Here is a 94,017-nt window from a genome sequence, read left to right as displayed (position 1 = left end):
CCAACGGCTCGGTCGCGGTGGCCAACGCCCACGGCACCGTCACCGGTGCGGCCGGCGGCGTGCTGCTGCGCCCCTTCGCCCGCCTGATCTCCAAGGCCGGTGACAGCGTCACCACCTACGGCGAACCCTGGAACATGAACTAACTCCTTGGCACGTCACCAAAATGGCCCCCGGCTCGCGCCGGGGGCCATTTTGTTCGCGCGCCGTCAGTCTTTGTCGGCGCTCGTCGTCTCGGCGGTGTCGGGGCTCGGGCCGGTGCCCGGGCCGGTGGTCTTCTTCGGTGCGCCCTCCGATTCGGCCAGCAGGTCGCGAATCTCGGTCAGCAGGCTCAACTCGGTGTCGCCGGCCTGCTCGACCTCGCCCTTCTTCCGAAGCCGGTTGTAGGGCACGACGACGAAGAAGTACACGACCGCCGCCACGAGTACGAAGTTGATCACCGCGGACAGCAGGATGTTCAGGTCGATCGCCTGCCCACCGCCGATCCCGATGCGCAGTAGGCCGTAACTCGTGTCCTTGCCGGCACCGATCCGGCTGATCAGTGGCTGGATGATGCTTTCGGTGAACTTGGTGACCAGCGCGGTGAACGCGGTGCCGATCACCACCGCGACCGACAGGTCGACGATGTTGCCGCGGGAGAGAAACTCCTTGAATCCCTTCAGCACGGTATTGCCCCTTTCACTCTTGGCCCAGAGATCTCGAAGGGTAGTACTGCCAGGCAGCGGAAATGGCGTGCTGTTAGCTTGGCTGCAGAGGTTCTCGGAGGGAAAACCATGTGGATGCGGGCACTGGCGGTCGCGACGTCGTTCGGTGCGCTGGCCGTGGCCGGCGGTGTCGCTGCCGGGGCGCCGAGTCCCGCCCCGGCGCCCGGCCCGGTGAGCAGCTCGTCGTCTGACGAGATCGCCGACATGGTGATGGACGCGATCCAGCAGGCGCCTCCGCCGTCCACCACCCCGCCGCCGGCACCGCCCGCCGGCTAGTTCAGTGGATCGTCAGCGTGACGGTCTGCACCAGCGTCGCCGCCGCCAAGGCGTGCGCGCCCGCCGCGGGCAACGCCACCAACACGACCCGGTCATCGCCCGCGCCTGCCGCCTTCGGCTTGGGTGACACCAGCACGACGACGGCGTTGGTGGCCGCCAGCGTCGGCTTCGCGTCGCCGGCCCCGTCCGCGGCGCCCATGACGTCGACGATGTCGCCGGGCCGGATCATGTCGAGCACCGCCGCGTCGGCGAGGTGCAGCGGCACCACCCGGGCGTCCGGTCCGGCGCTGAGCCCGGTAAGCCGTGAGCCGAGCACCCTGACGTCGGTGAGCACTTCTCCGCGTCGCGCCGGTCCGGCCAGGGTCGCCCCGATCACGTCGTCGGCGCTCACCGTGGCGCCGTCGGGAATCGTTGCGGCAGAACGCTTCTCCACCGTCACATCGTCGGCCGACAGGGGCAGCCCCGGGCTCAGGTCATGGGTTGCGACCACCACGTCGATTCGATGGCGGTCGGGGTCGGGCCGCAGCGCGGCAATGCCGGCAAGAACGACCAGTGCACCGGCGACGACCCGGCGCGCGACGACGGTGCGGGTGAAGTCGGGGCGGAGCAGGTGCCGGATCCGGCTCGGCAGCGTGGGGTTGAGCGACTCGCCCATGGCGCAACCGTAGAGCGCGGGCGGCAACCGTGGTTTCGTCTCGCACCCTGGCTTGTTGACAACTGCCGCTGGCCGCGGAGCATTGTTTGCAGGCGGGCGTCTTTGTGCTTTCTGGACGCCCTAAATGAGGTTTGCCTGTACCGTATCCAGCTGTAATTCGCGCCTGTGCTGGGGAGAGGAGGCGCAGTGGTGAACGCTGATCAGCTTCTCGCGCGCAGACTCTTGGCGGCGCTTGCCGGCGGCGGGGTGGAGCCGTTCTTCCAGCCGATCGTGTCCCTGGACGACGGCCATGTCCTGGGATTCGAAGTTCTCTCCCGATGGAACGATCCGGAGGAGGGCTACATCCCGCCCGATCGGTTCATTCCGATCGCGGACCGGTTCGGGCTGCTCGATCGCATGCTGGATCAGCAGATGCGCACGGCATTTGCGGCCGCGGCGGACTGGCCGCACCATCTGTTCCTCGGCTTCAACGTCTCGCCGACCCAGCTGCGCAACTCCGAGCTGCCGACCAGGATCGCCAAAGCTGCGCTGGATTCGTCATTTCCGTTGAGCCGCGTGCACATTGAAGTCACCGAGTCGGGCTTCATCGACGATCTGACTCAGCCGCGACTCACGCTCGACCGGCTGATCAACCTCGGCTGCATGATTGCCATGGACGATTTCGGCACCGGCTACTCGAGCCTGACGTGGCTCAGTACGCTGCCGTTCTCGAAGCTGAAGATCGATGCCAGTTTCGTGATGGCGATGGAGGAGCACCGGCAGAGCCGCAAGATCGTGCACGCCGTGGTGAGCCTGGGCCACAGTCTGGGCCTGGCTGTCGTCGCTGAAGGGGTCGAGACCCCCGGTCAGGCCGAGCTGTTGCGGACGATGGGGTGCAAGCTGGCGCAGGGATATCTGTTCGGGCGCCCGATGCCGGCCCAGCAGGTGCCGAATGCGTTGGTGGAGTTGGCTTCGGAGAGGTCCACCGAGAATCTGTCGGTGCCGATGTCCCTGGAATTGCGCGCCCACCGGCTCTCCGAGAGTTACGCCCCCGATGCCGCCGTCGCGTTCATGGACCCGGCAGGCACCGTCGTCGCGTCGAGCACCGCCTTCGACACGACGTTGGATTCCAACGGGGGAGAGGTGGCCGGACGTCCCATCTGGGACCTGATCGGTGTCACTCCGGACACCATGGCCGAGCTGCGAGCCGCCGACCTGCTCGACGAGCCGTTCCCGGCGTTCGACGAGAAGGCGGCCGACGGGTCGGTCGAGCGGGTTCGCATCCGCCCGGTCAAGGACGAGAGCAGTGAATTGGTCGGTTATTCGGTCGAATTCGGGGACAACTCGACTTCGGCAGGAATGGCCTCCTGAGCGCGCGGAAAGCCTTGCGCTCCAATTGAACTCGGTGCGCTAGCTCGATGCTGCGGCGGCGGGCGCGGAGGATGTCGACGAACTGGACGAACTCGACGAATCGCTGGAGCTCGACGACTTCTCGGACGTCGACGACGAAGACGATGAGGACGACTCCGACTTGCTGCTGCTCTTGCCTGCTTCACGGCTGTCGGTGCGGTAGAAGCCGCTGCCCTTGAAGACCACGCCGACGGAGTTGAACAGCTTGCGCAGCCGACCGGAGCACTCGGGGCAACTGGTCAGCGCGTCATCAGTGAACGCCTGCACCGCGTCGAAGCGGTTGTCGCACTCGGTACACGCGTAGCTGTAGGTCGGCACATGAACCTCCGGAACGAGACTTGGTCTGTTAGCACTCTACCGTGCCAAGTGCTAGAACCGCCACGTGGCACATATCATTCCCCACGCCGCGCAGCGGGAACGGCGCGAAGAAATGGGGAAAAAACCCTTCGAGGGGGAGGCTGCGGGTGCAAGGTATGCCGAGTGGCCTCACTCGGTGTTGGCCAGCGCGCACAGGCCGTGTTTGGGGGTGAGGACATGGGTCATCCGGATGTCATGAGATTCGCTGGGCAGTTCGTCGACAAGCTCCGAGTCGCGGACCACCGCGACCAGTGTGGCGCCGGGTCGGCACAGCGGCAGCGAGCGATCGTAGAACCCGCCGCCGCGACCCAGCCGCACGCCTCGGCGGTCCACCGCCAGCGCCGGCACGAGGACAACGTCGGCGTCTCCCAAGGCCGAGCTCGGCAACACCGGCTCGGCAGGCTCGAGCAGCCCGTATCGCGCGGCGACCAGCTCGCCGGGCACGTAGACACCCCAGAGCAGGGCCACCGGTACGCCGTCGGCTCCGGTGCGCGTCACCGGCAACAGCACCCGGGCGCACAGTTCGTGCAGCCGGTCCACCAGCTGCGGCGAACCCGGCTCGGTGCCCACCGGCAGGTAGGCGCACACCGTGTCGTCTCGGCCCACGAACTCGTCGAGATGCGCACAGAGCGCCCGCGCCTCGGCCGCCCGCACCTTGTCGGGCACTTCCCGGCGCGCCGCCAACAGGGCAGCCCGCTGCTGGGCTTTAGTACCGGCGAGCACGCTGTCCACCATGTCAGCGCGCGACCGCATTGCGCCAGAGTGAAGGACCACCATGTTGCCGTTAGGGTGTGAACGATGAGGCCGCCAGAGGTCCCGATTCCGCGCACAGCGATCGTCCCCGCGGCCGGCTTGGGAACGCGATTCCTGCCCGCAACCAAGACTGTGCCCAAGGAACTGCTGCCTGTCGTCGACACGCCGGGTATCGAGCTCGTCGCAGAGGAAGCCGCGGAGGCGGGGGCCGAGCGGCTGGTGATCGTGACCTCCGAGGGCAAAGACAGCGTGGTCGCCCACTTCGTCGAGGATCTGGTGCTGGAAGGCACGTTGGAGGCCCGCGGCAAGAAGGCGATGCTCGAGAAGGTGCGCCGGGCTCCGGCGCTGATCAAGGTCGAGTCGGTGGTGCAGCATCAGCCGCTGGGTCTGGGTCACGCGGTCGGCTGTGTGGAACCGGTCTTGTCGCCGGACGAGGACGCGGTCTCGGTGCTGCTGCCCGACGACCTGGTGCTGCCGACCGGTGTGCTCGAGACCATGGCGAAGGTGCGGGCGAAGCGGGGCGGCACGGTGCTGTGCGCCATCGAGGTGTCCGAGGACGAGGTCAGCGCCTACGGCGTGTTCGATGTCGAGCCGGTCCCCGATGCGGCGAATCCGAACGTGCTCAAGGTCAAGGGCATGGTGGAAAAGCCCAAGGCGGAGGACGCGCCTTCGCTGTACGCCGCCGCCGGCCGCTACATCCTGGATCGGGCCATCTTCGACGCGCTGCGCCGCGTCGACCGGGGTGTCGGCGGCGAGATCCAGCTGACCGACGCCATCGAGTTGTTGATCAAAGAGGGGCACCCGGTCCACGTGGTGGTGCACCGCGGCTCTCGACACGACTTGGGAAATCCCGGCGGCTACCTGAAGGCTGCGGTTGACTTTGCGTTGGATCGTGACGACTATGGCCCGGATTTGCGGCGATGGTTGACGGCACGCCTGGGCCTGGCCGACAAGACCGAACAGTAGAGCTGCGGCGGGCCCGCGCGATGCGGAGCTCGAGGCAGAAAGGCGCGCGGTGCGTTCGGTAGAGGAACAGCAGGCCAGAGTGGCGGCCGCGGCGGTGGCACCACGCCCGGTACGCGTGCCGATCGCCGAGTCCCAGGGCCTGATGTGCGCCGAGGAAGTGATCACCGAACATCCCCTGCCCGGTTTCGACCAGGCCGCCATCGACGGCTATGCGGTCCGCAGCGTGGATGTCCAGGGTCTCGGCGGAGATTCCGACGATGAGCAGGGTGGCGAGATCAGTCTGCCGGTGATGGGTGTCATCGAGGCGGGTGCGCGGACCCCCAGCCGGCTGCAGCCCAAGCAGGCCGCCCGGGTGCAGACCGGTGCGCCGATGCCGACATTGGCCGATGCCGTGCTGCCGTTGCGGTGGACCGACGGCGGTCAGGCGCGGGTGCGAGTGTTGCGCGGGGTTCGGTCGGGTGCCTATGTCCGGCGGGCCGGTGACGACGTGCAGCCCGGCGACGTCGCGGTGCGTGCCGGTGCGACGATCGGCGCCGCGCAGGTGGGATTGCTTGCCGCGGTCGGCCGCGAGCGCGTGTTGGTGCATCCGCGTCCCCGGGTGACCGTGATGAGTGTCGGCGGCGAGCTGGTCGACATTTCCCGGACGCCCGGCAATGGCCAGGTGTACGACGTCAACTCGTATGCGATCGCTGCCGCGGCGCGCGATGCCGGCGCCGAGGTGAATCGGGTGGGCATCGTCAGCACCGAGCCGAAGGCGCTGCGCGAGGCCGTCGAGGGTCAGCTCAACCGTGCCGAGCTGGTGGTGATCGCCGGAGCGGTCGGTGGGGCTGCGGCCGAAGGTGTGCGCGCGGTGCTGTCGAAGCTCGGCGAGATGGAAGTCACCAGGATCGCCATGCATCCCGGGTCCGTGCAAGGCTTCGGTCAGCTGGGCCGCGAACGGGTCCCGACGTTCCTGTTGCCGGCGAACCCGGTCAGCGCGCTGGTTGTTTTCGAGGTCATGGTTCGCCCGCTGATTCGGCTCTCGCTGGGCAAGCGCCAGTCGCTTCGGCGTGTCGTGCAGGCCCGGGCGTTGTCGCCGATTTCGTCGGTGCCCGGGCGTAAGGGTTTCCTGCGTGGGCAGCTGATGCGTGACCAGGACACCGGCGAGTATCTGGTGCAGGCACTCGGCGGCGCGCCGGGCGCGTCGTCGCATCTGTTGGCGACGCTGGCCGAGGCGAACTGCTTGGTCGTGGTGCCGACCGAACTGGATCAGGTACGGACCGGCGAGGTCGTCGACGTCGCCTTCCTGGCTCAACGCGGCTGACCCGCGGAGCAGAAGTGAATTTGTGGCGTAACAGTTCCCTGCACCCGGGCTGGCCCGCTTCCGTGGGTCCGCTGCGGGTCGGCGCCGGGGTGATCCGCTTACGCCCGGTGCGAATGCGCGACGCGGCGATGTGGAGCCGCATCCGCTTGGCCGACCGCCGTTTCCTTGAGCCGTGGGAACCGACTGCTGAGGTGGATTGGACTGTGCGGCATGCAGTCTCGTCCTGGCCGCCGGTGTGCTCGGGCCTTCGGGCAGAGGCGCGCAAGGGCCGGATGCTGCCGTATGTGATCGAACTCGACGGGCAGTTCAGCGGTCAGCTGACGATCGGCAACGTGACGCACGGAGCGTTGCGCTCAGCCTGGATCGGCTATTGGGTGTCGAGCGCCGTCACCGGCGCGGGGGTGGCCACGGGTGCGCTTGCGCTGGGTCTCGACCACTGCTTCGGGCCGGTCGGTCTGCATCGGGTGGAGGCGACGGTGCGCCCGGAGAATGCGGCGAGTCGCGCGGTGCTGGCCAAGGTCGGCTTTCGCGAGGAGGGCCTGTTGGAGCGGTACCTCGATGTCGACGGAGCGTGGCGCGACCACCTGCTGGTGGGGATGACCGTGGAAGAGGTCGAGGGCTCCGTGGCGGGTCGACTGGTGCACCGCGGGCTGGCGCACTGGGCGTGATTGCCGAGGCGACTTGTTACTAATGTGACATTTGTGGCTGTTGGTGCTTGTCAAGGGCAAATTACAAGTGTGTAATTGACTCCGGCGCGCCGTCCCGGGTTGCCAAGGTCACGGACCTAGCCTGGACGCGAAAGGAGCAGGCCACCATGCCAAGCATCCCCCAATCATTGCTCTGGATCTCGCTTGTGGTGCTGTGGTTGTTCGTGTTGGTCCCGATGCTCATCAGCAAGCGTGACAACGTCCGCCGGACCAGTGACGTCGCGCTTGCCACCCGGGTGCTCAACGGCGGCGAGAAGTCGCGCCGGTTCAAGCGCAGCGGCCCCTCGGCCGGTCATCGGCACGACCCGGACTGGCAGCCCGAAGCGGACCAGTTCGACGAGCTGGACTCCGACGACGAGACGCCGTCGCGGACCCGCACGGTCGTCGTGGTGGCTGCGGTCACCGAGGAGGTCGAGTCGGATTACCTGGACGTCGACGTGGTCGACGAGGACTCCGGCGCGCTGCCGGTCGGCGGCACCGCGCGTAGCGCCCAGGTCCAGCCGAGCCTGTTCGACGAAGCCCCGGCGCCCGTGGTTTCCGAGCCCGTGGTTTCCGAGCCCGTGGTTGCCGAGCCCGTCGCGGAGGTCGATGAGGCCGGCGACGAGACCCAGGACGATCAGGCCGACAGCGTGCCCGCGAGCGACGACACCGATCAGTTTCAGGCGGTCACCGAGGATCATCCGCAGGACGGCACCGACGACGAATACGAATACGTCGAGGACACTTCGGGTCTGGAGGCCGAGGACGAGCCTGCGACGACCGTGACGCCGCGGGCGAGCCGGCCGCGTCGTTCGGAGTCGACGACGGCCGCGGCGGTCAGCGCACGCAAGTACCGCTTCCGCAAGCGGATGCTGATGGCAATGGCCGCGGTCATGGTCGTCACGGCAACGCTGTCGTTCACCGTCAGCTCCGGCCTGTGGTGGGTCACCGGTGCGGCCGGCGCCGTGACGGTGCTGTACCTGGGCTACCTGCGCCGTCAGACCAGGATCGAGGAGCAGGTGCGCCGGCGTCGCCAGCAGCGGATGGCTCGCTCGCGGCTCGGGGTGGAGAACACCGAGGACCGTGAATTCGACGTCGTGCCGTCCCGGCTGCGTCGTCCCGGTGCCGCGGTGCTGGACATCGACGACGAGGACCCGATCTTCGAGCACCTCGACGAGGTCGCGTTCGCCCGGCACTTCGACCTGCCGCGGGCGGCCGGCCAGTAGGTCGCCGGTTTCAACTAGGCGGGCTGCGACTGGTAGCCTGCTAGCGACCAAGGGGCTATAGCGCAGTTGGTAGCGCGTCTCGTTCGCATCGAGAAGGTCAGGGGTTCGATTCCCCTTAGCTCCACAGTTTTCAACGATCGACGGCACGCCTTCGCCGGCCCAGCCGCGGCCCAAGTCCGCCACATCTCGCGTCCCTGCCGACGTTGGCCGTAGCCTGTTGGGCTGGAGCGCATGCTGGCGACGAATTCTCTGGTGAGGTTCCGCGTTGATTGCCGGAGGGATATGTCATGTCGGACACCGGTGCGCTCGGTGACGAGTATCGGCTGCGGCAGCTCATCGACAAATTGCCGGCCATGGTGGCGTACTGGGACGTCGATCTCCGAAACGTGGTCGCCAATGAGGCCCACCGGCCGTTCTTCGGCAAGACTCCCGCCGAGATCCGCGGCATGCACATCACCGAGTTGCTGGTCGGGGACCTCGGCGAGGCGAGCCTGCCGTACGTGTACGCCGCGATGGCCGGCGAGGATCAGATCTTCGAGAAGACTCTGACCGACCACAACGGCGTCACCCGCCATGTCCAGGCGTCGTACCTGCCGGACCTGGTCGACGGGCAGGTGCGAGGGTTGTACGTGCAGGTGGCTGATGTCACGGCGCGGGTCGAAGCCGAGCGGGCCCGCGATGACGCTCAGCGACTGTTCGAGATCAGTATGGACAACGCGCCGTTCGGGAAGGCCGTGTTCAGCACCGATGGGCGGGCGCTCTACATCAACTCCGCCCTGCGCGAACTGTTCGGGATCGGGCCGCACGACGACGCGGTGATTCACTACTACGACGGCGTCCACCCCGACGATTCCGCTGTGGCGGAACAGGATTGGCGCGAGCTGCTATCCGGCTCGGTGGATCGGATCGTCACCGAGGTTCGCTACGTCCGCAGCGATGGCGCCATCATCTGGGTTCATCGCGCCGCGGTGTTGGCGCCCGGCGCACACGGCGGCGCCGACGTCGTGATCGCCCAGCTTCAGGACATCACCGCCCGCAAGGATGCCGAAGCCGAACTAGCCCATCGCGCTGTGACCGACCCGCTCACCGGCCTGCACAACCGGCACTCGCTCGTCGCTCGGATCGCCGAGCGCCGCACCGCTCACCCCGGCGACTGCGTGGCCGCGTTGTTCATCGACCTCGATGGGTTCAAGAAGGTCAATGATTCGCACGGCCACGCCGCAGGAGATGCCGTTCTGGAAGCCGCCGCGGGGCGGCTTGCCGCAGCGGTGGTGTCGCCCAATGCGGTCTATCGTCTCGGCGGCGACGAGTTCGTCGTTCTGGTCGTCGACGACGTCGGTGAGTCCGCCGTCGAGCAATTGGCGCAGGACGTGTGGGCTGCGGTCAGCGGCGCGTATCCCGTGGAGGGCAGCGAGGTGACACTCACGGCATCGGTGGGGCGTGCATCCAGCCGGACGGCGGACGCCGCCGAACTCATCCGCGAGGCCGATATCGACATGTACCGGCATAAAGCACGGCGGCAACAGGGTGATCAACGCCTCAGCTCAACCGAAATTGTCGCGCGCGACGGCGAGTAGGCTGCGGGTTAGGAAACCGCTACCCGAGGAGGATGCCACGTCCGCCGATCGGCCCAATCTGGGCCAACTCATCATGTACTCGTACGGGTTCCGCCGGCTGCCTGCTTCGATGCGGGAATGGGTCGCGAACGATCTCGCGGGGCCCGGCGCCGTCAAGCGGTTCATGCTCAAAGCGGCGATCCCGCCGTTCTTCCTCCTGGCGCCGTTCTGGCTGCTGCCCGTGGAGAACAACTCGGTGTACGTTCACGCCGAGATGACGGTGCCGCTCTATCTGTGGACGCTGGCGATTTCACTTGCGCTGAACAAGGTTTGGCGGCGCCATCGGCTCGCTGTGCACGGTCTTGACCCGAACCTGGTGGACGTGGTCAAGCGTCAGAAGAACGCCCGTATCGAAGAGGATTACATCGCCCGGTTCGGTCCGCGCCCCCAGGACGCCGAGCATCAGAAGAACAGCAATCCGTTCTTCTGATCAGTCGGCGACGTTGAACGCCGTGATCACCTTCGTCGGGGTCACGCGTACGACCAGCTCACCGGGCACGCCGTTGCGCTTGCCGAATTCTTCGGCGCGCTCGGCTCCCATATAGCGGGCCGCGATGCGGGTCGCGAGGTCGAGCAGTTCATCGGGATCTTCGCCGAGGGACGCGGTGCCCTGAACCTGAACGAACGAGAACGGCGGATCCTGGTCGTCGACGCAGATCGCGACCCGTGGGTCGCGGCTCAGCGCACGGCCTTTGGCGGTCGCCTTTCCGGTGTTGAAGACCAGTTGGCCACCGTCGACGATGAACCACACCGGGGCGACGAGCGGTCTGCCGTCTGCGGCGACATAGGCCAGTTTGGCCGTTCGGGTGCCCTCGGAGAGGAACGCGGCCACGTCGTCGGAGAGTTCGTCCATACCGTCGAGGCTAGGCGCTTGACCCGCGAAGCGTTTCGACCCAGGCCGGCGGTGGCAATACTCGAGTGGCGCGTCGTCGGGTTTGGCAGGCAAGGTTGAAGCAAGACAAAGTCAGGAGTCTCATGTCGCAGACGGTGGAGTCCATGCCCGACGATGGACCGCCCGACGAGGGTGAAACCGGCAATGCGCCTGCCGAGATCACCTACGACGAGCATCTGCACCCTGCCCGACCTCGTACGTTGCGGTTCCGTCCGCGCGTTCGAAACCCGTTCGTGCGCAGGTCGATTGCGCAGGACGGCTCGCCGACGGCGGACAACCAGGCCTACGTGTCGTGGCTGTTGTCACAGTCGATGCTGGCCGACGCCAACGAGATCAGCCAGCAATTCTCCGGCCAGGGTTCGATGTGGCAGAACCCGTACGCCACGCCCAGCCCACGCAGTGCTGTTGACGCTGCGTCGGTGTGGTTCACCGCGTATCCGCTGTCGCTCATCACCCGGCCCGAGGAATCCTTCCTCAAGGCCATGGCCGATGAAGCGATGTGGAAGGCATTCGCAGAGATCGGTATCGAGGGGATCCACACCGGCCCCGTCAAACGCGCCGGTGGCATCGCGGGCTGGCAGCTGACCCCCAGCGTTGACGGCCACTTCGACCGGATCAGCACCCAGATCGACCCGGCGTTCGGCACCGAAGACGAGTTCCGCCAGATGTGCGGCACCGCGAACTGGTACGGCGGCACCATTCTCGACGACATCGTGCCCGGCCACACCGGCAAGGGCGCGGATTTCCGGCTGGCGGAGATGAAGTACGCCGACTATCCCGGCATCTACCACATGATCGACATCGATCCGCTGGACTGGGAGCACCTGCCCGACGTTCCGCACGGCCGGGACTCGGTCAACGTGGACGCCGCGACCGAGGAATGGCTGGACAAGGCCGGCTACATCATCGGGCGGCTGCAACGCGTGATCTTCTACGCCGAGGGCATCAAGGAGACCAACTGGAGTGTCACCCGCCCCGTCGTCGGCATCGACGGTGTCGAGCGGCGGTGGGTGTATCTGCACTACTTCAAGGAGGGGCAGCCCTCGATCAACTGGCTCGACCCGTCCTTCGCCGGGATGCGCCTCGTCATCGGCGACGCACTGCACTCACTGACCGATCTCGGGTCGGGCGGGTTGCGCCTCGACGCCAACGGCTTCCTCGGCGCCGAGAAGACGTCCGGGGACGACGGCGTGGGATGGTCGGAAGGTCACCCGCTGTCGCAGGCCGCCAACCAGTTCATCGGAAGCATGGTGCGCAAACTGGGCGGTTTCACCTTCCAGGAACTGAACCTGACGATCGACGACATCAAGGAGACCAGCGGCACCGGCGCCGACCTGTCCTACGACTTCGTCAACCGGCCCGCCTATCACCATGCGCTGGCGACCGCCGACACGGAGTTTCTGCGCCTGACGCTGCGCACGGCCATCGAACTGGGCGTGGACCCGGCATCACTGGTGCACGCACTGCAGAACCACGACGAGCTGACCTACGAGTTGGTGCACTGGTCGAACGGCCACAAGGACGACATCTACACCTACAAAGGCCATGAGATCACCGGCGAGGCTCTCGGCGAACGTGTTCGCGCCGACCTGACCGAAGCGCTCACCGGACCGGCCGCGCCGTACAACCGCGTCTTCACGACGAACGGAATCGCTTGCACCACAGCGACAGTGATCGCTGCGACGCTGGGATACCGCGACCTCGACGACATCGACGACGACATCGACCGCATCCGCCGGGCACACCTGCTGCTGGCGATGTTCAACGCACTTCAGCCAGGGGTGTTCGCGCTGTCCGGCTGGGACCTGTGCGGCATGCTCACATTACCGTCGGCTGAGGTCGCCGACCTGATGCACGGTGGTGACACCCGCTGGATCCACCGCGCCGCGCACGACCTGATGGGCGTCAACCCGGCAGCGACGAAGTCGAACGCCGGAATGCCGCGTGGCCGAAGCCTGTACGGGTCGATTCCTGAGCAGCTCGCCGACGACACCAGCTTCCTGCGCCAACTGCAGGCGATACTGCGGGTGCGGGCGCACTACGGCATTGCGACCAGCCGGCAGGTCGACATTCCCGAGGTGTCACATCGCGGCATGTTGGTGATGGTGCACCAGCTCGATGCGCCCGAGCAGCATCAGCTGACGGTGCTGAACTTCGCCAACGAAGACATCGCAGGCACTGTCCGATCCAAGACTCTGCCGCCGGGTGCGACCGTGCGCGACATGTTCACCGGGGCGCACATCGCGGTCGTCGACGACCTGCACAGCTTTGCGGTCGAGATGATTCCGCATCACGGGATGGCGCTCCTGGTCGAAGTCGAACCGGCCGACGAGGGCGCGCCGGCCTGAGCCGGCCTGCTCGGCGGGGCACGCGCACTAGACTCCAGCTGCCGGGTGTTGTCTGGGGGAGTCGTCGATGAGTGGATGGCTGGTGAGCACCGTCCCGCCGGGACTGCTCCTCGTCGGTCTGATCGTGGTCATCGCCGGGGGAGCGATGCTGATCGCCAAGGTGATTCGTCGACGGTTCCCCGCGCTCACGCGGGACGAGCACAACGACGTCACCAAATTCACCTACACCTTCATCGGGTTCATCTACGCCTTTCTGATCGGGTTCATGACGTCGTCGATGTGGGGTCAGATCAGCTCCGCCGACGCGAACGCGCGCGCCGAAGGTGCGGCTGCCATCGAAATGGCAAGGGATCTGGTCGCTTTCGACAAGCCCGACGCAGATCGCCTGCGGCGCAGCCTGCTCGACTACGAGAAGTCCGCGATCGCGGAGTGGGAAAGCGGCCCCGGTACCCGCTCACCCGGGACCGACGATGCGCTGGCGCAGTTGACGTCGGCCTACCGGCAGGTCACCGCGACCACCGACAGCCAGAAGACCGTTCTCTCAACGTCATACGCGAACCTCGACAAGATGAGCCAGGCCCGCACCGTCCGCCTGCTCACGGCCCGCGAAGACACCGGGCCGCCGTGGCCGCTGTGGGCGGTGATCTTGTTGACCAGTGCACTGGTCCTGGGCACCGTGGTGATCTACGGGGTCGACAAGCCCGGGCTGCACTACCCGATGGTGGCGATCGTCGGCCTGATCGTGGCGACCAATCTGTTCCTGCTTCTCGAGGCGTCGCACCCGTACATCGGTGGTATATCGACGACGCCCGACCCGCTTTATGAGGCGGTCTCGGTCATCAGCGGCCAACGGTGACGGGACGGTAGGCCGGCGCCACGAACCGCTCCAGGACCTGCCGTTCCTCGCGAATATCGGCGATGGGTGAGTAGGCGAACGAGACGACAACGCGCACAATCCATTGCGCGGCCTGCGGATCGTCGTCGGTGATGCCGGTGAGCTCGGCAGCCAAGTGGGCGAGCACCGGCGAGGAATGCAAATCCCTCAGATCCGGTGAACTGCCGGTGCTGAACATCAGGCGCCGCAGCCGATCAGATCGGATCTCGCGCAGCGCCACGGTGATTGCGGCGATCACCCGCTCCGCACCGGTGAGGCCGGCCACCGACTGCCGAACCGTGTCGATGATGCCCGCCGCCAGGCGCATGAGCACGGCGTCGCGGATCTGGCCCTTGCCGCCGGCGTGGCGGTACACCGTGGCCCGCGAGCAGTGGACCCGCGCGGCCAGGGTGTCGATATCCAACGCATCCAACCCGTCGCGGATGACGAGCTCGGTCGCTGCCGCATAGATGCGCTCCGCAGCTGCCGCGGCGCGGTCACCGCCCAGCACCCAGTCGTTGCGAGTCATGACGGATATCTTCTCAATGTTGAGACGACGATCTCGCCAGAATGAACTGTTCACCCTGGTGAACGGGCTCGATTGAGACACCGCGACCATCGTGATCGCAGGTTCGGTATCGACTTGTCCGGTCACGATTGACGCAGCGCCCCGCCACCGCTCAGCGTGAAGAGATGACATCGGCGGATACCGGCCTGGGGTTGGCACTCTTCGAGGACCGGTACATCCAGGATCCGCACCCGCTGTACGCGAGCATGCATCAGACCGGCGACGTCCACCGCATCGGGGACTCGGGTTTCTACGCCGTGAGCAGCTGGGGTGCCGTCAACGAGGCGGTCGCCCGCGTCGATGACTTCTCCTCGAACCTGACGGCCACGATGATGTACGAGGCTCCCAACACCGTCACCGCCTTCCCGATCGGCGAACTCGGCGGCGAGATGCAAGCCTTGGCGACAGCGGACGAACCAGTGCATTCGATGCACCGGAAACTCCTGCTGCCCCAACTGGCCGCGAAACGCATCCGCGCCGCCGAACCGTTCATCGCCGACACCGCAGCGGCGATATGGGATGCCAGCGCCGATGATGACGGCATCGAGTGGATGAGCATGATGGCCAATCGGCTGCCGATGATGATCGTCGGCCGGATCATCGGGGTGCCTGACACCGACATCGACAGAATCATCCACTGGGGATACGCGGCCACCCAGGTGGTCGAAGGCTTGGTGACGCCGGCTCAAATGGAATCCGCCGGTGTCGCCGTGATGGAGCTCAGCACATACATCGCTAACCAATTCGGACGGGCGGCGACCGAGCCCCGCGACAACCTGTTGGGTGATCTGGCCTCGGCATGTGCCGCCGGCGACCTCAGCGACATTGCGGCGCTCGCGATGATGATCACTCTGTTCAGCGCCGGAGGCGAATCCACCGCATCGCTGATCGGCTCTGCCGCTTACCTTCTCGCAACTCGGCCCGATGTACAGCACCGACTGCGCGACCGGCCGGACCTGCTCGGGGCGTTCCTGGAGGAGGTACTTCGTTACGAGCCGCCGTTCCGCGGGCACTACCGCCATGTCGTCAACGACACCGAACTGTGCGGCGTCGAACTCGAGGCGGGTTCGCGGTTGCTGCTGTTATGGGGAGCCGCCAACCGGGACCCGGCGCACTTCGACGATCCCGCCGAATTCCGACTGGATCGGCCGGCAGGTAAGGGGCACATCACCTTTGGCAAGGGTGCGCACTTCTGCGTCGGGGCGGCGCTGGCGCGACTGGAGGCGCAGATCGTCATCGGTCAGCTCGTGGAGCGCACCGCGACCCTCGGCGCCGGCGAAGTCGGACGGTGGCTGCCGAGCCTTCTGGTGCGCCGCCTCGAGCGGCTGCGGCTCAGCGTCAGCTGAACGAAATCAGCGGTGACCGCTGCCGCCGACCTCGGCGGGCAATGGCGGCGGCAACGGCGTCGTCGACGTGGGCGTGGTGCTGGTGGGGGCCGACGACGTCGTCGGTGACGTCGACGTGGACGTGGACGTCGCAGCCGATGTCGATGTGGATGTCGATGTCTGGGGACCGTGGAAGTCCACCCACGATTCCTTGCGGACCACCGTCGTGCCGGAGCTGACCACCAGCGCACTTGAAGTCACCGTGTAGGTGATGCCGTCGTTGACCGCACTGTAGGAGCCGTCGCCGGAACTGGACGCCGACAGCACCAGCTTGGCGCCGTCGCGGACTCGCACGCCGCGGTACTCGTATCCGCCGGTCGCCGTCTTGCAGATCGCCACCCGGGAGCTGTCCGTGCTGCCGAAGAGCACCGCGGAGCCTGAACAGCGGGCCGTCGAGTCGAGGTAGCCGTAGGTGTCGAAGTCGGGGGCGGCGGCGGCGTGCGGCAGGGCGGTCATCAGCAGAGCGGCGCATGCCGCGGCCGCCGCAGCGCCTGCGGCGCGGATCGCAGAAGAAGGCATCGACTTCCACGACACCACGCGTACGCCGGGCGGGCGACCGCCGATGCCGACTCTCCATGCGATCGTTAGTTCGCCGAGATCCCGCGCGGTCGCTTGTAGACAGATTTCCGATTGTGTACTGTGACCGGGCGCACAGTCGGTAACCTCTGAGCGCGTATCACTGTCGGGGATCAGATGGAGTTCGGGATGCGAAATCACGTGGGCGTTCGGCATCGAGCATTGACAACACTGGCGACGATAATCTCGGCCGTCGCCTTCTTCGTGATGTCGGCACTGCCCGCCTGGGCTGCCGACTCGATCACCCTGACCTGGGTGCGGCACGGCGAGTCCTACGGCAACGTCGCAGGGGCCGGGATCGACACCAAGGTGCCCGGACCACAGCTCACCGCACTCGGCGAACAGCAGGCCGAAGCCATTGCCCAGCAGCTCAAAGACGGTGGCTACGACAGCATCTACGTCTCCGACATGATCCGCACCCACGAGACGGCCGCCCCGCTCGCGACGGAAACCGGGCTCACCCCGATCCAGGAGGGTGGCTTCCGGGAGATCGGCGCCGGCATCTTCGAGGGATCACCGATCGACAGCGGGCTCGGCCGCATCGGGTACTTCCTGATCCCGGTGGCCTGGACCCTCGGGCTGCGCAGCCTGCCCATCCCGCTCGGCGAGAACGGCAACGGCTTCGAGTCCCGGGTCAACGGTGCCATCGCCTCGGTGATCGCCAACGGTGACACCAAGCCGGTGATCTTCTCGCACGGCGCCACGATCATGGTCTGGACCATGATGAACGTCGACAATCCCGACGTCATGCTCATGCTGACCCATCAGCTGGGTAACACCTCCGTCGTCGTGGTGACCGGCAACCCGGATGATGGCTGGACGCTGCAGAGCTGGGATGGTGTTGCCGTCAGCCAGAATCCGTCGCTCGCAGGCAAGTTGTTCGTCAACACCCGCAGTCTGATCGTGGCGCCGCAGACCGCGGTCTACAACGTCGTGCAGGCCGTCAAAACCGGCGACATCCGCACGGTGGTGGCCGCCGCGCGTGACGGCATCGCCCTCGTCGCCAAGGCCGGTGTCGACTTCGTCAAGAACTCGGTCACCGACATCGCGCAGGCGATCCGCGGTGCGCTGCCCGGCTCGGCAGCTGCCGTCGTCAGTCCGCTTGCCGCCAAGGTGAAGTCGCCCGCCGCGGCGGCGGTCAAGGCGGAGCCGGGCAAGGTCAACGCCGGATCGAGCCGCAAGGCCTCCGCGAAGGCCGATGCGTCCGGTCCGGGGGCGGGCAGTGCCAAGGCGAACGGCGGAGCCAAGAAGGGCACCGGCTCCAGCCGTCGGGCCGCCCACAAAGCGGCTGCCTGACGGGGGCTTGGCTCAGCGGCGATACTGCGACTCGAGCACCAGGTCGGGCACCAGTTTCTGGTACTCCATGTGAGTGCGGTGTTCCACCGTCGTCCAGTTGTTGCCCTCCTGCTCGTGCATGAAGGCGCGGTACTTCGGCGAGCCCGGGAAGCCGACATTGTCGGCGACGACGACGGCCCCGCTGCGTAGCCAGCCCCGCTCGACGATGCTGAGCAAGTCCGCCAGATAAGCGTTCTTGTCGTGGTCGATGAACAGGAAATCGACTGTGCCTGAGTCGAATCCGTGCTCATCATGCAGCGCCTCGAGCGTGCGCCCGCCATCACCGACCGTCCCGACCACGCAGGTGACCCGGTCCGCGACCCCCGCGTGCGCCCAGATCCGCCGGGCCACAGCGGCATTCGCCGATGCGAGTTCGACGGAATACACCCGTGCCGACGGCGCCGCCCGCGCGATCCGCAACGCGCCATACCCGCAGTAGGTGCCCAATTCGAGCGCCAGTCGAGGATCGGCACGGCGCACCGCAGCGTCGAGCAGCGCGCCCTTCTCGTCGCCGATGTTGACCAGAAACGACTTGGCGTAGGCGTACTCGTCGATGGTGGCCAGCACACTGTCGATATCGCCGCGACGGGCGTTGGCCTCGACGTAGTCCGCCGCCGCGGCCTCCCGGCCGTCGCCGATCTGGCCCGTCCTGGTGAAGTTCCGGATCCCGATGCCGGTGCGCAGCACCGACCATCGCAGCAACGGCAAATGCTGGCGAAGATTCATGGACTCACGCTACGTTGTGCTCGCGGGTGCCAGTGACGGGCTTGCGAGAGGTGCGTGTGCGGGCAATAGCGTCATCGCCCGTCGCCAGAAAAGGCGGCGGCCGGACAGTCCTGGCCGTGAGCTACGGCGTCGTTTGTCATGCGTTGTTCATGGTGGCCGTCGGTTCGATGGTCGTCGCGATGTACTTCGGGATGAGCCGCTCGCTCGGCAGGGTGCCTGCCCCGTGGAGCTGGGTCGCCAACGCCGCCCTTCTCCTTCAGTTCCCGGTCATCCACTCCATGCTGCTCACCGGCCGCGGCCGGACACTCCTGGCCGCGCTGGCGCCGCGCGGCACCGGCGCCACCCTTGCGCCGACGACCTATGTCATCGTCGGCTCCCTTCAGCTGATCGCGCTGTTCGCGTTGTGGACGCCTAGCGGAACGATCTGGTGGCAGGCGCGGGGATCGGCGTTGACCGCGGTCGTCGCGCTCTATGCGCTCGCCTGGGTCCTGCTGGGGAAGTCGATGGCCGACGCCGGCCTGTCACTGCAAACCGGCAGCCTGGGCTGGGTCGCGCTGCTGCGCGACCGCAAGCTGGTCTTCCCGAAGATGCCGACGACCGGTCTTTTCCGGCTCACCCGGCAGCCGATCTACGTCGCGTTCGCGCTCACGGTCTGGACGGTGCCGACCTGGACGCCCGATCAGTTGGTTCTGGCCGTGGTCTTCACCACGTACTGCCTGGTAGGGCCGCTGTTCAAAGAGGCCCGCTTCCGTCGCGTGTTCGGTGCCGAGTTCGACAACTATGCGCGGGGAGTGCCCTATTGGTTACCGTGGCCCGGTAGGTTTCGAGGCCGTCCGGGGAGGCGTTGTGAACCTCCTGCTGGTCGCGTACGTATCAGCAGAAGGCAGGGCTGAACCTAAGGACGGACCATTGCTGCGAGCGATTGCCCGGCTAGCTATTGCAGCACCACGTCAGGTGGTCGCCGTAGCGATCCTCGTCATGGTTGCGATCGGCGTTTTCGGCGTACCGGTCGCCAAGAGCCTCTCGCCCAGCGGCTTCGCCGACCCGAACTCGCAGTCGTCGCGCGCCACGCAGCTGCTCACCGACAAGTTCGACCAGGGCGACGTGCAGTTCCTGGTTGTCGTCACCGCGGGCGACCGCTTCGACAGTCCCGCGGCGCGAGCGGCCGCAACTGACGTCATCGACCAGCTGAAACGGTCCGGCCACGTCACCGGCATCTCCTCGGCGTGGACATCGCCACCGCAGGCCGCGGCCGCGCTCGTCAGCCGGGATCAGAAGTCGGGCCTGATCACCGCCGGCATCACCGGAAGTGAAGCCGACCAGCAGACCTACGCCAAAGAGTTGTCCGCGCAGGTCAGCCGGGACCGCGACGGCATCGTGGTACGCACCGGCGGGGCGGCGATGGTCAACCTGCAGGTGACCGAGCAGTCGCAGCACGATCTGCTGCTCATGGAGTCCATCGCGATTCCGCTGAGTTTCCTGGTGCTGGTCTGGGTGTTCGGCGGCGTGTTTGCCGCCGCGCTGCCGGTGGCCGTGGGGCTGGTGGCGATTCTCGGTGCGCTGGCCGTGCTGCGGGTGACGACGTTCTTCACCGACGTCTCGATCTTCGCGCTGAACCTCACCACCGCCATGGGTCTTGCCCTCGCGATCGACTACACGCTGCTGATGATCAGCCGCTATCGCGACGAATTGGCGCACGGGGCGGATCGCGAGACCGCGCTGATGCGAACGATGGAGTCGGCGGGCCGCACCGTGCTGTTCTCCGGAACCACCGTCGCGTTGTCCATGGGCGCCATGGTGCTGTTCCCGATGCACTTCCTGAAGTCATTTGCCTATGCCGGCGTGGCCACCGTCGCGCTCGCCGCCCTGGCCGCCATCGTGATCACACCCGCCGCGATCAGCCTGCTCGGTGATCGGCTCGACTCGCTCGACGTGCGCCGCCTGGTCCGGCGCAGCCTGAGCCGGGCCGAGCCCGTGCCGCGCCCGGTCGAAGAGCAATTCTGGTACCGCGCAACCAAATTCGTGATGAAGCGGGCGGTGCCGATCGGGTTGGCCGGCGTCGTGGTGCTGCTGATACTCGGTGCGCCCTTCCTGGGTGTGCGGCCGGGCTTTCCCGACGATCGGGTGCTGCCCACCTCGGCGTCGGCCCATCAGGTGGGTGACCTGCTGCGCAGTGAGTTCACCAACAACTCCGAGACCGCGATCCCGGTGGTCATCCCGGATGCGTCGGGCCTGTCGGACCCGCAGATCGCCCGCTACGCGGCGGACCTGTCGCGGGTGGCGGACGTACCGTCGGTGTCGGCGCCGATGGGAGCGTTCGTCGGCGGGAATCTCGTCGGCCCGCCGACCGCCGCGACCGGATCGTCGTCTGGCAGCGCACTTCTCACGGTGGAGAGCGCCGCCCCGTTGTTCTCGGACCGTTCCGAGGATCAAGTCACCCGGCTGCACGATGTTCCGACGCCGGGCGACACGACCGTCGAGTTCGCGGGTACCGCGCAGACCAATCGGGACAGCGTGGATGCGATCACCTCGCGGCTACCCGCGGTACTCGGTCTGATCGCGGCGATCATGCTGGTGCTGCTGTTCCTGCTGACCGGCAGCGTGGTGCTACCGCTGAAGGCTCTGGTGCTCAATGCGCTGTCGCTGACGGCGGCGTTCGGGGCGATGGTGTGGATTTTCCAGGACGGCCATCTCGGCGCGCTGGGCACCACCTCGACCGGCACCCTGGTGGCAAACATCCCGGTGCTGCTGTTCTGCATCGCATTCGGCCTCTCGATGGACTACGAGGTGTTCCTCGTGTCGCGAATCCGGGAGTTCTGGCTGGCATCACCGCAGCGCGGCGCCGCGGACAACGACGAGAGCGTTGCTCTTGGTGTGGCCCACACCGGCCGTGTGATCACCGCCGCCGCGTTGATCATGGCAATCTCGTTCGCCGCGCTGACCGCGGCTCATGTGTCGTTCATGCGGATGTTCGGGCTTGGTCTTGCATTGGCTGTACTGGCCGACGCCACCCTGGTTCGGCTGGTCCTGGTTCCGGCGTTCATGCACGTCATGGGCCGGTGGAACTGGTGGGCACCCAAGCCCCTGGCCTGGATGCACCAACGGGTCGGCATTCGCGAAGGAGGCCCGGCGAGGCATACTGGGTGACGTGTCGAACCAGGGGCCGCGGGCAAATATCGGTGAACCGGTGTCGGATGCTCTTCGTGTCAATGACATGCGTCCGATCAGTGTCATCGCCGGAGTGCGCGGGGAGTTGCCCCCGCACCGGTACACCCAAGCCGAGGTCACCGAAGCGTTCCTCACCATCGGCGGCTACGGCGAGTACGAAGAGATCCTTCGCAAGCTGCATCGCAGTGCCAAAGTCGACAACCGGCACTTCGTCCTGCCGCTGGATCAATACCCCGCGCTGAAGGATTTCGGCGAAGCCAACGACCTGTTCATCGAGAACGCCGTCGAACTCGGCTCGGCCGCGGTCGCGGGTGCCCTCGAGGAGGCCGGTCTGCGGCCGGCGGACGTCGATCTCATCGTGTCGACGACCGTGACCGGCGTCGCGGCCCCATCCATCGAGGCCCGGATCGCCGGCCGACTGGGGATGCGGCCCGACGTCCGCCGGGTGCCGATGTTCGGCCTGGGCTGCGTGGCCGGTGCGGCGGGTGTGGCCCGGCTGCACGACTATCTGCGCGGTGATCCCGACGGTGTCGCGGTGCTGGTGTCCGTCGAGTTGTGCTCGATGACCTACACGGCGAACAAGCCCACCTTGCCCGGGCTGGTCGGCAGCGCGTTGTTCGCCGACGGGGCCGCGGCCGTCGTGGCCGTCGGGCAACGCCGGGCGGAGAAGATCAACGCCGGCGGGCCCGATGTGATCGATTCACGCAGCCATTTGTATCCGGATTCGTTGCGCACCATGGGCTGGGACGTCGGAGCGGACGGTCTGGAGCTGGTGCTGTCCGCCGATCTGCCCGATGTCATCGAGCGCTACCTGCCTGACGATGTCACCGAATTCCTTGGCGCGCACGACCTCGAGCTCGACGACATCGGCACCTGGGTCTGTCATCCCGGCGGTCCCAAGATCATCGAGGCGATCGTCAACAGCCTGAAGCTGCCCGACGAGGCGCTCGAGCTCACCTGGCGCTCGCTGGCCGACATCGGCAACATCTCGTCGTCGTCGGTGCTGCACGTGCTGCGCGACACCATCGCCAAGCGTCCGTCAGCAGGTCCGAGTGTGATGATGGCCATGGGTCCCGGGTTCTGCTCGGAACTGGTGCTGCTGCGCTGGCACTGATGACCTGGTATGTGCTGCTGGTCGCAGCTGTGGCGGCCGAACGCCTGGCCGAATTGGTCGTCGCGAAGCGCAATCTCGCCTGGAGCCGCGCGCAGGGCGGAGTCGAGTTCGGGGCCGGTCACTACCCGCTGATGGTGGTGCTGCACACCGGGTTCCTCGCCGGGGCGCTGGTGGAGGTGATCGGCCTGCACCGGCCGTTCCTGCCCGCGCTCGGTTGGCCGATGCTGGCGATAGTTGTTGGGGCACAAGGCTTGCGGTGGTGGTGCATCACCACGCTCGGTAGGCAGTGGAACACCAGGGTCGTCGTCATCCCCGGTGCTACGCGCGTCGACGGCGGCCCATACCGGTTCTTCTCCCACCCCAACTATGTCGCCGTCGTCGCCGAGGGCATCGCGCTGCCGTTGGTGCACACCGGGTGGATCACCGCGTTGGTCTTCACCGTGCTCAACGCGGCCCTGTTGCGCACGCGCATCCGCACCGAAAACGCCGCGCTGGCAAGCCTGTCGTGATCGATCTCCTGGTGGCAGGCGGCGGCCCGGCCGGTCTGGTCACCGCATTGCATGCCGCCCGCGCCGGGCTGAAAGTGACCGTCGTCGAACGCCGGCGCGCACCGATCGACAAGGCCTGCGGCGAGGGAATGATGCCCTACACCGTGGCGCAGCTCGACAAACTCGGAATAGTTCTGCCCGGCAAGCCGTTTCGGGGCATCACCTATTTCGATACCGCGCGACGGGTGGACGCGCCGTTTCGCTCCGGTCCGGGTATGGGCGTGCGCCGAACCGCGTTGCACACCGCGTTGGCGGATGCGGTCCAAGCCGCCGGTGTCGACGTGGTGGACGCTCACATCGGCCCGATCACCCAGGACGCGGACTCGGTGCAGTGCGGGCCTTTTCGTGCTCGCTACCTGGCCGCCGCCGACGGCTTGCATTCGCCGATCCGGCGGTCGCTGGGCCTGTCCCGCCCCAGCGGCGGGTCGCGGCGGTGGGGCCTGCGGCGGCACGTGCACATCGCACCGTGGAGCGACCGTGTCGAGGTGTACTGGGGTGACGGCGCCGAGGCCTATGTCACGCCGGTGGCCGACGACTGTGTGGGCATCGCGATCCTGACCGCGCGGCAGGGTTCGTTCGAGAGCAGGCTGGCCGAATTCGGCGCCCTGCGCGAGCGGGTGAACGGATGTCAGCACGGTCCCGAGCGGGCGGCGGGTCCGCTGCGGCAGCGGGTCGCCGGGCGCCGAGCAGGCCGCGTCCTGCTGGTGGGTGACGCCGCAGGCTACGTCGACGCTCTGACCGGTGAAGGCCTCGGCATCGCCTTCGGGGGCGCCGAGCTGTTGGTGAATTGTGTTCTGGCCGAACGGCCGGGTGACTACGACCGGCAGTGGCGGCGGATGTCGCGGCGCTACCGGCTGCTGACGGCGGGCCTGCTGCAGGCCGTCGAGTTCGGTCCCACCCGCTCGGCGGTGGTGCCTGCGGCGGCGGCGCTGCCGAGCGCGTTCGGCAAGATTGTGAACCTGCTGGCTTACTGACGGCGTAGGCTGCGCCGCTATGAGCAACGGCCCGCATGGTGTCGTACACATCCCGGAGATATCAGACTGGAATCGCCTGCTGGAGGGCCGCGTTGCGGTCGTGACCGGCGGTGGCGACGGTATCGGCGGTGCGATTTCGGCGCTGTTCGCCGCGCACGGCGCCGTCGTCGAGGTCGCCGAGATCGACCCGGTCCGCGCCGACCGCATCAGCCGCGAGGTGACGGCGGCCGGCGGGATGATCCGCAGCCACGTCGTGGACGTGACGGTCGACGACGATGTCGCCCGCCTTGCCGATGCGGTGCTGGGGACACATGGGCGGGTGGACGTCGTGGTCAACAACGTCGGTGACTACCGGCCGCTGGTGGGCTTCGATGAGTCGACACCGCAGACCTGGCAACGGATGTACGACGTCAACCTGCGCCATGTCTTCGCGGTGACCCGTGCCTTCGTCGGGGCGATGATCGAGGCGGGCAGCGGCACCATCGTCAACGTCCACTCGGTGGAAGGGATGCGCGGTTTTCCGCGTGATCCGGTCTACGGTGCGATGAAAGCCGCTGTCGCACATTTCACGACGTGCCTGGCGGTCGATCTGGGCCGCCACGGAATTCGCGTCAACGGCATCGGCACCGATCTCACCCAGACGCCGCAGGTGGACTATCTCACCGGGTATGAGGACGTCGAGCATCTGTGGCAGTCGTGGGCGCCGGTCGGTCGGGTCGGCTGGCCGGACGATCAGGCGCGGGTGGCGCTGTTCCTCGCCTCGGAGCTGTCAGGTTTCGTCACCGGCCACAACATCCCGGTCGACGGCGGGACGAAAGCCGGTGGTGGATGGTTGTTTTCGCCGCGCGCCGGCCGTTTCGTCAACCGATCCAAGCACCTGTAGGTCTCAGCGCGCGGAGTGCCCTGTGGAGCTGTGTCCGGTGGTTCCGCCGGATGCCGTCCGATCGGCGCGCTGCTGAGCGGGCTTGCTGCGGCGTTGTGTGCTCGGTGTGGACGCGGCGGCGGGGCCGGGAGTGGCGCCGGCTGTGGCGGGTTGCCGCTTGCTTGTCGCGACCGCTCTGCGCGGGGTCGGCGTCGCGGCGGTCTGCGCTGCCGGGGCGGATGGTCTGGCCGCGGCGGTGCGTCCGGCGGTCGGGATGCCCAGCGCCCCGGCGATGGTCTTCACCACCGCGTTGATGGCGCTACTCACCAGCTGCACAATGAATTTCGGCACCACGAGTGCCTGATTGATCAGCTGGCGGATGAATACCTGGACGCTCTGCAGGAACGGATTGGCGGGCATGTACGGCGTCACGTCGAAGGGCTCGGCAGTGCCGTCCGCCAGATCGGCGATCAACGCGGCGACGGTCTCGGCTGCCAGTTTGGGGGTCCAGTTGGTCGTGAAGATGCCGAAGTTGGCCTCGTCGTCGAAGGCGCCGGTCGCGGTGTCGCGCGTGGTGTAGATGAACATCGGACCGGCGCCGGTCACCTGCTGCCATGCCACGACGAAGTCGTGGATGTAGGCGGCTTGCTGGGCCTGCGACACCACGCTGGTCGGCAGACCGTATTCGGTGGCCCACAGTTTGAGGTCGGCGTCGCCGTTGGCCGCCATCAATGCGCGGATGGCCGCGACCTGTTCGATGGGTTCACCGGGCATGGTCCCCTTGGAGAACGGGGTGACGTAGTGGTACGGGTGAAAGGACAGCGCGTCGAAAAAGCCATGTGCCCCATCGGCATACATCTGCGTGACGAACTTGACCGCGCTGGTCGACACACCCGGAATGTTGCCGACCGCACCCAGCACACCGCCGATGACGGTGGCGTCCGGGTCGGCGGCCTTGATCGCGGGGTAGGCGGCCTTGAGCAGGTCGGTGTAGGCCTTCGCGCTGACCGGCGACCAGAAGGTCACACCGTTCGGTTCGTTCCAGACTTCGTAGGCCGAGATCTTGCCCTGGTAGCGGGTAGCGACGGCCGAGGCGAACGCGGCGTAGGTGGCGGGGTTGGGATGCCCGTTGAGCGGGAAGCCCGCCCAGGCCGGGGTCCCGCTGATGACACCGAGCACACCCATGTCGCGCTCGGCGATGGCGTTGACCACCATGTCCAGCTTCGACCAGTCATAGCTCTGAGAACTGGTGGGCTGCACGAAGATCCATGGCACCGCGATCCGGACGTCTGTGACGCCGAGCGATTGGAGTTCGTCGAGGGTCGTGTTCAGATCCGCCTCGGACAAGGTGTACAGATTGGAATCGGCGATGCCCAGGGTGGTCGGCGACTCGTCGATCGCGGCCATCAGCACCACCGGCAGGTGGATCGGTCCGTGCGACACCGACCGCCCCGCTGCGGTGGGAGCCGGGGTGAGCGTGGCCGCGATGAGCGCGGCCGCTGTCACCGTCGTCACGGCTCGCTTCGCCGCCGTGACGCGGCAGGATTGAGCAGGCATACGCAGCACCCCCGACATTTGCGCCCTGTGTCAGCAAACACTAGCGCGGGCCGGCGCGGTCGGGGCGGTAGTTGAGCAACCCGACCCGGCGGGTGTTCCGAATCGGTGCGCCGGGTTGCGGAGCCATCGGTAGCCTCGGAGTCGATGGCTAGGGAGGTCGCATGACGACGGAGGGCGGCGAGAGCGGCCTGGCGTCGGCGTTGGGGGCGGCACCGGAGTTGATCACCGTGCGCGCCGAAGGATTGGCGCAGATGGAGGTGTTCGCAGGCTGCCGGCCCGAGCTGCTGCGCCCGCTGGCCGAACGGCTACGACCCTTGCAGGCGCCGCCGGGCCGGGTCCTGATGCGCCAGGGCGAGCAGGCGGTGTCGTTCCTACTCATCGATACCGGCCGGGCCGAGGTGCGCCACGTCGGCGACGAGGGTGAAATCGTCGTGGATTCGGTCTCCGCCGGTGTGATCGTCGGCGAGATCGCACTCCTGCGTGACAAGCCTCGCACCGCGACCGTCACCACCACCGAAGCGCTCACCGGCTACATCGGCGACCATGCGGCGTTCGAGACCATGGCCGAGCTGCCGGGGATCAGCGAGCGGCTGGTTCGCACCGCCCGGCAGCGGCTGGCCGCTTTCGTCACTCCGATCCCGGTGATCCTCAAGGACGGCACCGAGCTGTGGCTGCGTCCGGTGCTGCCCGGTGACAGCGCCCGGACATCGAATGGTCCTGTCGAGTTCTCCTCCGAGACGCTCTATCGCCGGTTCATGTCGATGCGGGCACCGAGTATGGCGCTGATGAACTACCTGTTCCAGGTCGACTACGTCGATCACTTCGTATGGGTACTCGTCGACGGTGCGGACGGCCCGGTGGTCGCCGACGTGCGGTTCGTCCGGGATGAGGCCGATCCGTCGGTCGCCGAGATCGCGTTCATCGTCGGCGACGCGTATCAGGGGCGTGGCATCGGCAACTTCCTGATGGACGCGTTGATCATCGCGGCGCGGGTCGGGGGAGTGAAGCGATTTTCGGCGCGGGTGCTCGGCGACAATCTGCCGATGCGGACGATCCTCGACCGTTTCGGCGCGCACTGGGAGCGTGAAGAGCCCGGTGTGGTGACCACCGAGTTCGATGTCCCGAAAGACAATGGGATACAGATTGATCCGGGGCTGGCCGCCGAGATCCGCAGCATGGCACGACAGGTCCTGCGGGCGATCGGATGACGTGGCCAAGCCTGCGCTGAACAAAGACACCCGGTTGTGCATCTCGCTGGCCGCGCGGCCAAGCAACATCGGCACCCGGTTCCACAACCATCTCTACGAGCAGCTCGGCCTGGATTTCATCTACAAGGCTTTCACCACAACCGATATCGCGGCTGCCATCGGTGGCGTGCGGGCGCTGGGGATTCGCGGCTGTTCGGTGTCGATGCCGTTCAAACAGGATGTACTGGAGCTGGTCGATCATGTGGAGGACTCCGCGCGGGCGATCAACGCGGTGAACACGATCGTCAACGACGACGGTGTGCTGACCGCGGCCAACACCGATTACACCGCTGTGCAGCGGTTGATCGCCGAGCACGGCCTCGACCCCGACTCGGAGGTGCTCATCCGGGGCAGTGGCGGGATGGCGAGCGCGGTGGCAACGGCGTTCCGGGACAGCGGATTCGGCGTCGGCACCATCGTGGCCAGGAACTCCGACAGCGGCCCGGAGTTGGCGCAACGGCTGGGCTACGACTGGCGCAGCGACGTCGGCGACCTGCGCGCGCCGATTATCGTCAACGTAACGCCGATCGGAATGGCCGACGGCCCTGAGGAACGCGAGCCCGCCTACGCCGACGCGGTGATCGCCGCTGCGCGTACAGTTTTCGACGTCGTCGCTGTGCCGTCGGAGACCCCATTGATCGCCGCGGCGCGGGCGGCGGGTAAGCAGGTCATCACCGGTGGCGAGGTGATCGCGCTGCAGGCGGCCGAACAGTTCGAGCGGTACACCGGAGTCCGGCCCACCCCGCAGCAGGTCGCCGAGGCGTCGGCGTTCTCCCGGGGCTAGCCGCCTTCGTCGCTTTTCGGCAGGAAACGCTCAGGGTGGTGGTAGTCGTTGGTGCCGCCGCGCATGGGCACATCGGGTGTTGGGGTCCAGTGAGTCTGGCCGTTGGAGAGTTGGTGGGTGGTCCAGCCGTCGTTTTCGACGAGCAGGTTGTCGCATTTGCAGGCCAGCGTGAGGTCGTCGATGTCGGTGCTGCCGCCGTGTTTCCAGTCCTTGGTGGCGTGGTGGACCTGGCTCTTGTAGCCGTTGACGGTGCAGCCGGGCGCGGTGCAGCCACGGTACTTGGCCAACAACATGATCCGCTGATCGGACGACGCCAGTCGCTTGCTGCGTCCGAGCCACAGTGATTGGCCGGTGACGCCGTCGAACACCGCGAGGTAGTGGTGTGCGGGGGTGGCCATTCGGATCAGGTCGGTGATCGGCAGCAGGGTGCCACCGGCGGTGACGGCGTGCCCGGCCCCGGCCTGCAATTCCTGCAGGGTTGTCGACACGATCACGGTGACGGGAAGACCGTTGTGTTGGCCGAGTGTGGGGTCACCGAGGCGGCCGCGCACCAACTCGGCGAGCGCGTCGTGTTGGCGTTGGGCGTGGCTGCGCAGGTCGTCGGGTTTGGGTGCGGCGAATTTCGCCAGCCACGCATCGAGCATCGACCGCAACTCGGGATCGGCGATCAGTTTCCCGACACTCATGCCGTCGGGGCGTTGACCACCGCACCACACGAAGCCACGCTTGCGGGCTCGGTCTTCTTCGGAATACTGGCCGTCGGGGTTGAGGTGGACGGCCAGGCGGTCGGCCACCTTCTCCAGCTGATCGGGCCGCATGGTCTGGGCGTGTTCGGCCAGGGTGAGTTCGGCCTTCGCGATCTCGACCGGCCCGACGTGATCGGGTAGATCGCGGAAGAACTTCTGGATCACCCGCACATGCTCACCGTCGAGAAAGCCCGCCTCCCAGGCCTTACCTGTGGCCGGCAATAGGGGCGCCAAGGGTTCCCCGGTCAACGTGATCCGCGGGGCCAGTTGCTCGGCATCACGGACCCGGCGCTTGGCCGCGGAGCGGCTGATCCGCAACACGTCGGCCACCACGATCGGGATGGGCGGGCAGCCTTCGTAGCGCTCGAGATGGGTGAGCTGATCATGGGAGACCGCGACTTGGCGGCGTAGCGCGGTCTCGAGCCGTTCCAGAGCGGTAAAGCGTTGCGGGGCGGGCAGTTCCTCGATATCGGCGGCACCTAGGAGTTCGACCGCCGCGTCCAGCGCATCCAACGCCTCGCTGATCGAACTCATGATTAGAACACTAGTTCGAACCACCGACAAAAACCGACGCCCAAAATGATCTGTGGACGAAAGCGGAACTGGGGACAACCCCGATTACTTCAGCTGGCTCGCCGCATATTCGTCGGGCCGATTCTTCTTCATCCACAATCGAATTGGCGCCAACCCCCAATCGCAAAAACGGCTGCCGGCGCGCGATTCACGCACCGACAGCCGCCTCGCGACACCGATCAGGGAGTGATCGTCGTCTTCTCGTCGATGATGTTGGTGGCGTCCATCAGGGGACCCTCCTGGCCGTCCAACGCGTCGGCGTTCATCTGCAGGACGTACAGGCCGTCCTTGCCGGGAATCACGACCGTCTTCTGGGCGATGATCCGCTTCTTGCCGTCTTTGGTGTAGTTGCCACCGAGCTGAACGGCGTCGAAGCCGCTGAGCGTGCTCTTGTTGGCGCCATCGCCGAGCGGCGTCCACCCCGGCAGGTTCTGCAGTTCACCCGGCGCGAATTCGAGAACCTTCGCGGGGTCGACGTTGCCGGTCAACTTGGAGACGATCGCGATGATGCTCGGCGGATCGTTCTTGTCCTGCGGGCTGTCGAAGACGATCGCACCGTACGCCCAGTCCGGGGTCTGCTGGCCGGCGTCCGACCACCCCGGCGGCATCGCCAGATCGATGTTGGGGGAACCGGGATCGCCACGCTTGACCGGCGTCTCGGTGATCTGGTTCTCCTTCAGGTAATCCTGAATGGTCTTGTTCGTACCCGCCGCCGGCGCCGGACTTGCCGACGTCTCAGTGGATTTCGAGGTGGACGTCTCCGTGGAGGTCGACGTCGACGTGGATGTGGACGTCGTGCTGTCGTTCTTGCTGTCAGAACCGCAGCCGACGAGCGCGAAACTCAAGGAAACGGCGGCCAGGCCCGCCGTGGCTACCGCCGTCATCTTGTTCATCGAACGAGTTCTCCTTTTGTTGTGGCGCGCCGTTGCCAGCGATCAACCGAATTCGATTGAGCAGCTTAGTGCCCTTCACAGCGAAACCACATGAATCTCTGTGAAACCGCTTTTGCCACGGCACTGGAGAAACAGGCGCACCATGGACTGAGGCCGCGAGATTGCAATGGCGCAGCGTGGTCGCGGTGGTGGGTCGGGTGAAGCCATCATGGGCGTTGCGCCTGGCGTGTGGGGGGCGCCGTGGGCACCGTTTTGCGCTTGCTGTGCCTGGCCGTGTCGGGCGTCGTCGCCGCGGCGATGCTGACCGTCACCGTTCAGCTGGCGGCCACCACCGCCCTGATAATGGGCGGCACGGGACACCCTCTGGTCGGCGACTCCCCGGGTTTCGCCGAGCAGTACACCCGGGGAGCGCTCGATCTCTTCATCGCCCCCACCGGCGCGGTGCGGGCCGATTCATCCGATCCCGGCACCTATCACCGGGTCGCCGTCGGCACCCCCGAACAGTTCTGGCCGCTGGTCGGCGCGAGCCGATTCGACGCGTCCGTCACGGCCGGTGCCGACAATCTGGGTAACTGCCTGCAGGGTCGGACTTCCTGCGCGGCAAGGCATTTCGGCGCTGACAGCCCTGCATCGGAATACGTCGTCTTCGGGTACTCGCAGAGCGCGAGGATCGCGTCGATCGTCAAGCGTGACCTCATCGCGCAGTACCGCGACTCCATCGGCACGACGCCGGCAGTCTCGTTCGTGGTCGTCAGCAATCCGAACCGGCCGAACGGAGGCTTTCTCGAACGCTTCGCGGGCCTGTACATCCCCATCCTGGGAGTGACGTTCGACGGTGCGACCCCCACAGACAGCTGCGATACCGGCGGCACCAGCTGCCGATTCCTGACCGCCGACATCGCGCAGCAGTACGACGGCTGGGCCGACTTCCCGTTGCGTCCGCTGAACCTGCTGGCCGACCTCAATGCGTTGGCGGGAATCGTCTACCTGCACGAGAACTACACCGTGTCCGTCACCGGCGCGATCAATCAGGGCACCACCGGTGACACCACGTACTACCTGCTGCCCACCAAGCGCCTGCCGCTGCTCATGCCGCTCGCCCAGCTCGGAGTGCCGGGACCGATCCTCGACGTCCTCGATGCACCGCTGCGGGTGATCGTCGAATGGGCCTACGACCGGACCAGCAACCCGGGTGAGCCGACCCCGGCGACGCTGGTGAATCCGACAAACCCGGCGACCATGGTCCGAGACCTCCTCGCGGCCATCCCCGTCGGACTGGACGACGGCCTGCAGGAGGCGGGGTTGGGGCGCCCACTCGGTACGACGCCTGCGGGACCGTTCGGAGTCAGCGGCGCAACGCTTCCCGCCGGATCGCCCCCGAGCGGTCCGGCGCCCGCCACCCGGCGCGCCATCGCGCGACCACCCCGCGCCGCGGGCCTCAAGCCCCGCACGCCGCCGGCCCGATCCGCGCGACCCCAACCCGGAAACGCCACACCGGCGCACTCCGGCGTCGGTCGCCATCGGGCCCGGTTCTGACCACTATGTGACGGCCGGTGAACGCGTGCGTTTGCAGATCTTGCGCATGGGTAAGTTGGCGCCATGGGAAAGTCCATCGTCGCAACCTCATTGGCCACCGCCGCGGCCGCCGTGACCGGCAGCATCGCCAGCCGCAGCGGTGTCGAGACCTGGTATCCCCGGATTCGGAAACCTCGCTACGTTCCGCCGAACGCCGTGTTCCCGGTGGCGTGGACGACGCTGTATGCCGATATCGCCGTCACGTCGGCGGCGACGATCGACAAGCTCAGGGCCAACGGCGAGGACGCCAAGGCCCGCAGCTACATCGGCGCGCTCGGCGTGAACCTGGTGCTGAATGCGGGTTGGAGCTGGCTGTTCTTCAAGTCCCACAAGCTCGGACCGTCGGCGGTGGCGGCCGGCGCGCTTGCCGTCAGCAGCGCCGATCTGGCACGCCGGTCCGCCGCCGCGGACCCGAAGTTCGGCGCGGCACTCGCGCCCTACCCGTTGTGGTGTTCGTTCGCGACGCTGATGTCGACCGACATCTGGCGCCTCAACCGTTAGAACGCCATCTCACGCGGCGCGAAGCGGTCGGTGATGTCGCCGATCAGCGATTCGTCGTAGGGGTCGACGGCTACCGGCGTGTCGTCGAGCTTCAACCGGTCCATGTCGACCCACACGACGTTGGGGCTGGTGGTCAACTCGAAGAAGTACATCCGGTTGGTCAGGTCGGTCACCGTTCGGTATTCGGTGTTGTAGACGCCGAAGTCGCCATAGGGCGCCCCGAATGGAACCGACACGTTGCGCATGATCGCCATCACGCTCGCGATCGCCTCGCGCTGTGAACCCGGGGTGGGCAGCAGGGCGCTGTAGTAGGCGGCGCGCTGGAACCGATCGACCGGGTTGACGTTCCCGGGCAACGGCATCTCCCGGCTCGGATGGGAAAAGTCCTGCAGGGAAAGCAGATTCAGCTGCTCGTCGTAGGTTGGATCGTTGGTCATCAACGTGAACTGGCGGCCGTGGTGGACCACCGCCTGGCCCTGGGCGAATTCGATGATCGCCGAGTCGCCACCGGCGTCCTCAAGGGCGACATGCAGGTTGGCGTCGCGTCCGTGGGCCGACACCTTCACCAGCTGGATCTCGTCCATCAGCCGCAGCGCCTCGGCCACCGTGTCCGCCTGATCCAGCAGATACTGCAACCACAATCCGGCCTGCACCCCGGGTTTCGCCGGGTCGCGCGGGCCGAAGTCCGTCTCGTTCAGGTACAGCCCGTGGCCGGCCAGGCCCGCCTCGTTGAGGCCGTCCACGGTGCCCAGCCCGTAGACGGTCGTCACCAGGCTGGCGTAGCGGCTGGTCCAGCGCAGCGGGTTCGGGTCGGCGACGATTCCGGTCGGCCGGCTGCCGTCGCGGTCCCGGCCGCGGGCAAACCCGACGATCAACGGTTGCGTCGACTCCGGCCAGTCCATCGAGCGACCGGTGAGGACCGCGAGGTCATTGGTGTTCCACAGCACCCGAGTACACATGGCTGACAGGTTAGCCCGCGAGGCACGCGCATCAGCCCAACGATCAGTGGTATCAAAGCCCCGTGCGGCGGCTGATCGTCTGCCTGACGACGACATTGTGCCTGGGGACGGGCCTCGGTCTGGCGGCGTGCGCAAAGCCCACCCCGGCGCCGCCGCCGTCGTCGTCCACATCGACGTCGGCGCCCGGCGCGGGCGTGATCAACCCGGCCAACATCAAACGCATCCGATCGTCGCTGCCGGCCGGGTACGAGATCGCCGACCTGGCGGGCCCGGTGAGCGCTGCGGGCATGTGGGGCTTCGGATCCGGGTGGACGGCAGCCCCGGCGCAGTGCGCGGCGCTGGCGGACCCGGCGCCCGCCGATCCCGGCGCCCGTGGCTACTCGGCGTCGGGGCCGGGCGGGACCGTCTACGTCGTCGTCGCGGTGCCCGCCCAGCCGGCGCCGGATGACGCGGTGATCGGTGACTGCGCCCGGTGGACGATGACGTTCGCGCACACGACCGGTGACGTGACCCTGGCGCCGGCGTCCGAAGCGCCCAGCATCGACGGTGTCCGGACCGTCGCGATGACCGTCATCACCCGCACCGTCGTCGAGTCCGGCACCGAGACCGACGGGCAGGCCGTCACCGCGCAGGCCTATGCCGACGGCCACGTCGTCTATGTCACCCTGGTCACCGATCCCGGATCACCGCATCCGGCACTGGATTCGGATTCCGTCGGCGATCTTCTGGTCGCGACGGTCACTGCTCTACGCGGCTGAGGCAGGTACATTGACCACGATGGTGAAACCCGGCGCGGTCGTCGCAGTGCTGTGCGCCGGACTGGTGGTGGCGTGTTCATCGGGCGCACCGGCCGAACCGAAGGCCGATATCGCCAAGGTGACGACGCTGAAGTCGAGCTTCGGTCCGGACTTCACGGTTTCCGAGGTCGCCAAGACCGGAATCGACCCGCAGGTGCTGGCCGGCCAGAAACTGCCCGACGGCCTGACCTTCGATCCGCCGTCCTGTGCGAAGTACGCCACCGGGCAACTCGTACCGCAGGGCACCCAGGGCAACATGGCCGCGGTGTCGGCCGAGGGTCAGGGCAACCGCTTCATCGTGATCGCCGTCGAAACCGACTCGGCGGTGCCGGTGACCGAACCCGGGCCGGACTGCCGCAAGGTCACCTTCACCGGTAGCGCGCTGCGCGGGTTGGTCGAGTCGGTCGAGACGCCCACGATCGACGGCGCCAAGACGCTGGGCGTCCATCGGGTGCTGCAGGCGGTGGTCAACAACCAGGCGCGCACCGGCGAGACGTACAACTACTCCGCCCATTTCGGGGTCTATCAGGTGATCGTGAGCGCCAACCCGCTGGTCCTGCCCGACAAGCCGGTCGTGCCGGTGAACACCGGGCGGGCCCGCGATCTCCTGGTCGCCGCCGTCAACGCGATCCGGGGCTGACCTCAGCGCACGTCGCGCGGCCGGAACTGGATGCTGATCCGCGGTCCTTTCGGCAGCGCGGTCTTGGGAACGGCGTGCTCCCAGGTGCGCTGGCATGAACCGCCCATCACCAGAAGGTCGCCGTGGTGCTGGGGAAGCCGCAGCGACTGACCGCCGCCGCGGGGTCGCAGCGCGAACACCCGGGTGGCGCCGAGGCTGACGATCGCCACCATGGTGTCCTCGGTGCTGCTGCGGCCGATCGTGTCGCCGTGCCAGGCCACGCTGTCGGCGCCGTCGCGGTACAGGCACAGCCCGGCACTGGTGAACGGCTCGCCCAATTCGCCGGCGTAGACGTCGTTGAGGCGACGGCGCAGCTTCGTGATGGCGGGGTTCGGCGGCGGTTCGGTCAGCAGGTCGTGGAAGCTCACCAGGCGCGGAACGTCGAGGACCCGGTCATACATCTGCCGCCGTTCGGCACGCCAGGCGACGTCGTCGAGCAGGGCGTCGAACAACGCGTCGGCATCGTCGACCCAGGCCGAGCGCATGTCGATCCACGCGCCGGCACCGAGCTCGCGGCGCTCGCTGTGCTCGAACAGCGCGCCCTGAACCGGGACAGACACGAGCTCGAGGATATCGCACGTTTGTTCGATGCTGAAGCGTCGAAGCTAGAGTTTCGCCGCCCCGGGGCCGTGTCCGGCGAGGACGTCTTCGGGGTTGGACAGCGCACAGCTGCGCAGGCTCAGGCAACCGCAACCGATGCAGTCGGCGAGGTTGTCGCGCAACCGCTGCAGATGGCCGATCCGCTCATCGAGGTCGTCGCGCCAGCCCGCCGACAGCCGCGCCCAGTCCCGGCTGGTGGGAACCCGGTCGGTCGGCAGGGTGGCCAGGGCTTCGCGGACCCGGGCCAGCGGGATGCCGAGGCGCTGCGACATCCGGATGAAGGCCACCCGCCGCAGCGTGTCGCGGGGGTAACGCCGCTGGTTGCCCGACGTTCGGCGGCTGCTGATCAGGCCCTCGCGCTCGTAGAAGTGCAGTGCCGAGATCGCCACTCCGGCTCGCGCCGCGAGCTCGCCGGGCCCCAGTTCGTGCTCGGTCACTCCTCGACGATAGATGAGCTGGCTGAGGTGTTGTTACGGTGCTATTCGTGACTGCCGCCGTACTTGGCTCCAACTCCGAGGTCGGGACGCTGCGAGTCGTCATCCTGCACCGCCCCGGTGCCGAACTGCAGCGGTTGACCCCACGCAACAACGACAAACTGCTGTTCGACGGTCTGCCGTGGGTGGCGCGGGCACAGCAGGAGCACGACGCGTTCGCCGACCTGCTGCGGTCGCGGGGCGTGGAAGTGCTGTTGCTGTCCGAACTGCTGACCGAGGCGCTGGGCAGCGGGGCGGCCAGGATGCAGGGCATCGCCGCTGCCGTCGATGCGCGCCGCCTGGGATTGCCTCTGGCGCAGGAACTTTCAGCCTACCTGCGCAGCCTGGAGCCGGCCGCGCTTGCGCATGTGCTGATGGCGGGCATGACTTTCACCGAATTACCCTCGGGCGCAACGTCGGACATGTCGCTGGTCCGGCTGATGCATCACGGCGGCGACTTCGTCATCGAGCCGCTACCGAACCTGTTGTTCACCCGCGACTCGTCGTTCTGGATAGGTCCTCGGGTGGCGATCACCTCGCTGGCCCTGCCCGCGCGGATGCGCGAAACCTCACTCACCGACCTCATCTACGCCCATCACCCACGTTTCCTCGGTGTGCGCCGCGCCTACGAATCGCACACGGCGCCGGTGGAAGGCGGTGACGTGTTGCTGCTCTCGCCCGGCGTGGTGGCCGTCGGAGTCGGGGAGCGCACCACCCCGGCGGGCGCGGAAGCATTGGCGCGCAGCCTGTTCGACGACGGGTTGGCCCACACGGTGCTGGCCGTCCCGATCGCCCAGGAGCGAGCGCAGATGCACCTGGACACCGTCTGCACGATGGTGGACGTCGATGCGGTGGTGATGTACCCGGCGATCAGTGACTCGCTGTCGGCGTTCACCATCAAACGCACACCCGACGGGGTGAAGATCCTGGACGAGGTGCCGTTCGTAAAGGCGGCCGCCGACGCGATGGGAACTGCGCTGCGGGTCATCGACACCGGGCTGGACCCGGTGACCGCCGAACGCGAGCAGTGGGACGACGGCAACAACACCCTCGCGGTGGCCCCCGGCGTCGTCGTCGCCTATGAACGCAACACCGAAACCAATGCCCGGTTGCAGGATTCGGGTATCGAAGTGCTGCCGATCGCGGCCTCCGAGCTCGGCACCGGGCGCGGGGGTCCGCGCTGCATGTCATGTCCGGTGGCCCGGGACCCGCTGTGACCGATCTGCTGATCGACGGGAAGCTGGTCCCCGGCGGGGCGGGCACGTTCAGCACCGTCAATCCGGCCACCGAGGAGCAGATCGGGCCGGCGGCCGACGCCGACAACGCGGACATGGACCGCGCGATCGCCGCCGCGCGCGCCGCGTTCGACCACAGCGACTGGACCCGCGACGTGGCGCTGCGGGTGCATTGCCTGCGCCAGTTGCGTGCGGCACTGATCGCCGAGATCGAGGAACTGCGTTCGATCACCGTCGCCGAGGTGGGCGCCCCGGTGACTTTCACGTACGGCTCACACCTCGAAGGCCCGGTCAACGATCTGGCGTTCCCCGCCGACACCGCCGAAAGTTATTCGTGGAAAACCGATCTCGGGGTGGCATCCCCGATGGGTATCGCGACGCAGCGCTGGCTGGTCCGTGAGCCGTACGGGGTCGTCGGCGCGATCACGCCGTTCAACTTCCCGCATCAGATCAACCTCGCCAAGCTGGGGCCGGCCTTGGCGGCAGGCAATACCGTGGTCCTCAAGCCCGCTCCCGAGACCCCGTGGTGCGCCGCCCACATCGGCCGGATCATCGCCGAGCACACCGACTTCCCGCCGGGTGTGGTCAATGTCGTGACCGCCGCCGATCCCGGTCTGGGTGCGCAGCTGTGCCGCGACGCCCGGGTGGACGTGGTGTCGTTCACCGGGTCGACGGCCACCGGCGCCGCGGTGACGGCCGCCGCGGCCGACAACATCACCAAGGTCTTCCTCGAACTCGGCGGCAAGTCGGCGTTCATCGTGCTCGACGACGCCGACCTGGGCCGGGCGTGCGGCGCGGCGGCTGTCGCGGTGTCCCGGCACGCCGGCCAGGGCTGTGCGTTCACCACCCGTCTGCTGGTGCCGCGCAACCGATACGACGAGGCCGTGGGCGCGGCCGCCGATGCGATGGGCGGTATCGCGGTCGGCGACCCGACCGATCCCGCGACGGTGAGCGGCCCGCTGATCTCGGCGCGTCAGCGTGACCGTGTGCAGGGCTATCTGGATCTGGCGTTGGACGAGGGCGGCTCGTTCGCCTGCGGCGGAGGCCGTCCTGGCGCACTGGACCGCGGCTACTTCATCGCCCCCACGGTGATTCGGGGCCTCGACAATTCGGCCCGGGTGGCGCGTGAGGAGATCTTCGGCCCGGTATTGGTGGTGCTGGCCCATGACGGTGACGACGACGCGGTCGCCATCGCCAACGACTCGCCCTACGGGCTGTCCGCGGCGGTGTGGAGTTCGGACCCGCAGCGGGCGACCTCGGTGGCGGCGCGGCTGCGGACCGGAACGGTCAGTGTCAATGGGGGAGTGTGGTATTCGGCCGACACCCCGTTCGGCGGCTACAAGCAGTCGGGCAACGGCCGTGAGATGGGGGTGGCCGGCTTCTCCGAGTACCTCGAGACCAAAGTGATCGCCACCGCGGTGGGGACGACGTGACCGGGCTGCCGTTCGATCCCGACGCGCTGCGCGCCCGTTATGCCCGGGAGCGCGAGATCCGGTTGCGCCCCGACGGTATCGGGCAGTACGTCGAGGTGGCCGGTGACTTCGCCGGCTTCGCCTCCGACCCGTGGTCCGGTGCGCCCGAACCCCGCGAGCCGGTCAGCGACGAGGTCGATGTCGCGATCATCGGCGCCGGGTTCGGCGGTCTGCTGACCGGTGCCCGGTTGCGGGAACTCGGCGTCGCCGACATCCGGCTGATCGACAAGGCGGCCGACGTCGGCGGCACCTGGTACTGGAACCGATACCCCGGCATCGCCTGCGATGTCGAGTCCTACGTCTACATGCCGCTGTTGGAGGAGGTCGGCTATCTGCCGACCGAGAAGTACGCCAAGGGCCCGGAGATCTTCGAGCACTGCCGGCGCATCGCCGAGCATTACGACCTCTATCGCGATGCCCTGTTGCACACCGAGGTCCGGCAGATCCGCTGGGACGAGCGCAGCGAGCGGTGGATCGTGGAAACCGATCGCGGTGATGCGATCCGCGCCCGGTTCGTCTCGATGGCGAACGGCTACCTGCAGAAGCCGAAACTTCCCGGCATCCCGGGCATCGCGTCGTTCGCGGGGCACACCTTCCACACCAGCCGGTGGGACTACGAGTACACCGGGCGGGACCTGGAACTGCTGGCCGACAAGCGGATCGGGATCATCGGTACGGGTGCCACGGCCGTGCAGTGCGTTCCGCACCTGGCGCGCGCCGCCGGTCATCTCTCGGTGTTCCAGCGCACACCGTCATCGGTCGACGTCCGCGCCAACCGGCCCACCGACGCACAATGGGCCGCCACACTGACACCCGGCTGGCAGCGGCGTCGCATCGAGAACTTCCAGCAGCTCACCGCCGGCGGCGACGCCGACGAAGACCTGGTGGCCGACGCCTGGACCAGCATCGTCAAGACGCTGCTGGTGATGCGGGACGGCGAGCTGGCCGACTTCGCGAAGATGGAGGAGGTCCGCGCGCGTGTCGACGCGACCGTCACCGATCCGGCCACCGCCGAGGCGCTCAAACCGTGGTACGGGTACTTCTGCAAACGCCCGTGCTTCCACGACGACTACCTGGCAACGTTCAACCGCCCCAACGTGACTCTGGTCGACACCCACGGCCGCGGCGTCGAGCGCATCACCGAACGCGGTGTCGTGGTCGACGCTGTCGAGCACGAAGTCGATTGCCTGATCTTCGCGACCGGATTCGAGGTGGGCACCGAGTACGCGCGGCGCACCGGGTTCGAGGTGCTCGGCCGGGACGGGATCACGCTGACCGACAAGTGGCGTGACGGCGTCCGGACGCTGCACGGTATGATGGTGGCCGGCTTTCCCAACCTCTTCGTCGAAAGCATCGCGCAGTCCGGCTTCACGGTGAACTTCCCCTACCTGCTCGACGTCCAGGCCACCCATGTCGGATGGATCATCGCCGAGAGCCTGGCGCGCACCGTGACCCGCGTCGAATCGACGGCGGCCGCCGAGGACAACTGGGTGGACATCGTGGTGGGCAGATCCGCGGGGACCGCTGACCGCGCCAGGAACTGCACCCCGGGGTACTACAACCGGGAGGGCATGGCCAACGCCACCACTCGGCAGGGCAGCTTCTTCTACGGCACCCCAACCGAATACGCCGACATCCTGGCTGCGTGGCGGCAGGACGGCACGCTCGACGGACTCGAGATCGCTCGAGGTGGTCTCTGATGACAGCTCGATACCTGACGGGCCGACTGCGGGCAGCGGTGCGGCACCGGTCACCGCGGGTGGCGATCATCGGCGCCGGGTTCGGCGGCCTGGCCGCCGCAGTCGCGTTGCGGCGCATCGGCGTCGACGACATCGCGATCATCGAACGTTGCGACGGAGTCGGTGGCACCTGGCGGCTGAACACCTATCCCGGTGCGGCGTGCGACATCCAGAGCCACCTCTACTCGCTGTCGTTCGCACCCAACCGGAACTGGAGCCGCACCTACGCCCGGCAGCCCGAGATCCTGGCCTACCTGGAGTCGGTGGCCAGGGACTTCGATCTGGAACGGCACCTGCTGACCGGCACCGCGGTGCGGAGCATGCGCTGGAACGAACGAGCGCAACAGTGGCATCTCGACCTCGAATCGGTCGGTACCGGAAGCGGATTCGCGTTCTCGGCCGACGTGGTGATCAGTGCTGTCGGCCTGTTCGGCGAGCCCAAGCTGCCCGACATCGACGGGCTGACCGACTTCGGCGGGGCGATCATGCACACCGCGCGATGGGATCCGCGCGCCGACGTCACCGGCTGCCGGGTGGCGGTCATCGGCACCGGAGCCAGTGCGGTGCAGGTCGTTCCGGAACTGGCCAGGGACGCCGCCGAGCTGACGGTCTTCCAGCGCACACCGCCGTGGATGGTGCCCAAGGACGATCGCGCGTTCACCGCCGGCGAGCTCGACCGCTTCCGGCATATCCCCTGGGCCGGGCGCCGCGAACGGTGGCGGCTGTGGAAGGAGCAGCACGACAACACCGCGCTGCGACTCGACGACCCCCGGGTGGCTGGGCGGCAGTGTATTGCCGAAGAGTTCCTGCGCCGCAACGTCACCGACGAACAGCTCCGCGAGGCGCTCACCCCGGACTACCCGTTCCGCTGCAAGCGGGTGCTGCTCGGTGGCGACTACTACGCCGCGCTGCAGCAGGACAACGTGTCTTTGGTGACCGAACCCGTCGAGAAGGTCACCGAGGACGCGGTGTGCACCGCCTCGTCGACCACCGAGGCCGACGTCATCGTGCTCGCCACCGGATTCCAGACCAGCCGTTACCTGGCCGGCATCGAGGTCGTCGGCGTCGGAGGGCAGTCGCTGCACGACCGTTGGGGCGAAGACCCCAGCGCCTACCTCGGTGTCGCGGTCAGCGGTTTCCCGAATTTCCTGATGCTGTACGGGCCCAACACCAATCAGGGCGGCAACTCGATCGTGTACATCCTGGAGGCGGGGGCCCGGCTGGCCGCCGACGCGGTGGCGCGGCTACGCCGCACAGGCGGCACGCTGGAGGTGGACCCGGAAGCCGAGCGGCGATTCAACGACGAGATCTCCGCCGAACTCGAACAGACGGTGTGGACGCAGTGCGGCAGCTATTTTCGCTCAGCCGGTGGTCGCATCGTCACGCAATGGCCATACACCGAAATCGAATACGCCCGTCGCACGTGGCGGTTGAAGCCCGGCGACTGGATTCACCGGACGGGCGGTCACAGTCCCAGCGGCCAGGACCCGATCACGTCGTCGGCCGCCAGGCGAGCCAGGTCCTGATCCGTCAATCCCAGTGCACCGCCGAGGATGTCAGCATTGTGCTGTCCCAGCAGCGGAGCCGCCGCAGCGACGAAGTGCCCGGTGACCGGCGGCCGCGGGTAGGGCAGTGGTCCGCACAGCGGGTGTGACGCCGTCTGGAAGAACCCACGTGCCTGCAGCGAGGGGTTGTCGATCACATCGGGCGGCTGCAGAACGGGCGCCGCGGGTATCCCGGCGGCAAGCAATGCTGCGACGGCCTCGTCTCGGGGTCGGGTCGCAAGCCACTCGGCGAGATGGCCGTCGATGAGGTCGCCCGCATCGGCGGTGTAACTCACGCCGTGCGCCCAGTTCGGTTGGCCGAGAAGCGCTGTGAGCGCGGCCCAGTCGGCGTCGTGGCGGATGCTGACCGCCGCCCACTGGTCATGCCCGGCGCAGGCGTAGACGTTTTGCACGGCGAACTCGTGCCCGCGGTTGCCCCGGCGGGTCAGCAGCACACCCGCGGCGTCGCGCTCGATCACCTGCAGCGCACTGGCATTGAGCACCACGTCGATCATCGGCACCTCGATCAGTTGCCCCTGACCGGTGCGCCTGCGGTGCTCCAGGGCGGCGAGGGTGAGGAACGCGGCGTGCACTCCGGCCAGCGGGTCGCACGCACCGCGCGGGGCGGTCGGCAGGCCGTCGGGATACCCGGTGATCCAGGCCAGCCCCGCAAGCTGCTCCATCGTCATCGCGAAGCCCACCCGGTCGCGCCACGGGCCGTCGAGCCCGAACCCGGGCATGCGAACCTCGATGATCTGCTCGTTGAACCGGCGCAGCGCCTCGTACCCCAGCCCGAAGTTCTCCATCACCCGGGGGGTGAAATTCTCGATCACCACGTCGGCCTCGGCGACCATCCGACCGAAAAGTGCTCTGCCTTCCTCGGATTCCAGATCCAGGGTCACCGAGCGCTTGCCGGAGTTGACGCCGTGAAAGACCCAGCTGTACTCCCACCACCGCTCGACGTCCGCACGGAACCCGCCGGCGAAGCGCATCCCGTCCGGGCGCTGTACCGACTCGACCTTGACCACGTCGGCACCCAGCATCGCCAGCAGGTGAGTGGCGGCCGGTCCGGCCCAGAACGCGGTCAGGTCCACGATCCGGACACCGTCGAGCGGCAGGCCCGCGCGGTCCGGCTTGTCCCGTGGCGTCCAGTCGGCCACGGTGTCACCGACAGCGGGAGGCAACGCCGGCGGCAGTGGCGGCGTGCGACTCATCCGCCACGGCGGCCCCGGCGCGCGGAACCCGGCGGGATGATCGACGAACGACTTCCGCGCGACGAAATGATCCATCCCGGACAGTGTTTCACCGTTGCCGATGGCCGCCATCGGGATGCGGAACAACTCGGCCAGCTCGACGATCTCCGCGACGGTGTGCGTGGCGAACCAGTCGCCGATGCGGGCCCGGATGAGGCCGCGCTGTTCCCAGCGGCCCACCTGGAAACGCAACTCGGGAACGTCGGCCAGGTCGGGGCATTCGACCATCGCGCAGAAGTCCTGCCACTGCTGACCGGTGGCCATCGAGATTCCGACGTAACCGTCTTTGGCGCGCTCCACCGACGGCACCTCGGTCGAGCGGCCGACGACCTCGAGAAGCATCAATTCTTTACGCAGCCAGGAGAACACCTGCATCGACGTGGTCATCGCTTCCAGCACCGACATGTCGAAGCCGCCGCCAGAGCGGTGCGCGGCGAGCGCGAAGAATGCGGCGTAACTACCGGCGATGAACTCACCCAGGTCGCCGCCGACGGCGATCGGCGGCCGGTCCGGCTCTCCCCGTGACCCGGTCGAGCCACACCAGGCTTGCATGGTGAACTCGGTGGCCGGCAGTTCTGCCCACGGGCCTTCCCAGCCGAAGTTCGACACCGTGACCACCGGTGTTGTGCAGCAGGTGATCTCGTCCGCGCTCAGGCCCAGCGTGGCGGCCTGCTGCGGGGTGGCGCCCAGGATGACGATGTCGGCGGAATCCAGCAGCGCGGCGGTGACCGACGGTACGGCGATGCTGTGTTTGCCGCCGGCCAGGAACGAGAAGAACGGGCTGTCGCCCTCGGACGGTGCGACACCGACAGGTCGGTACCGCCGCAGTCGGTGGCCGGTGGGGGGTTCGACCATCACCACCTCGGCGCCGGCGTCGCGCAGCAGCTTGCCGCAGTAGGCGGTGGCGATCCGGTCGCCGATCTCGAGCACCCGGATACCCGACAGGGGAGATGTCACGGGCGCGCTCAAGCGATCCCGAAGTCGATGACGCCGCGAATCAACCGGCCCTGCATCAGGTCGTCGAAGGCGTCGTTGATGTCGTCGAGGCGGTAGCGGGTGGTGATCATCTCGTCGAGGCGCAGCTGGCCCGCGCTGTACATGCTTGCCAGCAGCGGGATTTCGGAACGCGGATTGCACGAGCCGAACACGGTTCCGCACAGGGTCTTGTTCATCAAGACCAGGTCTTGGATGTCCAGGTGGACCGGCAGCGGGCCGGACGGGGCCATACCGGTCAGCACACAGGTGCCGCCCTTGCGGGTGAGCGCCAGCGCGTCGCGCACATCGTCACCGGTGATGTCCGACGGCGCGACAACCACGCAGTCCGCCATCACCCCGCGCGTCAGGTCCCGAACCAGGTCTTTCGCATCGGCCGCCCAGACCGCGGTGTGGGTTGCGCCGAAGTCGATGGCCGACTTGCGTTTGTTCTCAAGGGGATCGACCGCCACGATCGTCGTCGCACCGTTGATCCGGGCGCCCTGGATGGCGGCGGTGCCGATGCCGCCGGCGCCGACCACCACGACGGTGTCTCCGCCGCGCACATTGCCGCGGCGGGCCGCCGAGCCGTACCCGGTCGGGACCGCACACGCCAGCAGAGCGGCGGGCACGAGCGGGATGTCCGGGTCGATCTTCACCAGCGAATCCGCGGCGACGACAGTGTGTTCGGCGAAGGCGCCGATCTTGGAGGTGTGGCCGACGTCGTGCCCGTCGAGGGTGTGGTGGCGAAAGGTGCCGTCGGTCGGCATGCCCGGCGTCAGCACCCCGGCGCCCTTGTCGCACAGGTACTCCATGCCCGACGCGCACCAGCGGCAATGCCCGCACACCGCGACGAAGGAGGTCACGACATGGTCGCCGGGAGCCAGCTCGGTGACGCCGGGGCCGACCTCCACGACCACCCCCGAACCCTCGTGACCGCCGATGGTCGGGGGACGCGAGGTCGGGGCATCCCTTGGTCCGGAGGGCGGTGACATGAAGCCGTTGCGGATGTGGTCGTCGGAATGGCACAGCCCGGCGGCGGCCATCTGCACCAGCACCTCGCCGGAGCGCGGGGGGTCGAGTTCGAAATCCTCGACCGACCAGGTGCCGCCGACCTCGCGGACGATCGCTGCGCGGCTTTTCATGGCCCTGACCTTACGGCGCGGTCTATTCCCGGGTTCGCGGAGAGTGAAACGGGGCGCACGCTCCGCTTAGTCGGGGTTAGGTTCACAGACGTGGCAATCAAACTTGGACTTCAGATCCCGAACTTCTCCTACGGCACCGGCGTCGCCGAGCTGTTTCCGACCGTGATCGCGCAGGCCGAAGAGGCCGAGGCCACCGGGTTCGACTCGGTTTTCCTTATGGACCACCTCTATCAGCTGCCCGGGCTCGGTGCGCCCGAGGAGCCGATGCTGGAGGCCTATACCGCGCTGGGTGCGCTGGCGACGGCGACCAGCCGGGTTCAGCTCGGCACGCTGGTCACCGGCAACACCTACCGCAACCCGGCCCTGCTGGCCAAGGAGATCACCACCCTCGATGTGATCAGCCAGGGCCGGGCGGTCCTGGGCATCGGCACCGGCTGGTTCGAACTCGAACACGACTCACTGGGCTACGAGTTCGGCACCTTCACCGACCGGTTCAACAAGCTGCACGAAGCGTTGGACATCATCCTGCCGATGCTCAAGGGCGAGCGGGTGACAGTGGACGGCAAGCACTACCAAACCAAAGAGGCGTTCGCCAATCCCCGCTTCCGCGACCACATTCCGCTGATGATCGGCGGCAGCGGCGAGAAGAAGACAATTCCGTTGGCCGCCAAGCACTTCGATCACCTGAACATCATCGCCGGCTTCGACGAGCTGCCGCGCAAGGTCCAGGTGGTCGCCGACGCGTGCGAGAAGATCGGCCGCGACCCCGCCACCTTGGAGACCAGTGTGCTCGCGATCGCGCTCATCGACGAGAACATCACCGCCGACATGATCCCGGACGACTTCAAGCAGCAGGCCGTCTTCGGCAACCCGGAGCAGATCGCCGACCAGATCAAGACCAAGGTGCTCGACGCGGGTGTCGACGGCGTCATCCTGTCCGCAGCGACGATCAACGGGTACACCCCGGGTGGGGTCGCCGCGGTCGGTGAACTGCTGAAGCCGATGCTGGGGCTCTAACGCCTCGGCGAGATCGACACCATGGCTGTGGACCAGCCGGATTCGCGACCCTCATGCAGATCTCGCCAGTGCGAGTCGCCGGCGGGTGAAAGCGTCGTGCACTCGCTGAAGGATGTAGGCCCGGCTGTGTTCCTTCACCACACGGATGATCAGCCAGCCCATGGCTTCGAGCATGTCGTAGCGGCCGATGTCCCGGACGTGTTGGCTGCGATCGGCCTGGTGATGCGCACCCTCGTACTCCAGCCCGATCTTCGGCTCGTCCCATCCGAGGTCGATGAACGCCGTCGTGTAGCCGTCCGAGACGGGAACCTGAGTCGCGGGACGAGGGTATCCGGCGTCGATCAACAGCAACCGCAGCCAGGATTCCCGCGGCGACTGGGCGCCCGCGTCGGTCAGCGGCAGGACGGATCGCGCTCGCTGGATTCCTCGCGCGCCGGGGTAGTGGTCGCCAAGCGCGAGTACGTCGGCGGATTCGACGCCGGTGGCCGCGGCGAGTGCGTCGAGGTGGGCGACGGCCTCGCCTCTCGCCAGGTGGCGAGCGAGGTCGAGCGCGGTGCGTTCGGGCGTCGTGACGACCACGTCGTCCACCAGCATGAATTCGCCTGAGCCGATGCGTTCCTCGCGCACGACGACGCCGGGCTGGTGGCGGCGGGCACGCCCGATGAGCTCGATCGGGGTGGCCGCGGCGACCCACGACGCCCCGTGCAAAGCGGCCGCCGCACGCCCGGCGATGATGCCGTCCGGCACCCACAGTGCCGCTGCCCGGGTGCGGACGTCGAGGGTGCGTTCGGATCCGTTGGGGATGTACACGTCGGGATGTATTGCGGTGTAGTTCCAGCGCAACTGGCCGCGCGTGAGTAGCCCGCTGGCGATTGCGGCACTTCCGATGAACGGCGACGACATGCCCGAATGCTGCGGCGCGGGATCAGAACCGACTAGTCAGCACCGCGAAAACGACCTCAGGGCTGTGGAATTCTCGAAATCACGACCGTGGTGTCGATCTCGCCCTGTGGATAGCTCTTAGCGCCAGCTGGGCAGCCAGATCTCCATGTTCCACGTCGCCTGTGAGATCGGTACTCCGGTCAGCACCGGGTACAGCCAGGCGAAGTTGGTGATCACCAGCGCGATGTAGCAGCTCACCGCGATCAGCCCGAGCGTTCGTCGTTCGGCATTCTGGTTTCGCGCATGCAGGATGTCGCCGAGTATCAGCGCGATCGCCATCACCAGGAACGGCGCCATCGGCACCGCGTAGAAGAAGTACATCTGCCGGTCGATGTCGGCGAACCAGGGCAGGAACCCGGCGCCGTAACCGGTGAGGACGACGGCGTAGCGCCAGTCGCGACGGACGAACGCGCGCCACACCGCGTAGAACAGGACCGGCACCGCCAGCCACCACATCGCGGGGGTGCCGACCAGCATCACGGCCTTCACGCAGGAGGCGCTGCCGCAGCCCGGGACGTTCTGGTTGTCGATCGCATACAGCACCGGCCGCAACGACATCGGCCACGTCCACGGTTTGGACTCCCACGGGTGGTGGTTGCCGTTCGCGTTCGTCAGCGTCGCATGGAAGTGAAACGCCTTGTACGTGTAGTGCCACAGCGACCGGATCGCATCCGGCGGCTGATACCACTGCCGCTCGCCGATCGACTGGCCCACCTCGTACCGGTTGACCGCGGTCTCGGAGGAGAACCACCACGCGTACGACGCGAGGTACACCGCGAACGGAATCGCCAGAAACACATAGGCCGTCGGTCCGACGTCGCGGCGGATCGTGCCGAACCACGGCCGCGGCACCCGGTATGCGCGCCGGGCGGCGATGTCGAACGCCAGCGTCATCGCGCCGAAGAACACGATGTAGTACAAACCCGACCACTTGGTCGCCGTCGCCACGCCCAGCAGCACGCCCGCGCCGAAGCGCCACCACCGAACCCCGAGACGGGGACCCCACGGCGTCTCGGCGATGCGGCCCTCGAGCAGCGCGTTGTGCATTCGCTCGCGGACCTGGTCGCGGTCGACGATCAGCGCCCCGAACGCCGCGACGACGAAGAAGGTCTGGATGCCGTCGAGCAGCGCGGTGCGCGCCGCGACGAAGCTCACCCCGTCGGCGATCAGCAGCAGCCCGGCCATCGACCCGACCAGCGTGGAGCGACTGATCCGCCGCACGATCCGAACCACCAGCAGGACCAGCAGCACGCCCAACACGGCGCTGGTGAACCGCCAGCCCACCCCGTTGTAGCCGAAGATCGCCTCGCCCAACGCGATCATCTGCTTGCCCACCGGCGGGTGCACCACCAGCCCGAAGCCGGGGTTGTCCTCGACGCCGTAGTTCGACAGCATCTGCCAGGCCTGCGGCGCGTAGTGCTTCTCGTCGAAGATCGGGGTGCCCGCGTCGGTGGGCGAACCCAGGTTCATCAACCGGGTCAGCGCGGCCAGCGCGGTGATGATCGCGGTGGCCACCCAGCCCTCGATGCGGTCGATCGGGCCGAAGTCGGCGACCGGCACCAACGGTCCCGGGCTGATGACGGGCACGTGGCGTTCGTGCACGGCGAGGTCATCGGCTGTCGTGGACATCGCCTGCGATCGTAGGCTGTCGGGCGTGACGACTGGGCGACTGATCCTCGGTGCCACGCCGCTGGGTCAGCCGGGGGACGCGTCGAAACGACTGGTCGACGCCCTCGCGACCGCCGACGTGGTGGCCGCCGAGGACACCCGGAGGGTGCGCTCGCTGGCCCAATCACTGGACGTGCGGATCGCCGGGCGGATGGTCAGCCTGTTCGACCAGAACGAGGCGGCCCGGGTGCCGGCGCTGCTCGACGACATCAAGGCGGGCGCCACCGTGTTGGTGGTCAGTGACGCCGGGATGCCGCTGATCAACGATCCCGGCTATCGGATGGTGACCGCGTGTATCGAGGCTGACCTAACCGTCAGTTGTCTGCCCGGCCCGTCGGCGGTCACCACCGCACTGGCGGTCTCCGGCCTGCCGTCGGACCGGTTCTGCTTCGAGGGGTTCGCGCCTCGCAAGCAGTCCGCGCGACGGACCTGGCTGGCCGGCCTGGCCGCTGAGCAACGCACCTGCGTGTTCTTCGAATCACCCCGCCGGCTGGCCGACTGCCTGCGCGACGCGGTCGACGAACTCGGCCCGGACCGGCGGGTGGTGGTGTGCCGTGAGCTGACGAAGGTGCACGAGGAGATCCTTCGCGGCTCGCTGGCCGAGCTCGCGCAGTGGGCGGACGACAAGGTGCTCGGCGAGATCACCGTGGTGCTCGCCCCCGCGGTTCTGACCACCGACCTGCCGACGCTGGTCGCCGAGGTCGAACTGCTGGTCGCCGACGGCATGCGGGTCAAGGACGCCTGTACCCAGGTGGTCGACACCCATCCGGGTGCACCGGCGAAACGGGAGCTCTATGACGCGGTGCTGCGAGCCCGGGACGCGTAGAGAACCGGCGCGGCCTTATCGAGGCATTCCTGCCATTCGGCCATCGCATCGGAGTCGGCCGTGATGCCGCCGCCGACGCCGAGCACCGCCCCGCCGGCCGCATCGAACTCGACGGTGCGGATTGCCACGTTCAGTTCGGTGCCCGCGATCGGGGAGGCCATTCCCAACGTCCCGCAGTACACGCCGCGACGCCGTGGTTCCCACTGTGAAAGCAGTTGCCGAGCACGGGTTTTCGGAGTTCCGGTCACCGAAGCCGGGGGGAAGGTCGCGGCCAGCAGTGCGCCGTTGGGGATCTCGGGGCGAACTTTGGCCGCCACCGTCGACACCAGGTGCCACACCCCGGGTGCGGCCCGGACCGTGAGCAGTTCGGCGACGGTGACGGTGCCGGTGTCGGCGGCCCGGCCGAGATCGTTGCGCACCAGATCCACGATCATGATGTTCTCGGCGACGTCCTTGACCGACGCCCGCAGTTCGTCCGGCGACCGGTGCAAGGGCAGCGTCCCCTTGATCGGACTGGACGCCACGTCGTCGCCGGTGCGTCGCAGGAACAGTTCAGGTGACAGCGATGCCACCGCGCCCCAATCGCCGGCCAGGTAGGCGGCCCGCGCCGGTGTGGTCCGGGTGACGGCGTCGGCGAAGAACTCCAGCGACGAGCCGCGCAGCGTGCCGGTGAACTGTGTGCACACGCAGGCCTGATACACCTCGCCGGCCTCGATCGCCGCCAGGCAGGCCAGCACGCCGTCTTGGTGGCGCGCGAAATCGGGCTTGTCCCAGTCGATGTCGTAAGTCAGCGGCGGGGCCGGGGACGACAAGGCGTCGGCCACCCATCCCGCGATCGGCGCGGCGGAGAGGCTTTCGTGCCACCAGCAGCCGTCGCGGTCCAATCGCAGCACATTGTCGGTCCAGCCGCCGGCCGCCTCGGGGATTCGCGGCGGCGCGCCGTCGGCCGTTGCGTCGGGATAGGACAGGTAGCCGATCCAGCCGCCACCGACCGCGTCACCGCGGTGACCAGGCGGCACCGGGAACACCGCTGTGGGCTCGACCGCCCGCACCGAGAGGGTGGGGGCGATCACCGCGCCGGCGCCGAACCAGTCACCGGCCAGAGCGGCGGGTGGCGCCAGTCCGCGCAGACGCGCGCCGGCGGCCACGGCGCGCAGGACCTCGGCGGCGGTGCCGAGGTCCCCGAGCCGGTCGATGCGCATCGCCATAGCCTGACGCCTGCGGTCGGCAGACGCAAAGGATCAGCGGCTGATCTCCCTGCGCACGGTGACGGCGGCCAGCTTGTCCGGGTTGCGCATCGCGTAGAAGTTGGTGATCGTCCCCTCGGTGATCTCCACCAGCATCACCGACTCGGCCTGCTCACCGCGGAAGACGACGATCGCGGGCGCCCCGTTGTAGTTCGCCCCCTCGATCCGGTACTCCGGCGTCGCCTGGCGGAACAGCCCGATGATGAGCCTGGCGACCTTGGCCGGCCCCAGCACCGGCCGGCGGGCGGCGCTGACCTTGCCGTCACTGTCGGAGGTGAACACCACGTCGGGCGCCAGCATGCTCATCAGCCCCTCCAGGTCACCGGTCGCCGCCGCCATCAGGAATTGCGTGGTGATCTGCTCGGACTGTTGCGGGTCCAATGGGGAAAACCGGCGCCGCCTCGAGTGCACATGCTCGCGGGCGCGATGCGCCATCTGCCGCACCGCGGCCGTGGATTTTCCTATCGCATCGGCGATTTCGTCGTGGCTGAAGCCGAACACCTCACGCAGCACGAAGACCGCACGCTCATCGGGAGTCAGCGTCTCGAGCACCACGAGCATCGCCATCGACACCGACTCGGCCAGCACCACGTCGGCGGCCCCGTCGTGCTCGTCGAGCAGCAGCGGTTCAGGCAGCCACGGGCCGACATAGTCCTCCCGGCGGCGGGACTGCGAGCGCAGCGTGTTCAGCGCCTGCCGGGTGACCAGCTGGGCCAGGTACGCCTTGGTGTCTCGAACCTCAGCCAAATCTACTGTCGCCCAACGTAAATAGCTGTCCTGCAACACGTCGTCGGCCTCGGTGGCCGACCCGGTGATCTCGTAGGCGATGGTGAACAGCAGCGGCCGCAGCAGGGTGAACCGGTCGGCGTGCTCCTCGGCCGCTGTCACCGGGTCGCCACAGGCTCGGGAGCGGGGCGCTTGCCGCCGCCCTTGATCCAGAAATAGGAGCCCGGCTTGCGGGCTTCGCGGCGCAGGAAGCCGATGGTGCCCTTGCACACCGCCTCCTTGATCGTCGCGGCCGCGCGGCCGCCGATGTAGAGCGGCAGCGGAACGTCGTTGGTGCGGGCGATCTGAATGGTCGCGCCACCGCGGCCGAGGCTGATGCACTGACCGGTGAACGCCTGGCTGATCGCAGCGGGCTGATCCCCGGCGAGCCGGGCCAGCACGGTGTTGGCGGCCTGGGCGCCCAGCGGGATCGCGGCCTGGCAGCTCATCCGCAGCGGCTGACCTGACGGGGCGGCGGCATCGCCGGCCGCCACGATCCGGTTGCTGTCCACACTGGTCAGGGTCTCGTCGGTGAGCAGTCGTCCGATCGCGTCGGTACGCAGGCCGGAGCGTGTCGCGAGATCGGGGACCCCGAACCCCGCGGTCCAGATCGTCACCGCGCTCGCCAGCCTGCGCCCGTCGGCCAGGGTGACCGCATCCGCGGCCACCGCGGTCACCACGGCCTGCGGTCCGTCGACGATCTCGACGCCGAGCTTGCGCAGCTGCTTGGCCACCGACCGGCGCCCAGGCGTGCTCAGGTAGGGCCCGAGGACCGGACCGCACACCAGCGTGACCGTGCGGCCCTGCTCGGCCAGTTCGGCAGCGGTCTCGATGCCGGTCGGGCCGGCGCCGACCACACACACCGGGGCACGAGAGTGCAGGTCGGCCAGCGCGGTGGTCAGCCGCTGCGCTTCTTCGAGATCGGCGATGGGATAGGCAAATTCGTCCGCACCCGGCACCGCCGGCCGCGCCGAGCCGCTGCCCACCGCGTAGATCAGGTAGTCATACGGCACAGGGGGGCCGCTGAACAGTTCGACCTGCCGCGTCTCGGTGTCGATGCGGGTGGCGGCGTCGACCACCAACTCGATACCGGGGCCGAGGATCTCGGCGTAGTCGACGACTCCATCGTCGGAACCGGTGATCACCTGGTGCAGCCGGATCCGCTCGACGAAATCGGGCCGCGGGTTCAGCAGGGTGATCTCGACATCGGGTCGCTGCCGCAGATGGTTGGCCGCGATCACTCCGGCGTAGCCGCCACCGATCACCACAACTCGGGCGCGTTGCTCGGTCATCACATCTCTCCTTTGAGGTCGCTTGAGCGTGCTGACCTCGAGACACCAGGGGGCCGGTGGATGTGACGCTACGTGATGCAGCTCACAGCGTCGGATTTGTTCGCTTCGTTCCCGTCTCTCGCTGCGCTCGTTCCACTCACTCAGCTCACAGCGTCACTCGGTCGGCTGATACCTCGGGAAGACGCCAGCCGGTGCCGGCAGTTCGGTGCCGGGTGCGATGCGTACCGCGACGGCGCCGAAGTCGCGGGCCGACGCCTCCTGCCCGAGCAGATCGAGCAGGGTGGCCGCCGATGTGGGGACGACGGGCTGCATCAGCAGCGCGGCGATCCGCACCACCTCCAGCGTCACGTAGAGCACCGTGCGGAACCGCTCCTGATCGGCCGCCGCCTCCGACTTGCGCAGCACCCAGGGTTCTTGAGCGGAGAAGTACCGGTTGGCGGCGCCGAGCATCGCCCAGATGGCCTCCAGGGCAAGGTGCATGGCCGGCACGTCGAAGTGCGCGCGCACCGTGGGGAGCAGTTCGTCGGCGAGCGCCAGCAGCTCCCGGTCGGCGTCGGTGAACTCACCGGGCTCCGGCACCCGCGCGTCGAGGTTCTTGTTGACCATCGACAGCGAGCGCTGCGCCAGGTTGCCGAACTCGTTGGCCAGGTCGGCGTTGATCCGGCCGATGATGGCGTCCTCGCTGTAGCTGCCGTCCTGCCCGAACGGCACCTCGCGCAGCAGGAAGTAGCGCACCTGATCGAGGCCGAAGGCGTCGACGAGCGCGAACGGGTCGACGACATTGCCGACCGACTTACTCATCTTCTCGCCGCTGTTGAGTAGAAAGCCGTGCACGAAAACCCTTCTGGGCAGCTCGATTCCGGCCGACATCAGGAACGCGGGCCAGTACACGGTGTGGAAGCGGATGATGTCCTTGCCGATCATGTGCAGATCGGCGGGCCAGTACTTGCGGAACGACTCGGAGTCGGTGTCGGGGAAGCCGGCGCCGGTCAGGTAGTTGGTCAGCGCGTCGACCCACACGTACATCACGTGGTCCGGGTGGCCCGGGACGGGAACCCCCCAGTCGAAGGTGGTCCGCGAGATCGACAAGTCGCGAAGGCCGCCCGAGACGAAGCTGACGACCTCATTGCGGCGGACATCGGGACCGATGAACTCCGGGTGCGCCTCGTAATGGGCCAGCAGTCGCTGCGCGTAGTTCGACAACCGGAAAAAGTAGGTCTGCTCCTCGGTCCACGTCACGGGCGTGCCGGTCTCGATGGAGTACTTGTTGCCGTCGGCGCGGGTTTCGAGTTCGTCCTCGGTGTAGAAGCGTTCGTCGCGCACCGAATACCAGCCGGAGTACGAGTCGAGATAGATGTCGCCTGCGGCATCCATCCGCTTCCAGATCTCGATCGACGCGTCGACATGGTCGGCGTCGGTGGTCCTGATGAAACGGTCGAACGACGCCCCGAGCTTTTCCTGCATCGCCTGGAAGGCGTCGGAGTTGCGCCGCGCCAGCTCGGCGGTCGGGATGCCCTCGGCGGCGGCCGTCTGCGCCATCTTCAGCCCGTGCTCGTCGGTGCCGGTCAGGTAGCGCACGTCGAAACCGTCGAGCCGCTTGAAGCGGGCGATCGCGTCGGTCGCAATGTATTCGTAGGCGTGGCCGATGTGCGGCGCCCCGTTGGGGTAGGCGATCGCGGTGGTCAGGTAGTACGGCGGCTTACTCATTTGGGGTTCACCCTAAAGTGTGGGCGTGGGTTCCCAGGACAAGAGGCGCGAGCCGCCGCCGCTGCCAGAGCCCTTGACGCCGCTGATCGACGCGCACACCCACCTGGACGCGTGCGGCGCCCGCACTGCGGACGACGTCCGCGCGATCATGGACCGCGCCGGCGAAGCGGGCGTGCTGGCCGCGGTGACGATCGCCGACGATCTCGATGCCGCCCGCTGGGCCGCCGAGGCGGCCACCTGGGACCCGCGCGTCTACGCCGCGGTGGCGCTGCATCCGACCCGCGCGAATGCGCTGACCGACGACGCCCGCGCGGAGCTGGAACAACTGGCCACCCACGAGCGGGTGGTGGCGGTCGGGGAGACCGGCATGGACCTGTACTGGCCCGGCAAGCTCGACGGCTGCGCCGACCCTTCGGCTCAGCGTGAGTCCTTCGCCTGGCACATCGACCTGGCCAAGCGCACGGGTAAGCCGCTGATGATCCACAACCGCGACGCCGACGCCGAGGTGCTCGACGTGCTGCGTGCCGAGGGCGCCCCCGAGGCGGTCATCTTCCACTGCTTCTCCTCCGGGCCCGAGATGGCCAAGACCTGCGTCGCGGCGGGGTGGGTGCTCAGCCTGTCCGGCACGGTCAGCTTCCGCAACGCCCGTGACCTGCGCGAGGCGGCGGCGCTGATCCCGCCCGGGCAGCTGCTGGTCGAGACCGACGCCCCGTTCCTGACCCCACACCCCTTCCGCGGGGCACCCAACGAGCCGTATTGCCTGCCCTACACGGTGCGCGCCCTGGCCGAGGTCGTCGGGCGCCCGGCGGAGTTGCTGGCTGAGCAGTCATCGGACACCGCGCGGCGGGTCTACGGTCTCTAAGGGTCTGTTGAGAGCGGCGGGCCCGGGTTGCTCCGGGCCGGGATGGTTCGTTACCGTCTTGTGATCAAAGGGGAGCCACATTGGCGCCCCTGTTGCTTTTTTAGTACTTAGGCAGGACCGAAACTCTTGAATGCGTTGACCAAGCTGCATCAGTCGCCGTCACCGATCCTTCGTCTCGTCGTCGCCGCAGTGCTGCTGACACTGGCCGGTGCCGGGGCGTTCGCGGTGAGCTCCCACAAGACCGTGACGCTCAACGTCGACGGTGCCCAGCTGAAGGTCAGCACGATGAAGTCGCGGGTCATCGACGTCGTCCAGGAGAACGGCTACTCCGTCGGCGAGCGCGACGACCTGTTCCCCGGCGCCAATCAGCCCGTCACAGAAGCCGAGACGATCGTGCTGCGCCGCAGCCGGCCCCTGCAGATCTCGCTGGACGGCAAGGACGCCAAGCAGGTGTGGACCACGGCGTCGACCGTGGACGAGGCGCTGGCCCAGCTGCGGATGACCGACACCGCGCCGGCGGCGGCTTCGCGTGGCAGCCGGTTGCCGCTGGAGGGCATGGCGCTTCCCGTGGTGAGCGCCAAGACGGTCCAGATCAACGACGGCGGAGTGGTGAAGACCGTGCATCTGGCCGCGCCGAATGTGGCGGGTCTGCTGGCGGCCGCGGGCGTGCCGCTGGAGCAGGCCGACTCGGTGGTGCCCGCGCCGTCCTCGCCGGTGATCGCCGGTATGCAGATCCAGGTCACCCGGATTCGCGTCGAGAAGGTCACTCAGCAGATGCCGCTGGCACCGAACGCCCAGCGGATCGAGGACCCGACGCTGAACATGAGCCGCCAGGTCGTGGAAGATCCCGGGACGCCCGGCTTGCAAGACGTAACTTTTGCTGTCGCCAAGGTCAACGGAGTGGAAACGGGCCGGCTTCCCGTTGCCAACATTGTCGTTGTGCCGGCGCGTGATTCGGTTTTGCGGGTCGGTGCGAAGCCCGGCACCGAGGTGCCTCAGGTGCTCAACGGACCCATTTGGGATGCCATTGCCAGGTGCGAAGCGGGCGGCAACTGGGCGATCAATACCGGTAACGGTTACTTCGGCGGTGTGCAATTTGATCAAAACACCTGGGAAAGAAACGGCGGACTGCGCTATGCTGAGCGAGCCGATTTGGCAACCAGAGAAGAACAAATTGCGATTGCTGAAGTAACAAGATCGCGACAAGGCTGGGGAGCGTGGCCCGTGTGTGGTAGGGGTGCATCGTGACAATTCGTTTACTCGGGCGGACAGAGATCAGAAATCTGGCCAAAGAACTCGACTTCAAGCCGCGTAAATCTCTGGGACAGAATTTCGTACACGACGCAAATACCGTGCGTCGTATTGTCTCCGCTTCCGGGATAAACAAGCACGACCATGTCCTGGAAGTCGGCCCCGGCCTCGGCTCCCTGACGCTGGCGTTGCTGGACCGCGGCGCGACGGTGAGCGCGATCGAAATCGACCCGGTGCTGGCCCAGCGTCTGCCCAAGACGGTTGCGGAGCATTCGCACAGCGAGATCCACCGGCTGACCGTGCTCAACCGCGACATCCTCGGCATCGAGCGCTCCGACCTCGTCGAGCCGCCGACCGCCGTGGTGGCCAACCTCCCGTACAACATCGCCGTGCCGGCGCTGCTGCATCTGCTGGCCGAATTCCCCTCGATCCGGACCGTGATGGTGATGGTCCAGGCCGAGGTGGCCGAGCGCCTGGCCGCCGAGCCCGGCGGCAAGGATTACGGCGTGCCCAGCGTCAAGGTCCGGTTCTTCGGCAAGGTCCGCCGCTACGGCATGGTGTCGCCGACGGTGTTCTGGCCGATTCCGCGGGTCTACTCCGGTCTGGTGCGCATCGACCGCCACGAGACCTCGCCGTGGCCGACCGAGGACGACTTCCGCGAGAGCGTGTTCGATCTGATCGACATCGCCTTCGCGCAGCGCCGCAAGACAGCCCGCAACGCCTTCCTGGAGTGGGCCGGCTCCGGCAACGAGTCCGCCGAACGTCTGCTGGCCGCCAGCATCGATCCCGCCCGCCGCGGGGAGACGCTGACGGTCGCCGACTTCGTGCGGCTGCTGCAGCGATCGGCAGACTTCACTCCTTCGACGGACTCCTCCGAAGGCCCGTCGCGGCCGGCTCAGGTGTTCTGAGCGCTTCGCACCGCTTCGGTGAGGTGATGCACCAACTCGGTGCATGACGGGTATCGCCGGTCTGGGTCCTTCGCGATCGCCCTGGCCAGCACCAGGTCGAACGACCTCGTCAGCCACGGGATCCGTGTCGACACCTCCGGCGGCGGACTGTGCACGTGTGCGTCGACCAGCGCCAGCGGATTGTCGCACGCGAACGGCGGTGCGCCGGTGAGCAATTCCAACGCGGTGCAAGCCAGCGCGTACTCGTCGGTCGCTGCTTGGGGGAGGCGGCCCTGCAGCAGTTCGGGTGCGGCGTAGGGCAGCGAGGTCACCACCTGCGCGGGCCGGTGCCAGACGTCCTCGGCGAGGATGTGCGCGACGCCGAAGTCGATGAGAACCGCGCCGAATTCGGAAAAGTTCTGGTGCACAAGAATATTCGTGGGTTTGACGTCACTGTGCACGATGCCGTCGTGGTGGGCGTGGTCGAGGGCCGCGGCGATCTGGGCGAGCGCCGCCAGCCGGGTCGCCGGCGAGCTCAGCCCGCTGGCGTCGCCGCCGTCGACGTACTGCATGGCCATCCAGTGCCGGCCATGGTCGTAGACGGTCACGATGTGGCGGTGGCGCAGCCGGTCGGCGATGCGGTATTCGCGGGCCAGGCGGGCGATGCTCGCCGGGGTGCGGTGGTCGTCGTCGAGCACCTTCAGCGCGACCAGTTCCGGTGTCCGGTCGGCCCCGCGGGCCAGGTAGACCACCGCCTCGCCGCCGCGGCCCAGCTCCCTGTCGACGACGTAGCCCGCGAACGACTGCCCGGGGTTCGTCACGGTTCGACCCTAGAGCGCGGGTCGGTGACGGCCAGGCGAATTGCGCACGGCGCGATAGTCTCGTGGGCGTGCCCTCGTCCAACGGTTCTATCGCTGCCGAATGGGTGCCGACCGGATCGGTGACCGTGCGCGTGCCGGGCAAGGTGAATCTGTACCTGGAGGTCGGTGACCGCCGCGCCGACGGCTATCACGAGCTCGCCACGGTCTTCCACGCCGTGTCTCTGGTCGACGAGGTGACGGTGCGCAACGCCGACCTCTTGTCCCTGCGGGTGGTCGGGGAGGGCGCCGATCAGCTGCCCGTCGACGAGACCAACATCGCCTGGCAGGCCGCCGAGCTGATGGCCGACCACATCGGGCGCGCGCCGGACGTGGAGATCACCATCGACAAGTCGATACCGGTGGCCGGTGGGATGGCCGGCGGCAGCGCCGACGCGGCGGCGGTTCTGGTCGCGATGAACAATCTGTGGGAGCTGGGCGTGCCGCGCCGCGACCTGCATGCGCTGGCCGCCGAGCTGGGAAGCGACGTCCCGTTCGCTCTGCACGGCGGCACGGCGCTGGGCACCGGTCGGGGCGAAGAGCTGGCGACGGTGTTGGCCCGCAACACATTTCACTGGGTGCTGGCCTTCGGTCAGGACGGACTGTCCACGGCGGAGGTCTATCGCGAGATCGACCGGCTCCGCGAAGCGGGTGATCCGCCGCGGCTGACCGATCCCGAGCCGCTGCTGGGAGCACTGGCCGGCGGCAACCCGCGCGAGCTGGCCCCCTTGCTGGGCAACGATCTGCAGGCCGCGGCGCTGAGCCTGAACCCGGGGCTGCGCCGGACCCTGCGCGCAGGTGCCGAAGCGGGTGCCCTGGCCGGCATCGTCTCGGGATCCGGGCCGACGTGTGCGTTCCTGTGTGAGTCGGCGTCCGCCGCGGTCGACGTGGGCACCGAACTGGCCGGCGCCGACGTGTGCCGCACCGTCCGGGTGGCCAGTGGGCCGGTCCAAGGCGCCCGGATCGTGCCCGGCCAGCCGGCCTAGCCAGATCGTCCCTGGTCGCCGACCTCCCGCCTTCCGGCGGGTGTGACGCGCTTCTCATTAGTGCGTAAAACTTGGCGGTAACTTAAGGGGAGTTTAAGATGATCGACGGTGACAACTAGCGGCTCGGTACTGCACACAGACGAATCGCCCACCCCGGTCCGGGGCGGGCGGTGGCCGGGCGGTACCGGCGCATCATCACCATTTCGATATCGAACCGCTCCCCAGTCGTACTGGCGTGCCTCCTATGCAGGGCGTTCTGGCCGGTGGAGCATGAAATACAGGGCGTTCGCTTCATCCCCAACGTCGCTGATCAGCCAGCTCCGGATGCCGAGGAGGTCGTCGTGAGCCGTTTCACCGACAAGATGTTCCACAGTGCCTTGACCAGCAGTAAGGGCATGGTCACCGGGGAACCGCAGGAGCCGGTTCGGCACACGTGGCGTGAGGTGCACGAGCGGGCCCGTCGCATCGCGGGCGGCCTGGCGCAGGCCGGTATCGGCCTCGGCGACGCAGTCGGTGTGTTGGCCGGCGCCCCGGTGGAGATCGCGCCGACCGCCCAGGCGCTCTGGATGCGCGGCGCCAGCCTGACCATGCTGCACCAGCCCACTCCGCGTACCGACCTGGAGCAGTGGGCCAAGGACACCGCGACCGTCATCGACATGATCGAGGCCAAGGCCGTCATCGTCTCCGACCCGTTCCTCGTCGCGGTGCCGGTACTCGAAGAGCGCGGCGTCACGGTGCTCACGGTGGAGGCCCTGCTGGCCGCCGAGCCCGTCGACCCGGTCGAGACCTCCGAAGACGACGTCGCGCTGATGCAGTTGACGAGCGGCTCGACTGGGTCTCCCAAGGCCGTCATCATCACCCACCGCAACATCCACTCCAATGCCGAGGCGATGTTCATCGGGGCCAAGTACGACATCGAGAAAGATGTCATGGTCAGCTGGCTGCCCTGCTTCCACGACATGGGCATGGTCGGGTTCCTGACCATCCCGATGTACTTCGGTGCCGAGCTGGTCAAGGTCACGCCGATGGACTTCCTGCGCGACACCCTGCTGTGGGCCAAGCTGATCGATAAGTACAAGGGCACCATGACCGCGGCGCCGAACTTCGCGTACGCGTTGTTCGCCAAGCGCCTGCGCCGCCAGGCCAAGCCCGGCGAGTTCGACCTGTCCACGCTGCGCTTCGCCCTGTCCGGTGCCGAGCCCGTGGACCCGGCCGATGTCGAGGACCTGCTGGACGCCGGTAAGCCGTTCGGCCTCCAGCCCGAGGCGATCCTGCCGGCCTACGGCATGGCCGAGACCACACTGGCGGTCTCGTTCTCCGAGTGTGGCGCCGGGCTGGTCGTCGACGAGGTCGACGCCGATCTGCTGGCCGCACTGCGCCGCGCCGTTCCCGCCGCGAAGGGCAACACCCGCCGGCTTGCCACGCTCGGCCCGCTGCTCAAGGACCTCGAGGCGCGCATCGTCGACGAGGACGGCAACGTGTTGCCGGCCCGGGGTGTGGGCATCATTGAGCTGCGCGGTGAGTCGTTGACCCCCGGCTACATCACCATGGGCGGCTTCGTGCCCGCGCAGGACGAATGCGGCTGGTACGACACCGGTGACCTCGGCTACCTGCTCGAGAACGGTCACGTCGTGGTGTGCGGCCGGGTCAAGGACGTTATCATCATGGCCGGCCGCAACATCTACCCGACCGACATCGAGCGGGCCGCCGGACGTGTGGAAGGGGTGCGCCCCGGTTGTGCGGTCGCGGTGCGCCTGGATGCCGGGCACTCCCGCGAGACCTTCGCGGTCGCCGTCGAATCGAACGCCTGGCAGGATCCCGTCGCGGTGCGGCGCATCGAGCACGAGGTGGCACACGAAGTGGTCGCCGAGGTTGACGTGCGCCCGCGCAATGTCGTTGTGCTCGGGCCGGGCACCATTCCGAAGACGCCGTCGGGCAAGCTGCGTCGCGCCAACTCGGTCGCGCTGGTCACCTAGCCCGTCAGACCCGGCAGCTGATCTCCATCGCATCGGAGTCGCGCACCGGGAAGCTCACGCCGACAAAACCATTCGCCGGGTCGCGGATGTACTCGACGTACGGCTGCGCATCGGCGAGCCCGGTGTTGTCGGCGACCACCAGCGCTCCGCCGCTCAGCCGCGGCGCCAGCACCTCAACGACCGGGACGTACAGGTCCTTCCAGCCGTCCAGCAGGACGAACCCCACAGTCTCGTCGATGGCGGCGAGCGTCTGCGTGGCGTCGCCGGCCAGCACGGTGATGAGATCGTCCAGACCGACCTCGGCGAAGGTCTTCCTGGCGGCGTCGACCTTGGCGGCGCTGAGCTCGGTGGTCACCACCCGCCCGGTGCCGTTGTCCCGCACCGCGCTGGCCAGATGAATTGTGGAGAGCCCCAACGACGTTCCGAACTCCACCACAAGAGCGGGCCGGGTCGCACGGACGAGGGTGTAGAGCAGCAGGCCCGACTCGGGGGTCACCGGAAGATAGAAGTCGCTGAACGCGTCGGCGCGCTCCTGTGCGGTCTTCGCCGCCCGCAATTGGGCGCCGCGCGCGTGGAGTTGAGCCATCTGCCCGCTTGCTTCGGCATACATACGGTCGATGGCCGCCGCCACCTTCGGATCGCGCAGGGTGTTCACCGCGCCGAGGCTACTCCGGCTTCCTGACGAATCGGGGGCCGCTCCGGCTCCCGGTCGCCCGACGGCTGGGGGACCAGGAGGACCGGAATGGTGGTGTGGGACAGAACCGCCGCCGCGACGCTGCCCTGCAGGTGTCCGAACAGACCGCTGCGACGGTGCGGACCGAGCACGATCAGGCCGGCGTCGTGCTGATCGGCGGCGTCGACGATGCCCTTCCAGGTCGGTGCCGCCTCGATCGCCAAGCTGCACGCCTCGAATCCGGCTGCACGCGCCAGGGTGGCGCCGTGCGCGGCGGTCTGTTCGGCGGCCCGGCGTACCTCGCCGGCGCAGTCGGCGTCGAATGGCCGGTTGTCGCTCGGCGTGAAGCCCACGTCGACCGGCTGCCAGACGCAGACCACCACGGCATCTCGATATGGTGAAAGCTGTTGCGCCGCTTTAGTGATCGCATACCTGGCCAGATCGGAACCGTCGTAGGCGAACAGTACCGGGCCTGCCGCGTGCGACGGGTGACGATGCGCGACGGGCGGTGCCGAAGGCTGCGTGGCGATGGCCGGGGGTGCGGGAGGAAGGCCACGCAGACGCGCGAGCAGCGGGGGTGAGTACCACGCGGGGGAGTCACCGTCGAGGAACTCGTCGAGATCCGGTGTCTGCGGGCGGGCGCCGCTGAGCGCGTAGACGGCGACGCCGAACACCGCGCCGCCGATCGCGAGTGCGAAGCCGACCCACAGCGCGACGTTGGTGCCTTCCAGGATGTCACCGGAGTAGCGCGTCGCGAGGTGCGCGAAGATCGGGGCCACCATGAATGCTGCGACGGCGCGCAGCAATTCGATGATCGCGAACACGCGCTGCAGGCTGTTGGACCGCAGCGAGAACCCGGCGACGAACAGCGCGGGCGCGACGGTGGCGCCCAATGCCAAACCTGTCAATGCCGAACCGACCAGTGCCAGCGGCACATTCGCCGGTAGCGACGCCCGGAACACCGCGATGCCCGCGGCCAACAGGCCCATGCCGACCAGCGGCAGGAAGTGCATGGCACGGCGAGTGATGACGACACCGAACACCACCGCCATGACGATCGCGCCGCCCAGCTCCGGCAGGTAGATCAAACCCACCTGAACCGGGCTGAAGTGCTGCATGAACACGGCCGCCGTCAGCGTGGTCGCGGCGATCGAGGCGGCTGCGGCGAACAGTGCGACGCCGACGCCCGCCACCGGGATCGCACTGGTCAACATCGTGCGGATGGTCAGCAGCGGCCGGTGCGCGCGGAACTGGTAGACGATCAGCGCCACGATCAGCGCCAGGCCGCCGAACATCGGTGCGGTGACGGCGAAGTCGGAGAGCTCGTGAGTGCTCAGCTGAGCCGCGCCGACGAACGCGGCCGTGCAGCCGACGGTCGCCAGCCCGATCGCCTTCAGATCGCGCGGCGCCTCCGGGTCGGCAGGCGGTGCGTCGTCGAACGTCAGCGCCGCCAGGACCAGAGCCGCCAGTGCGACGGCGGCGACGATCCAGAACAGTGGCCGCCAGGCGTGCGCCTCGGCCTGCACACCCCCGAGGAACGGTCCGAGCGCGACGGCGCCGAACACGCACATGTTCATGATGACCGCGGTGTTGCGGAGCTTGTCTCGCGGAAATCCGATCGTCAGCGGCGGAGCGGCGGCGATCAGCAGCATGCTGGTCGCCAGTCCCTGCAGGACGTGGCCGGCGATGAACGCGGCGGCATTTGGTGCGGCCGCGGCGATGACCGATCCGATGACGAGGACCACGGCGTAGGCGAGCAGCATTCGGCGCTGTGGAAGATGTTGCGCGAACTGCACGGCGAGCACCGTGCCCACGGCGTAGGCCGCGTTGCCCAGACCCGAACTCAGCGCCATCGTCTGTGTCGTCATGTGCAACTGCTCGGAAATGATCGGCACGAGCGGATCCAGCGCGGCCGACAGCGCCAGGTAGGGGATCAGGGCGAGGGTGACCATGGCGGCCACGGCCGGGTAGCGCCCCGCGAGCGGGCCCTGGCGCATCAGCGCTGTCCTCCAGTCGCGGCTACGTGAGCGCGATGCGTGGCCGACACGGGATGCGGGGACGCGGGGAGACGGGGCATGGCGTGAAACAACTTTACATAGGTAACAAATATTCCGCGCGACGGCGTGCGCCACATCACGTGATAGCTAGGTATGTAGTACTATACCTAGCTATGCGTCCTCAACTCTCCGATCATCCGACCGTGCGGGCGGTGCGGGCCAAGCAGCGCACCACGCCGGCACCGGTGATCGACGCCGAATGGCTCCGCGGGATCTGCCTGGCCGCGGGCGCCGACGATGTGGCATTTGCCGCCGTCGACAACCCGGACCTGACGAGCGAACGCGAACACGTCGAGGCCGCACTGCCAGGCACGCGGAGCTACATCTCGCTGGTGGTCCGGATGAATCGGGACAATGTGCGCTCGGTCGCGCGAAGTGTGGCCAATCAGGAATTCCACCGCAGCGGGGAGATCATCAACGAGGCCGCGCACCGGATCACCCGGGCCCTCGAGGACGCCGGCCACCGGGCGTTGAACCCGTCGGCCACCTTCCCGATGGAGATGGACCGGTACCCGGGCCGGATCTGGGTGGTCGCCCACAAGCCCGTCGCGGTGGCCGCCGGACTCGGGGTGATGGGCATCCACCGCAACGTCATCCATCCCAAGTTCGGGAACTTCGTCCTGTTGGCCACGATTCTCGTTGACGCACCGGTCAGCAGTTACGGTTCACCACTGGACTATTCACCCTGCCTGGAGTGCAAGCTCTGTGTCGCGGCCTGCCCGGTGGGCGCGATCAAGAAAGACGGCGAGTTCGACTTCATGGCCTGCTCGGTGCACAACTACCGCGAGTTCATGGGCGGGTTCACCGACTGGGCGCAGACCATCGCCGACAGCGAGGACGCGGCCGACTTTCGTTCGCGGGTAACCGATTCGGAGAACGCCTCGATGTGGCAGAGCCTGTCGTTCAAGGCGAACTACAAAGCGGCCTACTGCCTGGCCGTCTGCCCGGCCGGCGAGGATGTCATCGAACCCTATCTGGACGACCGCAAGGGCTTCATGGACCTGGTGTTGCGGCCGTTGCAGGAGAAGGTGGAAACCCTTTATGTGCTGCCCAATTCAGCAGCGAAGGCACATGCCGAGCGACGCTATCCGCACAAGCCGGTCAAAGTCGTCGACTCCGGGGTGCGGGGCCGCGCGTAGGCTGGTCCGATGGAGCGGGCGCTCGGCTGGATGGGTGTGTTCGGTTCCGCGTTCGCGATCGTCGCGGTGCTCGCTCTCGACGCCACACTGGGCGGGCAACACACTCGCGGCAGACAATTGCGTGCCGCCACCATCTCCGAGTACGTCTACACCTCGGGCAGTGCGGCTTTCGTCGCGGCCGTGCTGATCCTGGCGGTCGCGTCAGCGGCATTGCTGCACGGTCTGATCCGTGCCGGACGGGTTCGGCTGCGCTCGGCAGGATCGGTGCTGATGATGCTGTGGGTGGTCGGCCTGCTGGGCGTCGTGGCGTTCCCCAAGCACAATTGGGTCACCGGTCCGAGTGCGTCGGGCACCGTACACCGGGTCGCGACGCTCCTCGCATTCGTCGCGTTGCCACTGGCGGTGTTGCTGATCGCTCGTGGCAGGGACGTCACCGCTCGAGCCGCCAGATGGCTTACTGGTGTCGGAATCGGTTGGCTGGCAGTGCTGTTCGGGGCGATCGTGGTCGGTGTGGCGACTGATCGGCCGTGGTGGAGGCTGATCCCGCTCGGCGTGGTGGAACGAGGCATCGCCGGGTTCGAGGTGGCTGCGCTGATTGCGCTGGGGCTGTGGCTGGTGCGTGGTGAGCGCGCCGATCCTCCTCCCGAGCGGCAGGCGTCATCGAGTCGAGAACGTCATAGACACCCCACCAGCGGGCCTCGTGTTCCAGCGGGGAGATCCGGCCCTCCGCCAGATCCAGGTCCGCATGATCCAGGGCCCGCGCCATGACGCGCAGCTGTTCATACCGTTGCTCGGTCTCGTCGTGGTGCACGCCTGCGACCCTGATGGCCCACAGGGTGCGCACCCGCATCCGCGTCTCACCCGCCAGCGCGAATGTGATTGCCCCGCCGGCGATATAGATCATCGTCCCGGCGACCAGCGCGGTCGCGGACATACCGACGGCCTCGCCGCCGATCTGCAGGATCAGCCACAGTGCGGCTCCCCACAGCGGCCAGGTGCGCCACGCCCGCACCATGCGTCGTTCCCACGCGGTGATACCGGGTGGGAACACCACCAGCCGATAGCGGGCGACACCGTAGCGCGCCGGGTAGGCGTCGAAAGAACCCCAGACAGAAGTGGTCACGCACTCAGGTCTACGCCCGCGCGCTATCCCCGTCGTCGGTCTATACGGAATCCTGACGCCCGCCCGCCGAACCCTTACGGATTCACCAGGCGTGCACCTGATTCTGGGCTGTCTCCAGCCCGGCCTCGATCAGCAACTCGGTCGCGTCGGCGGCCTGCTCGCAGATCGCCGGGACCTCCGTGCGCTCGGCCGCGGTGAACGGCTCCAGGACGTACGCCGCCGGATCCTTGCGTCCCGGCGGCCGGCCGACCCCGATGCGGACCCGGTGAAAGTTCTTGGTCCCCAACGCGTTGGCCACAGACCGCAAGCCGTTGTGGCCGCCTTCGCCGCCGCCCAGTTTCAGGCGGATCCGGCCGAAGTCGATGTCGAGCTCATCGTGGATGACGATGATGTCGGCCGGCATGACCGAGTAGAACTTCGCCAACGGACCGACCTGGCGCCCCGACTCGTTCATGTAGGTGCGCGGCTTGGCCAGCACCACGGGACGATGCGCCAGCCGGCCGGTCACGACCTCCGCGCCGGAGCGCTTGTGCACCTTGAACTGTGCGCCGATGCGCCCGGCCAGCACGTCGGCCACCATGAACCCGAGGTTGTGTCGGGTCTTGGCGTACTGCGGGCCCGGGTTGCCCAGGCCGACAACCAGCAGGGGTTCGGCCACCGGGCAGTCTTACTCGGCCTCGGCCGACTCGCCCTCGGCGGCTTCGGCTGCCTCGGCGGCGTCGGCGGCCTGCTCCTCGATCGACTCGCCGCCACCCTCGGACTCGAGCTCCTCGGCGGTCGGGGCGGTCACGATGTTGACGACCAGCAGTTCGGGATCGCTGATCAGCGTCACGCCCTCGGGCAGCTCGACCTGGCCTGCGGTGATCTGGGTGCCTTCCTCGGCGCCCTCGATCGACACGACCAGCTGCTGCGGGATCGACATGGCGTCGGCCTCGATCTCGATGGTGTTGGCGTCCTGGGTGACCAGGGCGCCCGGGGCGGCGTCGCCCTCGAGGGTGATGTTGACCTCGACGGTCACCTTCTCGCCGCGGCGAACCACGATGAGATCGGCGTGCTGGATGCTCCGCCGGATCGGGTGCACGGAGAGGGCCTTGGTCAGCGCCAGCTGTTCCTTGCCCTCGACGTCGAGGGTCAGCACCGCGTTGGTGCCGTGCTTGCGCAGGACGGCGGCGAAGTCGTGGGCGTTGAGCTCGAGGTGCTGGGGCTCGGTGCCGTGGCCGTAGAGCACGACGGGAACCTTGCCGTCGCGGCGGGCCTGGCGCGAGGCGCCCTTGCCGGTCTTGTCCCGCACGGCGGCGGTGAGGTTGTTGGTGGCGTTCTTGGCCATGAGGGGTGCTCCTGTTGCCTGTCGTGGGTCATCCGCACGGCTAAGGCAGGCACCGATAAAAGGAAGCCTCGTCGATAACGGTGGCTGGACCACCCTCGCCGTGACGCGGCCCCCAGGGTAGCCGATCAGGGGTTCAGAGCGGAAATTCGATGCCGGTGAGCTGCTCGGACAGCCGCCAGAGCCCGGCGGCGGTGGTCTGGTTGCGGGCCAGCGGGCTGCGCGGTGACTGGCCGGTCGGTCCGCGCATGGCGAACCTGGGCCCGATGAAGCTGTTGCCGGGCAGGTTCTCGGCAGCCGCGTACAGGGTCTGGCGGGCGCCGAAGTCGGCGCTGGTGGCGAACACGGCGTTGCCGGCGTCCCAGATCCGGGTGCCCATCCGGTTGCCGGTGTGGCCTTGCAGGTTGGTCGCCGAGTAGCCGGGGTGGGCGGCGTGCGACTTCAGCGGGGACCCGGCGGCGTCGAGGCGCTTCTGCAGCTCACTGGTGAACAGCAGATTGGCGAGCTTGGACTGGCCGTAGGCCAGCCACGCGGAATACGGCCGGGCCTTCCAGTTCAGGTCCTTCAGGCTGATCTTGCCCAGCAGGTGCATGAACGACGAGACCGTGACGACCCGGTCGGTCACTTTGGGCAGCAGGAGGTTGGTCAGCGCGAAGTGGCCCAGATGGTTGGTGCCGATCTGGCTCTCGAATCCGTCCTTGGTGACGGCGTAGGGGACAGCCATGATCCCGGCGTTGTTGATCAGGACGTCGACGCTCTGGACGCCTGCGGCGAAGTCGCTGATCGAGCTCAGGTCCTGGAGGTCGAGGCCGCGCACCTCGACGTCGCCGGTCATGGTGGCGGCGGCTTCCGCACCCTTGGCCGCGTTGCGGCAGGCCAGAATGGTGTGTGCGCCGACGCGCGCCATCTCGCGCGCGGTGATCAGCCCCAACCCGCTGTTGGCTCCGGTGACGATGACGGTGCGCCCGGCGAACGACGGCAAATCTGCGGCGGTCCAACTCATGGGAGTCACTCTAGGGGGACCCGGCTCAGCGGGCTGACGCTACTTCTTGAGGGCGACGTTGAACCCGGAGATGATCGCCTCGACATCGGTGGACGCCGCCGCGGCCTGATCGGCCAGCGTCGTCACCGTCAGCTGCACCAGGTAGCGCTGGAAGGCGGGCGCCGGAGTCACCGGGATCACCACGCGGTTGTAGGAGTGCAGTCGCTTGCCGTTGAGGTCGTAGCTGCCCTCGATCATCGAGGACGGGAAACCCCTGAAGTCAGCGGAGGATGCGTTGAGTTTGGTGAAGTTCTGACTCATCTCGGCATCGGCGCTGGCGTGCTTGAGCGCCTCGCCCACGTCGAAGTTGCCGGTCAGCTTGAACACGATCACCATCGCCGTCGGATAGGTGTTGTTCTTCGCGATGACTTCGGTGCCCGGCGAGAAGTTCGAGTTGTCGTACTTGGTCCAGCCCGGCGGCCGCGGCAGCGTGACGGTGATGTCGGTGAGCTTGTCCAGCGGAATCTGCTCGCCGATCACGCCGACGCCGTAGAGGTATTCGGCGATCGGCTGCGGTTTGCCCGAGGTGGTCGGAGCAGCCGTGGTGGTGGTCGCCGGTGTGCTCCAGATCGAGGAGTAGTCCGGCGGCGTCGACCCGCACGCCGCCACGGTCGTGGCCAGCGCGATGCACAGGACTGCGCTACCGGCCCTCACAGAATGTCGTGCACCGATTCGATCGGCCGGGCCAACCGGGTGCCTTTGTCGGTCACCACGAACGGGCGCTCGATGAGGATCGGGTTGGCCGCCATGGCATCCAGCAACTCGTCATCGCTGGCGTCGGCGAGATTTAGTTCGCTGTATAGGGATTCACGCTTGCGTACGGCGGCGCGAACGCCGATGCCGGCGTCGGCGATCAGCTTCGCGATCTCGGCGCGCGACGGCGGTGTCTTCAGATACTCGACGATCTCCGGCGCAAGTCCGTTGTCGCGCAGCAGATCCAGGGTCTTGCGGGAGGTGCTGCAGCGGGGATTGTGATAGATGGTGCTTGACAACTATGCGTCCCCATCGAAAAGGCCTGTCACCGAACCATTTTCGAAGACCGCGCGGATGGTGCTGGCCAGCAGTGGGGCGATCGAGAGCACCGTCAGCTGCGGGAATCGCTTGGACTCGTCGATCGGCAGCGTGTTGGTGACGATCACTTCGCGGGCACCGCTGTCGGCCAGTCGCTCGCGGGCCGGGTCGGACAGCACGCCATGGGTGGCGGCGATGATGACGTCCTTGGCGCCGTCGTCGTGCAGCAGCTTGACCGCGCCGGCGATGGTGCCGCCGGTGTCGATCATGTCGTCGGTGAGCACACAGGTCTTGCCGGCCACGTCACCGACGACCCGGTTGGACTTCACCTGGTTGGGCACCTTCGGGTCGCGGGTCTTGTGGATGAACGCCAGCGGTGTGCCGCCCAAGGCGTCGGCCCACTTCTCGGCCACCCGCACGCGGCCCGAGTCCGGCGAGACCACGACAACGTTCTCGCAGTTGTAGTTGTCCCGGATGTAGCCGGTCAGCAGCGGCTGGGCTCGCATGTGATCGACCGGTCCGTCGAAGAAGCCCTGGATCTGGTCGGTGTGCAGGTCCACGGTGACGATGCGGTCGGCGCCCGCCGTCTTGTAGAGGTCGGCGACCAGCCGGGCGGAGATGGGTTCACGGCCGCGGTGCTTCTTGTCCTGGCGGGCGTAGGGATAGAACGGCAGGATCGCGGTGATTCGCTTGGCGCTGCCGCGCTTGAGCGCGTCGATCATGATCAGCTGTTCCATCAGCCACTTGTTCAGCGGCGCGGGATGGGACTGCAGGACGAAAGCGTCGCAGCCACGAACCGATTCGTCGAAGCGGACGAAGATCTCACCGTTGGCGAAATCGCGTGCGGTCTGCGCGGTGACCTGGACGTCGAGCTCTTTGGCGACCTGATCCGCCAGCTCCGGGTGCGCGCGACCCGAGAAGAGCATCAGATTTTTGCGGTTGTCGGTCCAGTCCGTGCCCACTGTGTGCTGCCCTTGCCGGTCGGGGATCGATACGGGCCAATCGTACGGTGCTACCTCCCCGGGTTACCAAAAAGGCAACATCTGGCGACGCCGATCAGTCGGTTGCGTTGCCCGACTCGGACTCTTGCGCCTTCGCCGCGGCCTGCGCCGAGGGGCTACCGGGCCGTTTGCGCAGCACCCAGTTCTCGATGTTGCGCTGTGGCCCGGCCGACACCGCCAGCGCGCCCGGGGGCACGTCGTCGCGCAGCACCGTGCCCGCCCCGGTGTAGGCGCCGTCGCCGACGGTGACGGGCGCGACGAACATCGTGTCCGAGCCGGTGCGCACGTGCGAACCGATGGTGGTGCGGCTCTTGTTCTCGCCGTCATAGTTCACGAACACGCTGGATGCGCCGATATTGCTGTTCTCGCCGATGTCGGCGTCGCCCACGTAGGTCAGGTGCGGCACTTTGGTGCCCGCGCCGATGACCGCGTTCTTGGTCTCGACGAAGGTGCCGAGCTTGCCGCGGGCGCCCAGCTCGGTGCCCGGCCGCAGGAAGGTGAACGGTCCGACCGTCGCCCCGTCGCCGATCACCGATTCGCTGCCGTGGGTGCGCACCACCGAGGCCTCATCGCCGACGCTCACCTGGGTCAACGTGGTGTCCGGACCGATCTCGCAACGCGCGCCGATCCGGGTGGCGCCCAGCAGCTGGGTGCCCGGCCGGAGCACGGTGTCGCGGCCGATGGTGACGTCGACGTCGATCCAGGTGCTGAGGGGGTCGATGACCGTGACGCCGGCCCGCTGATGGGCGGCCACCACGCGCCGGTTGAGCTCCCGCGCCAGGTCGGCGAGCTGTACCCGGTCGTTGACCCCGGCGACCAGCGCGGCATCGTCGACGTGCTTGGCGTGCACCACCCGGTGGTCGGCGCGCAGGATCGAGATCACGTCGGTCAGATAGAGCTCGTGCTGGGCGTTGTCGGACGACAGTCGGCTGAGTGCGGAACGCAGTTCGGCGATGTCGAACGCGTACACACCGGCGTTGACCTCGCGGATGGCCCGCTGCTGCGGGGTGGCGTCGGTTTCCTCGACGATCGCGATGACCTCGCCGTCCTGGGTGCGCAAGATCCGGCCGTAGCCGCTTCCGTTCGGCAGGGTCGTGGTCACGACGGTCGCCGCCGCACGCTTGCCGCGGTGGACCGCGATCAGCTCGGCCAGCGTCTCGGCGTCCAGCAGCGGAACGTCGCCCGAGGTCACGACGACGGTGCCGGCGAAATCGTCGGGCAGCCCGGACAGTCCGCACAGCACGGCGTGGCCGGTGCCGAGTTGCTGCTCCTGCACGGCCACCTCGATGGTGCGGCCCAGCTCCTGCGCGAGCCCGGCCACCACCGGGCCGATGCGCTCGCGGTCCTTGCCGAGCACGGCGACCAGGTGCTGGGGAGCAACCTTGGCGACTGCGTACAGGGCGTGCGAGAGCATGCTGCGCCCGCCGAGGGTGTGCAACACCTTGGGGGTATCGGAGCGCATGCGGGTTCCGGCCCCGGCTGCCAGCACCAGGACGGCGGCATCGGTCTGCGTGGTCACCTGGACCTCCATCAATATGCTCCGTCGCCAGGACTCGAACCTGAACTATCTGAACCAAAATCAGAGGTGCTGCCGATTACACCACGACGGACTGGCCGAAATGTCCGCCTGAGACTCTAATGCAGACGGCTACGCTCACCTCGGAGGGCAGGAGCGCAGCGACCCGGGAAAGGTCCACCGGAGGGCAGGAGCGCAGCGATCCGGGAAAGGCCCACCGGAGGGCAGGAGCGCAGCGACCCGGGAAAGGTACAGCGTGGCAGCACCGGAGAAGGAGCCGCGGGCACCGCGCGCCCGGATGACCGGCACCGAACGTCGGCGCCAGCTCATCGACGTGGCGCGGACCCTGTTCGCCGAGCGCGGATACGAGGGCACCTCGATCGAGGAGATCGCCCAACGCGCGAACGTCTCCAAGCCCGTCGTCTACGAGCACTTCGGTGGCAAGGAAGGCTTGTACGCGGTGGTCGTCGACCGCGAGATGTCGGCCCTGCTCGACGGGATCTCGTCGTCGCTGACCAACAACCGGTCCCGGGTCCGGGTCGAACGGGTGGCGCTTGCCCTGCTGACCTACGTCGAGGAGCGGACCGACGGTTTCCGCATCCTGATCCGTGACTCACCCGCAGCGATCAGCACCGGCACCTACTCCAGCCTGCTCAACGACGCCGTCAGCCAGGTGTCCTCGATCCTGGCCGGTGATTTCGCCCGCCGCGGACTGGACCCCGTGCTGGCCCCGCTGTACGCGCAGGCCCTGGTCGGTTCGGTGTCGATGACCGCCCAATGGTGGCTCGACACCCGTGAGCCGAAGAAAGAAGTGGTCGCCGCGCACCTGGTGAACCTGATGTGGAACGGCCTGACCCATCTGGAGGCCGATCCGCAACTGGAAGGTGAGTGAACGCGACCTGCGTCACAGCGCGCGAGCGAATCGCGGCCCGCCGCAACGGCTTCGGTCCCGCCGCCTAGGATGGATACATCATGACCGCACCGGGGCAGGAGTATGTTCACACCCCGATCGCCGGGCTGGTGGACTTGGCGCTGACCGCGCCGGAATTCGTCGAACTCGCGCAGCGGGCCGCCGAGCGTCCCGAAGAACTCGCGCTGGTCGGGCCGGCCAGCTCACAGCTGTACGCCGCCTGTGCGGTCGCCCGCAAGGGCCCGCTGCTGGTGGTCACCGCGACGGGCCGCGACGCCGACGACCTCACCGCCGAGCTGCGAGGCGTGTTCGGCAACTCGGCGGCGATGTTCCCGTCCTGGGAGACCCTGCCGCACGAGCGGCTCTCGCCCGGGGTGGACACCGTGGGCGCCCGGCTGATGCTGCTGCGCCGGCTGGCCCACCCCGACGACGAGCGCCTCGGCCCGCCGCTGTGCGTGGTGGTCACCACGGTGCGTTCCCTGCTGCAGCCGATGGCTCCCGACGTCGGAACCGTCGAACCGGTGACACTCGCTGCGGGGGCCGAATTCGATTTCGACGCCTTGATCGCGCGCCTGGTCGAGCTGGCGTACACCCGCGTCGACATGGTCGGCAAGCGCGGCGAATTTGCGGTCCGCGGCGGCATTTTGGACCTTTTCCCGCCGACGGCCGAGCATCCGGTGCGGGTGGAGTTCTGGGGCGACGAGGTCAGCGAGATGCGGATGTTCTCGGTCGCCGATCAGCGGTCCATCCCCGAGATCGACGTGGACAGCGTGGTCGCGGTCCCGTGCCGCGAGCTGTTGCTCACCGACGAGGTGCGGGCGCATGCCGCCAGGCTGCTCGCCGACCGGCCGCGCGGTGACGGCAACCAGGTCAGCGGCAGCGTCGACGACATGCTGGCCAAGCTGGCCGAGGGCATCCCGGTCGACGGGATGGAGGCGCTGCAGCCGGTGCTGCGACCCGACGACCTGACCCTGCTCATCGACCACCTGCCGGAGGGCACCCCGGTTCTGGTGTGCGATCCGGAAAAGGTGCGCACCCGCGCGGCCGACCTGATCAAGACCGGCCGGGAATTCCTCGAAGCGTCCTGGTCGGTGGCCGCTCTCGGCGGCGACGCCCCGATCGACATCGAAGAACTCGGTGGGTCCGGGTTCCGCGAGCTCGAGGAGGTGCGGGCCGCGGCGCGCGGGTCCGGCCACCCGTGGTGGACGGTGAGCCAGTTGGCCGCCGAGGACGCCACCGAACTCGACGTGCGGGCCGCCCCGTCGGTCCGCGGCCAGCAGAGCAACGTCGACGAGATCTTCGCGATGCTGCGCGCCCATGTGCTGACCGGAGGATTCGCCGCCGTCGTCGCGCCGGGCACCGGCACCGCACATCGGGTCGTCGAGCAACTCGGCGAGCGCGACACCCCGGCCGCGATGCTGGAATCCGGCGCAGCCCCGAAGGCCGGTGTGGTCGGTGTGCTCAAAGGCCCGCTGCACGACGGCATCATCGTGCCCGGCGCCAACCTGGTGGTGATCACCGAAACCGACCTGACCGGCAACCGGGTGACCGGCACCGAGGGCAAGCGGCTGGCGGCCAAGCGCCGCAACACCGTTGACCCGCTGGCGCTGACCGCGGGCGACCTGGTGGTGCACGACCAGCACGGCATCGGGCGGTTCGTCGAGATGGTCGAGCGGACCGTCGGCGGCGCGCGGCGCGAGTACCTGGTGCTGGAGTACGCGTCCAGCAAGCGGGGGCAGTCTGCCGACAAACTGTTCGTGCCGATGGATTCCCTGGACCAGCTGTCCCGTTACGTCGGTGGCCAGGAGCCCAGCCTGAGCCGCCTGGGCGGGAGTGACTGGACCAACACAAAGACCAAGGCGCGCAAGGCTGTTCGGGAGATAGCCAGCGAATTGGTGGCGCTCTACGCCAAGCGGCAGGCCGCGCCCGGCCACGCGTTCGGCCCGGACACCCCGTGGCAGGCCGAGATGGAGGACGCGTTCGGCTTCACCGAGACGATCGACCAGTTGACCGCCATCCAGGAGGTCAAGTCCGACATGGAGAAGCCGGTCCCGATGGACCGGGTCATCTGTGGCGATGTCGGTTACGGCAAGACCGAGATCGCGGTGCGCGCGGCGTTCAAGGCCGTGCAGGACGGCAAGCAGGTCGCGGTGCTGGTCCCGACCACGCTGCTGGCCGATCAGCATCTGCAGACGTTCAGTGCGCGGATGGCCGGCTTCCCGGTGACCGTGAAGGGCCTGTCGCGGTTCACCGACCCGGCCGAGTCGCGCGCCGTGCTCGAGGGAATGGCCGACGGCAGCGTCGACGTGGTGATCGGCACGCACCGGCTGCTGCAGACCGCCGTGCGGTGGAAAGACCTCGGTTTGGTGATCGTCGACGAGGAACAGCGCTTCGGCGTCGAGCACAAAGAGCACATCAAGAGCCTGCGCACGCACGTCGACGTCCTGACGATGAGCGCCACCCCGATCCCGCGCACGCTGGAGATGAGCCTGGCCGGTATCCGGGAGATGTCGACCATTCTGACCCCGCCGGAGGAGCGTTACCCGGTGCTGACCTATGTCGGCGGCCACGACGACAAGCAGGTCGCCGCGGCGCTGCGGCGCGAGTTGCTGCGTGACGGGCAGGTTTTCTACATCCACAACCGGGTCAGCAGCATCGACGCCGCGGCCGCCCGGGTCCGGCAGCTGGTGCCTGAGGCGCGGGTGGTGGTCGCGCACGGCCAGATGCCCGAAGAGCTGTTGGAGCGCACGGTCGAGGGCTTCTGGAACCGCGAGTACGACATCCTGGTCTGCACGACGATCGTCGAGACGGGGCTGGACATTTCGAACGCCAACACCCTGATCGTCGAGCGCGCCGACACCTTCGGCCTGTCCCAGCTGCATCAGCTGCGCGGTCGGGTTGGACGCAGCCGCGAGCGCGGCTACGCCTACTTCCTGTACCCGAAGGAGATGCCGCTCACCGAGACCGCCTACGACCGGCTGGCCACGATCGCGCAGAACAACGAACTCGGCGCGGGCATGGCAGTTGCGATGAAGGACTTGGAGATTCGCGGCGCGGGCAATGTGCTGGGTGCCGAACAGTCCGGCCACGTCGCCGGGGTGGGATTCGACCTCTACGTCCGGCTGGTGGGCGAGGCCGTCGAGGCATACCGGGCCGCGGCCGACGGCAAGACGGTCACCACATCCGAGGAACCCAAGGATGTGCGGATCGATCTGCCGGTCGACGCCAACCTGCCGCCGGACTACATCGAGAGTGACCGGCTTCGGTTGGAGGCCTATCGCCGGCTGGCCGGCGCCGGCGACGACGCGGGCATCGTCTCGGTGGTCGAGGAACTCACCGACCGCTACGGCCCGCTGCCCGAACCCGCGCAGCGGCTGGTCGCGATGGCCCGGTTGCGGCTGGTGTGCCGCGGGTACGGGGTGACAGAGGTCGCCGCGACCGGAAGTGGTTCGGCCACAACGATTCGTGTCTCGCCGCTGACGCTGCCCGACTCGGCGCAGCTGCGGCTGAAGCGGGTCTATCCCGGCGCGAACTATCGGGCGACGACCTCGACGGTGATGGTGCCGATTCCGCGGGCGGGCAGCGGTGTCGGCGCCCCCCGGATCCGTGACCTTGAACTGGTGCAGATGGTTGCCGATCTGCTTCGCGCACTTGACGGACAACCGCACGGCGAGCTTGATATAACGACGTTCACACCGGCAGGCTCGGCGAGGGGAGAGCGGTGACCGTCATCCTGGTCGATCCGCGCCGTCCGTCGCTCGTCCCCGTCGACGCCGTGGAGCTGCTGGGCGGTGACGTGCAGTACACCGAGGAGATGCCGGTCAAGGTGCCGTGGTCGCTGCCGTCGGCGCGACCGGTGTTCACCGGTGCCGACGCGCCGGTGCTCCTCTCCTCCGATCGGCAGCACCCCGGGGTGCGGGCCCGGCTGTCCGCCGGTGAGCGGCTGATCGCCGCACCCGCCCCGCAGTCCGGCGAGCGGCTGGTCGACGCGGTGGCGATCATGGACAAGCTGCGCACGGCCGGGCCGTGGGAGAGCGAACAGACCCACGACTCGCTGCGGCGCTACCTCCTGGAGGAAACCTACGAGCTCTTCGACGCGGTCCGCGGCGGCAACGCCGACGAGCTGCGCGAGGAACTCGGAGACGTGTTGCTGCAGGTGCTCTTTCACGCCCGGATCGCCGAGGAGGCGTTGCACGGATTCACCATCGACGACGTCGCCGACGCGCTGGTGCGCAAGCTCGGCAACCGGGTGCCCGCGGTGCTGGCCGGGGAGTCGATCTCGCTGGAAGACCAACTGGCCCAGTGGGAACAGCGCAAGGCCGCGGAGAATCTCGGGAAGAGTAACCGGGTCTCCTGTGTCGACGACGTGCCGACCGCTCAGCCGGCGCTGGCGCTGGCGCAGAAGGTGATTGCCCGGGTGACGACCGCCGGGCTGCCGCCGGAGCTGATCCCGGCATCGATCGTCACGGTGACGGTCTCGGCGGAGCGCGATGCCGAGAACGAGTTGCGCACCGACGTACTGGAATTCATGGACACCGTACGAGCCGTCGAGCGCGCGATCGCGGCGAATCGGCGCGATACCGACGCCGCAACGGAACTCGACGCCGCCGCGGCGTTGGGCGCGGTCAGCGCCGCCGAGTGGCGCAGGCACTGGCCGGCACCGGAAGTCGAGCCGCTGGAGCTACCGTCGGTGCCCGAGGTGGTCACCGACGACGACGTGCTCGACGATGTCGACTTCCTGCGGGTCGACGACGATCTGGACCTGCCCGAGCTGGCCGACGACCTCGCGGGCAGTGAGCTGCGCGACGTCGATCAGCCCAGCAGCGTCGAGCCCCAGTAGTCGCCGTCGCGCAGGCCCGGCGGGATCGCGAAGATCGCGCTGCCGGTGTGGGTGATGTACTCGTTGAGCAGATCGCGGCGGGCCAGCTCCATCTGCATCGGGATGAATTGGGTCGCCGGGTTGCGCACGAATGCGATGAAGAACAGTCCGGCGTCCAGGTGCCCGAATCCGTCGGAGCCGTCGGTGAAGTTGTAACCGCGGCGCAGGATCTGGATACCGTTCAGGTGCTGCTGGGATGCCAGCCGCACGTGGGCGTCACGGTCGATCAACGGCTCGTTCTTGTTGTCGACAATGTCGAAGTTCAGCTCCTCGAACTCCTGCTTGAGTCCGTTGGGCGCACCGCTGCCCTTCTGCCTGCCGATCACCCGCTCCTGCTCGAGGAGCGTTGTGCGGTCCCATGATTCGATCCGCATTCGAATGCGACGGCTGATCATATAGCTGCCGCCGGTCATCCAGTCCGGTCCGTCGCCCTTGGCCACCCACACCTGCTGGTTCAGCGTGTCGGTGTCTTCGGCCTTGATGTTGGCGGTTCCGTCTTTGAACCCGAACAGATTTCGCGGTGTGGACTGTTCCCGGGTGGTCGAGGAGGTACGGCCGAACCCCAGCTGGGAATACCGCACCGCGACGGTGCCGAAGCCGACCCGGGCCAGATTGCGGATCGCGTGCACCGCGACCTGGGGGTCGTTGGCGCAGGCCTGTACCACGATGTCCCCGCCGCAGCGGGCCGGGTCCATGGTCTCGTTGGGGAACTTGGGCAGGTTCTCCAGCAGTTGCGGCTTCTGGCCGGCCAACCCGAAGCGGTCCTTGCCGTCCTTGAGGAAGAGCGACGGACCGAACCCGATGGTCAACGTCAGCTGCGACGGCGTCAGCCCCAGCGCCTCACCCGTATCTGCCGGTGGGGCATAGGGATTGAGGCCGACAGCACCGTCGTGGACGGCTTCCTGGCCGGCGGTCATCCGCTCGGCCATGCCGGTCCACTCCTTGAGCATCGCGACGAGATCAGCCCTGGACTCGGTCGTCACGTCGAACGTGGCGAAGTGCATCCGATCCTGGGCGGGGGTGACGATCCCGGCCTGGTGCTCGCCGCGGAACGGTACCGGCTTGTCCAGCCCGCCGGTGACCGAGCTTGCTGCGGACGCCCGGCCGGCCAGCGCCCCGGCGCCCGCCGCACCGACCACCGCGGCGGTGACGCCTGCCGCGCCGAACAGCTTGCGCCGCGACATTCCCGACGGTGCCGGCTCGGGGGAGGCCACCATCGGCTTGTCCTCGTTACTGGGGAGCGATGACACCCTGCACCTGGCTTACCTCTTTGCTCAGCGCGTCGATCGCACGCGAGAGTTCCTGTCGCTGGGGCTCGGTCACGGTGTCGTAGAGCACGAAGCCGTCACCCTTGCGGTACTTGGCCAGCAGCGCCTCGACATCGGCGAAGCCCTTGTCGACCCGCTTGCCCAGATCGGCGTTGCGGCTGTCGAGGATCGGGCGGACCGAGGCCACCGCGGTCTGGCTGCCCTGGACGTTGGCGTTGAAGTCCCACAGGTCGGTGTGGCTGAAGATGTCCTCTTCGCCGCTGATCTTGCTCGCCGCGATCTCGTCGAGCAGACCCTGTGCGCCACCGGCGATCTGGGTGGAGTCGATGGTCCAGCCGGGTGCCTTCACGCCGTCGTTGAGCTCCTTGACGTCGGCCATCAGCTGGTCGCCCAGCGCGCCGGCGTCGGGCTGCAGACCGGTGACCCACAGCTGCTTCTCGAGCGCGTGGAAGCCGGTCCATTTCTGGCCGGGTTCGAGGTCGGCCTCGCGAAGGTCGATGCGCGGGTCCAGATCGTTGGGGAACGACTCGGCCACCGGCTCGATGCGCTCGTAGTACGTGCGCGCGACCGGGTACTGGGCCTTGGCCGCCGCGACGTCACCCTTCTTGATCGCGTCGACGAACAGCTGGGTGGCCGGGATCAGGGCGTCGGTCTGGCTGTTGACGTAGCGCTTGTAGCTCTCGGCGGCTTCCTTGAATTCGCCCTGGGTGTCCACCGCGACGGCGTTGCCGGTGACGGTGAAGTCGGCGCGGATACCGTCGCCGATCATCCCCGGCTTGCACGCGGTCTGGTACGTGCCCGGCTCGGCGAGCTGAACAACAAGCTTGCGCTGCAGGCCGGGGGAGATGTTCTCGACCTCACCCATCACCCGCTCGCCCTCGCCGTACACGTAGAACTCGGTCACCTTGGTCCCGTTGTTGGTGACCACGAACGTGCTCGGCCCGGTGGCGGCCTGGGTGCCCGACAGCTTGCAGTCGGTGTCCGTGGCGTTCACGGTGATCTCCGAGGCTGCCTTGCTGCTCGAGTCCGCCGACTTCGTTTCCTTGGCGGTACATCCGGCCATGGAAACTCCGGCGAGTATCGCGGCGACGGCGGCGGTGGAAGTCTTGATGCCGTGGGGCAGCGTCACTTATGGGACCTTTCGGTAAGGGGAGAGCGCTCCGAGTCCTCGGAGGCGGTGTCGGGGGCGACGTCGGTGGCCGGAGCGGGCTTCGGCGCGGCGTGGGTGGGCCGCAGGAACAGGGCGAGCACGATGACGATGTAGGCCAGCCAGCAGATGAGCTGCAGCACCGTCGGGGTGGGGGTGATGTTGAAGACGCCCTGGACGATCTCGCCGTACCAGGCCGACCAGTGTTCGGAGCTGATGTCGAAGGCCTTCGAGCCCAGGCCGGGCAGCCAGCCCACGGTCTGCAGCGCGCCGATGCCGTAGGACAGGACGCCCGCGGCCACCAGGATCAGGAACACGCCGGTGTAGGAGAAGAACTTTGCCAGGTTGATCCGTACCGCCCCGGCGTACATGCCCCAGGCGATGGCGGCGGCCACCAGGACGCCGATCAGCAACCCGAGCAGCGGCCAGGCGGTCTCGGCTTCGGCGAAGCCGACCATGAACAGTGCGGTTTCGACGCCCTCCCGGCCCACGGCCAGGAACGCCAGGGCGAAGACGGCGAACGCGCCGGTCTCGAGTGCCTTCGACATCCCGGCTCGCAGCTCGCCGGACATGCTGGCCGAGGCCTTGCGCATCCACAGCACCATCGATGTGACGATCACGACGGCCACCAGGGAGGCGACCCCGGCGATGGCTTCGGCGGCCAGCCCGGTGATCGTGTAGGTGCCGTACTGGATCGTCAGAAACACGACGACGGTCATCAGCACCGCGGCGCCCACGCCCAGCCAGACCCACTTCAGGGCGTCGCGGCGATCGGATTTCACCAGGAAAGCGATCAGGACCATGACGATGATCCCGGCTTCCAGACCCTCGCGGACGCCGATCAGGCCGCTGCCGAACAGCTGCGCGCTGACATTGGGGGCGGCCGCGCTGAATGTCGTCTGGATGCCGCTCGAGACGTCCGCCAGGTGGGTCATCGCGCGTCCTAACTAACTTCAGACAATGCCGGTCAAGCAAGGCTTACCAAATGAAGGATCGGCTCACCTTAACAGACGGTAGGTAACGAAGTTACCGGCCGTTCGGGCCCGCCGGTAGGGACTAACGACCCGGGAGCCGTGGGACGATGAACATGTTTGGTTGGGCCCGAGGAGTGCTGTGTCGTCAACGCGCTGGCTGCGTGCTGCCGCCGTCATTGCGGCGGCGGCGATGTTGCTGGCGGCCAGTTGTTCCTGGCAGCTGGGCACGCCGATTCCGGATGGGGTTCCGCCGCCGCCGGGGGATCCGGTGCCCGCCGTCGATACCCACGCCAAGGGCCGGCCGGCCGATCAGCTGCACGACTGGGCGGCGCAGCGGGCGCCGGCACTCGGCATCCCGATCACCGCGCTGGAGGCCTACGCGTACGCCGCGCGGGTGGCGGAGGTGGAGAACCCCAACTGCCATCTGGCCTGGACGACGCTGGCCGGGATCGGCATGGTCGAGAGCCACCACGGCACCTACCGCGACGCTGTCGTCGCGCCGAACGGGGACGTCAGCCCGCCGATCCGCGGCGTCCATCTCGACGGCACCAACGGCAACCTCGAGATCATCGACGACGAGAAAACGGTGAGCAGCGACGAGCCGATCTACGTGCGGGCGATGGGACCGATGCAGTTCATCCCGGAGACCTGGCGGCTCTACGGCGTCGACGCCAACAACGACGGGGTGATCAGTCCGGACAACATCGACGACGCGGCGCTGTCCGCGGCGGGCTATCTGTGCTTCCGGGGTAAGGATCTGGCCTCGCCGCGCGGGTGGATGAACGCACTGCACGCCTACAACCATTCCGACCAGTACGCCCGCACCGTGCGGGACTGGGCGACGGCATATGCGCAAGGGCACGCGCTCTAACAGCGCTCCCGGCAGATCGACCATCTAGGCTGTTCGTCGCAGACCACGACGCAAGGAGAGAGCCAGTGCCCATCATCGAGCAGGTCGCGGCCCGCGAGATCCTCGACTCCCGCGGCAACCCGACGGTCGAGGTCGAGGTGGCCCTGATCGACGGCACCTTCGCCCGCGCCGCCGTCCCATCCGGCGCGTCGACCGGCGAGCACGAGGCCGTCGAACTCCGCGACGGCGCGGCCCGGTACGGCGGCAAGGGCGTCGAGAAGGCCGTCGAGGCCGTGCTCGACGAGATCGCCCCGGCCGTCATCGGCCTGTCGGCCGACGATCAGCGTCTGGTCGACCAGGCCCTGCTGGACCTGGACGGAACCCCCGACAAGTCGCGGCTCGGCGCCAACGCCATCCTCGGCGTCTCCCTGGCCGTGGCCAAGGCCGCCGCCGACAGTGCCGGTCTGCCGCTGTTCCGCTACCTCGGTGGCCCGAACGCGCACATCCTTCCGGTGCCGATGATGAACATCCTCAACGGCGGCGCGCACGCCGACACCGGCGTCGACGTCCAGGAGTTCATGGTCGCCCCGATCGGCGCGCCGAGTTTCAAAGAGGCGCTGCGCTGGGGCGCCGAGGTCTACCACTCGCTGAAGTCGGTGCTCAAGAAGCAGGGTCTGTCCACCGGGCTCGGTGACGAAGGCGGTTTCGCGCCGGACGTCGCGGGCACCAAGGCGGCGCTCGATCTGATCGGCACGGCGATCGAGGCGGCCGGCTTCACCCTCGGCACCGATGTCGCGCTGGCACTCGACGTGGCGGCGACCGAATTCTTCACCGCCGGCAAGGGTTACGCCTTCGAGAAAGAGGTGCGTACCGCCGAGCAGATGGGCCACTTCTACGCCGACCTGCTTGATTCCTACGCGCTGGTGTCGATCGAGGATCCGCTGTCCGAGGACGACTGGGACGGCTGGGTCGAGCTCACCACCGCCATCGGCGACCGGGTGCAGCTGGTCGGTGACGACCTGTTCGTCACCAACCCCGAACGGCTCGAAGACGGTATCGAGCGGGGCGCGGCCAACGCATTGTTGGTGAAGGTCAACCAGATCGGCACGCTCACCGAGACCCTCGACGCGGTCGCGCTGGCGCACAACAGCGGCTACCGGACGATGATGAGCCACCGCAGCGGCGAGACCGAGGACACCACCATCGCGGACCTGGCCGTCGCCGTCAGCAGCGGTCAGATCAAGACCGGAGCGCCTGCCCGCAGCGAGCGCGTCGCCAAGTACAACCAGTTGCTGCGCATCGAGGAAGCACTCGGCGATGCCGCGCGGTACGCCGGCGACCTGGCGTTCCCGCGGTTCGTGGTCGGAGACTAAGTCCCGAAGGGACCGGGAAGAGGCCTGAAAGAGACTGTGGCGGAAAGCAAGCGGCCCGATTCGAAGCGACGCTCACCGGCCTCCCGGCCGGGGGGCTCGGGTCGTGTCCGCGCACGTACGTCGCCGTCGGCCAAGAAAGACCCCCGTCCCACCGAGACCAGGGCCAAACCGGAGGCGGTCGGAGTTGTCGCGCCTGCCGCATCCGAGACCGGGCACACGGTCTCCGAACCGGTCCGCCGGGCCATCGCGGCATCGGCGGAGCGTCAGAGCGAACAGCGGCTGGGCTTCACCGCCCGCCGCGCGGCCATCCTGGCTGCGGTGGTCTGCGTGCTCACGCTGACCATCGCCGGTCCGGTGCGCACCTATTTCGCGCAGCGCACCGAGATGAAGCAGCTCGCCGCGACAGAGGCCGCGCTGCGACAGCAGATCGCCGATCTGGAGTCGCAGAAGGCCAAGCTGGCTGATCCGGTGTACATCGCGGCGCAGGCTCGTGAGCGGCTCGGCTTCGTGATGCCGGGCGACATCCCCTATCAGGTGCAGCTGCCGCCGGGAGCTGTCGTCACACCCGATACCGGGCCGCAGGCCGCGCCGGTGCGCAGTAACGACCCCTGGTACACCTCGTTGTGGCACACCATCGCCGACACCCCGCACGGGCCGCCACCGGTCCCGGCCGCCGATCCCGCGCCGCCACCTGAACCCGGTCCCGCACCACCCCCGGCGCCCGGTGGTTGACCCCGCCGATCTCGACGCGGTGGCGCGGCAGCTCGGGCGCGAGCCGCGCGGCGTACTGGAGATCGCCTATCGCTGCCCCAACGGTGAACCGGCCGTGGTGAAAACCGCGCCCCGGCTGCCCGACGGCACGCCGTTCCCGACGCTGTACTACCTGACCCATCCGGTGCTGACCGCGGCGGCGAGCCGGCTGGAGTCCGACGGGCTGATGCGCGGCATGAGTGAGCGGTTGGCTCAGGACCCGGACCTGGCCGCGGCCTACCGGCGGGCCCACGAGTCGTACCTGGCCGAGCGTGACGCGATCGAGCCGCTGGGCACCACGTTCACCGGGGGTGGCATGCCCGACCGGGTCAAGTGTCTGCACGTGGTGATCGCGCATTCATTGGCAAAAGGCAGGGGCGTCAACCCATTCGGCGACGAGGCGCTGGCCGTGCTGGCCGCCGAGCCGGGGATGGCGGGAATCCTGGACAACGAGGAGTGGACATCATCGTAGAGACGAACCGGGTTGCGGCCATCGACTGCGGCACCAACTCGATCCGGCTACTGATCGCCGACCTGGCCGAGGGGCGCCTGCACGATGTGCACCGGGACATGCGCATCGTGCGGCTCGGTCAAGGTGTGGACGCCACCGGGCAATTCGCCCCTGACGCACTGGCCCGCACGCAGGCCGCGCTGGTCGACTACGCCGCGCTGCTCAAGCAGTTCGATGTCGGCAAGGTGCGGATGGTGGCGACGTCGGCCACTCGGGATGCGGCCAATCGTGACGTGTTCTTCGCGATGACCGCCGAGGTGCTGGACCCGGTGGTGTCCGGCGCGGTCGCCGAGGTGATCACCGGGCACGAGGAAGCGGAGCTGTCGTTCAACGGCGCGGTAGGTGAACTGGACAGTGCCGCAGGGCCGTTCGTGGTTGTCGACCTCGGCGGCGGCTCCACCGAGGTGGTGCTGGGTAACGAGGCAGGCGGCGTGCAGGCCAGCTTCTCCGCCGATATCGGATGCGTGCGGCTCACCGAACGCTGCCTGCACTCCGATCCGCCGACCGCGACCGAGATCGCCGCCGCCCGCGAGGTGGTGCGAGAACGTCTCGGCGAGGCATTGCGCGCGGTACCCGTGGACCAGGCGAAGACCTGGGTGGGGGTGGCGGGCACGTTCACCACGATCGCCGCGCTGGCCCAGCACATGACCACCTACGATCCCGCGGCCATCCATCTGTCGCGGATCGGGGTTCCGGACTTGCTTGCGGTCTGCGAGCAACTCGTCGGGATGACCCGCAAGCAGCGTGCCGCGCTCGGTCCGATGCACGAGGGTCGCGTCGACGTCATCGGCGGCGGTTCGATCGTCGTCGAGGAACTCGCCTACGCGCTGGGTCAGCGGGCGGGGATCGACGCGCTGGTGGTCAGCGAGCACGACATCCTCGACGGGATCGCGCTGTCGCTCGCCTGAGCGTCTCTCACTCGTCCTCGGGCAGCACCAACGGTTCCCCGTCGGCACCGGTCGGTGTCTTGGTGCCGGCGAGCGTGACGCCCAGCAGTGTCATGACCACGCCGATCGCGAGGTGAAGCCAGTTGTCGGCATCGTTGAGCGGCAAGATGTTTCGCGGACCGGAAAGGTCGATGAGCAGACCGTAGACCCAGAGGCCCAAGAAGATCACCCCGCCGCCGATCAGGTATGCCCGCGCTCGGGCGAACGTGCCCGCGAGTGCCAGACCGGCCACGCCGAAGCCCAAGTGCAGCAGGTTGTGCACCACCGACGTCTCGAAGACACCGAACAGCTGCGAGCGTGAACCGTGCGCCCAGTGCAGCTGATCCAGATGTGTGGTCAAACCGGGAATGAAGCCGGCGATCGCGACAGCAAGGAACGCCGCGGCGACCAGCACCGCGGCTCCCTGTACCGCCAGCAGGCCGACCCGTGCCCGCTGGAGCCTGCCGGAACGGGCTGTCTCCATGAGGGTCTGCATACCCGTCAATACAGCCGGTCAACCCGCGAGCGCGGGCACCGTCGGTTAGAGCTTGACCTTGCAGCCGCTGCCGATGTTGTGGCAGTGGTGGCCGCCGTCGCAGGCATTACAACGGCAGGTGCAGCCACCGGTGTGTTTGGGCTGGTTCATGACACATCATCTCCTTCGCCAGGATGGTTCTCACCCTAGTTCGCGGCCGAGCCCCGCGGTCGGGATTCACGAGTCCATCGCGCCCCGCCGACCACAGCCGCCACAGCTGTACCGCGCGGGCCGCCGAGATCGACGCCAGCGAGATGGGCTCTCGAATTTTCCCGCGCTGCCGTCGATTTCGATGAACCGGCCGGGCCACCGTCACTGCTCGAACCGATAGCCCATGCCAGCTTCGGTCAACAGGTGCCGCGGATGCGACGGGTCGTCCTCCAGCTTGCGGCGCAGCTGCGCCAGGTACACCCGCAGATAGTGGGTCTCCTTGGCGTACGCCTGGCCCCACACCTCCTTGAGCAATTCCTCACGGCCCACCAGCTTGCCGCGGTTGCGCACCAGCATTTCGAGCATGCCCCACTCGGTGGGCGTCAGGTGAACCTCGGCACCGTTCTTGATCACCTTCTTGGCGGCCAGATCGACTGTGAATGAATCGGTTTCGATGACCGGCTCGTCGGTCTCCGAGGCGGCTGCCCCGCGGCGCACCGCCGCGCGCAACCGGGCCAGGAATTCGTCCATCCCGAACGGCTTGGTCACGTAGTCGTCGGCGCCGGCATCGAGCGCATCGACCTTCTCCGCGGAGTCGGTGCGGGCGGACAGCACGATCACCGGCGCGGTCAGCCAGCCGCGCAGCCCGCCGAGGACCTCGATGCCGTCCATATCGGGCAGTCCGAGGTCCAGCACGATCACGTCCGGCCGTTGTTCGGCGGCGGCCTTCAGCGCCGCCGCGCCGGTGGCGGCGGTGATCACCTCGTAGCCGCGCACGCTCAGATTGATCCGCAACGCCCGCAGGATCTGCGGCTCGTCGTCGATCACCAACACCTTGATCTTGCTCATTCACCGCCCTCCCGGCGGCGCGGCCAGGTCGACGATCACAGTGAGACCGCCGCCGGGTGTGTCGGTGGCCGATATCGTGCCGCCCATCGCCTCGACGAATCCGCGGGCAACCGAAAGGCCCAGTCCGACACCGTATTTGTTGTTCCGGTCGCCGAGGCGCTGGAACGGCTCGAACAGCTGCTCCTCGGTGCCGCGAGGCACGCCGGGTCCTTCGTCGACGACGTTGATGAGCATCCGATCGCCGACACGGCCCGCGTTGATCCGCACGATCGATTCGGGGGCGTACCGCAGAGCGTTGTCGACCAGGTTCGCCAACACCCGCTCCAGCAGCCCGGCATCGGCCAGCGCCACCGCATCTCCGACGTCGACCTTCACCCGGTCGAGGCCCTTGGCGCCGAATCCGGTGGAGCCGCGGCCGATGCTCAGCAGCGCACGCTGGACCACCTCTTCGAGATACACCCGCTTGAGCTCGGGACGGACCACCCCGGCGGCCAACCGCGACGAATCCAGCAGGTTGTCCACCAGTGCGGTCAGCTGGTCCACCGACTCCTCGACGGTGGCTAGCAGTTCGGCGGTGTCCTCCTCGGAGAAGCCGATGTCGTCGGAACGCAGGCTCGACACAGCAGCTTTGGCGCCGGCCAGCGGTGTGCGCAGGTCGTGGCTGACCGCGGACAGCAATGAGCGGCGAAGTTCGTCGGCCTTCTCGATCGCCTCGGCCTTGCTGGCTTCCTCGGTGAGTTCCCGCTGGCGGACCAGCCCGGCGGCCTGCTTGGCGACGGCGGTGAGTACCCGCCGGTCGCGGGCGGGCAGACTGCGCCCGGACATCAGCATCCAGAACTCGTCGTCGCCGACCTCGATGGCGGTGTCGGCGGAATCGACTGTCACACAAGGGTCCTTGCCGACACAGGCGACGATCTGTTCGTCCTGTCCGCGGACCCGCAGAATGCTCACGGCCCGCTGCGAGTAGGTTTCGCGGACCCGCTCCAGCAGCGTGGCCAGATCCGCGCCGCGCAGCACGGAGCCGGCGAACAAGGTCAGCAGCTCGGCTTCCTGGGAGGCGCGCCGTGCCTCACGTTGGCGGCTGGCCGCACGGTCGACCAGGATCGCGACCGCGACGCCGAGCATCAGCAGGACCAGTTCGGTGACGGCGGCGTCGGGTTCGGCGATGGTGAAGGTATAGCGCGGTGCGGTGAGGAAGTAGTTGAGCAGCAGACCGGACAGCATGGCCGACACCACCGCCGGCGCCACACCGCCGAGCAGCGCGACGATCAGCACGCCGACCACGAACATGGCGCTCTCGCCGCCGATGGACAGGTACTTGTCCAGGAAGAGCGCGGTGAACGCGCAGATGACCGACGGCACGATGACGGCGGCCAGCCAGGAGATCAGCCGGCGTTCGCGGGGCGACGCCGCCCGCACCGAGAAGCCCCGCTTGGCCTCCTCATGGGTCACCATGTGCACGTCGATCTTGCCGGAGTCCTGGACGATCGCCGCGCCGATGCCTTCGTCGAAGACGCGGGCCCACCGGGACCGCCGGGACGTGCCGATCACCAGCTGGGTGGCGTTCATCTCGCGGGCGAAGTCCAACAGCGCCTTGCCCACATCGTCGCCGACGACGGTGTGCACGGTGGCGCCCACGCTGGCGGCCAGCTCGCGGACTTTCCCCATCTGCGGTGCCGAGACCCCGGACAATCCGTCGCCTCGTGCCACGTGGACGATCATCAGCTCGGCGCTGGCCTTCGATGCGATCCGAGATGCCCGGCGCACCAACGTCTCTGACTCGCCGCCACCGGTGACCGCGACGACGACACGCTCGCGGGCTTCCCAGGTCGCGGTGATCTTGTTGTCGGCACGATATTTGGCCAGTGCGGCGTCCACCTGGTCGGCCAGCCACAGCAGCGCGAGTTCCCGAAGCGCGGTCAGGTTGCCCCGGCGGAAGTAGTTCGACAGTGCCGCGTCGACCTTCTCCGGTGCGTAGACATTGCCATGAGAAAGCCTGCGCCGCAGCGCCTCCGGGGTGATATCGACCAACTCGATCTGGGCGGCGCTGCGGACGATCTCGTCGGGCACCGTCTCCTGCTGCTCGATGCCGGTGATCTGTGCGACGACGTCGTTGAGGCTCTCCAAGTGTTGGACGTTGACCGTCGAGATCACCGCGATGCCGGCGTCGAGCAGCTCCTCGACGTCCTGCCAGCGTTTGGGGTTCTTGCTGCCGGGTGTGTTGGTGTGGGCCAGCTCGTCGACGAGCACGACCTGCGGCTTGCGGGCCAGCACGGCAGGCACGTCGAGTTCGGGGAAGCTGGTGCCGCGATAGTCGATGTAGCGGGGTGCGATGACCTCGATGCCACTGAGCAGGTCGGCCGTCTTCTTCCGGCCGTGGGTCTCGACCACGGCGGCCACCAGATCCGTGCCGCGCTCCAGACGGCGATGCGCCTCGCCGAGCATCGCGAACGTCTTGCCCACGCCCGGCGCGGCGCCGAGGTAGATGCGCAACTCGCCTCGCTTCGGCCGGGGGCTCCAGGAGGCGGGCTGCGAATCGCTCTCGGACGACGTGTCCGGCGGCGGGTCGCCGCCGGACGTCACGCGCGGCGGTTGCACGGTGTCCACGTCTCTATTATTCGCAGATCGATCCACCGTGAGATCAGCTCTTGATACCGAACTTCTCGTCCAGCGCGATGTTGAGTTCGAGGACGTTGACACGCGGTTCGCCGAAGACGCCGAGTGTGCGGCCGTCGGTGTGCTCGGCGAGAAGACCCCGAATCTGGTCGGCGCTGACACCGCGGGCCTTGGCGACCCGCGCGATCTGCAGGTCGGCGTAGGCGGGGGAGATGTTCGGGTCGAGGCCGCTGGCGCTGGCGGTCACCGCGTCGGCGGGTACCACCGGTTCACCGGCCGCACCCTTGATCGGGACGATCTGCCCGGCCGTGTAGTCCTCGCCGGACTGGGCGCATTGCACCCGCACACCCTCGTACGTCGCGAGGAACGGGGTCGTGGTGGTCTGGCACGGCTCGTTGACGCTGACGACCTTGGTGGGGGCGGCGACGTTGCCGCGGGCGTCGCGCGGCCCGATCACCGACAACACCGCACCGACACCGTCGCCGGTGCAGAACGGGCGCGTGCCGTCGACGCCGTCGAGGTCGCCGGCCGCCTTGCTGCGGGTGCAGACCTGGGTCAGCAGGCTCGGCTTGTCGGGACTGTCCACGATGCTTTCCGGGCCCAGATTCGACGCGCCGGTGGCCAGCGGGTCGTATCCGTTGCCGGCCGCCGACGGGCGGCTCTGGAAGTACTGCGGCAGCGGGTTGCCCTTATCGTCGGTGAACGATTGGCCGATCAGGCTGGAGCCCAACAGCTTTCCGTTCACCTCGATGATCGAACCGTCGGCCTTGTCCTTGAGCCCGGGGATCTGAGCCACCAGCCAGATGAACAGCGGGTAACCGACTCCGACGATGACGGTGAGGACCAGCAGCGCCCGCAGCGCCGCCCAGTGTTGACGAACGAGACTGGAGAAGTTCATGTCACATCCCTGGCAAGAATTGGACGACGAGGTCGATCAGCTTGATCCCGATGAAGGGGGCGATGATCCCGCCGAGGCCGTATATGTAGAGGTTGCGGCTCAGCAGCTTCGAGGCGCTACTGGGGGTGTACTGAACGCCCCGTAGCGACAACGGAATCAGCGCGATGATGACGAGCGCGTTGAAGATGACCGCGGACAGGATGGCCGATTGCGGGCTGTGCAGCCGCATGATGTTCAGCAGGTCCAGGCCGGGGAACAACGCGACGAACATCGCCGGGATGATCGCGAAGTACTTGGCGATGTCGTTGGCGATCGAGAACGTGGTCAACGCCCCGCGGGTGATCAGCAGCTGCTTGCCGATCTCGACGATCTCGATGAGCTTGGTCGGGTCGGAGTCCAAATCGACCATGTTGCCGGCCTCTTTGGCCGCCGAGGTGCCGGTGTTCATCGCCACCCCCACGTCGGCTTGGGCGAGGGCGGGCGCGTCGTTGGTGCCGTCACCGGTCATCGCGACGAGCTTGCCGCCGTCCTGCTCCTGCTTGATCAGCGCGAGCTTGTCCTCCGGGGTGGCCTCGGCAAGAAAGTCGTCCACCCCGGCTTCATCGGCGATCGCCTTGGCGGTCAAGGGGTTGTCGCCGGTGATCATCACCGTGCGGATGCCCATCTTGCGCATCTCGTCGAAGCGCTCCCGCATACCCTGCTTGACCACATCCTTGAGATGGATGACGCCCAGGACTTCGGCCTTCTCGTCGACCACCTGGCCGACGACCAGCGGTGTGCCGCCGGCCGCGGAGATGCCGTCGACGATGTCGCCGAGCTGCGCCGGCACGGCACCGCCCTGGTCGCGTACCCACTGTGCGACGGTACTGGCCGCGCCCTTGCGCAGCAGGTGCCCGTTCTCGAGGTCGACGCCGGACATCCTTGTGGCGGCGGAGAATTCGACCCAGTTCGCATTGACGAGCTCGCCGGGTGTGCGGGCGCGCAGGCCGAAGTTCGACTTGGCGAACACCACGATGGAACGGCCTTCGGGAGTCTCGTCGGCCAGGCTGGACAACTGCGCCGCGTCGGCAAGTTGCCCCGGTGAGACACCCTCGAGCGGAACGAAGTCCGACGCCTGCCGGTTGCCCAGTGTGATCGTGCCGGTCTTGTCCAGCAGCAGCGTGTTGACGTCACCGGCGGCTTCGACCGCGCGGCCGGACATGGCCAGCACGTTGCGTTGCACCAGCCGGTCCATGCCGGCGATACCGATCGCCGACAGCAGCGCGCCGATGGTCGTCGGGATCAGGCACACCAGCAGTGAGACCATGACGATGCCAGAGACGCCATCGGCGGTCAGCGACAGTGAGTCGGGCACACCGGGATTGTTGGCCTTGGCGAAGATCGCCAGCGGCTGCAATGTCGCCACCGCGAAGATGAAGATCAACGTCAGTGCGGCGAGCAGGATGTTCAGCGCGATCTCGTTGGGTGTCTTCTGCCGATTGGCGCCTTCGACGAGGGCGATCATCCGATCGATGAAGCTCTCTCCCGGCTTCTGGGTGATCCGGACCACGATGCGATCGCTCAGGACGGTGGTTCCACCGGTGACCGCCGAGCGGTCGCCGCCGGATTCCCGGATGACCGGGGCCGATTCGCCGGTGATGGCCGACTCGTCCACCGAGGCAATGCCTTCGAGCACGTCACCGTCACCGGGTATCACCTGTCCGGCTTCGACGACGACGGTGTCGCCCTGGTGAAGCAATGGCGCGGCAACTTCTTCTTCGCGCCCGGACTGACCCGGCTCCCAGCCGACGAGTCGGCGAGCCATGGTGTCGGCCTTGGTCTTTCGCAGCGACTCGGCCTGCGCTTTGCCGCGCCCCTCAGCCACCGCCTCGGCCAGGTTGGCGAACACCACGGTCAGCCACAGCCAGAAGACGATCAGCCAGCCGAACCAGTTCGGATCGACAATGGCGAGGACGGTGCTCCAGACCGCGCCGATCTCGACGATCAGCATGACCGGGTTGCGCCACAGCGTGCGCGGGTCGAGCTTGCGCAGTGCGTCGGGCAGCGACGTCAGGAGCATCCTGGGGTCGAGCAGTCCGCCCTGTACCTGTTTCTTCGTGGCGCCCGTCTCGAGACGGGCCTCGACTGCGGTCACGGTCATGGTCAGTGAATTCCTTCAGCAAGGGGCCCG

At 67.8% G+C, this 94,017-nt stretch carries 87 protein-coding genes, 2 tRNA genes and 1 pseudogene (1 of these 90 running past the window's edge); 47 read left to right on the top strand and 43 right to left on the bottom strand.

Going from position 1 to position 94,017, the window contains the following annotated elements; genetic code table 11:
• A partial coding sequence (locus AB4879_RS19145; RefSeq protein WP_370508852.1) for an MspA family porin occupies nt 1–143 on the top strand: 143 nt, incomplete at its 5' end.
• Nucleotides 144–206: 63 nt separating this feature from the next.
• On the opposite strand, the gene mscL is transcribed toward AB4879_RS19145, so the two are convergent.
• Nucleotides 207–662 carry a large-conductance mechanosensitive channel protein MscL gene (mscL, locus tag AB4879_RS19140; RefSeq protein ID WP_370508823.1) on the bottom strand — a complete coding sequence of 152 codons (456 nt, stop codon included), beginning with the start codon at nt 660–662 and terminating at the stop codon, nt 207–209.
• 114 nt (nt 663–776) lie between these two features.
• Here mscL and AB4879_RS19135 point away from each other — a divergent pair, with 114 nt between their 5' ends.
• Nucleotides 777–977: a hypothetical protein gene (locus tag AB4879_RS19135; RefSeq protein WP_370508822.1), complete on the top strand. Its 201-nt coding sequence runs from the start codon at nt 777–779 to the stop codon at nt 975–977.
• A 1-nt stretch (nt 978) separates the two neighbouring features.
• Here the strand turns inward: AB4879_RS19135 and AB4879_RS19130 are convergent, their stop codons facing one another.
• The gene (locus tag AB4879_RS19130) at nt 979–1,632 is read right to left on the bottom strand and encodes an SAF domain-containing protein (RefSeq protein ID WP_370508821.1); all 654 of its coding nucleotides are present in this window, start codon (nt 1,630–1,632) and stop codon (nt 979–981) included.
• 186 nt (nt 1,633–1,818) lie between these two features.
• On the opposite strand from AB4879_RS19130, the gene AB4879_RS19125 reads away from it, so the two are divergent.
• On the top strand, nt 1,819–2,982 hold the full coding sequence (locus AB4879_RS19125) for an EAL domain-containing protein (RefSeq protein ID WP_370508820.1): 1,164 nt from the start codon (nt 1,819–1,821) through the stop codon (nt 2,980–2,982).
• A 39-nt stretch (nt 2,983–3,021) separates the two neighbouring features.
• Here AB4879_RS19125 and AB4879_RS19120 read toward each other — a convergent pair whose 3' ends face one another.
• Both AB4879_RS19120 and AB4879_RS19115 read right to left on the bottom strand, forming a co-directional pair.
• On the bottom strand, nt 3,022–3,339 hold the full coding sequence (locus tag AB4879_RS19120; protein ID WP_102808032.1) for an FmdB family zinc ribbon protein: 318 nt from the start codon (nt 3,337–3,339) through the stop codon (nt 3,022–3,024).
• A gap of 168 nt (nt 3,340–3,507) precedes the next feature.
• Nucleotides 3,508–4,131: a 5-formyltetrahydrofolate cyclo-ligase gene (locus tag AB4879_RS19115; protein WP_370508819.1), complete on the bottom strand. Its 624-nt coding sequence runs from the start codon at nt 4,129–4,131 to the stop codon at nt 3,508–3,510.
• Between the two features lie 45 nt (nt 4,132–4,176).
• On the opposite strand from AB4879_RS19115, the gene AB4879_RS19110 reads away from it, so the two are divergent.
• The 7 genes from AB4879_RS19110 (at nt 4,177) to AB4879_RS19080 (ending at nt 10,358) form a co-directional block, all read left to right on the top strand.
• Complete coding sequence (locus AB4879_RS19110; RefSeq protein ID WP_370508818.1) at nt 4,177–5,097, top strand: UTP--glucose-1-phosphate uridylyltransferase; 921 nt, start codon at nt 4,177–4,179, stop codon at nt 5,095–5,097.
• Between the two features lie 49 nt (nt 5,098–5,146).
• Nucleotides 5,147–6,400: a gephyrin-like molybdotransferase Glp gene (gene glp / locus AB4879_RS19105; RefSeq protein ID WP_370508817.1), complete on the top strand. Its 1,254-nt coding sequence runs from the start codon at nt 5,147–5,149 to the stop codon at nt 6,398–6,400.
• 14 nt (nt 6,401–6,414) lie between these two features.
• Nucleotides 6,415–7,068, top strand: a complete 654-nt coding sequence (locus AB4879_RS19100) for a GNAT family N-acetyltransferase (RefSeq protein WP_370508816.1) — start codon at nt 6,415–6,417, stop codon at nt 7,066–7,068.
• A 146-nt stretch (nt 7,069–7,214) separates the two neighbouring features.
• Nucleotides 7,215–8,312, top strand: coding sequence for a gephyrin-like molybdotransferase receptor GlpR (glpR, locus tag AB4879_RS19095; RefSeq protein ID WP_370508815.1), 1,098 nt, complete (start codon nt 7,215–7,217; stop codon nt 8,310–8,312).
• 51 nt (nt 8,313–8,363) lie between these two features.
• Nucleotides 8,364–8,436, top strand: a tRNA-Ala gene (locus tag AB4879_RS19090).
• Between the two features lie 163 nt (nt 8,437–8,599).
• A complete protein-coding gene (locus tag AB4879_RS19085; RefSeq protein ID WP_370508814.1) occupies nt 8,600–9,889 on the top strand; it encodes a diguanylate cyclase in 1,290 nt (429 codons plus the stop codon).
• A 1-nt stretch (nt 9,890) separates the two neighbouring features.
• Entirely contained in the window at nt 9,891–10,358 is a 468-nt protein-coding gene (locus AB4879_RS19080; protein WP_286145640.1) for a DUF5313 domain-containing protein, read from the top strand.
• On the opposite strand, the gene AB4879_RS19075 is transcribed toward AB4879_RS19080, so the two are convergent.
• On the bottom strand, nt 10,359–10,781 hold the full coding sequence (locus AB4879_RS19075; protein WP_370508813.1) for a PPOX class F420-dependent oxidoreductase: 423 nt from the start codon (nt 10,779–10,781) through the stop codon (nt 10,359–10,361).
• A gap of 122 nt (nt 10,782–10,903) precedes the next feature.
• Between AB4879_RS19075 and treS the strand changes: the two genes are divergently transcribed.
• Both treS and AB4879_RS19065 read left to right on the top strand, forming a co-directional pair.
• Entirely contained in the window at nt 10,904–13,168 is a 2,265-nt protein-coding gene (gene treS, locus AB4879_RS19070; RefSeq protein WP_102808042.1) for a maltose alpha-D-glucosyltransferase, read from the top strand.
• 67 nt (nt 13,169–13,235) lie between these two features.
• Entirely contained in the window at nt 13,236–14,024 is a 789-nt protein-coding gene (locus AB4879_RS19065) for a hypothetical protein (RefSeq protein ID WP_370508812.1), read from the top strand.
• Here AB4879_RS19065 and AB4879_RS19060 read toward each other — a convergent pair.
• Complete coding sequence (locus tag AB4879_RS19060; protein ID WP_370508811.1) at nt 14,008–14,571, bottom strand: TetR/AcrR family transcriptional regulator; 564 nt, start codon at nt 14,569–14,571, stop codon at nt 14,008–14,010. The two genes, AB4879_RS19065 and AB4879_RS19060, sit on opposite strands and share 17 nt — an antisense overlap.
• Nucleotides 14,572–14,735: 164 nt before the next feature.
• Between AB4879_RS19060 and AB4879_RS19055 the strand changes: the two genes are divergently transcribed.
• Nucleotides 14,736–15,956 (top strand): cytochrome P450, encoded by a 1,221-nt coding sequence (locus AB4879_RS19055; protein ID WP_370508810.1) that lies wholly within the window; start codon nt 14,736–14,738, stop codon nt 15,954–15,956.
• Between the two features lie 6 nt (nt 15,957–15,962).
• On the opposite strand, the gene AB4879_RS19050 is transcribed toward AB4879_RS19055, so the two are convergent.
• Nucleotides 15,963–16,514: a hypothetical protein gene (locus AB4879_RS19050; protein WP_370508809.1), complete on the bottom strand. Its 552-nt coding sequence runs from the start codon at nt 16,512–16,514 to the stop codon at nt 15,963–15,965.
• Nucleotides 16,515–16,700: 186 nt separating this feature from the next.
• On the opposite strand from AB4879_RS19050, the gene AB4879_RS19045 reads away from it, so the two are divergent.
• Nucleotides 16,701–17,867: a histidine phosphatase family protein gene (locus AB4879_RS19045; RefSeq protein WP_370508808.1), complete on the top strand. Its 1,167-nt coding sequence runs from the start codon at nt 16,701–16,703 to the stop codon at nt 17,865–17,867.
• A 12-nt stretch (nt 17,868–17,879) separates the two neighbouring features.
• Here AB4879_RS19045 and AB4879_RS19040 read toward each other — a convergent pair whose 3' ends face one another.
• The gene (locus AB4879_RS19040) at nt 17,880–18,632 is read right to left on the bottom strand and encodes an O-methyltransferase (RefSeq protein ID WP_370508807.1); all 753 of its coding nucleotides are present in this window, start codon (nt 18,630–18,632) and stop codon (nt 17,880–17,882) included.
• A 116-nt stretch (nt 18,633–18,748) separates the two neighbouring features.
• On the opposite strand from AB4879_RS19040, the gene AB4879_RS19035 reads away from it, so the two are divergent.
• The 6 genes from AB4879_RS19035 (at nt 18,749) to AB4879_RS19010 (ending at nt 25,319) form a co-directional block, all read left to right on the top strand.
• Nucleotides 18,749–19,525 carry an isoprenylcysteine carboxylmethyltransferase family protein gene (locus AB4879_RS19035; RefSeq protein WP_370508806.1) on the top strand — a complete coding sequence of 259 codons (777 nt, stop codon included), beginning with the start codon at nt 18,749–18,751 and terminating at the stop codon, nt 19,523–19,525.
• A gap of 16 nt (nt 19,526–19,541) precedes the next feature.
• Nucleotides 19,542–21,779: an MMPL family transporter gene (locus tag AB4879_RS19030; RefSeq protein ID WP_370508805.1), complete on the top strand. Its 2,238-nt coding sequence runs from the start codon at nt 19,542–19,544 to the stop codon at nt 21,777–21,779.
• Between the two features lie 76 nt (nt 21,780–21,855).
• Nucleotides 21,856–22,914 carry a type III polyketide synthase gene (locus AB4879_RS19025; protein ID WP_370508851.1) on the top strand — a complete coding sequence of 353 codons (1,059 nt, stop codon included), beginning with the start codon at nt 21,856–21,858 and terminating at the stop codon, nt 22,912–22,914.
• Nucleotides 22,914–23,423, top strand: coding sequence for an isoprenylcysteine carboxyl methyltransferase family protein (locus tag AB4879_RS19020; protein WP_370508804.1), 510 nt, complete (start codon nt 22,914–22,916; stop codon nt 23,421–23,423). Before AB4879_RS19025 ends, AB4879_RS19020 begins: the two co-directional genes overlap by 1 nt.
• Nucleotides 23,420–24,436, top strand: a complete 1,017-nt coding sequence (locus AB4879_RS19015) for an NAD(P)/FAD-dependent oxidoreductase (RefSeq protein WP_370508803.1) — start codon at nt 23,420–23,422, stop codon at nt 24,434–24,436. Before AB4879_RS19020 ends, AB4879_RS19015 begins: the two co-directional genes overlap by 4 nt.
• 19 nt (nt 24,437–24,455) lie before the next feature.
• Nucleotides 24,456–25,319, top strand: a complete 864-nt coding sequence (locus AB4879_RS19010; RefSeq protein ID WP_370508802.1) for an SDR family NAD(P)-dependent oxidoreductase — start codon at nt 24,456–24,458, stop codon at nt 25,317–25,319.
• A gap of 3 nt (nt 25,320–25,322) precedes the next feature.
• Here AB4879_RS19010 and AB4879_RS19005 read toward each other — a convergent pair whose 3' ends face one another.
• Nucleotides 25,323–26,813: a cellulase family glycosylhydrolase gene (locus AB4879_RS19005; protein WP_370508801.1), complete on the bottom strand. Its 1,491-nt coding sequence runs from the start codon at nt 26,811–26,813 to the stop codon at nt 25,323–25,325.
• Nucleotides 26,814–27,016: 203 nt separating this feature from the next.
• On the opposite strand from AB4879_RS19005, the gene AB4879_RS19000 reads away from it, so the two are divergent.
• Nucleotides 27,017–28,063: a GNAT family N-acetyltransferase gene (locus tag AB4879_RS19000; protein ID WP_370508800.1), complete on the top strand. Its 1,047-nt coding sequence runs from the start codon at nt 27,017–27,019 to the stop codon at nt 28,061–28,063.
• A 1-nt stretch (nt 28,064) separates the two neighbouring features.
• Entirely contained in the window at nt 28,065–28,886 is an 822-nt protein-coding gene (locus AB4879_RS18995) for a shikimate 5-dehydrogenase (protein WP_370508799.1), read from the top strand.
• On the opposite strand, the gene AB4879_RS18990 is transcribed toward AB4879_RS18995, so the two are convergent.
• Both AB4879_RS18990 and AB4879_RS18985 read right to left on the bottom strand, forming a co-directional pair.
• Nucleotides 28,883–30,166: an HNH endonuclease signature motif containing protein gene (locus AB4879_RS18990; RefSeq protein WP_370508798.1), complete on the bottom strand. Its 1,284-nt coding sequence runs from the start codon at nt 30,164–30,166 to the stop codon at nt 28,883–28,885. The two genes, AB4879_RS18995 and AB4879_RS18990, sit on opposite strands and share 4 nt — an antisense overlap.
• A 218-nt stretch (nt 30,167–30,384) precedes the next feature.
• Nucleotides 30,385–31,098 (bottom strand): LpqN/LpqT family lipoprotein, encoded by a 714-nt coding sequence (locus AB4879_RS18985; protein ID WP_370508797.1) that lies wholly within the window; start codon nt 31,096–31,098, stop codon nt 30,385–30,387.
• A 240-nt stretch (nt 31,099–31,338) separates the two neighbouring features.
• On the opposite strand from AB4879_RS18985, the gene AB4879_RS18980 reads away from it, so the two are divergent.
• Both AB4879_RS18980 and AB4879_RS18975 read left to right on the top strand, forming a co-directional pair.
• Complete coding sequence (locus tag AB4879_RS18980; RefSeq protein ID WP_370508796.1) at nt 31,339–32,634, top strand: PE-PPE domain-containing protein; 1,296 nt, start codon at nt 31,339–31,341, stop codon at nt 32,632–32,634.
• 63 nt (nt 32,635–32,697) lie between these two features.
• Entirely contained in the window at nt 32,698–33,174 is a 477-nt protein-coding gene (locus AB4879_RS18975; RefSeq protein ID WP_036340954.1) for a TspO/MBR family protein, read from the top strand.
• Here the strand turns inward: AB4879_RS18975 and AB4879_RS18970 are convergent.
• Entirely contained in the window at nt 33,171–34,133 is a 963-nt protein-coding gene (locus tag AB4879_RS18970) for a linear amide C-N hydrolase (protein WP_370508795.1), read from the bottom strand. The two genes, AB4879_RS18975 and AB4879_RS18970, sit on opposite strands and share 4 nt — an antisense overlap.
• 62 nt (nt 34,134–34,195) lie before the next feature.
• Between AB4879_RS18970 and AB4879_RS18965 the strand changes: the two genes are divergently transcribed.
• Nucleotides 34,196–34,891, top strand: coding sequence for a DUF5642 family protein (locus AB4879_RS18965; RefSeq protein WP_370508794.1), 696 nt, complete (start codon nt 34,196–34,198; stop codon nt 34,889–34,891).
• Between the two features lie 19 nt (nt 34,892–34,910).
• The gene (locus AB4879_RS18960) at nt 34,911–35,570 is read left to right on the top strand and encodes a DUF5642 family protein (RefSeq protein WP_370508793.1); all 660 of its coding nucleotides are present in this window, start codon (nt 34,911–34,913) and stop codon (nt 35,568–35,570) included.
• Between the two features lie 2 nt (nt 35,571–35,572).
• Here the strand turns inward: AB4879_RS18960 and AB4879_RS18955 are convergent, their stop codons facing one another.
• Nucleotides 35,573–36,169, bottom strand: a complete 597-nt coding sequence (locus tag AB4879_RS18955; RefSeq protein ID WP_199189925.1) for an alpha-ketoglutarate-dependent dioxygenase AlkB — start codon at nt 36,167–36,169, stop codon at nt 35,573–35,575.
• 45 nt (nt 36,170–36,214) lie between these two features.
• Complete coding sequence (gene soxR, locus AB4879_RS18950; protein ID WP_102808062.1) at nt 36,215–36,646, bottom strand: redox-sensitive transcriptional activator SoxR; 432 nt, start codon at nt 36,644–36,646, stop codon at nt 36,215–36,217.
• A gap of 47 nt (nt 36,647–36,693) precedes the next feature.
• On the opposite strand from soxR, the gene arcA reads away from it, so the two are divergent.
• The 4 genes from arcA to AB4879_RS18930 are packed head-to-tail and all read left to right on the top strand — an operon-like array spanning nt 36,694 to nt 42,654.
• Entirely contained in the window at nt 36,694–37,899 is a 1,206-nt protein-coding gene (gene arcA / locus AB4879_RS18945; protein WP_370508792.1) for an arginine deiminase, read from the top strand.
• On the top strand, nt 37,872–39,350 hold the full coding sequence (locus AB4879_RS18940) for an aldehyde dehydrogenase (protein ID WP_370508791.1): 1,479 nt from the start codon (nt 37,872–37,874) through the stop codon (nt 39,348–39,350). Before arcA ends, AB4879_RS18940 begins: the two co-directional genes overlap by 28 nt.
• On the top strand, nt 39,347–41,089 hold the full coding sequence (locus AB4879_RS18935) for a flavin-containing monooxygenase (protein ID WP_370508790.1): 1,743 nt from the start codon (nt 39,347–39,349) through the stop codon (nt 41,087–41,089). Before AB4879_RS18940 ends, AB4879_RS18935 begins: the two co-directional genes overlap by 4 nt.
• Nucleotides 41,089–42,654: a flavin-containing monooxygenase gene (locus AB4879_RS18930; RefSeq protein WP_370508789.1), complete on the top strand. Its 1,566-nt coding sequence runs from the start codon at nt 41,089–41,091 to the stop codon at nt 42,652–42,654. The genes AB4879_RS18935 and AB4879_RS18930 overlap by 1 nt, the downstream gene beginning before the upstream one ends.
• On the opposite strand, the gene AB4879_RS18925 is transcribed toward AB4879_RS18930, so the two are convergent.
• Nucleotides 42,594–44,882 carry a CoA transferase gene (locus tag AB4879_RS18925; protein ID WP_370508788.1) on the bottom strand — a complete coding sequence of 763 codons (2,289 nt, stop codon included), beginning with the start codon at nt 44,880–44,882 and terminating at the stop codon, nt 42,594–42,596. The genes AB4879_RS18930 and AB4879_RS18925 overlap by 61 nt on opposite strands.
• A gap of 8 nt (nt 44,883–44,890) precedes the next feature.
• Nucleotides 44,891–46,042 (bottom strand): NDMA-dependent alcohol dehydrogenase, encoded by a 1,152-nt coding sequence (locus tag AB4879_RS18920; protein WP_370508787.1) that lies wholly within the window; start codon nt 46,040–46,042, stop codon nt 44,891–44,893.
• 90 nt (nt 46,043–46,132) lie between these two features.
• Between AB4879_RS18920 and AB4879_RS18915 the strand changes: the two genes are divergently transcribed.
• Entirely contained in the window at nt 46,133–47,059 is a 927-nt protein-coding gene (locus AB4879_RS18915; RefSeq protein ID WP_370508786.1) for an LLM class F420-dependent oxidoreductase, read from the top strand.
• 51 nt (nt 47,060–47,110) lie between these two features.
• Here the strand turns inward: AB4879_RS18915 and AB4879_RS18910 are convergent, their stop codons facing one another.
• Together AB4879_RS18910 and AB4879_RS18905 are read right to left on the bottom strand one after the other, a co-directional pair.
• Nucleotides 47,111–47,962 (bottom strand): hypothetical protein, encoded by an 852-nt coding sequence (locus tag AB4879_RS18910; RefSeq protein ID WP_370508785.1) that lies wholly within the window; start codon nt 47,960–47,962, stop codon nt 47,111–47,113.
• A gap of 117 nt (nt 47,963–48,079) precedes the next feature.
• Nucleotides 48,080–49,630: a dolichyl-phosphate-mannose--protein mannosyltransferase gene (locus AB4879_RS18905; protein ID WP_370508784.1), complete on the bottom strand. Its 1,551-nt coding sequence runs from the start codon at nt 49,628–49,630 to the stop codon at nt 48,080–48,082.
• Between the two features lie 25 nt (nt 49,631–49,655).
• Between AB4879_RS18905 and rsmI the strand changes: the two genes are divergently transcribed.
• Entirely contained in the window at nt 49,656–50,495 is an 840-nt protein-coding gene (gene rsmI / locus AB4879_RS18900; protein ID WP_370508783.1) for a 16S rRNA (cytidine(1402)-2'-O)-methyltransferase, read from the top strand.
• On the opposite strand, the gene AB4879_RS18895 is transcribed toward rsmI, so the two are convergent.
• From AB4879_RS18895 to metG, 4 genes are all read right to left on the bottom strand, one after another.
• Nucleotides 50,462–51,697, bottom strand: a complete 1,236-nt coding sequence (locus AB4879_RS18895; RefSeq protein ID WP_370508782.1) for an aminodeoxychorismate synthase component I — start codon at nt 51,695–51,697, stop codon at nt 50,462–50,464. The two genes, rsmI and AB4879_RS18895, sit on opposite strands and share 34 nt — an antisense overlap.
• Nucleotides 51,698–51,736: 39 nt before the next feature.
• On the bottom strand, nt 51,737–52,630 hold the full coding sequence (locus AB4879_RS18890; protein ID WP_370508781.1) for an RNA polymerase sigma-70 factor: 894 nt from the start codon (nt 52,628–52,630) through the stop codon (nt 51,737–51,739).
• The gene (locus tag AB4879_RS18885) at nt 52,627–53,799 is read right to left on the bottom strand and encodes an NAD(P)/FAD-dependent oxidoreductase (RefSeq protein WP_370508780.1); all 1,173 of its coding nucleotides are present in this window, start codon (nt 53,797–53,799) and stop codon (nt 52,627–52,629) included. The genes AB4879_RS18890 and AB4879_RS18885 overlap by 4 nt, the downstream gene beginning before the upstream one ends.
• Nucleotides 53,800–53,952: 153 nt before the next feature.
• Entirely contained in the window at nt 53,953–55,506 is a 1,554-nt protein-coding gene (metG, locus tag AB4879_RS18880; protein WP_370508779.1) for a methionine--tRNA ligase, read from the bottom strand.
• A gap of 25 nt (nt 55,507–55,531) precedes the next feature.
• Here metG and AB4879_RS18875 point away from each other — a divergent pair, with 25 nt between their 5' ends.
• The 3 genes from AB4879_RS18875 to rsmA all read left to right on the top strand — a co-directional run bounded on the left by AB4879_RS18875 (nt 55,532) and on the right by rsmA (nt 58,527).
• On the top strand, nt 55,532–56,368 hold the full coding sequence (locus AB4879_RS18875) for a TatD family hydrolase (RefSeq protein ID WP_370508778.1): 837 nt from the start codon (nt 55,532–55,534) through the stop codon (nt 56,366–56,368).
• 126 nt (nt 56,369–56,494) lie between these two features.
• The gene (locus AB4879_RS18870; RefSeq protein WP_370508777.1) at nt 56,495–57,616 is read left to right on the top strand and encodes a transglycosylase family protein; all 1,122 of its coding nucleotides are present in this window, start codon (nt 56,495–56,497) and stop codon (nt 57,614–57,616) included.
• Nucleotides 57,613–58,527 (top strand): 16S rRNA (adenine(1518)-N(6)/adenine(1519)-N(6))-dimethyltransferase RsmA, encoded by a 915-nt coding sequence (gene rsmA / locus AB4879_RS18865; RefSeq protein WP_370508776.1) that lies wholly within the window; start codon nt 57,613–57,615, stop codon nt 58,525–58,527. Before AB4879_RS18870 ends, rsmA begins: the two co-directional genes overlap by 4 nt.
• Here the strand turns inward: rsmA and AB4879_RS18860 are convergent.
• Nucleotides 58,515–59,327: a serine/threonine-protein kinase gene (locus AB4879_RS18860; RefSeq protein WP_370508775.1), complete on the bottom strand. Its 813-nt coding sequence runs from the start codon at nt 59,325–59,327 to the stop codon at nt 58,515–58,517. The genes rsmA and AB4879_RS18860 overlap by 13 nt on opposite strands.
• Before the next feature lie 68 nt (nt 59,328–59,395).
• Between AB4879_RS18860 and AB4879_RS18855 the strand changes: the two genes are divergently transcribed.
• Both AB4879_RS18855 and AB4879_RS18850 read left to right on the top strand, forming a co-directional pair.
• A complete protein-coding gene (locus AB4879_RS18855) occupies nt 59,396–60,349 on the top strand; it encodes a 4-(cytidine 5'-diphospho)-2-C-methyl-D-erythritol kinase (protein WP_370508774.1) in 954 nt (317 codons plus the stop codon).
• Nucleotides 60,350–60,690: 341 nt separating this feature from the next.
• Complete coding sequence (locus AB4879_RS18850) at nt 60,691–62,325, top strand: fatty acyl-AMP ligase (protein ID WP_370508773.1); 1,635 nt, start codon at nt 60,691–60,693, stop codon at nt 62,323–62,325.
• Between the two features lie 4 nt (nt 62,326–62,329).
• Here the strand turns inward: AB4879_RS18850 and AB4879_RS18845 are convergent, their stop codons facing one another.
• On the bottom strand, nt 62,330–62,935 hold the full coding sequence (locus AB4879_RS18845) for an O-methyltransferase (RefSeq protein ID WP_370508850.1): 606 nt from the start codon (nt 62,933–62,935) through the stop codon (nt 62,330–62,332).
• 41 nt (nt 62,936–62,976) lie between these two features.
• A complete protein-coding gene (locus tag AB4879_RS18840; RefSeq protein WP_370508772.1) occupies nt 62,977–64,995 on the bottom strand; it encodes an MFS transporter in 2,019 nt (672 codons plus the stop codon).
• Between the two features lie 173 nt (nt 64,996–65,168).
• Between AB4879_RS18840 and AB4879_RS18835 the strand changes: the two genes are divergently transcribed.
• Nucleotides 65,169–66,194, top strand: a complete 1,026-nt coding sequence (locus AB4879_RS18835; protein WP_370508771.1) for an epoxyqueuosine reductase — start codon at nt 65,169–65,171, stop codon at nt 66,192–66,194.
• A gap of 9 nt (nt 66,195–66,203) precedes the next feature.
• Nucleotides 66,204–66,962 carry a DUF998 domain-containing protein gene (locus AB4879_RS18830; RefSeq protein ID WP_370508770.1) on the top strand — a complete coding sequence of 253 codons (759 nt, stop codon included), beginning with the start codon at nt 66,204–66,206 and terminating at the stop codon, nt 66,960–66,962.
• On the opposite strand, the pseudogene AB4879_RS18825 reads toward AB4879_RS18830, so the two are convergent.
• The 9 genes and pseudogenes from AB4879_RS18825 to AB4879_RS18785 form a co-directional block, all read right to left on the bottom strand.
• A pseudogene (locus AB4879_RS18825) lies at nt 66,916–67,317 on the bottom strand (DUF6611 family protein); the annotation flags it as partial. The gene AB4879_RS18830 and the pseudogene AB4879_RS18825 sit on opposite strands and share 47 nt — an antisense overlap.
• An 82-nt stretch (nt 67,318–67,399) precedes the next feature.
• Nucleotides 67,400–67,975, bottom strand: a complete 576-nt coding sequence (pth, locus tag AB4879_RS18820) for an aminoacyl-tRNA hydrolase (protein ID WP_370508769.1) — start codon at nt 67,973–67,975, stop codon at nt 67,400–67,402.
• Between the two features lie 9 nt (nt 67,976–67,984).
• The gene (locus tag AB4879_RS18815) at nt 67,985–68,644 is read right to left on the bottom strand and encodes a 50S ribosomal protein L25/general stress protein Ctc (protein WP_370508768.1); all 660 of its coding nucleotides are present in this window, start codon (nt 68,642–68,644) and stop codon (nt 67,985–67,987) included.
• A 133-nt stretch (nt 68,645–68,777) separates the two neighbouring features.
• Nucleotides 68,778–69,644 (bottom strand): oxidoreductase, encoded by an 867-nt coding sequence (locus AB4879_RS18810; RefSeq protein WP_370508767.1) that lies wholly within the window; start codon nt 69,642–69,644, stop codon nt 68,778–68,780.
• A gap of 39 nt (nt 69,645–69,683) precedes the next feature.
• A complete protein-coding gene (locus AB4879_RS18805) occupies nt 69,684–70,337 on the bottom strand; it encodes an LpqN/LpqT family lipoprotein (protein WP_102808084.1) in 654 nt (217 codons plus the stop codon).
• Complete coding sequence (gene arsC, locus AB4879_RS18800) at nt 70,334–70,675, bottom strand: arsenate reductase (glutaredoxin) (RefSeq protein WP_370508766.1); 342 nt, start codon at nt 70,673–70,675, stop codon at nt 70,334–70,336. The genes AB4879_RS18805 and arsC overlap by 4 nt, the downstream gene beginning before the upstream one ends.
• Nucleotides 70,676–71,656 (bottom strand): ribose-phosphate diphosphokinase, encoded by a 981-nt coding sequence (locus tag AB4879_RS18795; protein ID WP_083121645.1) that lies wholly within the window; start codon nt 71,654–71,656, stop codon nt 70,676–70,678.
• Between the two features lie 94 nt (nt 71,657–71,750).
• Entirely contained in the window at nt 71,751–73,226 is a 1,476-nt protein-coding gene (glmU, locus tag AB4879_RS18790; RefSeq protein WP_370508765.1) for a bifunctional UDP-N-acetylglucosamine diphosphorylase/glucosamine-1-phosphate N-acetyltransferase GlmU, read from the bottom strand.
• A gap of 7 nt (nt 73,227–73,233) precedes the next feature.
• Nucleotides 73,234–73,305: transfer RNA gene (locus AB4879_RS18785), tRNA-Gln, on the bottom strand.
• Nucleotides 73,306–73,509: 204 nt separating this feature from the next.
• On the opposite strand from AB4879_RS18785, the gene AB4879_RS18780 reads away from it, so the two are divergent.
• The 3 genes from AB4879_RS18780 (at nt 73,510) to AB4879_RS18770 (ending at nt 78,961) form a co-directional block, all read left to right on the top strand.
• Entirely contained in the window at nt 73,510–74,103 is a 594-nt protein-coding gene (locus AB4879_RS18780; protein WP_199189929.1) for a TetR/AcrR family transcriptional regulator, read from the top strand.
• An 80-nt stretch (nt 74,104–74,183) separates the two neighbouring features.
• Nucleotides 74,184–77,846 carry a transcription-repair coupling factor gene (gene mfd / locus AB4879_RS18775; protein WP_370508764.1) on the top strand — a complete coding sequence of 1,221 codons (3,663 nt, stop codon included), beginning with the start codon at nt 74,184–74,186 and terminating at the stop codon, nt 77,844–77,846.
• Entirely contained in the window at nt 77,843–78,961 is a 1,119-nt protein-coding gene (locus AB4879_RS18770; protein ID WP_370508763.1) for a nucleoside triphosphate pyrophosphohydrolase, read from the top strand. Before mfd ends, AB4879_RS18770 begins: the two co-directional genes overlap by 4 nt.
• Here the strand turns inward: AB4879_RS18770 and efeB are convergent.
• The 3 genes from efeB to efeU form a co-directional block, all read right to left on the bottom strand.
• Nucleotides 78,934–80,217 carry an iron uptake transporter deferrochelatase/peroxidase subunit gene (efeB, locus tag AB4879_RS18765; RefSeq protein ID WP_370508849.1) on the bottom strand — a complete coding sequence of 428 codons (1,284 nt, stop codon included), beginning with the start codon at nt 80,215–80,217 and terminating at the stop codon, nt 78,934–78,936. The genes AB4879_RS18770 and efeB overlap by 28 nt on opposite strands.
• A gap of 13 nt (nt 80,218–80,230) precedes the next feature.
• Nucleotides 80,231–81,331 carry an iron uptake system protein EfeO gene (gene efeO, locus AB4879_RS18760; protein ID WP_233209372.1) on the bottom strand — a complete coding sequence of 367 codons (1,101 nt, stop codon included), beginning with the start codon at nt 81,329–81,331 and terminating at the stop codon, nt 80,231–80,233.
• Nucleotides 81,332–81,393: 62 nt separating this feature from the next.
• A complete protein-coding gene (efeU, locus tag AB4879_RS18755; RefSeq protein ID WP_102808090.1) occupies nt 81,394–82,350 on the bottom strand; it encodes an iron uptake transporter permease EfeU in 957 nt (318 codons plus the stop codon).
• Between the two features lie 178 nt (nt 82,351–82,528).
• Here efeU and AB4879_RS18750 point away from each other — a divergent pair, with 178 nt between their 5' ends.
• From AB4879_RS18750 to AB4879_RS18730, 5 genes are all read left to right on the top strand, one after another.
• The gene (locus AB4879_RS18750; RefSeq protein WP_102808091.1) at nt 82,529–83,260 is read left to right on the top strand and encodes a lytic transglycosylase domain-containing protein; all 732 of its coding nucleotides are present in this window, start codon (nt 82,529–82,531) and stop codon (nt 83,258–83,260) included.
• Nucleotides 83,261–83,325: 65 nt separating this feature from the next.
• Nucleotides 83,326–84,612, top strand: coding sequence for a phosphopyruvate hydratase (eno, locus tag AB4879_RS18745; RefSeq protein WP_102808092.1), 1,287 nt, complete (start codon nt 83,326–83,328; stop codon nt 84,610–84,612).
• A 36-nt stretch (nt 84,613–84,648) separates the two neighbouring features.
• The gene (locus tag AB4879_RS18740; RefSeq protein WP_370508762.1) at nt 84,649–85,344 is read left to right on the top strand and encodes a septum formation initiator family protein; all 696 of its coding nucleotides are present in this window, start codon (nt 84,649–84,651) and stop codon (nt 85,342–85,344) included.
• Nucleotides 85,337–85,834 (top strand): DUF501 domain-containing protein, encoded by a 498-nt coding sequence (locus AB4879_RS18735; RefSeq protein ID WP_370508761.1) that lies wholly within the window; start codon nt 85,337–85,339, stop codon nt 85,832–85,834. The genes AB4879_RS18740 and AB4879_RS18735 overlap by 8 nt, the downstream gene beginning before the upstream one ends.
• Nucleotides 85,819–86,781 carry an exopolyphosphatase gene (locus tag AB4879_RS18730; protein ID WP_370508760.1) on the top strand — a complete coding sequence of 321 codons (963 nt, stop codon included), beginning with the start codon at nt 85,819–85,821 and terminating at the stop codon, nt 86,779–86,781. Before AB4879_RS18735 ends, AB4879_RS18730 begins: the two co-directional genes overlap by 16 nt.
• Nucleotides 86,782–86,788: 7 nt before the next feature.
• On the opposite strand, the gene AB4879_RS18725 is transcribed toward AB4879_RS18730, so the two are convergent.
• From AB4879_RS18725 to kdpA, 6 genes are all read right to left on the bottom strand, one after another.
• Complete coding sequence (locus AB4879_RS18725; protein ID WP_370508759.1) at nt 86,789–87,283, bottom strand: DUF4383 domain-containing protein; 495 nt, start codon at nt 87,281–87,283, stop codon at nt 86,789–86,791.
• 363 nt (nt 87,284–87,646) lie between these two features.
• Nucleotides 87,647–88,333 carry a response regulator gene (locus tag AB4879_RS18720; protein ID WP_083121663.1) on the bottom strand — a complete coding sequence of 229 codons (687 nt, stop codon included), beginning with the start codon at nt 88,331–88,333 and terminating at the stop codon, nt 87,647–87,649.
• On the bottom strand, nt 88,334–90,826 hold the full coding sequence (locus tag AB4879_RS18715) for an ATP-binding protein (RefSeq protein ID WP_370508848.1): 2,493 nt from the start codon (nt 90,824–90,826) through the stop codon (nt 88,334–88,336).
• 148 nt (nt 90,827–90,974) lie between these two features.
• A complete protein-coding gene (locus tag AB4879_RS18710) occupies nt 90,975–91,847 on the bottom strand; it encodes a potassium-transporting ATPase subunit C (RefSeq protein ID WP_370508758.1) in 873 nt (290 codons plus the stop codon).
• Between the two features lies 1 nt (nt 91,848).
• Nucleotides 91,849–93,987, bottom strand: a complete 2,139-nt coding sequence (gene kdpB / locus AB4879_RS18705) for a potassium-transporting ATPase subunit KdpB (protein WP_370508757.1) — start codon at nt 93,985–93,987, stop codon at nt 91,849–91,851.
• Nucleotides 93,988–93,989: 2 nt separating this feature from the next.
• Nucleotides 93,990–94,017: the 3' end of a potassium-transporting ATPase subunit KdpA gene (gene kdpA, locus AB4879_RS18700; RefSeq protein ID WP_370508756.1), read on the bottom strand. It continues 1,655 nt past the right edge of the window; only the last 28 of its 1,683 coding nucleotides appear in the window; the start codon falls outside the window, past its right edge — the gene reads right to left on this strand; the stop codon is at nt 93,990–93,992.

The sequence above is a fragment of the Mycobacterium sp. SA01 genome (assembly GCF_041287105.1).
Classification (GTDB): Bacteria; Actinomycetota; Actinomycetes; order Mycobacteriales; family Mycobacteriaceae; genus Mycobacterium.
The sequence above is the reverse complement of the archived record's forward strand: the minus strand, read 5'-3'. Positions and strand labels throughout refer to the sequence as shown.

Bases quoted from the DNA above. Each gene is read 5' to 3' on its own strand.
- AB4879_RS19040 (WP_370508807.1), bottom strand. From the start codon at position 18,632: ATGAATCTTCGCCAGCATTTGCCGTTGCTGCGATGGTCGGTGCTGCGC.
- AB4879_RS19115 (WP_370508819.1), bottom strand. From the start codon at position 4,131: ATGCGGTCGCGCGCTGACATGGTGGACAGCGTGCTCGCCGGTACTAAA.
- AB4879_RS19085 (WP_370508814.1), top strand. From the start codon at position 8,600: ATGTCGGACACCGGTGCGCTCGGTGACGAGTATCGGCTGCGGCAGCTC.
- mfd (WP_370508764.1), top strand. From the start codon at position 74,184: ATGACCGCACCGGGGCAGGAGTATGTTCACACCCCGATCGCCGGGCTG.
- metG (WP_370508779.1), bottom strand. From the start codon at position 55,506: ATGAGTAAGCCGCCGTACTACCTGACCACCGCGATCGCCTACCCCAAC.
- AB4879_RS19110 (WP_370508818.1), top strand. From the start codon at position 4,177: ATGAGGCCGCCAGAGGTCCCGATTCCGCGCACAGCGATCGTCCCCGCG.
- efeO (WP_233209372.1), bottom strand. From the start codon at position 81,331: ATGGCCGGATGTACCGCCAAGGAAACGAAGTCGGCGGACTCGAGCAGC.
- glpR (WP_370508815.1), top strand. From the start codon at position 7,215: ATGCCAAGCATCCCCCAATCATTGCTCTGGATCTCGCTTGTGGTGCTG.
- glmU (WP_370508765.1), bottom strand. From the start codon at position 73,226: ATGGAGGTCCAGGTGACCACGCAGACCGATGCCGCCGTCCTGGTGCTG.
- AB4879_RS18940 (WP_370508791.1), top strand. From the start codon at position 37,872: ATGTCCGGTGGCCCGGGACCCGCTGTGACCGATCTGCTGATCGACGGG.
- AB4879_RS18895 (WP_370508782.1), bottom strand. From the start codon at position 51,697: ATGCGCATCGACCGGCTCGGGGACCTCGGCACCGCCGCCGAGGTCCTG.
- AB4879_RS19055 (WP_370508810.1), top strand. From the start codon at position 14,736: ATGACATCGGCGGATACCGGCCTGGGGTTGGCACTCTTCGAGGACCGG.
- AB4879_RS18835 (WP_370508771.1), top strand. From the start codon at position 65,169: ATGCGTCCTCAACTCTCCGATCATCCGACCGTGCGGGCGGTGCGGGCC.
- AB4879_RS18960 (WP_370508793.1), top strand. From the start codon at position 34,911: ATGGTGAAACCCGGCGCGGTCGTCGCAGTGCTGTGCGCCGGACTGGTG.
- AB4879_RS18840 (WP_370508772.1), bottom strand. From the start codon at position 64,995: ATGCGCCAGGGCCCGCTCGCGGGGCGCTACCCGGCCGTGGCCGCCATG.
- AB4879_RS18845 (WP_370508850.1), bottom strand. From the start codon at position 62,935: ATGTATGCCGAAGCAAGCGGGCAGATGGCTCAACTCCACGCGCGCGGC.
- AB4879_RS19050 (WP_370508809.1), bottom strand. From the start codon at position 16,514: ATGCCTTCTTCTGCGATCCGCGCCGCAGGCGCTGCGGCGGCCGCGGCA.
- AB4879_RS19130 (WP_370508821.1), bottom strand. From the start codon at position 1,632: ATGGGCGAGTCGCTCAACCCCACGCTGCCGAGCCGGATCCGGCACCTG.
- AB4879_RS19135 (WP_370508822.1), top strand. From the start codon at position 777: ATGCGGGCACTGGCGGTCGCGACGTCGTTCGGTGCGCTGGCCGTGGCC.
- AB4879_RS19075 (WP_370508813.1), bottom strand. From the start codon at position 10,781: ATGGACGAACTCTCCGACGACGTGGCCGCGTTCCTCTCCGAGGGCACC.
- AB4879_RS19065 (WP_370508812.1), top strand. From the start codon at position 13,236: ATGAGTGGATGGCTGGTGAGCACCGTCCCGCCGGGACTGCTCCTCGTC.
- AB4879_RS19060 (WP_370508811.1), bottom strand. From the start codon at position 14,571: ATGACTCGCAACGACTGGGTGCTGGGCGGTGACCGCGCCGCGGCAGCT.
- AB4879_RS18905 (WP_370508784.1), bottom strand. From the start codon at position 49,630: ATGTCCACGACAGCCGATGACCTCGCCGTGCACGAACGCCACGTGCCC.
- efeU (WP_102808090.1), bottom strand. From the start codon at position 82,350: ATGACCCACCTGGCGGACGTCTCGAGCGGCATCCAGACGACATTCAGC.
- AB4879_RS18990 (WP_370508798.1), bottom strand. From the start codon at position 30,166: ATGAGTTCGATCAGCGAGGCGTTGGATGCGCTGGACGCGGCGGTCGAA.
- AB4879_RS18710 (WP_370508758.1), bottom strand. From the start codon at position 91,847: ATGAACTTCTCCAGTCTCGTTCGTCAACACTGGGCGGCGCTGCGGGCG.
- AB4879_RS18810 (WP_370508767.1), bottom strand. From the start codon at position 69,644: ATGAGTTGGACCGCCGCAGATTTGCCGTCGTTCGCCGGGCGCACCGTC.
- AB4879_RS18975 (WP_036340954.1), top strand. From the start codon at position 32,698: ATGGGAAAGTCCATCGTCGCAACCTCATTGGCCACCGCCGCGGCCGCC.
- AB4879_RS19020 (WP_370508804.1), top strand. From the start codon at position 22,914: ATGACCTGGTATGTGCTGCTGGTCGCAGCTGTGGCGGCCGAACGCCTG.
- AB4879_RS18725 (WP_370508759.1), bottom strand. From the start codon at position 87,283: ATGGAGACAGCCCGTTCCGGCAGGCTCCAGCGGGCACGGGTCGGCCTG.
- AB4879_RS18910 (WP_370508785.1), bottom strand. From the start codon at position 47,962: ATGTCGTCGCCGTTCATCGGAAGTGCCGCAATCGCCAGCGGGCTACTC.
- AB4879_RS18830 (WP_370508770.1), top strand. From the start codon at position 66,204: ATGGAGCGGGCGCTCGGCTGGATGGGTGTGTTCGGTTCCGCGTTCGCG.
- AB4879_RS18930 (WP_370508789.1), top strand. From the start codon at position 41,089: ATGACAGCTCGATACCTGACGGGCCGACTGCGGGCAGCGGTGCGGCAC.
- AB4879_RS18720 (WP_083121663.1), bottom strand. From the start codon at position 88,333: ATGAGCAAGATCAAGGTGTTGGTGATCGACGACGAGCCGCAGATCCTG.
- AB4879_RS19010 (WP_370508802.1), top strand. From the start codon at position 24,456: ATGAGCAACGGCCCGCATGGTGTCGTACACATCCCGGAGATATCAGAC.
- efeB (WP_370508849.1), bottom strand. From the start codon at position 80,217: ATGGTGGCCTCCCCCGAGCCGGCACCGTCGGGAATGTCGCGGCGCAAG.
- AB4879_RS18780 (WP_199189929.1), top strand. From the start codon at position 73,510: ATGACCGGCACCGAACGTCGGCGCCAGCTCATCGACGTGGCGCGGACC.
- AB4879_RS18920 (WP_370508787.1), bottom strand. From the start codon at position 46,042: ATGAAAAGCCGCGCAGCGATCGTCCGCGAGGTCGGCGGCACCTGGTCG.
- AB4879_RS18815 (WP_370508768.1), bottom strand. From the start codon at position 68,644: ATGGCCAAGAACGCCACCAACAACCTCACCGCCGCCGTGCGGGACAAG.
- kdpB (WP_370508757.1), bottom strand. From the start codon at position 93,987: ATGACCGTGACCGCAGTCGAGGCCCGTCTCGAGACGGGCGCCACGAAG.
- AB4879_RS18970 (WP_370508795.1), bottom strand. From the start codon at position 34,133: ATGTGTACTCGGGTGCTGTGGAACACCAATGACCTCGCGGTCCTCACC.
- treS (WP_102808042.1), top strand. From the start codon at position 10,904: ATGTCGCAGACGGTGGAGTCCATGCCCGACGATGGACCGCCCGACGAG.
- AB4879_RS18985 (WP_370508797.1), bottom strand. From the start codon at position 31,098: ATGAACAAGATGACGGCGGTAGCCACGGCGGGCCTGGCCGCCGTTTCC.
- AB4879_RS19045 (WP_370508808.1), top strand. From the start codon at position 16,701: ATGCGAAATCACGTGGGCGTTCGGCATCGAGCATTGACAACACTGGCG.
- AB4879_RS18885 (WP_370508780.1), bottom strand. From the start codon at position 53,799: ATGACCGAGCAACGCGCCCGAGTTGTGGTGATCGGTGGCGGCTACGCC.
- AB4879_RS19000 (WP_370508800.1), top strand. From the start codon at position 27,017: ATGACGACGGAGGGCGGCGAGAGCGGCCTGGCGTCGGCGTTGGGGGCG.